This is a genomic window from Pseudomonas sp. GW531-T4 (assembly GCF_017349615.1).
GTDB lineage: Bacteria > Pseudomonadota > Gammaproteobacteria > Pseudomonadales > Pseudomonadaceae > Aquipseudomonas > Aquipseudomonas chlororaphis_I.
Genome location: NZ_JACMZT010000005.1, coordinates 1 through 110,073, shown reverse-complemented (window position 1 = coordinate 110,073; position 110,073 = coordinate 1). Strand labels below are relative to the sequence as shown.

At 62.5% G+C, this 110,073-nt stretch carries 114 protein-coding genes and 2 tRNA genes (1 of these 116 only partly in view); 62 read left to right on the top strand and 54 right to left on the bottom strand.

Annotated elements, in window-relative coordinates; genetic code table 11:
* Positions 1-1,141 carry the 5' portion of an FAD-binding oxidoreductase gene (locus tag J4D28_RS05780; protein ID WP_009048110.1) on the bottom strand. Its footprint begins 143 nt before the window's first position, so 1,141 of the gene's 1,284 nt are visible here — the first part of the coding sequence; the start codon lies at positions 1,139-1,141; its stop codon lies beyond the left edge, outside the window.
* A 183-nt stretch (positions 1,142-1,324) separates the two neighbouring features.
* Here J4D28_RS05780 and J4D28_RS05775 point away from each other — a divergent pair.
* From J4D28_RS05775 to J4D28_RS05745, 7 genes are all read left to right on the top strand, one after another.
* Positions 1,325-1,401 (top strand) — tRNA-Val (locus J4D28_RS05775).
* Positions 1,402-1,869: 468 nt separating this feature from the next.
* Positions 1,870-2,346, top strand: coding sequence for a DUF3757 domain-containing protein (locus tag J4D28_RS05770; RefSeq protein WP_169751701.1), 477 nt, complete (start codon positions 1,870-1,872; stop codon positions 2,344-2,346).
* Between the two features lie 201 nt (positions 2,347-2,547).
* Entirely contained in the window at positions 2,548-2,910 is a 363-nt protein-coding gene (locus J4D28_RS05765) for an NUDIX hydrolase (RefSeq protein ID WP_009048112.1), read from the top strand.
* Positions 2,911-3,066: 156 nt separating this feature from the next.
* Positions 3,067-3,417, top strand: a complete 351-nt coding sequence (locus J4D28_RS05760) for a hypothetical protein (protein ID WP_009048113.1) — start codon at positions 3,067-3,069, stop codon at positions 3,415-3,417.
* A gap of 319 nt (positions 3,418-3,736) precedes the next feature.
* On the top strand, positions 3,737-4,366 hold the full coding sequence (locus tag J4D28_RS05755) for a lytic polysaccharide monooxygenase auxiliary activity family 9 protein (protein ID WP_009048114.1): 630 nt from the start codon (positions 3,737-3,739) through the stop codon (positions 4,364-4,366).
* 46 nt (positions 4,367-4,412) lie between these two features.
* Positions 4,413-5,876 carry a carbohydrate-binding protein gene (locus tag J4D28_RS05750; protein ID WP_103330839.1) on the top strand — a complete coding sequence of 488 codons (1,464 nt, stop codon included), beginning with the start codon at positions 4,413-4,415 and terminating at the stop codon, positions 5,874-5,876.
* Between the two features lie 133 nt (positions 5,877-6,009).
* Positions 6,010-6,471, top strand: a complete 462-nt coding sequence (locus J4D28_RS05745; RefSeq protein ID WP_009048116.1) for a DUF2214 family protein — start codon at positions 6,010-6,012, stop codon at positions 6,469-6,471.
* 75 nt (positions 6,472-6,546) lie between these two features.
* Here J4D28_RS05745 and J4D28_RS05740 read toward each other — a convergent pair whose 3' ends face one another.
* Positions 6,547-6,795, bottom strand: a complete 249-nt coding sequence (locus tag J4D28_RS05740; protein WP_009048117.1) for a hypothetical protein — start codon at positions 6,793-6,795, stop codon at positions 6,547-6,549.
* A gap of 344 nt (positions 6,796-7,139) precedes the next feature.
* Positions 7,140-7,334: a carbon storage regulator CsrA gene (gene csrA, locus J4D28_RS05735; RefSeq protein ID WP_007920550.1), complete on the bottom strand. Its 195-nt coding sequence runs from the start codon at positions 7,332-7,334 to the stop codon at positions 7,140-7,142.
* A gap of 267 nt (positions 7,335-7,601) precedes the next feature.
* On the opposite strand from csrA, the gene J4D28_RS05730 reads away from it, so the two are divergent.
* Positions 7,602-7,958, top strand: coding sequence for an SPOR domain-containing protein (locus J4D28_RS05730; protein ID WP_009048118.1), 357 nt, complete (start codon positions 7,602-7,604; stop codon positions 7,956-7,958).
* Positions 7,959-8,080: 122 nt separating this feature from the next.
* On the opposite strand, the gene J4D28_RS05725 is transcribed toward J4D28_RS05730, so the two are convergent.
* The 3 genes from J4D28_RS05725 to J4D28_RS05715 form a co-directional block, all read right to left on the bottom strand.
* The gene (locus tag J4D28_RS05725; RefSeq protein WP_009048119.1) at positions 8,081-8,770 is read right to left on the bottom strand and encodes an endonuclease; all 690 of its coding nucleotides are present in this window, start codon (positions 8,768-8,770) and stop codon (positions 8,081-8,083) included.
* Positions 8,771-8,774: 4 nt separating this feature from the next.
* Entirely contained in the window at positions 8,775-9,017 is a 243-nt protein-coding gene (locus J4D28_RS05720; protein WP_009048120.1) for a DUF1654 domain-containing protein, read from the bottom strand.
* Positions 9,018-9,251: 234 nt separating this feature from the next.
* Complete coding sequence (locus tag J4D28_RS05715; protein WP_009048121.1) at positions 9,252-10,340, bottom strand: asparaginase; 1,089 nt, start codon at positions 10,338-10,340, stop codon at positions 9,252-9,254.
* A 323-nt stretch (positions 10,341-10,663) separates the two neighbouring features.
* Between J4D28_RS05715 and J4D28_RS05710 the strand changes: the two genes are divergently transcribed.
* From J4D28_RS05710 to J4D28_RS05675, 8 genes are all read left to right on the top strand, one after another.
* Positions 10,664-11,119, top strand: a complete 456-nt coding sequence (locus J4D28_RS05710) for a hypothetical protein (RefSeq protein WP_009048122.1) — start codon at positions 10,664-10,666, stop codon at positions 11,117-11,119.
* 249 nt (positions 11,120-11,368) lie between these two features.
* Entirely contained in the window at positions 11,369-12,325 is a 957-nt protein-coding gene (locus J4D28_RS05705; RefSeq protein ID WP_009043052.1) for a sugar ABC transporter substrate-binding protein, read from the top strand.
* 57 nt (positions 12,326-12,382) lie between these two features.
* On the top strand, positions 12,383-13,936 hold the full coding sequence (locus tag J4D28_RS05700; RefSeq protein WP_103330838.1) for a sugar ABC transporter ATP-binding protein: 1,554 nt from the start codon (positions 12,383-12,385) through the stop codon (positions 13,934-13,936).
* Positions 13,933-14,910 (top strand): ABC transporter permease, encoded by a 978-nt coding sequence (locus J4D28_RS05695; RefSeq protein WP_009048124.1) that lies wholly within the window; start codon positions 13,933-13,935, stop codon positions 14,908-14,910. The genes J4D28_RS05700 and J4D28_RS05695 overlap by 4 nt, the downstream gene beginning before the upstream one ends.
* 3 nt (positions 14,911-14,913) lie before the next feature.
* The gene (locus J4D28_RS05690; RefSeq protein WP_009048125.1) at positions 14,914-15,933 is read left to right on the top strand and encodes a LacI family DNA-binding transcriptional regulator; all 1,020 of its coding nucleotides are present in this window, start codon (positions 14,914-14,916) and stop codon (positions 15,931-15,933) included.
* A 22-nt stretch (positions 15,934-15,955) separates the two neighbouring features.
* Positions 15,956-16,873: a ribokinase gene (gene rbsK / locus J4D28_RS05685; RefSeq protein ID WP_009048126.1), complete on the top strand. Its 918-nt coding sequence runs from the start codon at positions 15,956-15,958 to the stop codon at positions 16,871-16,873.
* Entirely contained in the window at positions 16,870-17,274 is a 405-nt protein-coding gene (gene rbsD, locus J4D28_RS05680) for a D-ribose pyranase (RefSeq protein ID WP_009048127.1), read from the top strand. The genes rbsK and rbsD overlap by 4 nt, the downstream gene beginning before the upstream one ends.
* Positions 17,275-17,314: 40 nt before the next feature.
* Entirely contained in the window at positions 17,315-18,343 is a 1,029-nt protein-coding gene (locus tag J4D28_RS05675; protein WP_009048128.1) for a nucleoside hydrolase, read from the top strand.
* Positions 18,344-18,377: 34 nt separating this feature from the next.
* Here J4D28_RS05675 and J4D28_RS05670 read toward each other — a convergent pair whose 3' ends face one another.
* Complete coding sequence (locus tag J4D28_RS05670; protein ID WP_009043057.1) at positions 18,378-18,590, bottom strand: hypothetical protein; 213 nt, start codon at positions 18,588-18,590, stop codon at positions 18,378-18,380.
* 163 nt (positions 18,591-18,753) lie between these two features.
* Between J4D28_RS05670 and J4D28_RS05665 the strand changes: the two genes are divergently transcribed.
* Together J4D28_RS05665 and J4D28_RS05660 are read left to right on the top strand one after the other, a co-directional pair.
* Complete coding sequence (locus J4D28_RS05665) at positions 18,754-19,059, top strand: hypothetical protein (RefSeq protein ID WP_009048129.1); 306 nt, start codon at positions 18,754-18,756, stop codon at positions 19,057-19,059.
* A 162-nt stretch (positions 19,060-19,221) separates the two neighbouring features.
* Positions 19,222-19,533 (top strand): I78 family peptidase inhibitor, encoded by a 312-nt coding sequence (locus tag J4D28_RS05660; RefSeq protein WP_009048130.1) that lies wholly within the window; start codon positions 19,222-19,224, stop codon positions 19,531-19,533.
* Between the two features lie 73 nt (positions 19,534-19,606).
* Here J4D28_RS05660 and J4D28_RS05655 read toward each other — a convergent pair whose 3' ends face one another.
* Together J4D28_RS05655 and J4D28_RS05650 are read right to left on the bottom strand one after the other, a co-directional pair.
* A complete protein-coding gene (locus J4D28_RS05655; RefSeq protein WP_003179963.1) occupies positions 19,607-19,819 on the bottom strand; it encodes a cold-shock protein in 213 nt (70 codons plus the stop codon).
* Between the two features lie 293 nt (positions 19,820-20,112).
* Positions 20,113-20,412 (bottom strand): hypothetical protein, encoded by a 300-nt coding sequence (locus J4D28_RS05650; RefSeq protein WP_009048131.1) that lies wholly within the window; start codon positions 20,410-20,412, stop codon positions 20,113-20,115.
* 384 nt (positions 20,413-20,796) lie between these two features.
* Here J4D28_RS05650 and thrS point away from each other — a divergent pair, with 384 nt between their 5' ends.
* The 10 genes from thrS (at position 20,797) to J4D28_RS05600 (ending at position 29,486) form a co-directional block, all read left to right on the top strand.
* Positions 20,797-22,719, top strand: coding sequence for a threonine--tRNA ligase (gene thrS / locus J4D28_RS05645; RefSeq protein WP_009048132.1), 1,923 nt, complete (start codon positions 20,797-20,799; stop codon positions 22,717-22,719).
* Positions 22,719-23,270: a translation initiation factor IF-3 gene (gene infC / locus J4D28_RS05640; protein ID WP_169914426.1), complete on the top strand. Its 552-nt coding sequence runs from the start codon at positions 22,719-22,721 to the stop codon at positions 23,268-23,270. Before thrS ends, infC begins: the two co-directional genes overlap by 1 nt.
* A 60-nt stretch (positions 23,271-23,330) precedes the next feature.
* Positions 23,331-23,525: a 50S ribosomal protein L35 gene (gene rpmI / locus J4D28_RS05635; protein ID WP_002553160.1), complete on the top strand. Its 195-nt coding sequence runs from the start codon at positions 23,331-23,333 to the stop codon at positions 23,523-23,525.
* Positions 23,526-23,555: 30 nt separating this feature from the next.
* Entirely contained in the window at positions 23,556-23,912 is a 357-nt protein-coding gene (gene rplT / locus J4D28_RS05630; protein WP_007905879.1) for a 50S ribosomal protein L20, read from the top strand.
* A gap of 109 nt (positions 23,913-24,021) precedes the next feature.
* Positions 24,022-25,038, top strand: coding sequence for a phenylalanine--tRNA ligase subunit alpha (pheS, locus tag J4D28_RS05625; protein ID WP_007920512.1), 1,017 nt, complete (start codon positions 24,022-24,024; stop codon positions 25,036-25,038).
* A 36-nt stretch (positions 25,039-25,074) separates the two neighbouring features.
* Positions 25,075-27,453, top strand: coding sequence for a phenylalanine--tRNA ligase subunit beta (gene pheT, locus J4D28_RS05620; RefSeq protein WP_103330837.1), 2,379 nt, complete (start codon positions 25,075-25,077; stop codon positions 27,451-27,453).
* A gap of 3 nt (positions 27,454-27,456) precedes the next feature.
* Entirely contained in the window at positions 27,457-27,759 is a 303-nt protein-coding gene (gene ihfA, locus J4D28_RS05615) for an integration host factor subunit alpha (protein ID WP_002553164.1), read from the top strand.
* Entirely contained in the window at positions 27,740-28,096 is a 357-nt protein-coding gene (locus J4D28_RS05610) for a MerR family transcriptional regulator (RefSeq protein WP_007920509.1), read from the top strand. Before ihfA ends, J4D28_RS05610 begins: the two co-directional genes overlap by 20 nt.
* A gap of 91 nt (positions 28,097-28,187) precedes the next feature.
* A tRNA-Pro gene (locus tag J4D28_RS05605) sits at positions 28,188-28,264 on the top strand.
* 925 nt (positions 28,265-29,189) lie between these two features.
* Entirely contained in the window at positions 29,190-29,486 is a 297-nt protein-coding gene (locus J4D28_RS05600) for a hypothetical protein (protein WP_080768797.1), read from the top strand.
* A gap of 146 nt (positions 29,487-29,632) precedes the next feature.
* On the opposite strand, the gene J4D28_RS05595 is transcribed toward J4D28_RS05600, so the two are convergent.
* Positions 29,633-30,214: a hypothetical protein gene (locus tag J4D28_RS05595; RefSeq protein WP_016704876.1), complete on the bottom strand. Its 582-nt coding sequence runs from the start codon at positions 30,212-30,214 to the stop codon at positions 29,633-29,635.
* Between the two features lie 399 nt (positions 30,215-30,613).
* On the opposite strand from J4D28_RS05595, the gene J4D28_RS05590 reads away from it, so the two are divergent.
* Positions 30,614-31,075 carry an N-acetyltransferase gene (locus tag J4D28_RS05590; protein ID WP_039967942.1) on the top strand — a complete coding sequence of 154 codons (462 nt, stop codon included), beginning with the start codon at positions 30,614-30,616 and terminating at the stop codon, positions 31,073-31,075.
* A gap of 317 nt (positions 31,076-31,392) precedes the next feature.
* On the opposite strand, the gene J4D28_RS05585 is transcribed toward J4D28_RS05590, so the two are convergent.
* Together J4D28_RS05585 and fabF are read right to left on the bottom strand one after the other, a co-directional pair.
* Positions 31,393-33,201 (bottom strand): calcium-binding protein, encoded by a 1,809-nt coding sequence (locus J4D28_RS05585; protein WP_103330836.1) that lies wholly within the window; start codon positions 33,199-33,201, stop codon positions 31,393-31,395.
* A gap of 422 nt (positions 33,202-33,623) precedes the next feature.
* A complete protein-coding gene (gene fabF, locus J4D28_RS05580; protein ID WP_103330850.1) occupies positions 33,624-34,892 on the bottom strand; it encodes a beta-ketoacyl-ACP synthase II in 1,269 nt (422 codons plus the stop codon).
* Positions 34,893-35,006: 114 nt separating this feature from the next.
* On the opposite strand from fabF, the gene J4D28_RS05575 reads away from it, so the two are divergent.
* The gene (locus tag J4D28_RS05575) at positions 35,007-35,513 is read left to right on the top strand and encodes a helix-turn-helix domain-containing protein (protein ID WP_009048138.1); all 507 of its coding nucleotides are present in this window, start codon (positions 35,007-35,009) and stop codon (positions 35,511-35,513) included.
* A gap of 47 nt (positions 35,514-35,560) precedes the next feature.
* Here J4D28_RS05575 and J4D28_RS05570 read toward each other — a convergent pair whose 3' ends face one another.
* The 7 genes from J4D28_RS05570 to J4D28_RS05540 all read right to left on the bottom strand — a co-directional run bounded on the left by J4D28_RS05570 (position 35,561) and on the right by J4D28_RS05540 (position 41,025).
* Positions 35,561-35,974 carry a VOC family protein gene (locus tag J4D28_RS05570; protein ID WP_053268614.1) on the bottom strand — a complete coding sequence of 138 codons (414 nt, stop codon included), beginning with the start codon at positions 35,972-35,974 and terminating at the stop codon, positions 35,561-35,563.
* Between the two features lie 216 nt (positions 35,975-36,190).
* Positions 36,191-37,654 carry a GDL motif peptide-associated radical SAM/SPASM maturase gene (locus tag J4D28_RS05565; protein WP_009048140.1) on the bottom strand — a complete coding sequence of 488 codons (1,464 nt, stop codon included), beginning with the start codon at positions 37,652-37,654 and terminating at the stop codon, positions 36,191-36,193.
* Between the two features lie 151 nt (positions 37,655-37,805).
* Complete coding sequence (locus J4D28_RS05560; RefSeq protein ID WP_103330835.1) at positions 37,806-38,387, bottom strand: DUF1842 domain-containing protein; 582 nt, start codon at positions 38,385-38,387, stop codon at positions 37,806-37,808.
* 52 nt (positions 38,388-38,439) lie between these two features.
* Positions 38,440-39,084, bottom strand: coding sequence for a DUF1842 domain-containing protein (locus tag J4D28_RS05555; RefSeq protein ID WP_009048142.1), 645 nt, complete (start codon positions 39,082-39,084; stop codon positions 38,440-38,442).
* 35 nt (positions 39,085-39,119) lie between these two features.
* Entirely contained in the window at positions 39,120-39,308 is a 189-nt protein-coding gene (locus tag J4D28_RS05550) for a DUF1843 domain-containing protein (RefSeq protein WP_009048143.1), read from the bottom strand.
* Positions 39,309-39,584: 276 nt separating this feature from the next.
* Positions 39,585-40,181, bottom strand: coding sequence for a TetR/AcrR family transcriptional regulator (locus J4D28_RS05545; protein WP_009048144.1), 597 nt, complete (start codon positions 40,179-40,181; stop codon positions 39,585-39,587).
* Positions 40,174-41,025: a 3-hydroxybutyryl-CoA dehydrogenase gene (locus tag J4D28_RS05540; protein WP_009048145.1), complete on the bottom strand. Its 852-nt coding sequence runs from the start codon at positions 41,023-41,025 to the stop codon at positions 40,174-40,176. The genes J4D28_RS05545 and J4D28_RS05540 overlap by 8 nt, the downstream gene beginning before the upstream one ends.
* 171 nt (positions 41,026-41,196) lie before the next feature.
* Here J4D28_RS05540 and J4D28_RS05535 point away from each other — a divergent pair, with 171 nt between their 5' ends.
* Positions 41,197-42,210 carry an AraC family transcriptional regulator gene (locus tag J4D28_RS05535; protein WP_009048146.1) on the top strand — a complete coding sequence of 338 codons (1,014 nt, stop codon included), beginning with the start codon at positions 41,197-41,199 and terminating at the stop codon, positions 42,208-42,210.
* A 23-nt stretch (positions 42,211-42,233) separates the two neighbouring features.
* Here J4D28_RS05535 and J4D28_RS05530 read toward each other — a convergent pair whose 3' ends face one another.
* The 5 genes from J4D28_RS05530 to J4D28_RS05510 form a co-directional block, all read right to left on the bottom strand.
* Complete coding sequence (locus J4D28_RS05530) at positions 42,234-42,863, bottom strand: HAD family phosphatase (protein WP_103330834.1); 630 nt, start codon at positions 42,861-42,863, stop codon at positions 42,234-42,236.
* 149 nt (positions 42,864-43,012) lie between these two features.
* Positions 43,013-43,627 carry a hypothetical protein gene (locus J4D28_RS05525; protein WP_103330833.1) on the bottom strand — a complete coding sequence of 205 codons (615 nt, stop codon included), beginning with the start codon at positions 43,625-43,627 and terminating at the stop codon, positions 43,013-43,015.
* Positions 43,628-43,677: 50 nt separating this feature from the next.
* Positions 43,678-43,821, bottom strand: coding sequence for a hypothetical protein (locus tag J4D28_RS05520; protein WP_158250320.1), 144 nt, complete (start codon positions 43,819-43,821; stop codon positions 43,678-43,680).
* A gap of 107 nt (positions 43,822-43,928) precedes the next feature.
* On the bottom strand, positions 43,929-45,701 hold the full coding sequence (locus J4D28_RS05515) for an acyl-CoA dehydrogenase C-terminal domain-containing protein (protein WP_053268618.1): 1,773 nt from the start codon (positions 45,699-45,701) through the stop codon (positions 43,929-43,931).
* 123 nt (positions 45,702-45,824) lie between these two features.
* On the bottom strand, positions 45,825-47,447 hold the full coding sequence (locus J4D28_RS05510) for an acyl-CoA synthetase (protein ID WP_103330832.1): 1,623 nt from the start codon (positions 47,445-47,447) through the stop codon (positions 45,825-45,827).
* A 182-nt stretch (positions 47,448-47,629) separates the two neighbouring features.
* Here J4D28_RS05510 and J4D28_RS05505 point away from each other — a divergent pair, with 182 nt between their 5' ends.
* From J4D28_RS05505 to J4D28_RS05495, 3 genes are all read left to right on the top strand, one after another.
* Positions 47,630-49,519, top strand: coding sequence for a PAS domain S-box protein (locus J4D28_RS05505; protein WP_103330831.1), 1,890 nt, complete (start codon positions 47,630-47,632; stop codon positions 49,517-49,519).
* Positions 49,516-50,151, top strand: coding sequence for a response regulator transcription factor (locus J4D28_RS05500; protein ID WP_053260452.1), 636 nt, complete (start codon positions 49,516-49,518; stop codon positions 50,149-50,151). Before J4D28_RS05505 ends, J4D28_RS05500 begins: the two co-directional genes overlap by 4 nt.
* Before the next feature lie 141 nt (positions 50,152-50,292).
* Entirely contained in the window at positions 50,293-51,009 is a 717-nt protein-coding gene (locus J4D28_RS05495) for a hypothetical protein (RefSeq protein WP_253219453.1), read from the top strand.
* Positions 51,010-51,880: 871 nt separating this feature from the next.
* On the opposite strand, the gene J4D28_RS05490 is transcribed toward J4D28_RS05495, so the two are convergent.
* From J4D28_RS05490 to J4D28_RS05465, 6 genes are all read right to left on the bottom strand, one after another.
* A complete protein-coding gene (locus J4D28_RS05490) occupies positions 51,881-52,282 on the bottom strand; it encodes a type II toxin-antitoxin system HicB family antitoxin (protein WP_103330829.1) in 402 nt (133 codons plus the stop codon).
* Positions 52,283-52,317: 35 nt separating this feature from the next.
* Positions 52,318-52,500: a type II toxin-antitoxin system HicA family toxin gene (locus J4D28_RS05485; RefSeq protein WP_009048155.1), complete on the bottom strand. Its 183-nt coding sequence runs from the start codon at positions 52,498-52,500 to the stop codon at positions 52,318-52,320.
* 377 nt (positions 52,501-52,877) lie between these two features.
* A complete protein-coding gene (locus J4D28_RS05480; RefSeq protein WP_103330828.1) occupies positions 52,878-53,159 on the bottom strand; it encodes a hypothetical protein in 282 nt (93 codons plus the stop codon).
* 421 nt (positions 53,160-53,580) lie between these two features.
* Complete coding sequence (locus J4D28_RS05475) at positions 53,581-53,937, bottom strand: hypothetical protein (RefSeq protein WP_103330827.1); 357 nt, start codon at positions 53,935-53,937, stop codon at positions 53,581-53,583.
* 365 nt (positions 53,938-54,302) lie between these two features.
* The gene (locus tag J4D28_RS05470) at positions 54,303-54,584 is read right to left on the bottom strand and encodes a hypothetical protein (protein WP_103330826.1); all 282 of its coding nucleotides are present in this window, start codon (positions 54,582-54,584) and stop codon (positions 54,303-54,305) included.
* Positions 54,585-55,115: 531 nt separating this feature from the next.
* Positions 55,116-55,988 carry a DUF5677 domain-containing protein gene (locus tag J4D28_RS05465; protein WP_103330825.1) on the bottom strand — a complete coding sequence of 291 codons (873 nt, stop codon included), beginning with the start codon at positions 55,986-55,988 and terminating at the stop codon, positions 55,116-55,118.
* A 49-nt stretch (positions 55,989-56,037) separates the two neighbouring features.
* Here J4D28_RS05465 and J4D28_RS05460 point away from each other — a divergent pair, with 49 nt between their 5' ends.
* The 3 genes from J4D28_RS05460 to J4D28_RS05450 all read left to right on the top strand — a co-directional run bounded on the left by J4D28_RS05460 (position 56,038) and on the right by J4D28_RS05450 (position 58,364).
* Positions 56,038-56,973 carry a hypothetical protein gene (locus J4D28_RS05460; protein WP_146043824.1) on the top strand — a complete coding sequence of 312 codons (936 nt, stop codon included), beginning with the start codon at positions 56,038-56,040 and terminating at the stop codon, positions 56,971-56,973.
* 336 nt (positions 56,974-57,309) lie between these two features.
* A complete protein-coding gene (locus J4D28_RS05455; protein ID WP_103330823.1) occupies positions 57,310-57,819 on the top strand; it encodes a hypothetical protein in 510 nt (169 codons plus the stop codon).
* A gap of 134 nt (positions 57,820-57,953) precedes the next feature.
* A complete protein-coding gene (locus J4D28_RS05450) occupies positions 57,954-58,364 on the top strand; it encodes a hypothetical protein (RefSeq protein ID WP_103330822.1) in 411 nt (136 codons plus the stop codon).
* 197 nt (positions 58,365-58,561) lie between these two features.
* On the opposite strand, the gene J4D28_RS05445 is transcribed toward J4D28_RS05450, so the two are convergent.
* Positions 58,562-59,110 (bottom strand): YniB family protein, encoded by a 549-nt coding sequence (locus tag J4D28_RS05445; RefSeq protein WP_028682902.1) that lies wholly within the window; start codon positions 59,108-59,110, stop codon positions 58,562-58,564.
* A 425-nt stretch (positions 59,111-59,535) separates the two neighbouring features.
* On the opposite strand from J4D28_RS05445, the gene J4D28_RS05440 reads away from it, so the two are divergent.
* The 10 genes from J4D28_RS05440 (at position 59,536) to J4D28_RS05395 (ending at position 72,458) form a co-directional block, all read left to right on the top strand.
* Positions 59,536-60,189 (top strand): peroxiredoxin, encoded by a 654-nt coding sequence (locus tag J4D28_RS05440; RefSeq protein WP_028682903.1) that lies wholly within the window; start codon positions 59,536-59,538, stop codon positions 60,187-60,189.
* A 472-nt stretch (positions 60,190-60,661) separates the two neighbouring features.
* Positions 60,662-61,213 carry an arsinothricin resistance N-acetyltransferase ArsN1 family B gene (locus J4D28_RS05435; RefSeq protein WP_028682904.1) on the top strand — a complete coding sequence of 184 codons (552 nt, stop codon included), beginning with the start codon at positions 60,662-60,664 and terminating at the stop codon, positions 61,211-61,213.
* A gap of 123 nt (positions 61,214-61,336) precedes the next feature.
* Positions 61,337-62,005 (top strand): ABC transporter ATP-binding protein, encoded by a 669-nt coding sequence (locus tag J4D28_RS05430; RefSeq protein ID WP_103330821.1) that lies wholly within the window; start codon positions 61,337-61,339, stop codon positions 62,003-62,005.
* Positions 61,971-64,487, top strand: a complete 2,517-nt coding sequence (locus tag J4D28_RS05425) for an FtsX-like permease family protein (RefSeq protein ID WP_177477864.1) — start codon at positions 61,971-61,973, stop codon at positions 64,485-64,487. Before J4D28_RS05430 ends, J4D28_RS05425 begins: the two co-directional genes overlap by 35 nt.
* Positions 64,477-65,565, top strand: a complete 1,089-nt coding sequence (locus J4D28_RS05420; protein WP_103330820.1) for a lipocalin-like domain-containing protein — start codon at positions 64,477-64,479, stop codon at positions 65,563-65,565. The genes J4D28_RS05425 and J4D28_RS05420 overlap by 11 nt, the downstream gene beginning before the upstream one ends.
* 203 nt (positions 65,566-65,768) lie before the next feature.
* The gene (locus J4D28_RS05415; protein WP_016705072.1) at positions 65,769-65,906 is read left to right on the top strand and encodes a hypothetical protein; all 138 of its coding nucleotides are present in this window, start codon (positions 65,769-65,771) and stop codon (positions 65,904-65,906) included.
* Between the two features lie 101 nt (positions 65,907-66,007).
* Complete coding sequence (locus J4D28_RS05410) at positions 66,008-67,198, top strand: efflux RND transporter periplasmic adaptor subunit (protein WP_103330819.1); 1,191 nt, start codon at positions 66,008-66,010, stop codon at positions 67,196-67,198.
* Positions 67,195-70,377, top strand: a complete 3,183-nt coding sequence (locus J4D28_RS05405; protein ID WP_103330818.1) for an efflux RND transporter permease subunit — start codon at positions 67,195-67,197, stop codon at positions 70,375-70,377. The genes J4D28_RS05410 and J4D28_RS05405 overlap by 4 nt, the downstream gene beginning before the upstream one ends.
* Positions 70,370-71,752 carry an efflux transporter outer membrane subunit gene (locus J4D28_RS05400; protein WP_009048175.1) on the top strand — a complete coding sequence of 461 codons (1,383 nt, stop codon included), beginning with the start codon at positions 70,370-70,372 and terminating at the stop codon, positions 71,750-71,752. Before J4D28_RS05405 ends, J4D28_RS05400 begins: the two co-directional genes overlap by 8 nt.
* A 118-nt stretch (positions 71,753-71,870) precedes the next feature.
* Positions 71,871-72,458 (top strand): hypothetical protein, encoded by a 588-nt coding sequence (locus tag J4D28_RS05395; RefSeq protein ID WP_009048176.1) that lies wholly within the window; start codon positions 71,871-71,873, stop codon positions 72,456-72,458.
* A 399-nt stretch (positions 72,459-72,857) separates the two neighbouring features.
* Here the strand turns inward: J4D28_RS05395 and J4D28_RS05390 are convergent, their stop codons facing one another.
* From J4D28_RS05390 to J4D28_RS05380, 3 genes are all read right to left on the bottom strand, one after another.
* Positions 72,858-73,148, bottom strand: coding sequence for an addiction module antidote protein (locus J4D28_RS05390; RefSeq protein ID WP_009048177.1), 291 nt, complete (start codon positions 73,146-73,148; stop codon positions 72,858-72,860).
* Between the two features lies 1 nt (position 73,149).
* Positions 73,150-73,443 (bottom strand): type II toxin-antitoxin system RelE/ParE family toxin, encoded by a 294-nt coding sequence (locus tag J4D28_RS05385; RefSeq protein ID WP_016705075.1) that lies wholly within the window; start codon positions 73,441-73,443, stop codon positions 73,150-73,152.
* Positions 73,444-73,677: 234 nt separating this feature from the next.
* The gene (locus J4D28_RS05380) at positions 73,678-75,072 is read right to left on the bottom strand and encodes a VOC family protein (RefSeq protein ID WP_029527360.1); all 1,395 of its coding nucleotides are present in this window, start codon (positions 75,070-75,072) and stop codon (positions 73,678-73,680) included.
* A 264-nt stretch (positions 75,073-75,336) separates the two neighbouring features.
* Here J4D28_RS05380 and J4D28_RS05375 point away from each other — a divergent pair, with 264 nt between their 5' ends.
* From J4D28_RS05375 to J4D28_RS05365, 3 genes are all read left to right on the top strand, one after another.
* Positions 75,337-76,461 (top strand): diguanylate cyclase, encoded by a 1,125-nt coding sequence (locus J4D28_RS05375; RefSeq protein ID WP_051423560.1) that lies wholly within the window; start codon positions 75,337-75,339, stop codon positions 76,459-76,461.
* Positions 76,462-76,554: 93 nt separating this feature from the next.
* Positions 76,555-77,799: a M20/M25/M40 family metallo-hydrolase gene (locus tag J4D28_RS05370; RefSeq protein ID WP_103330817.1), complete on the top strand. Its 1,245-nt coding sequence runs from the start codon at positions 76,555-76,557 to the stop codon at positions 77,797-77,799.
* A gap of 254 nt (positions 77,800-78,053) precedes the next feature.
* Positions 78,054-78,452: a carboxymuconolactone decarboxylase family protein gene (locus J4D28_RS05365; RefSeq protein ID WP_009048182.1), complete on the top strand. Its 399-nt coding sequence runs from the start codon at positions 78,054-78,056 to the stop codon at positions 78,450-78,452.
* A 65-nt stretch (positions 78,453-78,517) separates the two neighbouring features.
* Here J4D28_RS05365 and astA read toward each other — a convergent pair whose 3' ends face one another.
* The 8 genes from astA to J4D28_RS05325 all read right to left on the bottom strand — a co-directional run bounded on the left by astA (position 78,518) and on the right by J4D28_RS05325 (position 86,973).
* On the bottom strand, positions 78,518-79,552 hold the full coding sequence (gene astA / locus J4D28_RS05360) for an arginine N-succinyltransferase (protein WP_009048183.1): 1,035 nt from the start codon (positions 79,550-79,552) through the stop codon (positions 78,518-78,520).
* A 58-nt stretch (positions 79,553-79,610) separates the two neighbouring features.
* Positions 79,611-80,627 carry an arginine N-succinyltransferase gene (locus J4D28_RS05355; protein WP_009048184.1) on the bottom strand — a complete coding sequence of 339 codons (1,017 nt, stop codon included), beginning with the start codon at positions 80,625-80,627 and terminating at the stop codon, positions 79,611-79,613.
* Positions 80,628-80,818: 191 nt separating this feature from the next.
* Entirely contained in the window at positions 80,819-82,162 is a 1,344-nt protein-coding gene (locus tag J4D28_RS05350; protein WP_028682914.1) for an APC family permease, read from the bottom strand.
* A 194-nt stretch (positions 82,163-82,356) separates the two neighbouring features.
* Entirely contained in the window at positions 82,357-83,109 is a 753-nt protein-coding gene (locus J4D28_RS05345; protein ID WP_028682915.1) for an N-formylglutamate amidohydrolase, read from the bottom strand.
* Positions 83,093-84,439: a glutamine synthetase family protein gene (locus J4D28_RS05340; RefSeq protein ID WP_103330816.1), complete on the bottom strand. Its 1,347-nt coding sequence runs from the start codon at positions 84,437-84,439 to the stop codon at positions 83,093-83,095. The genes J4D28_RS05345 and J4D28_RS05340 overlap by 17 nt, the downstream gene beginning before the upstream one ends.
* Positions 84,436-85,080 carry an isochorismatase family cysteine hydrolase gene (locus tag J4D28_RS05335; protein WP_009048188.1) on the bottom strand — a complete coding sequence of 215 codons (645 nt, stop codon included), beginning with the start codon at positions 85,078-85,080 and terminating at the stop codon, positions 84,436-84,438. Before J4D28_RS05335 ends, J4D28_RS05340 begins: the two co-directional genes overlap by 4 nt.
* 2 nt (positions 85,081-85,082) lie before the next feature.
* Positions 85,083-85,937, bottom strand: coding sequence for a MurR/RpiR family transcriptional regulator (locus J4D28_RS05330; RefSeq protein WP_009048189.1), 855 nt, complete (start codon positions 85,935-85,937; stop codon positions 85,083-85,085).
* Positions 85,938-86,106: 169 nt separating this feature from the next.
* Positions 86,107-86,973, bottom strand: a complete 867-nt coding sequence (locus tag J4D28_RS05325) for a LysR family transcriptional regulator (protein ID WP_103330815.1) — start codon at positions 86,971-86,973, stop codon at positions 86,107-86,109.
* Positions 86,974-87,067: 94 nt separating this feature from the next.
* Between J4D28_RS05325 and J4D28_RS05320 the strand changes: the two genes are divergently transcribed.
* The 6 genes from J4D28_RS05320 (at position 87,068) to J4D28_RS05295 (ending at position 92,628) form a co-directional block, all read left to right on the top strand.
* A complete protein-coding gene (locus tag J4D28_RS05320) occupies positions 87,068-87,631 on the top strand; it encodes a DUF4865 family protein (RefSeq protein WP_028682918.1) in 564 nt (187 codons plus the stop codon).
* Positions 87,632-87,725: 94 nt separating this feature from the next.
* On the top strand, positions 87,726-88,289 hold the full coding sequence (locus J4D28_RS05315) for a histidine phosphatase family protein (protein WP_103330814.1): 564 nt from the start codon (positions 87,726-87,728) through the stop codon (positions 88,287-88,289).
* 179 nt (positions 88,290-88,468) lie between these two features.
* The gene (gene cobF, locus J4D28_RS05310; protein WP_103330813.1) at positions 88,469-89,233 is read left to right on the top strand and encodes a precorrin-6A synthase (deacetylating); all 765 of its coding nucleotides are present in this window, start codon (positions 88,469-88,471) and stop codon (positions 89,231-89,233) included.
* A gap of 339 nt (positions 89,234-89,572) precedes the next feature.
* Positions 89,573-90,352, top strand: a complete 780-nt coding sequence (locus J4D28_RS05305; protein WP_103330812.1) for an ABC transporter substrate-binding protein — start codon at positions 89,573-89,575, stop codon at positions 90,350-90,352.
* 327 nt (positions 90,353-90,679) lie between these two features.
* Positions 90,680-91,792, top strand: coding sequence for a succinylglutamate desuccinylase/aspartoacylase family protein (locus J4D28_RS05300; RefSeq protein WP_028682921.1), 1,113 nt, complete (start codon positions 90,680-90,682; stop codon positions 91,790-91,792).
* A 119-nt stretch (positions 91,793-91,911) separates the two neighbouring features.
* Positions 91,912-92,628 carry an alpha/beta hydrolase gene (locus J4D28_RS05295; protein ID WP_028682922.1) on the top strand — a complete coding sequence of 239 codons (717 nt, stop codon included), beginning with the start codon at positions 91,912-91,914 and terminating at the stop codon, positions 92,626-92,628.
* A gap of 47 nt (positions 92,629-92,675) precedes the next feature.
* Here J4D28_RS05295 and J4D28_RS05290 read toward each other — a convergent pair whose 3' ends face one another.
* The 3 genes from J4D28_RS05290 to J4D28_RS05280 form a co-directional block, all read right to left on the bottom strand.
* Positions 92,676-93,251, bottom strand: coding sequence for a hypothetical protein (locus J4D28_RS05290; protein ID WP_009048197.1), 576 nt, complete (start codon positions 93,249-93,251; stop codon positions 92,676-92,678).
* Between the two features lie 140 nt (positions 93,252-93,391).
* Positions 93,392-94,297: a DMT family transporter gene (locus J4D28_RS05285; protein WP_103330810.1), complete on the bottom strand. Its 906-nt coding sequence runs from the start codon at positions 94,295-94,297 to the stop codon at positions 93,392-93,394.
* Positions 94,298-94,357: 60 nt separating this feature from the next.
* Positions 94,358-95,134, bottom strand: coding sequence for an AraC family transcriptional regulator (locus J4D28_RS05280; protein ID WP_041988370.1), 777 nt, complete (start codon positions 95,132-95,134; stop codon positions 94,358-94,360).
* Positions 95,135-95,390: 256 nt separating this feature from the next.
* Between J4D28_RS05280 and J4D28_RS05275 the strand changes: the two genes are divergently transcribed.
* The gene (locus J4D28_RS05275; protein WP_009048200.1) at positions 95,391-96,710 is read left to right on the top strand and encodes an Nramp family divalent metal transporter; all 1,320 of its coding nucleotides are present in this window, start codon (positions 95,391-95,393) and stop codon (positions 96,708-96,710) included.
* Between the two features lie 82 nt (positions 96,711-96,792).
* On the opposite strand, the gene J4D28_RS05270 is transcribed toward J4D28_RS05275, so the two are convergent.
* The 6 genes from J4D28_RS05270 to glcD form a co-directional block, all read right to left on the bottom strand.
* Positions 96,793-97,185: a hypothetical protein gene (locus J4D28_RS05270; protein WP_016702762.1), complete on the bottom strand. Its 393-nt coding sequence runs from the start codon at positions 97,183-97,185 to the stop codon at positions 96,793-96,795.
* A complete protein-coding gene (locus J4D28_RS05265; protein ID WP_039967954.1) occupies positions 97,186-98,655 on the bottom strand; it encodes a PAAR domain-containing protein in 1,470 nt (489 codons plus the stop codon). It lies immediately after the preceding gene.
* A 145-nt stretch (positions 98,656-98,800) separates the two neighbouring features.
* On the bottom strand, positions 98,801-99,202 hold the full coding sequence (locus tag J4D28_RS05260; protein ID WP_009048202.1) for a heme-binding protein: 402 nt from the start codon (positions 99,200-99,202) through the stop codon (positions 98,801-98,803).
* 12 nt (positions 99,203-99,214) lie between these two features.
* On the bottom strand, positions 99,215-100,465 hold the full coding sequence (gene glcF / locus J4D28_RS05255) for a glycolate oxidase subunit GlcF (protein ID WP_103330809.1): 1,251 nt from the start codon (positions 100,463-100,465) through the stop codon (positions 99,215-99,217).
* Between the two features lie 15 nt (positions 100,466-100,480).
* Positions 100,481-101,545: a glycolate oxidase subunit GlcE gene (gene glcE / locus J4D28_RS05250; RefSeq protein ID WP_103330808.1), complete on the bottom strand. Its 1,065-nt coding sequence runs from the start codon at positions 101,543-101,545 to the stop codon at positions 100,481-100,483.
* Complete coding sequence (gene glcD, locus J4D28_RS05245) at positions 101,545-103,044, bottom strand: glycolate oxidase subunit GlcD (RefSeq protein ID WP_009048205.1); 1,500 nt, start codon at positions 103,042-103,044, stop codon at positions 101,545-101,547. The genes glcE and glcD overlap by 1 nt, the downstream gene beginning before the upstream one ends.
* A 231-nt stretch (positions 103,045-103,275) precedes the next feature.
* On the opposite strand from glcD, the gene glcC reads away from it, so the two are divergent.
* Entirely contained in the window at positions 103,276-104,040 is a 765-nt protein-coding gene (gene glcC, locus J4D28_RS05240) for a transcriptional regulator GlcC (protein WP_009048206.1), read from the top strand.
* A 103-nt stretch (positions 104,041-104,143) separates the two neighbouring features.
* Complete coding sequence (locus J4D28_RS05235) at positions 104,144-104,314, top strand: metallothionein (RefSeq protein ID WP_009048207.1); 171 nt, start codon at positions 104,144-104,146, stop codon at positions 104,312-104,314.
* A gap of 170 nt (positions 104,315-104,484) precedes the next feature.
* On the opposite strand, the gene J4D28_RS05230 is transcribed toward J4D28_RS05235, so the two are convergent.
* Positions 104,485-104,712, bottom strand: coding sequence for a DUF6555 family protein (locus tag J4D28_RS05230; protein ID WP_009048208.1), 228 nt, complete (start codon positions 104,710-104,712; stop codon positions 104,485-104,487).
* Between the two features lie 223 nt (positions 104,713-104,935).
* On the opposite strand from J4D28_RS05230, the gene J4D28_RS05225 reads away from it, so the two are divergent.
* The 3 genes from J4D28_RS05225 to J4D28_RS05215 all read left to right on the top strand — a co-directional run bounded on the left by J4D28_RS05225 (position 104,936) and on the right by J4D28_RS05215 (position 107,441).
* The gene (locus J4D28_RS05225; protein WP_009048210.1) at positions 104,936-105,715 is read left to right on the top strand and encodes a helix-turn-helix transcriptional regulator; all 780 of its coding nucleotides are present in this window, start codon (positions 104,936-104,938) and stop codon (positions 105,713-105,715) included.
* Between the two features lie 553 nt (positions 105,716-106,268).
* Positions 106,269-106,442: a DUF1427 family protein gene (locus J4D28_RS05220; RefSeq protein WP_007930748.1), complete on the top strand. Its 174-nt coding sequence runs from the start codon at positions 106,269-106,271 to the stop codon at positions 106,440-106,442.
* A 42-nt stretch (positions 106,443-106,484) separates the two neighbouring features.
* Positions 106,485-107,441, top strand: coding sequence for a zinc-binding alcohol dehydrogenase family protein (locus J4D28_RS05215; protein ID WP_009048211.1), 957 nt, complete (start codon positions 106,485-106,487; stop codon positions 107,439-107,441).
* A gap of 251 nt (positions 107,442-107,692) precedes the next feature.
* On the opposite strand, the gene J4D28_RS05210 is transcribed toward J4D28_RS05215, so the two are convergent.
* Together J4D28_RS05210 and J4D28_RS05205 are read right to left on the bottom strand one after the other, a co-directional pair.
* Positions 107,693-108,736, bottom strand: coding sequence for a purine nucleoside permease (locus J4D28_RS05210; RefSeq protein WP_009048212.1), 1,044 nt, complete (start codon positions 108,734-108,736; stop codon positions 107,693-107,695).
* Between the two features lie 54 nt (positions 108,737-108,790).
* Positions 108,791-109,765, bottom strand: coding sequence for a nucleoside-specific channel-forming protein Tsx (locus tag J4D28_RS05205; RefSeq protein WP_009048213.1), 975 nt, complete (start codon positions 109,763-109,765; stop codon positions 108,791-108,793).
* Positions 109,766-110,073 lie beyond the last annotated feature (308 nt).

The following is a 110,073-nucleotide window of genomic DNA, read 5'->3' as shown; positions in this document are numbered from 1 at the left end:
CTGCCAGTACCTTGCCCGCCAAGTGGGTGTAGGTGACGCCATGGCCGCTGCAGCCCTGGGAGTAGTAGATGTTGTCGCCCAGGCGTCCGACTTGCGGCAGGCGCGACAGGGTCAGCAGGAAGTTGCCGGTCCAGGCGTAGTCGATCTTCACATCCTTGAGTTGCGGGAAGGCCTTGAGCATCTTCGGTCGGATGATGGCTTCGATATTTGCCGGGTCGCGAGCGCCGTACACCACGCCGCCGCCAAAGATAAGGCGCTTGTCGGCAGAAAGGCGGTAGTAATCCAGCAGATAGTTGCAGTCCTCGACACAGTAGTCCTGGGGGAGAAGACTTTTTGCCAGCTCATCGCCCAATGGTTCGGTGGTGATGACCTGGGTGCCGCATGGCATCGATTTGGCGGCCAGTTCCGGCACCAGGTTGCCCAGGTAGGCGTTGCCCGCGACTATGACGAACTTGGCCCTGACTTTGCCTTGTGGGGTATGTATCACCGGATTGGCGCCGCGTTCGATGCGCACTGCAGGGGATTGCTCGTAGATAACACCGCCCAGGGACTCCACGGCCGCCGCTTCACCCAGTGCAAGATTGAGTGGATGGATATGCCCGCCGCTCATGTCGAGCATGCCGCCCTGATACAGGTCACAGGCGACGACTTCGCGAATGCGACGCTGATCCAGCAATTCCAACTGGGTGTGGCCGTAGCGCTCCCACAGGCGCTTTTGCGACTCCAGGTGGCCCATCTGCTTGCTGGTGATGGCGGCGAACACTCCGCCATCCTTCAAGTCGCACTGGATTTGATACTTGGCGACCCGCTCACGAATGATCCTGCCGCCTTCGAAGGCCATCTGGCCAAGCAATTGAGCCTGCTTGGGGCCGACACTGCGTTCAATCACATCAATGTCGCGGCTATAGCTGTTGACGATCTGCCCACCGTTACGCCCGGAAGCGCCGAAGCCAACCCTGGCCGTTTCCAGGACGGTGACTTTAAAACCGTTCTCAAGCAGGAACAGGGCGCTGGAGAGGCCGGTGTAGCCGGCACCGATCACGCAGACATCGGTATCCACGTCATCTTGCAGCAGCGGGCGGGCTGGAGCAGCGTTGGCTGACGCCGCGTAATACGACTGTGGGTAAGGAGTGTTCGCCATCCTGCAACCTCTGTTTAATATTCTTGACGATTGCGTGGATCCTACCTGAGTTGAAAAACGCCTACCAGCCATCGAAAAATCTTCTTGGCAGACTCAAAAAATAAAAATTTGCATATTCAGAGGGTTAGCTGCAAAAAAGGTGTTGACACCCCTCCGGAATTCCGTAGAATGCCGCCTCACAGCAGGCACGTAGCTCAGTTGGTTAGAGCACCACCTTGACATGGTGGGGGTCGTTGGTTCGAGTCCAATCGCGCCTACCAAACAAAATCCGCTCTGCTGGGCGGTCTGAAAGGGCTCACCGAAAGGTGGGCCCTTTTTTGTTGCCTGCGGTTTTCAAAGCCTTTGCAAAACCCTCCCACTCAAAAGGCCAAATCGGCACCCGTCTCCAGGTACGCGATCTCTTTTTTGGTGCGCCTCTCCTGATAGTGTCCTGTCATCTTCTCGTCGGCATGGCCATCAGGGGCTGGATATATTCCTGTGGGAATTTTTGCTGTTCGTACAGCAATGCTCCTCAGGCATGAATCTCATGAAGAGCAGGGTGCTCACCGGCTGGAATGTGGTCATACGTATGTGCGGCATCCCTGTTCTGCTGACCACCACGGTCAAGTGCGTCGGCGTGGAGACCGCTGGTCTTAAGAGAAGAATCTAATACTTTAGGAATCGTCCTACATTCTAAAATCGTCCTAGCTGATAGAACTTTCCCTCTGATATTTATGAGGGAATGGAACGTGTTGAGATTGTTGGGTTGGATGTTGCTGTGTTCACAGCTGTTTACATTCGTGCATGCCGCGCCCGGTAGCAATTACTTCAATATCCCTGACTGGTCGGGTGACCAGGAGTCATGCCCTTCACCACGAGATATCAAGGGCGAGATGGGGGTTTTTAGCGCGCCAGCCAAGAGTGAGGGTGCTGAATGGGTAGGTGTGTTGGTTGATGGTGTCATGGAAGCCGTTACCAACTTCGAGAAAAGCTATTTTGTACTGACTCACCAAGGTGTCGATAAAGTTGGCTTTATAAATAACTGTATCTACGTGACCTCCGGGGGTAGATATTTGAATATGCATCTTGATCTCGGCAGCAATTACAAGCAGGTCATGTGGATTGGGAACTCGTTGTCATGGAAAGAGTCCCGAGACTTCTCCTCATCCACGATCCTGGAATGCACTGATACCTATAGAGATGCATGCAGTTTTTACTTGAGGTAAATGTCTCTGTTTGTATGGGTAGGCTTTGCCGTTCTTCGAGTCGCCGACATGCTTGCTCCCTCCAGGCAATGCCGTTGTCTTCTTGGCATCCTTAATGCTTACGTATTTAATGACATTTTTGTGACACTTTTAAGTCGATTGCGGTCTGTATGTACGTTCCCTGTGCAATGCGGGCAGGGCGTGGTCGGGTAGGGTGCAGGTATGAAGAGCAGAGCGACGGTTATTTGTGCACACGGAGGGCACATTCTTTTTGTTCGCAAGGATCGCTCCAAATGGTCTTTACCGGGTGGCAAGGTCGAGCCTGGGGAGTCTCTCGCCGCTGCCGCGCTACGTGAGTTGCGGGAAGAGACAGGGTTGGATGCCAGTGAGCCTCTTTACATCCTGGAGTTCGAAGCCGGCAATGTGCGGCATCACGTGTTCGAGGTGGCCGTGACCAATGCCGGGGATGCCCGTCCCTTGAATGAAATTGCGGCCGTCGCCTGGCATGCCTATGGGGCTGCCAGCGAGCTGGATGCAACGGCCGCCACCAAAAGTATTGTGAGTTCGTTTTTACGCCGCCTTTAACCGAGGTGTTATCGATTCATGAAGAAGCCCGCCTTGTGCGGGCTTTTGCTTTTGCAGCCAGTGGGCGAAATGATTGGCGAACAGTTTTCTCGCGGCCGAGTGCCAATCGCTTGCCATGTGAGTGGTACAGTCGCGTTTTCACGGCGAGGTAGCATGATGCGGGTGTTGATGGCGGTAATGATCGCGGCGTTGCTGGCGGGGTGTGCCGGCTCGGTGATGAATGAGGCGCGTTCGAAGAGCCCCTACAAGGTGCTCTCGTCGGCCAAGGCGGAGCAGGTCGTGGCGCAGTGTGTGCAGTTTGCCTGGCAGGACGAAGCTGTGTTCGGTGTGGATGCGTCGGCCTATCTGGAGTCTGCCAAGGTGGGTGGATACACGGTCTATACCCGTTCGGCGGAGTCCTTTGCCGATATTCGGGGGCAGGCTTCGGGTACCACTGTCAGTTATTACGCGACCCAGGACAATTGGGTTGCCAAGCGTAGACTGGCAGCATTGGCGACCTGCCTGTAATTCCTTTCTGAGCATTATCCAGTAAGCAGATCATGAACCCGGCTTTTGTCGGGTTTATGCTTTCTTGGGGATATTCATTGCTTGTCCTGAACGGTTAGTTAACACAAAGCTAGTTGTTCTCTTATTTAATTGTGTAAGTTATTTGCCTTTCTCTCTGTAGGTTTGCGCTGTAATTATTTTCTGATGTCCCGCCTTTATTGAGGTGCGACAATTGGCTCGGAGCTCTGTGTGTGGGAGTCAGTAGACAAAACACTGATTTGGACTAGCTTAAAAGTTCTCCTCAAGAAGGAGTTTTATTTGATCAATGGAGTGAAGCATCATGAATAAACCATTAGTTCAACTGAAACACGGGCGTGTCGTGTCCCCCTCCAGTCGTGGCGCTGTCGCCGTCGAGCTGGGGCTGCTTGGCACCTGGCAGGTCAACGAGATGGAAGGTGGCAAAAACTTCCCGGACCTGGTGGGTGGACCTTTCCAGAAACCATACGAGAGCGATGTCGCCAGCGTTGTGCCGCCGGCTGATGGGCATATCCTCAGCGGCGGCAAGACCGACGAGCGTGACTGCCTCAACTTCACCAATGAAGAAATGTCGAAGAAGCTTGGCCGTGCGTTCTCCTGGCCGTTGCTCAACGTCGACCCGGGGCAGGTGTTCCAGGTCAAGTGGGAGTACACCGCCCCTCATGTGACCCGCGGTTACAGCTGGTTCATCACCAAGGATGGCTGGGATCCGAAACAGCGTATCAGCCGTGCACAACTGGAGCCGCAGGCTTTCTTCAAGGACTTCTACACACAAGTTCCGTATGACCAGCATGGCGATGAAATGAAAGCCAAGGTCGAACATCAAGTGACCCTGCCCAGGAGCAAGAGAGGCCATCACGTGATTGTGCTGGCGTGGATTGTCGCCAACACCGGCAATGCGTTCTATCAGGCATTCGACGTCGACTTCAAATAACAGCAGAAGTTGTCACTCTCTTTAAATGGTTCTGAAGGATTAGAACGTGAACAAGATCAACTTTGCATCGGTAAAGACTCAGCTGAATGATTCGGCATCGTTGATGCCGTCGATCGCTGGCAAGAAGATTCTCATGGGTTTCTGGCACAACTGGCCGGCAGGCCCCAGTGACGGTTACCAGCAGGGGCAGTTCGCCAATCTCGACCTGGTGGATGTACCCAAGGAATACAACGTGGTGGCCGTGGCGTTCATGAAAGGCAACGGCATTCCCACCTTCAAGCCCTACAACCTGTCGGATGAGGAGTTCCGGCGCCAGGTTGGCGTGCTCAACAGCCAGGGGCGGGCGGTGTTGATTTCCCTTGGCGGTGCGGATGCTCATATCGAGTTGCACAAGGGCAATGAGCAAGCGCTGGCCAACGAAATCATCCGTCTGGTGGAAGTCTATGGTTTCGACGGGATGGACATCGACCTGGAACAGAGCGCCATCGATTTTGCCGACAACAAGACTGTGCTGCCGGCGGCGCTCAAGCTGGTGAAGGATCACTACGCAGGTGAGGGCAAGCATTTCATCATCAGCATGGCGCCAGAGTTTCCCTACCTCGTCACCGGCGGCAAGTATGTCGGTTACATCCAGGCGCTGGATGGCTACTACGATTTCATCGCGCCGCAGTACTACAACCAGGGCGGCGACGGTCTGTGGGTCCAGGAAGCCAACGGCGGGAAGGGGGTCTGGATAGCCCAGAATGACGACGCGCTGAAGGAAGACTTTCTGTTTTATCTGACCGAGAGCCTGGTCACCGGTACGCGTGGCTATATCGCCATCCCTGCCGACAAGTTCGTGATCGGTCTGCCGGCCAACGTCGACGCAGCGGCGAGCGGGTATGTCATTGACCCCGCGTCGGTGAGCAACGCCTTCAAGCGTCTGGATCGTGCCGGCTTGTCGATCAAGGGGCTGATGACCTGGTCGGTCAACTGGGATAACGGCATCAACAGGTACGGCGTCCGTTACAACTGGGAGTTCCGTGATCGTTATGCGCCGCTGATCCATGGCGGCAGCGGCGAGGAGCGACCTTCGGCGCCGGGCAACCTGGTTTCTCCTGCACAGACGGAGAACAGCGTGACCTTGAGCTGGAGTGCTGCCCACGGTGTTCGTCCGATCGAGTTCTACACCCTGTTCCGCGATGGCAAGCCGGTGGCCCAGACGGCCTCGCTGACCCTGAAGGACGAAGGTCTGAAAACCGATACGCTGTACAGCTACTTTGTCAGCGCCACGGATACCCAGGGTAATCAGTCGCTGCCGAGCACTAACCTGAGTATCAAGACTGCCGGCGGGGTACCTGACCCGCAATATCCGGAATGGCAACTGAATCATCACTATCGCAAAGATGACGGTGTGACCTACCAGGGCAATCTGTATCTGTGCTTCCAGGAGCACACCTCGAATGCCGGCTGGACCCCGGATGTCGCCTTTACCCTTTGGGCCAAGGTGGCGATTCAGCGGCGTGCGTGAACGGCGGAGGAAGCGGTACAAAGGCGCCCCATGACGGGCGCCTTTTTGTTGTACGTAGAGCAGGGCAAAGCTGCGGGTTATGAACTAATACTCACAGGCTGTTTTTTGTCATCCGTCAATGGAGAGTGGAGCGATGCTCATGCACTGGTTTCTCGCGGCTGTACACCTGTTGGCCTTTGCTGTCGCCTTTGCGGCGGTGCTCAATCGTGGTACGGCGTTGCGTCGCGTGGTCACCGAGGGGGCGGACGTGCGCCGGGCTCTGCTGGCCGATAACGGCTGGGGGCTGGCTGCCGCGGTGTTGTTGATCACCGGTTTACTGCGGGCTTTTGCCGGCTACGAAAAAGGTACGGATTACTACCTGCACCAGCCGCTGTTTCACATCAAGATGACCTTGTTCATCATCATCCTGTTGCTCGAAATATTGCCGATGGTGACGTTGATCAAATGGCGAATCGCCCTGGGGCGCGGCACCTCGATCGATACCGGCCGCGCCACGCTGTTTGCGCGCATCAGCCATCTGCAGGCGCTGTTGATCGTGCTGCTGGTGGTGGCGGCCAGCGGCATGGCGCGTGGGGTCATGTTCAGCCAGCCATGAGGTGAGGAAGGAGCAGCGAGTCGAGTGTGCTTTGGCTCGATGTGGGTTGTTGTGCATCACCGAGCGCCGCGCGCGCTAGCAGAGTTGGCTGAAAGCCTTGCTGATGGTGGCCCGGTTGGTTTTGAACTCGGCCTGCTGCACAGGAATGATGCCGAACTCGTCGCTGACGATGGCCAGCGCACGGTGCAGGTAGTCGACGTTGGCCTGGGAGCGGAAGGTGAATATTCCGCGTTTGACTTCGTAGAGCCCCTCCGTCGAGCAGGCGGCAATGGTGCGCATTGCATTCAGGTCGTTGGTGATCAGAAGGTAAGCGAACTCTTGCATTGACCGCTCCTTGTTCGTAAAGCGTCTGCCGGTGGCAAGGGGGAGCCTCGGCAGGCTCGCGGAGGCGGTAGGTCTTGAAATTACTCCTCCTGCTCGTTGCCACGCTACTGAGTATTTATACAAAAACGAGGGAGGGCTTTCTCCCGGCCGAGTCGTATCGACAGATTGCCGGGATGGAGCGCTATCGGTGGAGGGCTTGGGTAACGCACTTTGCCAGGGCTGGCGCTGGCGGCCTGAACTGCGCCGCTGCCATTTGAAGAGGGGAGTGTGCTGCGGGGGAATCAATCAACGACGACGCTGCGCCAGCCATTGTGATGAGACAAAGGGCTGGCCGCTCATGACGCTCAAGGTGTTTCGCGTTTGTCCGGGGCGGTGAGGCCGGCTTGGATCCGTTGGTAGATTTCTTCGCGATGGACTGCGACGTCTTTCGGGGCATTGATGCCAATCCGGACTTGCTGGCCGCTCACGCCCAGAATGGTGATCGTGATGTCGTCACCGATATTTATGCTTTCACCGACTTTGCGGGTGAGTATCAGCATGATCTTCTCCTTGATTGCTTTGTAGGGCACCTGATTCAGACAGTGCAGATGTCGGTAGTAGTGCGTATAGATTACTGCGAAGTACCACTGTGTGGGTGCCTCTTTCTGACGCGCAGACGCGGTATTAATTCCCGAGCTGCAACTATACAGAGGCGATAAATATCATTCTCCTTGTTTTGCGCTGATTTTGTGGCGTTTGCGCAGGGGATTGGGGTGCTAAAATCGCCGCCTCAGACTTTCAAGGGGTAGGTTGTGCGCACAGTAGCGATGATGATGGCGGTCCTGGCATTGGCGGGATGCGGTGAGGGCAAGAAGGTCGAGGTCGACAAGAAGGTGGCGCCGGTCGTCCAGGCACAGCCGCCGCAGGCCGCCACGAAACCGCAATGGGATGTGCTGGTCGCCGGCACCCTGCCTCAGGCGACGAGCGATCTGGCTGGCTGGCTGATCGAGCACGGGATCGTTTCCTATGTCGTCGTCGAAGAGGGCAAGGATCGGGTGCTGATCGGCCCGTTCGATTCCCAGGCCGAAGCCGAAGCCAAGAAAACCGAGCTGGTCGAAAAGCTGACCAAGGCCAAGAAGCGCAATATCGAACCGCAAGTGATCGAGCACCGCGTCGCGCAGTAAGCCGTTCTTCTGAGTGCCAGGCCAGGTCGTCGCAGCGACGTTGAGCGACCGGCCTGGTCGGCGCTCAGTCATCTTGAAGGGGCTGTCCATGCCCCAGGTGTTTATCGGTAATCCGGACGGAATCAGCCGCAGGCCTTCAGGTTGACCGGGCCTACGAACTCGTTGCCGCGCCCCATCACACAGGCCACGCTCTGATTGCGCTGGCGCTCCCAGGGTTGTACCGGATAGGTCTTGTTCCAGGCTTCGTACAACTGGCGATCCTGTTTCGACAGGCGCAGGTTGTACTGCTTGCTCATATAAAAGTAGGTCCGGGCGATCATGCCGCGAATGGACGGGCGCGGCATGACCTTCTTGGCCTTGAAGTCGACCTGGGTCAGGCATGAGCCGTACTGGCCGGACTGCGCCGGCAGCCACCCGAAGCTGAAGTTGTTACGGTCGCCGTTGACCTCGCCGATGCTCGGCACCAGGTTGTGCAGGTCGGCTTCGGCGCGTTGATAGATCGGGTCGTGGCGGGTGCAGTTCTTGCGCCCGCCTTGCTGCCAGCATTGGCGTTGATGGCCGATCTGCCAGGCAGGAACTATGTGTTCCCACTCGATGCGCGCGGCGCGGTTGGCATTCTTGCGTGGTACGTAACCGCAGGCGGCGAGGTTGACCCGATTGCCGCTGTACTTGCAGCCGCAGTAGAACTCGGTGGATTGCGGGGCGTACAGCTTCCAGGCGATTTTCTTCGCTTCGTTGAAGGTGCGGGGTGCATCGGCGTGGGCATTCAGGGCAACACAAAACAGCAGTACAGCAAAACAGCGGACACTCATCGACTCAGTCTTCCTTCGGCACGACCCAGAAAATCTGCACACCGCCGTCATCGCGATAGGCGAGGGTGACGTTGTCGTTTTCGGCGATTTCTTCGAGCAGGCGCTCCCACTCGTCGACCACCTCGTCGGGCTGACGGAAGATCAGGGCGGCTTTGGCTTTTTGCGCGTTGGGCGAATTGATGATTTTCTGAACGCGCAAACCGAGGCGTTCATAAGAGCTTGGTGGGGTAGTTGCTGCGGCGGGCACGGAACATTCCTTATTAAGCTGTATGCGCGTACAGTATTTTACTGTAGGAAATTTCGCAACCGCTTAAAATTCAAGAAGTTCTTCTGACAGCGATATCCGCGGATTACTGCAAAACGATTGAGTTTTTTATCGGCGGGAAAGGAAGAGAGCCGGCCAGCTGGGGCGGAGCACTCACTCGGGGCGGGCGAGTGCGGGGTAGGGCAGTGCCCGACCTGAGCAGGTCGGGCGGGTCAATCAGTATTCCCAGAACATCCGCTGCAGTTCCTTGCTGTCCTGGGTCTTGGTCAGGGCGACCATGGCCAGGATGCGGGCTTTCTGCGGGTTCAGGTCGTTGGCCACGACCCAGTCGTATTTGTCGTCAGGCTGTTCCGCGTTGCGCAGTACGAAGCCGCCGGCATTGACGTGGGACGAACGAATGATTTGCACGCCATTCTTGCGCAGCTCTTGCAGGGCAGGCACTACGCGGGAAGACACCGAGCCATTGCCGGTACCGGCGTGGATGATGGCTTTGGCGCCGGACTGGGCCAGGGCCTTGTAGGCGGTGTCGCTGACGTTGCCATAGCCATAGGCGATTTCTACGTCAGGCAGGCTCTTGATGGTCTTGATATCGAATTCCGAACCCGAGGTGTGACGCTTGGCCGGCAGGCGGAACCAGTAGGACTTGCCTTCCACCACCATGCCCAGCGGGCCCCATGGGCTCTTGAAGGCTTCGGTCTTGATATTGATCATTTTACTGACGTCGCGACCCGACTGGATCTCGTCGTTCATGGTGACCAGCACGCCCTTGCCATGGGCTTCCTTGCTACCGGCCACGGCGACGGCGTTGTACAGGTTGAGCATGCCGTCGGCGGACATGGCGGTGCCCGGACGCATGGAGCCGACCACTACGATGGGCTTGTCGGTCTTTTCCACCAGGTTCAGGAAGTAAGCGGTTTCTTCCAGGGTGTCGGTGCCGTGGGTGATGACGATGCCATCGACGTCCTTGCTGTCGGCCAGCTCGGCGACACGACGGCCCAGTTGCAGCAGGTTTTCGTTGGTGATGCTTTCAGAGGCGATCTGCATGACCTGTTCGCCGCGCACATTGGCGACCTGGCTCAGCTCGGGGATCCCGGCGATCAACTGCTCGATGCCGACTTTGGCGGCCTGATAGGTGGCGCTGTTGGCGGCACTGGCGCCGGCGCCGGCAATGGTGCCGCCGGTAGCGAGCACGACCACGTTGGCCAGCTTCTGTTGGGTTTCGACTTCCTTGGCCTGCAATGCAGTCGGAAGGAGCAAGAGGAGGGCCAAGGCGCCCGGAACAAGGGTGTTGAAAGCAGATTTCATTATTTTCTCTCTAGTAGTGAGACGGTGCTGGTGCAGGTTCATCTAGATACACCCGAGACAGATCTGAATGCCGCGGGCGAAAAGGAAGAGCAGGATCTGTACCAGCCGGACTGTGGTCGCAAAACTCTTTTAACTTAATGATTTATATCAATTTATTTTTATTTACCGGATGCACGGGACGTTTTGCTGTCCGGTTTTCCGAATAGTCGGAAGATTCGCGTTCGGTTGTCCGACAGTTCTGATTGGCATGAGGAAAACCCTGAATTAAAGAGCTGGTCCTTGCAGCCGATGCCCTTCAAGGATCGTTTCTTTATGGAGCTCACATGTCTATTTCTGTCGGTTTCCCTGCTGCCGGGGCCATCACCATCAACGGTAAATCGCCGGCCACTATCGATGCTCTGAGCCAGGGCGCCGCCGATAACGCTGCACAAGCCCTGGGGCTGGACGAAGACGGCAAGCTGCGGGTGGCGTCCGGTGCCGAAGCCGAGAAGGCCGAGACTCAAGAGTCCGAAGGGGACAATCAGAGTCTGGTGGTAAAAATGCTGCTCAAGCGCATGAAAGAACTGCAGGCGCAATTGCAGGAGCAACAGCAGCAGTTGGCCGCCGCCCAGGCGGCGAGCTACCCGACCCCGGAAGCCAAGGCGACTGTGGTGATGGCGATTCAAGGCCAGCTCGCCGATACCAGCGGTGCGTTGCAGGAAGTGGTGGGGAACCTGGTCAAGGAGTTGAGCAAGGACTCTTCGTCGGGCGCGGGCGGGCTGGTCAGCACCACCGCATGATTGCGTGTTGTTTTGGCGGGGCGCCTGTCCTGGCGTTCCGCGGTACTCATGGGCGCTGGCTTTCCCGTTGACAAATCCCGGCAGGGTTCGCATAGTTCGTTCTACGCAAACGTTTGCGCAGGCCCTGGGCGAATAAGAGTCACACCCGCCTCAGGTTCGCTTCAAGCCGCGTTCATCGGGGCCTGAAGGTCGTCGAGCGTACTCCAGCGCAAGCGTTGCTCACAATAATCATAAGATCGGAGTGAACCCATGAAGCTGCCATTCGCTGGACGTCTTCTCGCTGTCGCTGTTCTGGCTGCCGCATCCGCTACGCTTCCTCTCTCTTCGGCATTCGCCGAGACCCCGGAAAAACCCAAGGTCGCCCTGGTCATGAAATCCCTGGCCAACGAATTCTTCCTCACTATGGAAGACGGCGCCAAGGCGTATCAAAAAGACCATGCCGCCGATTTCGACCTGGTCTCCAACGGCATCAAGGATGAAACCGACACCGCCAACCAGATCCGTATCGTCGAGCAGATGATCGTTTCCAAGGTCAACGCGCTGGTGATCGCCCCGGCGGATTCCAAGGCCATGGTGCCGGTGATCAAGAAGGCGGTGGACGCCGGTATCACCGTGATCAACATCGACAACCAGCTGGACCCGGCGGTACTCAAGAGCAAAAACATCAGCGTGCCTTTTGTCGGCCCCGACAACCGCAAGGGCGCGCGCCTGGTGGGCGAGTACCTGGCCAAGGACCTGAAGGCCGGTGACGAAGTCGGCATCATCGAAGGCGTGTCGACCACCACCAACGCCCAGCAGCGCACCGCAGGCTTCAAGGATGCAATGGAGGCCGCGCAGATCAAGGTGGTCTCGCTGCAATCCGGTGACTGGGAAATCGACGCCGGCAACCGTGTCGCCGCCGCCATGCTCAGCGAATACCCGAACCTCAAGGCGCTGCTGGCCGGTAACGACAGCATGGCCGTCGGTGCCGTTTCGGCGGTGCGTGCGGCGGGCAAGGCCGGCAAGGTCAAGGTGGTCGGCTACGACAACATCAATGCCATCAAGCCGATGCTCAAGGACGGTCGCGTGCTGGCGACCGCCGACCAATTCGCCGCCAAGCAGGCAGTCTTCGGTATCGAGACAGCCCTGAAGATTCTCAAGGGCGAGAAGGTGGACGGCGGCGCCAATGGCGTGATCGAAACTCCGGTTGAGCTGGTCACCCAGTAATCGTTCTGGCGGCGCAACGGCGTCCGCCTGAACAGGCGGGCGCATGGAGAGTTTCTTATGTCAGTTTCCGCTGTGAACGCTGTCCTTTCGGTCAGCGGTATCGGCAAGACCTACGCGCAACCGGTATTGACCGGCATCGACCTGACGCTGATGCGCGGGGAGGTGCTGGCGCTGACCGGGGAAAACGGCGCAGGCAAAAGCACCCTGTCGAAAATCATCGGTGGCCTGGTGACCCCGACCACCGGAGAGATGCGTTTCAACGGTCAGGCTTACCGTCCCGGCAGTCGCACCCAGGCCGAGGAGCTGGGTATCCGCATGGTCATGCAGGAGCTCAACCTGTTGCCGACCCTGTCGGTGGCCGAGAACCTGTTCCTCGATAACCTGCCCAGCCGCGGCGGTTGGATCAATCGCAAACAGTTGCGCAAGGCGGCGATCGAAGCCATGGTCCAGGTCGGCCTGGAAGCGATCGATCCCGATACCCTGGTCGGCGAACTGGGGATCGGCCACCAGCAGATGGTGGAGATCGCGCGCAACCTGATCGGCGACTGCCATGTGCTGATCCTCGACGAGCCGACCGCGATGCTCACGGCCCGCGAAGTCGAGTTGCTCTTCGAGCAGATCACCCGTCTACAGGCCCGTGGCGTAGCCATCATCTACATCTCCCATCGCCTGGAAGAACTGGCCCGGGTCGCCCAGCGCATTGCGGTGCTGCGTGACGGTTGCCTGGTTTGCGTCGAGCCGATGGCCAATTACAACAGCGAGCAACTGGTCAACCTGATGGTGGGGCGCGAGCTGGGCGAGCACATCGATCTCGGTCCGCGCAAGATTGGTGCGCCGGCCCTGACGGTCAGCGGCCTGAGTCGTTCCGACAAGGTGCTGGACGTGTCTTTCGAGGTGCGCAGCGGCGAGATCTTCGGTATCTCCGGGTTGATCGGGGCCGGGCGCACCGAGCTGTTGCGCCTGATCTTCGGTGCCGACAAGGCTGACAGCGGCACGGTTGCCCTGGGTTCTCCGGCGCAGGTGGCGAATATCCGTTCGCCGGTCGACGCGGTGGCCCACGGCATTGCCCTGATCACCGAGGATCGCAAGGGTGAAGGCCTGCTGCTGACGCAATCCATCAGCGCCAATATCGCCCTGGGCAACATGCCGGAAATCTCCCGTGGCGGCCTGGTCAATGGCCGTGACGAATCGGCACTGGCGCAGCGGCAGATCGATGCCATGCGCATCCGCAGTTCGGGGCCGGCGCAGCTGGTGTCCGAACTGTCCGGCGGCAATCAGCAGAAGGTGGTCATCGGTCGCTGGCTGGAGCGCGATTGCGCGGTGCTGCTGTTCGACGAGCCGACCCGCGGCATCGATGTCGGCGCCAAGTTCGACATCTACGGCCTGCTCGGCGAACTGACTCGGCAGGGCAAGGCGCTGGTGGTGGTTTCCAGTGACTTGCGGGAGCTGATGCTGATCTGCGATCGCATTGGCGTGCTGTCCGCCGGGCGCCTGATCGATACCTTCGAGCGCGACAGCTGGACCCAGGATGAACTGCTTGCCGCCGCTTTCGCCGGCTATCAAAAACGTGATGCGTTGCTCAACGAAGCGGCGCCTAGGGACCTCCCATGAAAACTGCATCTTTGGCCGGCAAACGTGGCGGCAACTACTACGGCCTCGGCACCTACCTGGGGTTGGCCGGTGCCTTGCTGGCCATGATTGCGCTGTTCTCGACGCTGAGCAGCCACTTTCTTTCCTACGACACCTTCAGCACCCTGGCCAACCAGATCCCGGACCTGATGGTGCTGGCGGTGGGCATGACCTTTGTCCTGATCATCGGCGGCATCGACCTGTCCGTGGGCTCGGTGCTGGCCCTGGCGGCCTCCACCGTCAGCGTGGCGATTCTCGGCTGGGGCTGGAGTGTCATCCCGGCGGCACTGCTGGGCATGGGCTGCGCGGCATTGGCCGGGACTATCACCGGCTCGATCACCGTGGCCTGGCGTATTCCTTCGTTCATCGTCTCCCTCGGCGTGCTGGAAATGGCCCGCGGCGTGGCTTACCAGATGACCGGCTCGCGCACGGCCTATATCGGTGATGCCTTCGCCTGGTTGTCGAACCCGATCGCCTTTGGCATCTCGCCATCCTTCATCATCGCCTTGCTGATCATCTTCATCGCCCAGGCGGTGTTGACGCGTACGGTGTTCGGCCGTTACCTGATCGGCATCGGCACCAACGAGGAAGCGGTGCGCCTGGCCGGCATCAATCCCAAGCCCTACAAGATCCTGGTGTTCAGCCTGATGGGACTGCTGGCGGGCATCGCCGCGCTGTTCCAGATTTCCCGCCTGGAGGCGGCGGACCCGAATGCCGGCTCCGGTCTGGAGCTGCAAGTGATCGCGGCCGTGGTGATCGGCGGTACCAGCCTGATGGGCGGACGCGGATCGGTGATCAGCACCTTTTTCGGGGTGTTGATTATCTCGGTGCTGGCCGCGGGGCTGGCGCAGATCGGCGCGACCGAGCCGACCAAACGTATCATCACCGGCGCGGTCATCGTGATTGCGGTGGTGCTGGATACTTATCGCAGCCAGCGCGCAAGCCGGCGGAGCTGAGTCATGGCAACGATCAAAGATGTGGCGGCCCTCGCGGGGATCTCCTACACCACGGTTTCCCACGTGTTGAACAAGACACGCCCGGTCAGCGAGGAGGTGCGGATCAAGGTCGAGGCGGCGATCCAGCAGCTCGACTACGTGCCCAGCGCCGTGGCGCGCTCGCTGAAGGCCAAGACCACGGCGACCATCGGCCTGTTGGTGCCCAACAGCCTCAACCCGTATTTCGCCGAACTGGCCCGGGGGATCGAGGATTATTGCGAGCGCAACGGCTACTGCGTGATTCTCTGCAACTCCGACGATGACCCGGAAAAACAGCGCAGCTACCTGCGGGTGCTGTTGGAAAAACGCATCGACGGCCTGATTGTGACCTCGGCTGGTGGCGACGGTGGGCTGGCCAAGGGCCTGGCGGCTGTGCGCACACCGATGGTGATCGTCGACCGGGGGCTGGAAGGGGTGGATGCGGACCTGGTGCGGATCGACCACGAATACGGCGCGTACCTGGCGACCCGTCATCTGCTCGAGTTGGGCCATCGTGATATCGCCTGCATCGGCGGTCCGGACTACACCAGCGTGGCGCAGCTGCGTCTGGCGGGGTTCCAGCGGGCGTTGCGCGAAGCCGGCGTGGAGGTGCCTGCGGAGCGTATCCTGCAGAGCGACTTCACCAGCACCGGCGGTTATCACGCGGCGGCCCAGTTGCTGGAGCGCAACCCGCCCAGCGCGATCTTCGCCGGCAACGACATGATGGGCATCGGTGTGCTGCGCGCGGCGGCGGAGCGCAATATCCGGGTGCCGAGCGAGCTGTCGGTGATCGGCTTCGACGACATCCAGATGAGCCGTTATGTGTATCCGGCGCTGACCACGGTCGGCCAGTCGATCCTGCAACTGGGCGAGCAGGCGGCGGAGCTGTTGCTGCGTCGTATCGCTGCGCCTGGATTGCCGACCGACCAGCGGATCGTCACGCCAAGCATTGTCCTGCGCGAGTCGACGGCGCCCGTGGTCGGCGCATTCGCCGAGTACCGTTGAATCGAATTGTGAGTATCGATGTATGCCAGCAAAAGTAGTGGTAGTAGGTAGCCTCAACATGGACCTGGTCACCCGGGCCGAGCGGCTGCCGCGTGCCGGTGAAACCCTGATCGGCCAGTCGTTCGCCACGGTTTCCGGTGGCAAGGGGGCGAACCAGGCAGTGGCGGCGTCCCGTCTGGGCGCCCAGGTGTCGATGATCGGTTGCGTCGGTGATGATGCCTACGGCGAGCAATTGCGTTCGGCGTTGCTCGCCGAACAGATCGATTGCCAGGCCGTCACCGCTGTCCCCGGCTCCAGTGGCGTCGCCTTGATCGTGGTGGACGACAGCAGCCAGAACGCAATTGTGATCGTGGCCGGTGGCAACGGTCAGCTCACGCCAGAGGTCGTCAGCGGCTTCGACAAGGTTCTGCAGGCGGCCGACGTGATCATCTGTCAGCTCGAAGTGCCGCTGCCCACGGTGGGGCATAGCCTCAAGCGCGGCCGTGAAATGGGCAAGACAGTGATCCTCAACCCCGCACCGGCCAGTGGCCCGTTGCCGGCGGACTGGTACGCGTCCATCGACTATCTGATTCCCAACGAAAGCGAGGCCGCGGCCCTCAGCGGCTTGCCAGTGGATTCCCTGGCGAGCGCCGAAGCCGCGGCCGCCCGCCTGATCGCTGCCGGGGCCGGCAAGGTCATCATCACGCTCGGGTCCCAGGGTTCGCTGTTCGCCAATGGCACGAGTTTCGAGCATTTCCCTGCACCCAAGGTCAAGGCGGTCGATACCACGGCCGCCGGCGACACCTTCGTCGGCGGTTTTGCCGCAGCCCTGGCTGCCGGCAAGAGCGAGGCCGAGGCGATTCGTTTCGGCCAGGTCGCGGCGGCGCTGTCGGTGACTCGTCCAGGTGCGCAACCTTCCATTCCCACGTTGTCCGACGTACAGGCGTTCTCTCCCGCATGAAAAAGACACCCTTGCTCAATGTCGCCCTGTCGCGACTGATCGCCTCCCTGGGGCACGGCGATATCGTGGTCATCGGCGATGCCGGCCTGCCTGTGCCACCGGGCGTCGAATTGATCGACCTGGCCCTGACCCAGGGCATTCCGGACTTCCTCAGCACCTTGCAGGTAGTGCTTTGCGAGATGCAGGTGGAGGGCCATGTACTGGCGCAGGAGATTCTGGATCGACAGTCCCCGGTCTTGCAGGCGCTTGAGGCGCTGAGCACCGAAGGGGCGCTGGGCGCGCGCAAGCTGTTGGGCCACGATGAGTTCAAGGTGCTCAGCCGCCAGGCGCGGGCCATCGTCCGGACGGGCGAGTGTCAGCCTTATTGCAACATTGCTTTGATTGCCGGGGTGACGTTCTGAGCGTTGCCTCTCTCTGTTCAACCACGCAAAGGAGTGCGCCATGCACCGCTATGCTCAGCTACTGAAGCACCTGATCCGGAGTGTTCTGCTCGTGTCCCTGTTCACTGCTACCAGCGCCCATGCGGCAGAAAAAATCGATCTGATCATCGATACCGATCCGGGTGCCGATGATGTGGTTGCGTTGCTGTTCGCCCTGGCGTCGCCGGAAGAGCTGCAGATCCGCGCGCTGACCACGGTGGCCGGCAACGTGCGCCTGGACAAGACTTCGCGTAATGCGCGCCTGGCCCGTGAGTGGGCGGGGCGCGAAGAGGTGCCGGTGTACGCTGGTGCGCCGAAGCCGCTGCTGCGCACGCCGATCTATGCCGAGAACATTCATGGCAAGGAAGGCATTTCCGGGGTCACGGTGCATGAGCCGAAAAAAGGCCTGGCCGAGGGCAGTGCGATCAATTACCTGATCGACACCCTGCGCGCCGCCAAGCCCCACAGCATCACCATTGCCATGCTGGGGCCGCAGACCAACCTGGCGCTGGCGCTGATCCAGGCACCGGATATCACTCAAGGCATCAAGGAAGTGGTGGTCATGGGCGGGGCGCATTTCAATGGCGGCAACATCACCCCGGTGGCCGAGTTCAACCTGTTCGCCGATCCGCAGGCTGCCGAGGTGGTGCTCAAGAGCGGTGTGAAGCTGACTTACCTGCCGCTGGACGTCACCCACAAGGTACTGACCAGCGATGCGCGCCTGCAGAAGATCGCGGCCTTGAACAACAATGCCAGTAAGGTGGTGGGCGATATCCTCAACGAATACGTCAAGGGTGACATGGAGCACTACGGCATTCCGGGTGGCCCAGTGCATGACGCGACCGTCGTTGCCTACCTGCTCAAGCCCGAGCTGTTCAGCGGGCGCCAGGCCAACCTGGTGATCGACAGCCGTGAGGGCCCAACCTTCGGTCAGACCATCGTCGATTGGTACGACGGCCTGAAGCAGGAGAAGAACGTGTTCTGGGTGGAGAATGGCGATGCCCAGGGCTTCTTCGATCTGCTGACCGAGCGCCTGGCTCGCCTGAAGTAAGTGATATTCCCGGCAGGTGCCAGCCTGTCGGGTGTTACGCCTTCCCTGTATCCGGCGTGCCCGAGTGCTCGCCGGGATACTTCTCGAATATCTGCTCGATGAACGTCTGGGCCGCTTCAGTGCCCAGCTCCCTGATCAATAAGTCGATGCCGATGATCGCCAGCTCTTCGGGGCTGCCGGGGCTATAGGAGCAGTGGCCTTCGGGCCATTTGGCTTTGATGTCGGCGTCGATCGTCACGGTGGCCATGGATGTCTCGCAAGCTCGGAAATGGGCGGGCCGGACAGGCGCTTGTCGAGGGCTTCCGGTCTTGTAGAGTTAAACACCTTGGCGGGCTTTTCGCACTCCGACTTAGGCATGAGGGGAGGGCTGTGCGACACTTGGTCATTGTCTGTTTTCAAAGGGTGCCCGTGTGCAGATCGATTTGAACAACCCTGATGCCTTGACCTTCGAGGCGGTGCGCCAGTTGCTGGCGTCGGCCAGTGACGATGTGCATACCCAGCTGCGAGTGACCAAGACGGGCATTGCCTATATCTCGTCGGGCGTGGTCGGTGGCGCGGAAATCGACGGCCTGCTGTTCAGGCTGGAAACCTGGGCCGCCGGCTCCGGTTATGTCGGCCTTGTAGCGGCTAGCGATGAGGTCTGGGTGACGCAGATTCTTAACGCATTGAAACAGAACTGGCCGAAGCCACCGTTCGATTACATCGATATTTACTGAGTCTGTTCATATCCGGTCACGATTGCTGCATGAAAACGTGGTCGTACCTGATGCAGACTTGCCCGCTGTCTTGGCCAAGAGGCCATTGGCCAGTCCGTTTGTGAAACCAATAGTCAGAGTGGTTGTCGCACTATCTCTGCTTATTTTTGAAAAGGAGGCTTCATGCCTTGGAAGCTCGCGTCATTCGGTACCTTGTTGGCTGCAGTCGTTTTGACAGGGTGCAGCACTTCTTCGCCGGATAAGGATCCGGTAGCGACCGAGAGCGGCCATAGTCGCTGTGAGGCTAAGGCGGCCGAATTCGCCATCGGCAAAAAAGCTTCGCCTGAGCTGCTGGAGCAGGCACGCACTCGCGCAGGTGCGCAGAACGCCCGTATTCTCAAGCCGAATGACATGATCACCCTGGAATACCGTTCCGATCGGCTGAACCTCAACACCGATAACAACCTGGTGATCACTCGGGTCAACTGCGGCTGATCCTGTCGGCGTTTTTGCACCGTGCATAAAAAACCCCGTCACATGGACGGGGTTTTTTTAGCTCGCTGAGAAATTACTCAGGACGAACTTGTGCAGCTTGCATACCCTTTTGGCCTTTCTCAGCCACGAAGGAAACGGTCTGGCCTTCTTTCAGGCTTTTGAAACCGTCGCTTTCAATAGCTTTGAAGTGTACGAACAGGTCGTCACCGCCACCTTGAGGAGTGATGAAGCCGAAGCCTTTTTCATCGTTGAACCATTTTACGGTGCCGGTTTGGCGATTAGACATGGTGTATCTCCAAGAAACATATATTTTCAGTAGTACTGTGCTGCTCAGGCCAACTGGGCACACCGGGCTATCATAGTCGAAATGTTCGACTTGGGAGCCCCCTGGACGTGCCGATTCCCAGGTGCTTGAGTCCGTTTTGTTGCTCCGATCGGCTGAAGGCCCCGGTTTAAGGGGCTTTCAGCGAAAATATTCGGTGATAAAAAAAGCCGTAAAAGCTGCGTAAATTGTGAAAAAAGGTCGGTTTTCAGATCGCATCGAACCTGATTCAAGGCCCTCTCTCGCGCTTTAAAGACTTATTTCACCACCCGGCAAGCGGCAATAGCCTCCAGTGCCTTGGTTCTCAGCGCCGGATCCGGTTGAGTCTGCTTGCTCATGAGTTGTTTGATTTCGTCGGTAGTGAATTTCTCATTGAGCTTGTCCGCACCACAGGCGCAGTGCTTTTCCGCACTTTTCACATCAACGCTCTGGCTGGCGGCAGCCGTGCAATCCTTCATGTATTCGGCGCGTACCCCGGCTGGCCAGGCGGCTTGCGCGCTCAGTGGCAGCAGCAGGGCGAAAGGGGCGGCAAGGGCGAATAGTTGGGTGAGGCGCATGAGTCGAGCTCTCCTGGGGTTGGTACAAGAATGGCGATTCTCGGTGTATTTGAGACCTTGGGTACACATCAAGTTCACTTTGTAGCTTAGAAAGCGCTGCTACGCTGTCCCGGTGGGAAGTACGGCGCGATGACCGTTCATCTGTGCTAGCATGCCCGGCTTGGGTGTTTTCAGGCTCTGGGCGAGTTTCAATCCCACCGCGGTCTATGCCTCTATTTTTCTGATTTGAACTCCAGTCACTCTGGTTCGTTTTACCGGTTGGCCGCAAGGCTCCTGCCACTGTGAGGCAGGCGTTCGTCACGAACGGCCTGGATCGAACCGCGTACTGGCTCATCCCAACCCACGTGACCTTTGGTAGGGGTCACCACTAGGAGAGGAGGCGCCATGCCCACTATTACTCTTCCCGACGGCAGTCAACGTTCATTCGATCATCCGGTTTCCGTAGCCGAGGTCGCCGCATCCATTGGTGCAGGTCTGGCCAAGGCCACCGTGGCCGGCAAGGTCAATGGCAAACTGGTCGACGCCTGCGATCTGATCGACAGCGACGCGACCCTGCAAATCATCACGCCAAAGGATGAAGAGGGGCTGGAGATCATTCGCCACTCTTGCGCTCACCTGGTTGGCCACGCGGTCAAGCAGCTGTATCCGACCGCGAAGATGGTTATCGGTCCGGTGATCGATGAAGGCTTCTATTACGACATCGCCTACGAGCGTCCCTTCACCCCGGACGACTTGGCGGCCATCGAACAGCGCATGCAGCAGCTGATCGAGAAAGATTACGACGTCATCAAGAAAGTCACTCCGCGCGCCGAAGTGATCGAAGTGTTCAAGGCTCGCGGTGAAGACTACAAGCTGCGCCTGGTCGAGGACATGCCGAACGAACAGGCCATGGGCCTGTACTACCACGAAGAATACGTCGACATGTGCCGCGGTCCGCACGTGCCGAATACTCGCTTCCTCAAGTCCTTCAAACTGACCAAGCTGTCCGGCGCCTACTGGCGTGGCGATGCCAAGAACGAGCAGTTGCAGCGTGTCTACGGCACTGCCTGGGCGGACAAGAAGCAACTGGCGGCCTACATCCAGCGTATCGAGGAAGCCGAGAAGCGCGACCATCGCAAGATCGGCAAGCGCCTGGGCCTGTTCCATACCCAGGAAGAAGCGCCGGGCATGGTGTTCTGGCATCCGAACGGCTGGACCCTGTACCAGGTGCTCGAGCAGTACATGCGCAAGGTTCAGCGCGACAATGGCTACCTGGAGATCAAGACTCCGCAGGTGGTCGATCGCAGCCTGTGGGAGAAATCCGGACACTGGGCCAACTACGCCGAAAACATGTTCACTACCGAGTCGGAAAGCCGCGACTACGCCATCAAGCCGATGAACTGCCCGTGCCACGTGCAGGTGTTCAACCAGGGCCTGAAGAGCTACCGCGAGCTGCCGATGCGTCTGGCTGAGTTTGGTGCCTGCCACCGTAACGAGCCGTCCGGTGCGTTGCACGGCATCATGCGTGTGCGTGCCTTCACTCAGGACGACGCGCACATCTTCTGTACCGAAGAGCAGATGCAGGCCGAATCCGCGGCATTCATCAAGCTGACCATGGATGTCTATGCCGACTTCGGCTTCAAGGACATCGAAATGAAGCTTTCCACCCGCCCTGAAAAGCGTGTGGGCTCCGACGAGCTGTGGGATCGCGCTGAAAATGCCTTGGCCGCTGCGCTTGATAGCGCCGGCTTGCCATACGACCTGCAGCCAGGGGAAGGTGCATTCTACGGCCCGAAAATCGAATTCTCGCTGAAAGACTGCCTGGGGCGTGTCTGGCAGTGTGGTACCTTGCAGCTCGATTTCAACCTGCCGATCCGTCTGGGCGCTGAATACGTTTCCGAAGATAACAGCCGTAGACATCCGGTGATGTTGCACCGGGCGATCCTCGGTTCCTTCGAGCGTTTCGTCGGGATTCTGATTGAACATTACGAAGGCGCATTCCCTGCGTGGCTGGCTCCGACCCAGGCCGTGGTGATGAATATCACTGATAAACAGGCAGATTTTGCCCTCGAAGTGGAAAAAACCCTCAACCAAAGCGGATTTCGTGCCAAGTCCGACTTGAGAAATGAAAAGATCGGCTTTAAAATCCGCGAGCATACTTTGCTCAAGGTTCCCTATCTCTTGGTTATTGGAGATCGGGAAGTCGAGACGCAGACTGTCGCTGTGCGTACCCGTGAAGGTGCTGACCTGGGCTCGATGCCCGTCGCTCAATTCTCGGAGTTCCTTGCACAAGCGGTTTCCCGGCGTGGTCGCCCAGATTCGGAGTAATTATTATTAAGCGTGAAATGAGACAAGATAAACGAGCTGCACCGAAAGCCCCGATCAACGAGAATATCTCGGCACGCGAGGTTCGGTTAATTGGCGCTGACGGCGAGCAGATTGGCATCGTCTCGATTGATGAAGCGCTTCGTATTGCTGAAGAAGCCAAGCTTGATCTGGTGGAAATCTCCGCCGACGCAGTCCCACCGGTTTGCCGTGTGATGGACTACGGCAAGTCGATCTTCGAGAAGAAGAAGCAGATTGCCGCGGCGAAGAAGAACCAGAAGCAGATTCAGGTAAAAGAAATCAAGTTTCGTCCAGGGACGGAGGAAGGGGATTACCAGGTAAAACTGCGCAACCTGGTACGTTTCCTGAGTGACGGGGACAGGGCCAAGGTATCCTTGCGATTCCGCGGCCGTGAGATGGCCCACCAGGAGCTGGGGATGGAACTCCTCAAGCGGGTTGAAGCTGACCTGCAAGAGTACGGTTCGGTCGAACAGCATCCTAAGATGGAAGGACGCCAGCTGATCATGGTCATCGCCCCGAAAAAGAAGAAGTAATCAACAGGGCACGGCAGGCCTTCTGATTATGTTTATCAACTGAATGCGGAGTATCCGAACATGCCAAAGATGAAAACCAAAAGTGGTGCTGCTAAGCGGTTTCTGAAAACTGCTAACGGTATCAAGCACAAGCACGCTTTCAAGAGCCACATCCTGACCAAAATGTCGACCAAGCGTAAGCGTCAACTGCGCGGTAGCAGCTTGCTGCATCCGTCTGACGTGGCAAAAGTCGAGCGCATGCTGCGCCTTCGTTAATTTTTGGATCAAGAATAGAGGAAGTAACTCATGGCTCGTGTAAAGCGTGGCGTCATTGCCCGTAAACGTCACAAAAAAATTCTGAAACTTGCTAAAGGCTACTACGGCGCGCGCTCCCGTGTATTCCGTGTTGCCAAGCAAGCGGTAATCAAGGCAGGCCAATACGCCTACCGTGACCGTCGTCAGAAAAAACGTCAGTTCCGCGCTCTGTGGATCGCTCGTATCAACGCTGGTGCTCGTATCAACGGTCTGTCCTACAGCCGTTTTATCGCTGGCCTGAAAAAAGCGTCCATCGAGATCGACCGTAAGGTTCTGGCTGATCTGGCAGTGAACGAAAAAGCGGCGTTTGCTGCGATTGTCGAGAAAGCTAAAGCCACTCTGGCTTAAGTACCCCCGACAGTCACCCGGGCTCACCTCTGTGGGCCCAGGTGTTAAACGTCATAAATAGGGGAAGAGCCTACAAGCTCTTCCCCTATTTTGTATCTGGAGTCTGTACATGGAAAACCTGGATGCGCTGGTCTCTCAAGCACTAGAGGCTGTGCAAAGCGCTGAAGATATCAATGCCCTGGAGCAAATCCGGGTTCAGTACCTTGGCAAGAAGGGTGAATTGACTCAGGTGATGAAGACCCTGGGGAATTTGCCGGCAGAGGAGCGTCCGCAGGTCGGCGCCCTGATCAACGTTGCCAAGGAGCGTGTTACAGAGGCTCTCAATACGCGTAAGGCTTTGTTTGAAGAAGCCGAACTGGCTGCCAAACTGTCCGCCGAGTCCATCGATGTGACCCTGCCTGGCCGCGGTCAGGTCTCCGGCGGTCTGCATCCTGTGACCCGGACTCTGGAACGTATTGAACAGTTCTTCACCCATATCGGCTATGGCATCGCCGAAGGCCCTGAGGTCGAAGACGACTATCACAACTTCGAGGCGCTCAACATCCCTGGCCACCACCCGGCCCGTTCGATGCATGACACCTTCTACTTCAATGCGAACATGCTGTTGCGCACCCATACCTCGCCGGTACAGGTCCGCACCATGGAATCGCAGCAGCCGCCGATTCGCATCGTCTGCCCAGGCCGTGTGTACCGTAGCGACTCCGATATCACCCACTCGCCGATGTTCCACCAGGTCGAAGGTCTGCTGATCGACCGCGACATCAATTTCGCCGACCTCAAGGGGACCATCGAAGAGTTCCTGCGGGTGTTCTTCGAAAAAGAACTGGCGGTGCGTTTCCGTCCTTCGTACTTCCCGTTCACCGAGCCGTCCGCCGAAGTCGACATGGAGTGTGTGATGTGCAGCGGTAAAGGTTGCCGTGTCTGCAAGCAGACCGGTTGGTTGGAAGTCATGGGCTGCGGCATGGTTCACCCGAACGTGCTGCGCATGTCCGGGATCGATCCGGAAGAGTTCCAGGGCTTTGCCTTCGGTATGGGCGCCGAGCGTCTGGCCATGCTGCGTTACGGCGTGAATGACTTGCGCCTGTTCTTCGACAACGACTTGCGATTCCTCGCGCAATTTCGCTAGGTCGCACGCCCGTAACGAATCTTTCAGGAGAGCAGGATGAAATTCAGTGAACAATGGCTGCGCGGCTGGGTAAGCCCGCAGGTAAGTCGCGACGAGCTGGTTGCTCGTTTGTCGATGGCCGGTCTTGAGGTCGATAGCGTGACGCCGGCCGCCGGTGTTTTCAGTGGCGTGGTGGTGGGCGAGGTGCTCAGCACCGAGCAACACCCCGATGCTGATAAGCTGCGTGTTTGTCAGGTCAGCAATGGCACGGAAACCTTCCAGGTCGTGTGCGGTGCGCCCAACGTGCGCCCGGGCCTGAAGATCCCTTTCGCCATGATCGGCGCGGAGCTGCCTGGCGACTTCAAGATCAAGAAGGCCAAGCTGCGCGGCGTCGAGTCGAACGGCATGCTGTGTTCCCAGGTAGAGCTGCAGGTGGGAGAGGGCAATGACGGTCTGATGGAGTTGCCGGCCGATGCGCCGGTAGGCAAGGATTTCCGTGAGTACCTGGAACTGGACGATGCCAGCATTGAAGTCGACCTGACTCCTAACCGCGGTGACTGCCTGTCGCTGGCGGGGCTCGCCCGTGAAGTTGGCGCACTCTATGCCGCACCAGTCACCCGTCCAGTGGTGCTATCCGTCGCGCCTGCGCACGACGAAGTGCGTCCGGTTGAAGTGCTGGCGCCCGCGGCTTGCCCGCGTTATCTGGGCCGGGTCGTCCGCAATGTCGACCTGTCCAGGCCGACCCCACTGTGGATGGTCGAGCGTCTGCGTCGCGCTGACGTACGCAGCATCGATGCGGCTGTGGACATCACCAACTACGTAATGCTCGAATTGGGGCAGCCGCTGCATGCTTTCGATCTCGCCGAAATCAACGGTGGCATCCGTGTACGGATGGCCGAAGAGGGTGAGAAGCTGGTCTTGCTCGACGGCCAGGAAGTGACCTTGCGCAGCGATACCCTGGTTATCGCCGACCATACCCGGGCTCTGGCGATTGCCGGCGTCATGGGTGGCGAACACAGTGGTGTAGCTGCTACCACCCGCGATGTTTTCCTGGAAAGTGCTTTCTTCGACCAGATCGCTGTTGCCGGTAAAGCTCGCTCCTATGGCTTGCATACCGACGCCTCGCATCGCTACGAGCGTGGTGTGGACTGGCAACTGGCCCGTGAAGCCATGGAGCGTGCCACTGGCCTGCTGCTGGAGATCACCGGTGGCGAAGCCGGCCCGATTATCGAAGCGGTCAGTGAGCAGCACCTGCCGTCGATCGCTCCGATCACCCTGCGTGCCGAGCGCATCACCCAGATGCTGGGCATGGAAATCGAGGCACCGGAGGTCGAGCGTCTGCTCGGTGCCCTGGGCCTGAAGATTTCCGCCGATGGAGCAGGGCAATGGCGCGTTGAAGTGCCAAGCCATCGCTTCGACATCAGCCTGGAAGTCGATCTGATCGAAGAGCTGGCTCGTCTATACGGCTACAACCGCCTGCCAGTTCGCTACCCACAAGCGCGCCTGGCTCCACAAGCCAAGACCGAAGCTCGTAGCGATCTGCCTGAGCTGCGTCGTTTGCTGGTGGCTCGCGGTTATCAGGAAGCTATTACTTACAGCTTCATCGATCCGAAACAGTTCGAGTTGTTTAATCCAGGTGTCGAGCCACTGTTGCTGGCCAATCCGATTTCCAACGACATGGCTGCCATGCGTTCGTCGCTGTGGCCGGGGCTGATCAAGGCGCTTCAGCACAACCTGAACCGTCAGCAGGACCGTGTCCGTCTGTTCGAGAGCGGCCTGCGTTTCGTCGGTCAACTGGAAGGCTTGAAGCAAGAGCCGATGCTGGCTGGCGTGGTGTGCGGCACTCGTCTGCCGGAAGGCTGGGCACAAGGTCGCGATGTCGTGGACTTCTTTGACGTCAAGGCCGACGTGGAAGCAGTGCTGGGCTTTGCCGGCGCACTCGATGCGTTCACTTTCGTGCCTGGCAAGCACCCTGCGCTGCACCCGGGGCAAACCGCGCGCATCGAACGTGAAGGTCGTCTGGTTGGCTATATCGGCGCTATCCATCCTGAATTGTCGAAAACCCTCGGTCTCGACCGTCCGGTCTTCGTTTTCGAGCTGGTTCTGGCCGAAGTCGCCTCGGGAAAAATGCCTGAATTCCGTGAGTTGTCGCGCTTTCCTGAAGTACGTCGTGACTTGGCCCTGCTGGCTGATCGCGATGTTGCCGCCAGTGCAGTGCTGGATGTAATCCGTGAGAATGCAGGCGAATGGCTGACAGACCTCAGGTTGTTTGACGTGTACCAAGGTAAAGGTATTGATCCTCATAGAAAAAGCCTTGCAGTTGGCTTGACCTGGCAGCATCCATCGCGCACTCTTAATGACGATGAGGTGAACTCCACGACGCAAAATATCCTCACCTCGCTCGAACACAGGTTGAACGCCACGTTAAGGAAGTGACGTATGGGGGCTCTGACGAAAGCTGAAATGGCCGAACGTCTCTACGAAGAGCTGGGCCTGAATAAACGTGAGGCCAAGGAATTGGTCGAGCTGTTTTTTGAGGAAATCAGGCACGCTCTCGAAGATAACGAACAGGTCAAATTGTCCGGTTTCGGTAACTTCGACCTTCGGGATAAACGCCAGCGACCTGGCCGCAACCCGAAGACGGGTGAAGAAATCCCGATCACGGCACGCCGTGTGGTCACCTTTCGTCCAGGGCAGAAGTTGAAGGCCCGAGTTGAGGCTTATGCTGGAACCAAGTCATAACGACGAGCTCCCGGTCATTCCGGGCAAGCGCTACTTCACCATTGGTGAAGTCAGCGAGCTCTGTGCGGTCAAACCGCATGTGCTGCGTTATTGGGAGCAGGAGTTTCCTCAACTCAACCCCGTCAAGCGCCGCGGAAATCGCCGGTATTATCAGCGCCAGGATGTGCTGATGATCCGGCAGATCCGCGCGTTGCTTTATGATCAGGGGTTCACCATCGGTGGAGCGCGCCTGCGCCTTTCCGGTGATGAAGCCAAAGACGACACCACCCAGTACAAGCAATTGATCCGTCAGATGATCTCCGAACTGGAGGACGTTCTGGTGGTACTCAAGAAATGATTTTCAGCTTTTAAAATACTTCCAAATTTCAAAAGCTTGCGATATATTCTTGAGCGCTTCGTTAAGAAGCAAACCCAGTAACACGCCTAGTCGGGGCGTAGCGCAGTCCGGTAGCGCACTAGCATGGGGTGCTAGGGGTCGAGTGTTCGAATCACTCCGTCCCGACCATATAATTCAATGACTGGGCCGCTTTCGAGCGGCTTTGTTGTTTCCGCCATAGTGACTTTTCGAGTGACCTTGGCCTTTTTCTTCATGCCTCCCTCTTTTCCTCCGCCACGCCTGCTGCATGAAGCCGGCGACCAAACGTATGCTTCAAGCGATGAGTTTTGATCGATGCATACCCTGGGTGGGCGATCCGGTAGCCCATCAACAGACGCTCAGCGTTCGCCTGCAGCTATTCCGTTTCAATGAGATCTTCGTTCACCGGTAGTGGCATACGGTCGTCGTGCTCTAGCTGTGCCTGGCGTAGTGCTGACATAGTCAATCCAGAATGGCGGTACCGGTCCAACAAGACTCGCTGCACTCATTCACTGATTGCCGAGGTGAGGGCGGGGTTGGAGGGAAGGGGTGACTGGCTCTGTTCGAGAGCGTCTATGAAGCAAGCAGTGGAAAAGTAATAAGGAAATTACGTGCTACGGAAGCTCATTTTGATGTTGGCTATTTCGCAGTTGAGTGGCTGCGCTTGGTTTGCCGCGGTTTCACATGGTTCATATGACTGCTATGAGGGATTAGAAACTGAGTATCAGCTCGCCCAGTTCATAGGGCCACTGGCTCTCATTGATCTACCGTTCACGTTTGTAGCTGATACCGCTTCGCTCTCATTCTGTTGGTATTGACGTGGTGTGGTGTCGTCGGCCACGTATTGATCCTGCTGTCACCTTTGTCTTGCGTTACCGAGCGTCAAACCTTGTTCAACGTGCTGGTGGTGCTTGCCCGTCATTCCTGGGGGCGCAGGGTTGACCGAATAGAAACCCGGCCACCGAGCCGGTTTTTTTATTGACCGCCGTTTATCCATTTCTCGGCACTTGCAGGGGGCTGTCGTTTCTCACGTTTAAGGCACGGATTTCCCGAGCATTGAGAACGGAGAGCCAGCATGAAAGTTAACGAGAATGCCCCCGGTAGCTGGTCGCAACAGGGCGTAACGCGAGCCACGAATAGCAACGCGGGCCATGATCCAAAGCGTAAGGAGCCTGAGGTTCCATTGCCTGCGAACGATGAAGCGCCGGTCGATGAAGAGATGATCGACGTAGATGTAAACAACTCGGTGTCGAGTGAGCACCCGGAAGCAGGGAAAAGTGGTCGCTTCGATGATCCTGGTGCAGACACACGGGACGAAAAGGACAATGAGCCTCGTGGCATGCCCGCGAGTGACCCTGAGTCAGGGGCGTGAAATTCAGATCATCCCTTTGCCCGCTCAGTGCGGGCTTCTTTATGCCTCCTTGCAAGAAGAAAAGGGACGTAGCTGTCAGGACTAGCCGAGAAGTGATGCGGTCAGAGGTTTAAAAGCCAGCGTGCCTGGTGATGCCTGGACGCCATTCAAGAAGCGTCGGTCGGCCCCTGACGTTGCTCCTGCTGGCACTGTTCGGACCCAGGGCCGGAAATAGACAGGCTGATACTGATGGGGTCGACATCGCGTCTGCCGACGGTCAGCACGGCTTCCTGCGCACCTTCCAGACTCGCCCCTTGGGAGGCCAGCCACTGGGACACCAGGACTTGCTCTCGCTCGTCATCCACTGCCTGGTCGATGGCTACCGAGGGCGCGCCATAGCGCTGGGTGAGTAGACGAGTCAATTCTTCGAAGCGGGCGCGAATGGCCGAGTCCTGCGCATTCTCCGGCATCTCGACCGCTGTGTAGATTTCGCACAGCCCGGCTTCTTTACCAAACTTGAGTGATAACTGATCAAACCCGGCAATCGGCCTCGGCGGGTGCTCGACCAGCATGAGGTTGCGCCGATCGTTGCTGCCCAGAACCTCGGTGACTGTCCGGGCCTGCTCGGCGGTCATGCCCATCTGCAGGCCGAACGGCCCGTTATAGGCAGCCGCCACCTCTTGTTTGCAGCCGCCCGTGCCCGCTGCGAGTACTGCTAGTAGAAGCAGGGGCAATTTATGTTTGTTCATAGCACTTCCCGTTTTCCATGACAGGTTGAACGCTGATCGGCTGAATCGGGCCGAACCTTCGTTGCTGAAGTTTCCAGCGGAGATACTAACCCTTAATCATGCGAAAGCAGCGGCCGGCTCGCTCTGCTCGGAGCGCTCATCAACTTTCGTCCAGGGATCCTGGATTTGCATGGGCTTGTGCTTCAGGTGACCAGGCCCTCTTTTCAAAACATGGCTATCGCTTGCGTCGTTAAAGTGAAGTTTTCTAGAATTTCGCCGCCGCTTGGCCGGATCAGCCAATCGGTTTCCATCCGCGAGAAAAAAGGAGGTGCCCTATGACCCAGATTCCAACGATGTTTTCGCTACTGAACCATCAACGAAATGCTGGAGGGGCGATCACTGCCCCGCGGAGAAAACCCAATGCGTACGCTTTACCCCGCTGTGCTTCTTGCTCCGATATCCACTCGCGATGAAGAAGCAGAATGTTGCGCGCTGCAAGTGCGTGACGAACAGATCGACTTTATTGCCAGCAACGCCGAATCATTGGAAGAAGCTGCCGAATGTCCTTGGTGTGAACCCTTAGCGGTGCGCGCCGTTCATTCTGGAAAAATGGTCGGCTTCCTTATGCATGCCCTCGACCCGGACGATAACGGTCGCTGGCTCTATCGCCTGATGATTGATCGTCAGCACCAAGGTTTAGGGTATGGACGCGCAGCTCTGCGCGCACTGCTGGCATACCTGAGAGGTTTGTCGGGAGGTCCTGATATCACGCTGGGCGTCGCGCCGGAGAATATCGGGGCGCGCAATCTTTATGCCTCCGAGGGGTTTCTAGAGACGGGCGAAGTGCTTGATGGCGAGCTCGTGATGCGCCTGAGGACATAGTGCTCGCGGTTACCGATCGGTATTGCGAGTGCAGGATTGACTGAACAGAAACCCGGCCATCGAGCCGGGTTTTTTCTGCCCGTAACAAACCATCCGGCGTATCCGGAGCGGCCTGACGGAACAGATCGATACAGGCTCAAGAGCAGAGCCTTCGTTGGATGTGTGTGGGGTGAGCTTGCCGATGGCTCAAGTGCTCTCAATGAAGAATGGACGATCAAAAAAGGGCCCACCCCAAGGTGGACCCTTTGTGTTTCTGAAGTGGCCAAAGCCGGCTGGAGCAACACCCTCACACGAATGGAGGGCGTGCCCATCGAGCATCAGACCAGGCTGATCATATCCGCACTGAGTTGCGCGGCGTTGAACCCTACCAGGGTGATGCTGCTGTCTCCCGCCACGATCAGGCTGTCGCTGCCTTGCTGGCTGGTGGCGCTGATGACCGCAGCCGCGGAGGCGAACAGGGATTTGGAGAACACCAACTGATCGAACCCGTTCTGGTGAACGTTGAAGTCGCTGATCAGGTCATGGCCGAACCCGCCCTGGTCGAAGACAAACAGATCGCTGCCCACGCCACCACTGAGGGTGTCGTTGCCCAGGCCGCCGACCAGGATGTCGTTCTGTGAGCCACCGTAGAGGGCGTCGTTGCCACTGCCGCCGAGCAGGGTGTCGTTGCCACTTCCACCGTGCAGCAGATCATGGCCCGCGCCGCCTTCAATAAGGTCGTCACCGCCCTGGCCGAAGATCAGGTCGCGGCCGGCGGTACCCTTCAGGAGGTCTGCCAACTGCGTGCCTTCGGTGGCCTTGGCGTAGCTCTTGTCCGATCCGAACAGGCCTTCGAAGTTGAGCTTGCTGCTGGTCACGGTATAGGCCGGGGTCAAGGCCTGGCCGAGGAGGCCTTCGAACTCGACATGTTCGACGTCGTGCAGCTCCTTGAGGCCGTAACGCCCGCCGGTGTCGTTGAGAAACAGGCTGCCATCGCTCAGGCGCACGGCTTCGTAGCTGGAGACCGTACCCTGCAGGAAGACTTTGTCGTCGCCCACCCCGCCCGCGACGATGTCGGTACCGGTGCTGACCTTGAAGCTGTCGTTGCCGGCGAAGCCGTCCAGGAAGTCATCGTTGCGGCCATCCTGCAACTTGTCCGCGCTGTCCGTGCCGAGGAGAAAGGCCGGAGTGCCGAAGTGGTTGGAGGTGGCGGAGTATTTGTCGCTGACCCAGGTAAAGCTGCGGCTGACCGGGTCGAGGTTGCTGATGATGATGGTGCTGTCGCGCTCGATGTAGTCGTAGAACGTCGACTGGCCGATGCGCTGGATAGGGTTGATGAAGATGCCTTCGAGGTGCGCCACCCAGCCGTTGGGATTGACCACGGAGAAGGGGCCGTTGGGCCAGGTGGGCAGGGCGTAGACCGTGTCGAACAGCACGATGTTGTCGGTGGTCGAGGTGTAGTTGGCATCACTGCCTTTGAGGGCCGCGAGAATGGCGCCGCTCAGGTCGGTCTGTTCGCCGATGAGCCGATGCACGATGTCGTTTTCGAAGCCGAAGTTGAAGATGCCGTCACTGTTGCTGGCCTTGGGCGAGGCCATGCCGAAGTAGTCCGAATCCTTGAAAAAGCCGTCGGCCAGGGTGTCCCTGCCCAGGTACATGCTGTTGGTCACGGAGCCGCCCTGGCTGTAGCCGGTGACCAGTACATCCTTGCCTGTCAGGTTATGGTGAGTGGCGTAGTTCTTGATCGAGTCGAGCAGGTAGTCGTAGCCGTGGATATAGGAGTTGTCGATCATCGCCGGATAGCCCAGCAGGTCCATCGGCGAGTTGGTGCCGGCAATCGAAAAGCCCATTTTGACCAGCTTGCCGCTCTCGTCGTATTGGCCGAATACCTTGGCCTGGGAGCCGGATACGTTCTCGCCCTTGAAGCTGCCTGTCAGGTCGAGGTGGCTGCCGTCGATGCCCAGGTCGCTGGCGCTGATCTCGCGCCAGCCCTTGGGCAGGACAAAGGTGTTGCCTTCGCCCAGGACTGCCCCGGGCAGATTGTAGAGCGCCCCTACCGTCGCTACACCGCTGGTGTAGGTGGCAAGGTTCCAGGCATCTGAAATGAGCACGCGGCCGTCTTGGCCCTTGTAGTCGAATATCGCCATGGTTCGTTTTCCCTCACAAACTAAAAAGTCATGAAAAAAAACAAGAGCTGAAGTCTTCTTGTTCTTCTTCGCTCGGATTGCGGAGCCTGGTGACTGCGTGCCCCGGAATCTGCGCCCAAGCTACTCATTCATGTGGAGGGTGTGGGCCAGGCAAGGGGGGGGTTGGCACGATCGTCCTAGGGAAAGCCCGATCCAGCCGCTATAAATTCAGCGTCATTACAGTTTGGTCAGTTCGAGGCTGGCTCGCAGCCGCCCATCCTCCCTGCCTTTGAGATCGGACGACATGCACGGCAACCTGGCGAAGGTGCCGGACGTGTCGACAGCCGACTGAAAATACCCCGTTGCACAAGGCTGGCCGGGCACATCGAGGTTTCAGCGAAGCCGCACTGAAACCACGTTATGCCCGGCGAACAATCCCGGCCTTACCCCCAGCGCCGGAACAGCACGCTGGCATTCACCCCGCCAAAGCCGAAGCCATTGGACAAGGCGTATTCCATCGCCAGCGGCTGCGCCTGGCCACGAATCAGGTTGAGGCCTTGCGCGCCGGCATCCGGGTTTTCCAGGTTGAGGGTGGCGGGGGCGATCTGGTCGCGCAGCGCCAGGATGGTGAAGATCGCTTCGATCCCGCCGGCAGCGCCCAGCAGGTGGCCGGTGGCCGATTTGGTCGAGGCGATGGCCAGCTCGCTGCTGTTGCCAAACACACTCTTGATCGCCGCCAGTTCGCCTTTGTCGCCCACCGGGGTCGAGGTGGCGTGGGCGTTCAGGTGCTGGACCTGGGACGGCTCGACGCCGGCCTGACGCAACGCCTGTTGCATGGCGCGGCGGGCACCGTCGCCATCTTCTGGCCCGGCGGTCATGTGATAGGCGTCGGCGCTGGTGCCGTAGCCCACCAGTTCGGCGATCGGCGTGGCGCCGCGGGCCAGGGCGTGTTCCAGCTCCTCGATCACCAGCAGGCCGGCGCCTTCGCCCATCACAAAGCCGTCACGGGCCTGGTCGAAGGGCCGCGAAGCACGTTCCGGGGTGTCGTTGAAATCGCTCGACAGGGCGCGCGCGGCAGCGAAACCGGCCAGGCTGACCCGGTGAATCGTGGCTTCCGTGCCGCCGCAGACCGCGACGTCGATCTCCCCGGCACGAATCATCCGTGCGGCGTCGCCGATGGCCTGGACACCCGCGGCGCAGGCCGTCACCGGCGTGCCCAGCGGCCCCTTCAGGCCATGCTGGATCGACACATGACCGGCGGCCATATTGCTGAGGAAGGACGGAATGGTGAACGGCGAAAGACGCCGCGGCCCCTTGCTGTCGGTGGTGCGCACGGCGTCGGCGATGGCCGGGAAACCGCCCACGCCCGAAGCGATGATGGTGGCGGTACGTTCCTGGGCTTCGGCGGTCTGCGGTGCCCAGCCGGCCTGGGTCAGTGCTTCCTGGGCGGCGGCGAGGGCGAACAGGATGAAGCGGTCCATCTTGCGCTGTTCCTTGGGCGCCAGCAGCGCGTCCGGATCGAAGCCGGCCTGCGGGTCCTGGATGCGGTCCGGAACCTGGCCGCCGATGCTGATCGGCAGGTCGCCGATCAGTTCTTCCGGTAGCCGGCGGATACCCGATTGCCCGGCCAGCAGGCGTTGCCAGACCTGTTCGACGCCGCAGCCCAGCGGGGTCAATGCGCCCATGCCAGTGACGACAATGCGTTTATTCATGACCTTCAGCTCCTTCATCTCGAGTGGGGTGTGTCGCTCTATGGACGTCACTATCATCATGAAAGTAACATGCCCGAACCACAAATACGCAACTGCGAACTCCGAGGAACCGCCATGCAACGCAAGACCCTCCTTCACGACGAATGCCCGATTGCCCGCAGTCTGGAGCGGGTGGGCGAGTGGTGGAGCATCCTGATCATGCGCGACGCCCTGCATGGCCTGCGGCGTTTCGAGGAGTTTTCCCGCAGCCTGGAGATCGCCCCCAACATGCTCACCCGGCGCTTGAATTCGCTGGTCGAGGCCGGCTTGCTCGAGCGCCAGGCCTACAGCCAGCGGCCGCTGCGCTACCAGTATGTGCCGACGGCCCGGGGCGAGGATTTTCGTGTGGTGCTGATGGCGTTCGTTGCCTGGGGCAATCGCCATTACGCGCCGGAAGGGGAAAGCGTGCAGATCGTCGAGCGCGCCACCGGCCGGCCGGTGCGGCCGATGATGGCTGACCTGGTCGATGGCCGCCCGGTGCCGCTGGAGCACTGCACGGTCCAGGCCGGGCCGATGGCCAGCGAAGGCATACGTCAGCGCCTGGGGGCGCTGCAGGTGATGGAGGCCAAGGGCGAAGCCTGAAGTGCCGCGGATCGCCACGGCACCTTGGGCTTAACCACCAGCGCCTGTCACTGGTCCTTTTCGCAGTTGATCATCCACGAGGCGCCGAAGCGGTCGACCAGCATGCCGAAACGCGCCGCCCAGAAGGTGGCCTCCAACGGCATCTGCACAGTGCCCTGGTCCGCCAGCGCGGCGAACACCCGCTCGGCCTCGGCGATGCTGTCGACATTCAGCGATATCGAGCAGCCGTGGATCCCCGCGTAAGGCCGATCGGGCGTGCTGTCCGAGCCCATGATGGCCTGGTCGCCCACCAGCAGGCGGGTGTGGATGATCAGGTTGTGATACTCGGCGGGAACATGCTCGCGGGCGGGGCTTTCACCGAAGGTCATCATCACTTCGAGGGTGCCTTGCAGGCTCTGGGCGTAGAACTTGAAGGCGGCTGCGCAATCGCCGTTGAAGATCAGGTAGGGATTGATTTTCATGCTGGTGACTCCCGGATGGCAGGGCAGCGGGCGCGCCGGATAAGCCGGCCCGCTGGCAAAAAACCGATGGATTGAGACCTCCACTAGCAAAGCCTAAACCTGGGTGGCAGTGGGCTTGTTCTTAGACGGTTTTCTCATGGGGCGGTGACGGGTTATCACCCTTGGTGCACTCCCTGTCAGGCCCGCCGCCGAGTCGGCGGCGAGCCTGGGGTGGCGCTATACCAGTCGGGTCTGGGGCATCCCCAGCAGGCCGGTCAGGCGATCCATGATCGCCTGCTGCCGGGCGCGGTCGGCCAGGTAGTCGGCCTCGGCGCTGGCCACATCGGCCGAGCAGTGCGGGCAGGTGGTTTCGTGGCTATGGATGTATTGCCAACAGCTGCGGCACAGGGCCAACCGGGTGGGCAGGCGTCCTTCCTCGGGGGATTTCTGCCCCTGGTTGATCCACGCCAGCTTGATCACCTGGCCGCTGTCGCTGACGCTGCTGACCGTCTCGCCGGTGTCGATGCGTTCGGTGATCAGGTCGAAGCGCCCGACCGCGAACGAGGCCTTGGCGGCGTCCTCGAGTTTGACGATGCGTTCGCGCAGGCCCTTTTTCTGCAGGTCCAGGGCGCGGTAGTGGCAGTACGGATTGTTGCCCGGCTTGCCCAGCAGCGAGTGCGAGGTCCAGGTGCAGCCGCCGCGGCACACGTCGTTGTAGTAGCAGGTGCGGCAATAGCCCCAGAGGTCGTCGACCGAGCGCAGGCGGCCAAAATGCATGCCTTCGCTGTAGTGCCAGATGTCGTGCAGGTTCATGTCGCGCACATTGCCGCCGGAGAACCCCACCGTCGCCAGTGACGGGCAACCCTTCACCGTGCCGTCGGCTTCCAGGGCCAGCACCGTTTGCCCGGCGGCGCAGCCGCTCCAGTGCACGCGCTCGTCACCGAAACCGCGCCACATATGCTCGTATGGGCCGTAGTAACCGATGTTGTTGCCCACGTTCATCAGCAGGCCGCGTTCCTGGCCTTCGCGGTAGAGGCGCGCGAGCAGCGGCATGACTTCCAGCAGTTGATAGGGTTGCAGCAAGAGTTCCGGGTGATCCACCGCGTTGCCCATGGCCACCGTCAGCTGGATCTGCCAATGGGTGGCGCCCAGCTCGATGATCAGGTTCATCAGCTCCGGCAAGTCGGGCAGGGTGGCTGCGCCGATCTGTGTGTTGACGCTGACCGCGAGCCCGGCCTGCTTGGCCCGGCGTAGGGTGTCCACGGCCTTGTCGAAGGAGCCCGGGACGTTGCGCACGGCGTCATGCAAGGGCGCCAGGCCGTCCAGCGAAACCCCCACGCCGTTGAGCCCGGCCTCCACCGCGGCCTGCATTTTCGCCGGGGTGAGGTTGCGCCCGCCGGTCTGGATCGCGCAGTAGATGCCGTGGTCGTGGATGGCCCGGATCAGGCGGGTCCAGTCCTTGCGCAAATAGGCTTCGCCGCCGATCAGGGTGACCTCCCGCGTGCCGAGGGCGGCGAGGGCGTCAATCACGTCGAGGCATTCCTGGGTGTTCAGTTCGTTGGGGCGTCGATGGCCGGCGCGCGAGCCGCAATGCAGGCATTTGAGGTCGCAGGCGAGGGTGATTTCCCAGACCACATGCACCGGTACGTAACGCTTGAGGTCGGTTTCGCTGAGGTAGCGGGCGGGGCGATTGGCTGACATGGACAGTCCTTTGGGCGCACACAGGCGCGCGGCACGAACCTGGTGGATGTCCGCGCCGTCCCTGGCGGTGCCGGCCCGAGCGGACACATGGTTTGCAATGGAAGACCGGGCCTGGCCCCGAGGAAGGAAGGCCAGGCCCGGACGCCACTGCTCAGCGAGCTTCGAGGCGGGCGATCTCGGCGTTCAGCTGCTGCAAGGCGCTGCGCAGCGCATCACTGCTGGCCAGTTGCTGCTCGCCCTGGCGGACGACCGCCTTGAGCTGCGCCAGGTCACCGCTGCTTTGCGCCTGCTGCACCGCCACCGCATACAGCGGCACGGGGTGATGGGGCACAGGCTCGGGGTGCGGGATCGACGCCTGGCTGACCGTGGCGTGCTGCACGTCCTGCCAGTTGCCCTGGTAGCAGTATTTGTAGCTGGCGAAACCGCTGGCCCAGTCGAGCCCGAGAATCCCGTGCAGGTGGAAGGTCGCGGCGATCTGGCTGGTCGGGCCGCTGGGGTTGCCGGTCAGGCTCAGGATGATGTGGCCTTCGGTCGACGGGTGCAGCTGTGCCTTGGAATAGTCGCCCCACACGTCGGCGAAGAAGTTCACCGGCGGGTAAGTGCTCTTGAACACGCGGGCCACGCCGCTGACTTTTTTCTGCACGGTGTTGACCAACAGGTCGAGGGTCAGAGCCGGGGCACCCAACAGCCCCGTGGTGGCTTGGATACGGGTATGGAACAGTCCAGTTTGCATGGTGCAACTCCTTGTTCTTGTTCAGGGAAGTCGGTGGGTTGGCACGCCGTGGTCAGCGCCGCTCGAGCCGGCCGATCTCGTCCTTGGCCGCATCCAGCGCGCTGCGCAGCTGGGGCAACTGGTCCAGTTGCTGCTGGGCCAGGCTGGCCAGGCTCTTCATCTGGGTCAGGTCGCCGCTGGCGATGGCGCCATGGATCGGCGCGGCATACAGCGGGGTGATCGGTGGATACGGCAGCAGGACCGGGCCGGGTTCCAGTGGTATTGGCAGGGCTGACAAGGCGTAGGAGGGTACCGACTCGACGAGGTGGGCCGGTGCGTTCTCCACCGATACCCAGCGCTGGCCGTTGTAGTACTGGTAGTTGGCGATGCCGTTCTTCCAGTCGTGGTCCACCACCAGCTGAATCTTGAAGGTGACGATCGAGTTCGAGCCCGGCCCGCCCTGGTTACCCTGGGCGGTGACCAGGATCTTGCTCGAGCTGGGTGGCATGACGGTCAGGTAAGTGTATTGCCCCCACACATCGGACGGCAGGTCCAGCGGCGGGTTGGTGGCCTGGGTCACCACCGAGGTACCGCGCACGGTCTGCTCGGGGGTGTAGACCAGAAGGTCGAGGGTAAGGCTCGGCGCGCCCGGGGTCGGATTGCCGATCCGGTAGCTGAGCGGAAACAGGCCAACAGGGGACGTAGTGGAACCGGACATGATTGCCTCCATTGCATTAGAAAATGGAAACGGCCTTAGCGCCGTTCCAGACGGGCGACTTCCTGTGCCAACTGCTCGTAAGCGCTGCTCAGATCCTTGGATTCTTTCTGGGATTTATCGCGCTGTTTGAGCAGGGACTTCATCTGCGGCAGGTTGCCGAGGGAGATTGCTTTCTGAATCGCCACTCCATAGGGCGGAATGACATGTTGCGAGGATGAACTCATGGCGTTGCCTTCCGTGGGAGGTTGTAGAGACTGCGCTATCCGGCAGCTTTTGCAGTTAAGCAGGCCGGGCTCGGGGCAAACGCAAGGGCCACTGAATAACTTTGAATAGCCGTTATCGGGAAAAAATATATTCAGGCGGGACAAGCAACTGGCGCGGCGATATAGCGCGTTTGGCAATCAGCAGGGCGCGGCTTACGAAGAATAAATACAAGCGGCGCTGCGCACTTCGACGTCCAGGACGTGGGCGGAAAAGGGCAGGATCGCCCCGGCCCGGCGTCAGGCCACGGCACTCTGCGGCGAGCTGTTCAACAGCCGTTCCAGGGCGCCGCTGAGCAGGTGTTCCAGCAGGGTTTCGCGCTCGTGTTCGGCCAACGGCTGTTCGGCCAGCCAGCCGGGCGCATGGTTGAGCAGGCTGGCGATGGCATGCCCGGTGGCCAGCAGCACCGCGTCGCCGAGCCGCGGCAGCGGGCCGAGGAGCATCAGCAGGCGGCGTTCATATTGCTCGCGCAGCTGGCGCACGCGCTCCTGCTGGTCCGGGTTCAGGCAACCGCTGTCGCGCTCCACCAGGCGGAAATGCCGGGGCAGTTCCCGGTGCAGTTTCAGGTGGGCGCGGATCAGGGTGCGCAGGCGATCGTCCGGCGCCTTGCGCCGCCGTTCGATGCGCCCCAGGGTATCGAGCAGTTCGTCGTAGAACTCTTCGATCAGGTCCAGCAGCAGGTGCTGCTTGCTCGGGTAATGGTGATACAGCGAGCCCGGGGTCAGCCCCAGATGGCTCGCCAGCTCGCGCATGCCGACCTGGCCGAAGCCCTTGCTGGCGAACAGCTCCAGGGCCTTGTCGCGGCTTTCGGCAAAACGCGAGCAACGCTCAGCCATAGCGGTGGAAGCCGCGTTCGGTCTTGCGCCCCAGGTAACCGGCGGCAACCATTTCCTTGAGCAGCGGCGCGGGCCGGTATTTGCTGTCGTTGAAGCCATCGTAGAGGGCTTGAAGGATCGCCAGGAGGGTGTCCAGGCCGATCAGGTCGGCCAGGGCCAGCGGGCCGATCGGCTGGTTGCAGCCCAGGCGCATGCCGGCGTCGATGTCCTCGGCGCTGGCCAGGCCTTCCTGCAACACCAGGATCGCCTCGTTGATCATCGGCACCAGGATCCGGTTGACCACGAAGCCCGGGCGGTTGCCGGCGGTGATCGCGACCTTGCCCAGGCGCGTGGCCATGTCCAGGGCCAGGGTGTGGGTCGCGTCGCTGGTCTGCAGGCCGCGAATCACTTCGATCAGGCCCATCACCGGCACCGGGTTGAAGAAGTGCAGGCCGATAAAGCGCTCGGGCGCGCTGACGCTGGCGGCGAGCTGGGTGATCGACAGCGACGAGGTGTTGGAGGCGATCACACAGGTACTGGCCACCTGGGCGGCGATCTGTTGCAGCACCCGCAGTTTCAGCTCGAGGTTTTCCGTGGCGGCCTCGATCACCAGGTGCGCGTCGACCAGGCTGGCGTAGTCGGTGCTGGTGCGGATGCGCCCCAGCGTCGCCTGTTTCTGTACTTCGTCCAGGCTGCCCTTGGCTATCAGCCGGTCGAGGTTCTTGCTCACCGTGGCCAGGGCCTTTTGCAGGGCGCTGTCGCTGATGTCCAGCAAGGTCACTTCGAACCCGGCCTGGGCACAGACCTGAGCGATTCCGTTACCCATGGTGCCGGCGCCGATCACGCCGATATTCTGCAGATTCATCTTGGCTTCTCTTTCTTCGTCCGGGCGTGTCGCAGAGCAGCGCGAACGCGTCTTGCAATGCAACCTTCGAGGCGCGAGTCTAGTGCCCGCGCCGACCCCGGCCTATGCCAAAAGCGCTCAGCCGCGCTGGCGTTTTTTGCCATGTCCACAGCCACAGAGAGCAGTCATTCCATGCGGGAAAAGGATTCGGTCGCGGTCTACTTCGTGCAGGTCATGGTCCACGCCTTGCGTGAGCGACCCGAGCGCCTGGCCGCGGTGCTGGCCGAGGCGGGCATCGATCCGGCCCTGCTCGGCCAGCCCGAGGCGCGGGTGCCGGCCAGCGCGTTCGCGGCCCTGTGGCTGATCCAGATCCGCGAGCTGCAAGACGAGTTTTTCCGGCTCGATTCCCACGGCCTGCCGCCGGGGGCTTTCGCCCTGATCTGCCGTGGGCTGATCCAGGAGCCGACCCTGGAAAAGGCCCTGCGCCAGTGCCTGGCCAACTTCGGCCTGTTCCTGCGCGACTTTCGCGGCAGCCTCAGTGTGCGCGGCAAGCGCGCGGTGCTGAGCCTCGACAGCCAGCCTCGCGATGAAGCCACCGGGCGTTTTGGCGAAGAGACCTTCCTGGTGCTGATGATCAGCCTGCTGTGCTGGCTCGGCGGGCGGCGCATTGCCATCGACCGCGCCGACTTCCGTTATCCGCGCCTGTCCCTGAGCGACGATGCCTTGCTCTGGGGACCGAACCTGACCTTCGGCGCCGAGCGCACCGAAATCGAGTTCGCCAGCCGTTTCCTGCGCTTGCCGGTGGTCCAGGACCTGGCTTCGCTCAAGGTCTTTCTGCGCAGCGCGCCGCAATGGCTGGTGATCCGTTTTCGCAACCAGCACGGCCTGGCGACCCAGGTCTATCAACGTCTGCGCCGCAGTCACTACAGCCAGTGGCCGACCCTGGAAGCTTTCGCCGGCGAGGTGCAGGTCAGCCCCAGCACCCTGCGGCGGCGCCTGGAGCGCGAAGGCGTGTCGTACCAGGAAATCAAGGACGAAGTGCGCCGCGGCATGGCCGTCGAACTGCTGCGCCAGAGCCGCGCGAGCATTGGCGAAATCGCCGAGCGCACCGGCTTCCAGGAGCCCAGCGCCTTCCATCGTGCGTTCAAGAAATGGACCGGCGAAAGCCCCGGCCGCTACCGCGCGCGGTACCAGCCGCCGACCTGACAGACTGGCGCGCCCGCCTCAGTTCAAACCGACAACCCCAACCCCAACGCCTGCAACTGGCGACGGGTTTCAGCCGCGGACTGATGGTGAATCGCATTCCAGCCCAGGGCGTTGGCGGCGACGATATTCGGCGCGTGATCGTCGATGAACACCAGCTCCTGAGGCGCTACCTCTGGCAGGTGCGCGCGGATGCGTTGCAGGGTGGTGTGGTAGATCTCTGCGTCAGGCTTGATCTGCCGCTCCTGCCCGGACACCACGATGTCGCGAAAACGCTGCAGGAACGGATAGTTGTCCCTGGCATAGGGGAAGGTTTCCTGGGACCAGTTGGTCAGCCCGAACAGCGGCATCTGCGCCAGGTGCAGGTCTTCCAGCAAGGCCACGCCGTCATCCAGCTGGCCGCGGAGCATTTCCGGCCAGCGCCCGTAATAGGCCTCGATCAGGGGCGCATGTTCCGGGTGTTCGGCCACCAGGCTGCGGGTCGCTTCGGCCAGCGTTCGCCCGGCGTCCTGCCGGGTGTTCCAGGCCTGGGTGCAAATGGTGTCGAGGAACCATTGGCGGCGGGCATCGTCAGGGATCAGTTGGCGGTACAGATGGTGCGGATTCCAGTCGAACAGCACGCCACCAAAATCGAAAACCACAGCACGAATTGTCATGAGCACGTCCTTTGAGCGGTTGTGGGTCAGGGCAGACATCCTGCGACGGTAGGCGACGCAATGCAATTTACCGGCGGCCCGGGCCCGGTTTCCGGCGCAGCGACGTGCGCTGCTCGCCGGGCTGTTCGAGCCGGGGCCACAGCCCTCTTTCAGTCGACAATCACCTGTTCGTTCGGGTCATCGCCCAGGCACACCGTCAGCTGTTGCCCGGCCTTGTTGAACGCACAGTTGGGCAAGGCCTGCTGCTTGATGAAGTTCAGCGGTGGGAGGAGGAACACGCTGGCGAGGATCAGCGCGCCGACGGTCCGGGGCAGCAGCACATCCGCGCTAGTGGCGACCGGGCGGGGCTTGAGGCGCCCACGCCGGTACCAGTACAGCCCGCTGAAGACCAAGGCGCAGCCGATCGCCATGGCGTAGTCCAGCTCCCAGGCTTGCGGGCTGAAGATCAGGTTGCCGTCGGCATCGTCCGGGTAATTGATCCGCCACCAGGCGCCCAGCAGCAGCGGCACCAGGCCGGCGACGATCCAGGCCAGGCGGGCGCCGGGCATGCGCGTGAGCAGGGCCAGGCCCAGGCCGAGGGCGCAGAGGAGCCAGATGCCGAGGTACAGCTGAAAGCCCATGGCCCCGCCGAACAGGGTGCCGCTGACGTCCCGGGGGACGATCAGTTGCAGATCGGTAAACACCATCACGGACAGCGGGGCCGCTACGGCGATTCCGCTCAGGACGGCGTTGATCCATAACCACAAAGTGAACAGGCGATGCATGGGCGTACTCGACAAAGACAGGAAAGGGGATGGCACGGGGCGTGCCGGATTCAAGGGAATGGCAAGCCACTGCCGGTGGCGGACAGGGCCGGATCACCAGGCTGGAATGGGCGAGTAGCGAAGGTGCGGATCAGGTGCGCAGTGTCGGGCAGCAGCATGGCTGGCCGGGCAATGATCGGGGCAGGCGCCAACACGTTTCTTCCTTGGGCGGTGTTCGGGGCGCGCAGTATGCAAGGCCACCGCCGGTTTTGCATCAGCCGCCGTGCAGCAGGGCGGGGCACGGAGGCCCCGCCCGAGGGGGTTAGAACTGCTCCGCTTCCAGGCCGAACAGCGAGGAACTGCCGGCGCGGATGCTCTGCTCCAGGCTGAGGATGCGCGGCAGCAGGCGGCTGAAGTAGAAGCGCGCCGTGGCCAGCTTGGCGCCGTAGAAACTTTCGTCCTCGGCGTGCTTGTGCTCGGCCACCTGGGCCATGCGCGCCCACAGGTAGGCGTAGGCCACGTAGCCGAACAGGTGCAGGTACTCGACGCAGGCGCTGCCCACCGCGTTGGGGTTCTGCACCGCCTGTTCGCGCAGCCAGTCGCTGAGGTCTTCCAGGCGCTGCACGGCGTCCAGCAATTCGGCGGCGTAGGCGGCGCCGGGCAGGTAGGCGTAGTCGCGGATCTCGCCGGTGAACAGGCGCAGGGCCACGCCGCCGTTGCCCACCACTTTGCGGCCCAGCAGGTCGAGGGCCTGGATGCCGTTGGTGCCCTCGTAGATCTGCGCGATGCGCACATCCCGCACCAGCTGTTCCTGGCCCCATTCGCGGATATAGCCGTGGCCGCCGAAGACCTGCTGGCCGAGGATGCAACTGTCCAGCCCGGTGTCGGTGAAGAACGCCTTGGCCACCGGGGTCAGCAGCGCCACCAGGGCCTCGGCGTTGTGCCGCTCATGGGGCTGGTCGGCGAACTTGGCCAGGTCCAGTTGCTGGCCGACGTAGCTGGCGAAGGCACGGCCGCCCTCGGTCATGGCTTTCATGGACAGCAGCATGCGCCGCACATCGGGGTGGACGATGATCGGATCGGCGATCTTGTCCTTGGCCACCGGGCCTGCGGGCGAGCGGCTCTGGATGCGCTCGCGGGCGTAGGTGCGGGCGTTCTGGTAGGCGTTCTCGGCGCAGCCGATGCCCTGTATGCCGATCGACAGGCGCTCGTAGTTCATCATGGTGAACATCGCCGCCAGGCCCTTGTTGGCCTCGCCGATCAGCCAGCCGGTGGCGCCGTCGAAGTTCAGCACGCAGGTGGCCGAGGCCTTGATCCCCATCTTGTGTTCGATGGAACCGCAGCTCACCGCGTTGGCCTGGCCCAGGTTGCCCTGGGCGTCGACCTGGATCTTCGGCACCAGGAACAGCGAGATGCCCTTGGGCCCGGCCGGGGCGTCCGGCAGCTTGGCCAGGACCAGGTGGATGATGTTTTCGGTCAGGTCCTGCTCGCCGCCGGTGATGAAGATCTTGCTGCCGCTGATCCGGTAGCTGCCGTCGGCCTGGGGTTCGGCGCGGGTGCGGATGATCCCCAGGTCGGTGCCGGCATGGGCCTCGGTCAGGCACATGGAACCGGCCCAGCGACCTTCGTACATGGGCGGCAGGTACAGCGCCTTGAGTGCCTCGCTGGCGTGGGCGTCGATGGCCAGGCAGGCGCCGGAGCTCAGGGCCGAATACAGGGCAAAGCTGGAATTGGCGGCGTAGAGCATCTCTTCGAACTGCACCGCGAGCATCTTCGGCATGCCCATGCCGCCGTAGGCCGGGTTGCCGCTCAGGCCGACCCAGCCACCCTGGATATAGGTGCCGTAGGCCTCCTTGAAACCGGCGGGGGTGCGCACCTGGCCGTTGTCCCAGGTAGCGCCTTCCTCATCGCCGCTGCGGTTGAGCGGGGCGATCAGCTGGCCGGTGACCTTGGCCGCCTCTTCGAGAATCGCATCGGCGGTATCGGCATCCACCGTCTCCGCCAGGGCCGGCAGCCGGGCCCAGAGTTTGGGCGCGTTGAACACTTCATGCAGGACAAAGCGCATGTCGCGCAGGGGAGCGTTGAATTCGGGCATTGCAGGAACCTCGGGCAAAAGTGGAGGTTGAACGGCCGGGGCCGGGTGATTCAAAAAGGCTAGACCCCGCCGTGCCGACTCCCAGCAGGACAACGACGTGCGCGGGGTTTCTGTCTATTCAAACTAGAGGTTTTTCGCCATGTCGCGCAGGACGAACTTCTGGATCTTGCCGGTGGAGGTCTTGGGCAGTTGGCTGAACACCACGGTGCGCGGCACCTTGAAGCCCGCCAGGTGTTCCCGACAGAAGGCGATGATCTGCGCCTCGCTGACCTGCTGGTGGTCGGCCTTGAGGGTGATGAAGGCGCAGGGCGTCTCGCCCCATTTCTCGTCGGGCCGCGCCACCACCGCGGCTTCCAGCACCGCCGGGTGGCGATACAGCACGCCCTCCAGTTCGATGGTGGAGATGTTCTCGCCACCGGAAATGATGATGTCCTTGAGCCGGTCGCGGATCTCCACATAACCGTCCGGGTGGGTCACCCCCAGGTCGCCGGTGTGGAACCAGCCGCCCTCGAAGGCCTCGGCGGTGGCGCTGGGGTTCTTCAGGTAGCCCTTCATCACCGTGTTGCCGCGCATGAAGATCTCGCCGATGGTCTGGCCGTCGCGGGGCGTGGGTTCGAGGGTTTTCGGGGCGGCCACCATCACCCCTTCCAGGGTCGGGTAACGCACGCCCTGGCGCGACTTGATCTGCGCCCGCTGTTCCAGGGGCAACTCGTCCCAGGCGGCGTGCCAGGCGCACAGGGTCACCGGGCCGTAGACCTCGGTCAGGCCGTAGACGTGGGTCACCTTGATGCCCATTTCCTCCACCGCGCCTATCACCTTGGCCGGTGGCGCGGCCCCGGCGACCATGGCATTGACCGGGTGGTCGATGGCCGCCTTGGCCGAGTCCGGCATGTTCACCAGGGCATTGAGCACGATGGGCGCGCCGCACAGGTGCGTGACCTGGTGCTCGCGGATCAGGTTGAGGATCTTCTGCGGGTCGACCCGGCGCAGGAACACATGCACCCCGGCCAGGGCGGTGACGGTCCAGGGGTAGCACCAGCCGTTGCAGTGGAACATCGGCAGGGTCCACAGGTACACCGGGTGGTTGCCCATGGCCCAGGTCATCTGGTTGCCCAGGGCGTTGAGGTAGGCGCCGCGGTGGTGATAGACCACGCCCTTGGGGTTGCCGGTGGTGCCTGAGGTGTAGTTCAGGGCGATGGCCTGCCATTCGTCATCCGGCCACTGCCAGGCGAATGCCGGGTCGCCCTCGGCGAGGAAGGCCTCGTAGTCCAGCTCGCTGACCGGCTGGCCCTCGCCGTACTCGGGGTCGTCGAGGTCGATCACCAGCGGAGGCTGGTCGAGCATGGCGACGGCGGCGTGGATCACCTCATGGAACTCACGGTCGGCGATCAGCACCTTGGCCTCGCCATGGGCCAGCATGAAGGCGATGGCCTCGGCGTCCAGGCGCACGTTGAGGGCATTGAGCACGGCGCCGATCATCGGCACGCCGAAGTGGGCTTCGAGCATGGCCGGGATATTCGGCAGCATCACCGCCACCGTGTCGTTCTTGCCGATCCCGCGCCCGGCCAGGGCCGAGGCCAGGCGCCGGCAGCGGCTGTAGGTCTGGGCCCAGGTGCGGCGGATCGAACCGTGGATCACCGCCGGGTAATCGGGGTAAACGGCGGCGGTGCGCTCGATGAAGCTCAAAGGGGACAGGGCGATATGGTTGACGGCCGTCGGCGCGAGGCCTTGCTCGTAGATGGACATGGTTCGGGTACCCGGTGGCTGATTGTTAGCTCTATTGGCCGAGACCGTTTTTAACGGCGCTCGGTGACTTATCCGGAGGCTTTTATATACTGCTTGGCAATGGATATGGAAGTACTACCTGAGTTGTATAGTATTTCTACTATATTAATAATTCGCTGATCCAGCCCGCAGGTTTATCGACAATGCCCACCTCCACCCACTTGAGCCGCTGGCTGCACCTGCAGCGTGAAGGCCGGCTGCCGGATTCGCCCTGGCTCGGCCATGACCCGCAACCCAGCCTGTTGCTCGACGCCGAGGCGCGGCCGCTGGACCTGAATCCGGCGCTCCGGCAATGGCTGGATGCCGAGGCGTCGAGCGAGGTCGCGGCGCTGCTGCCGGTCAATCACCCGGCCCTGGTCCGTGCGTGCCTGGAGCAGCAGCGGGCCATCGAAGAGGTCGAGGCCCAGTGGGGCGAGCGGGTGCTGCTCTGGAGCTTTATCCCCGACCCGCACCGGCAACGGGTCCTGGCCCGTTGCCGCGAAGCCACGGCGCAGATCCTCGCCGAGCGCGAGTCGGCCACGGCCCGGCGCCTGTACCGGCTGATCACCGAGAACACCACCGACCTGATTTCCCGGCATACCCCGGACGGCACCTTTCTCGACGCCTCGCCGGCCTCCTGGACCCTGCTCGGCTACTGGCCCGAAGAGCTGCGCGGGCGCCTGGCCCGCAGCCTGTTCCACAGCCAGGACCTGGCCGGGCTGACGCAGCGCACCCGGGACGCCCTGGAGCAGGACGGCTACCACACCATGACCTTTCGCATCCGCCATCGCGACGGCCATTACCTGTGGTTCGAGACCGCCTGCCGGGCGATCCGCGAAACCTACACCGGGGCGGTGGTGGAAGTGGTGGCGGTGTCCCGGGACATCACCTCCCGGGTCCAGGCCGAAGAGAACAAGCGGCGCCTGGCGGAAGTGGTGGAGGCCAACCCCGACCCGGTGCTGTTCATCCAGCCGGGCGGCGCGGTGACCTACCTCAACCCGGCGGCCCGGCGCACCCTGGGCCTGGAGGCCGGGCAGTCGATGCCGGACCTGGCAAGCATCCTCACCCCGGAGGTGCTGCACAGCCTGCAACGCGAAGGCTGGCACCGCGCCGAACACACAGGCCGCTGGAGCATCGAGGCGCGCCTGCAACCGCCGGCCGGCGGCGCGTCGGTGCCGGTGTCGCTGATGCTGCTGGCCCATCGCGCGGCCAGTGGCGAGCGCTTCTATTCCCTGGTGGCCCACGACCAGAGCGAACGGGAATTGCGCGAGGCCCAGCAGCGCCATCACCAGGACGAACTGGCCCACACCGCGCGCCTGGTGACCCTGGGCGAACTGGCCTCGGGCATCGCCCATGAGATCAATCAGCCGCTGGCGGCGGTGGTCAATTATGCCAACGCCAGCCAGCGCTATCTGCAAGCCTTGGATACTCAACCCCAGGCTGTGCAAAAGGTCGCCCAGGGCCTGGAGCGGATCGCCGAACAGGCCACCCACGCCGCCGAAGTGATCAAGCGCCTGCGGGCCTTTTTGCGCAAGGGCGGGCGCCGGGTCCAGGCCCTGGACCTCGCCGAGGTGGCCCGGGAAACGGTGCGCCTGTGCGCCTGGGAAGCGCAGGCCTGCCAGGTGACGATCGAGCTGCGCCTGGCGGATAATCTGCCGCCGGTGTACGCCGACCGGATCTTGCTCGAGCAGGTCCTGTTGAATCTGTTGCGCAACGCCATCGAGGCCAATCGCGAGGTGCATCCGCAGCAGGGCTCGCAGATCGTCCTCGGCGCCCAGGCCAGTGGCGAAGGCGGGGTCGAGGTCAGCGTCAGCGACCAGGGCCCGGGCGTCTCCGCCGAGCAGCTGGCGCAGCTGTTCACCCCGTTCTACACCAGCAAGGCCAACGGCCTGGGGCTCGGGCTGTCCATGAGCCGCAGCATCGTCGAAGGCTTCGGCGGCGACTTGCAGGCCCAGCCCCAGAGCCGCGGCTTGAAGATGTGCTGCCACTTGCCGGCGACGGCCCCGGCGCAAGCCGATTCACCCACCCAACCGACAACAGGAGCAAGGCAATGACGAGTGCGGCGCAGCAGCTGGTGTATGTGGTCGACGACGACCCGGGCATGCTCGACTCCACCGTCTGGCTGCTGGAGTCGGTGGGCCTCAAGGCCGTGCCCTTCACCAGTGGCCGGGAGTTTCTCGAACACTGCGACCCGAGCCTCGACGCCTGCGTGCTGCTGGATGTGCGCATGCCCGGCATGGGCGGGCTGAATGTCCAGGAAGAGCTGCGCCAGCGGGATATCCACCTGCCGCTGATCTTTGTCAGCGGCCATGCCGATGTGCCCATCGTGGTGCGGGCGTTCAAGGCCGGCGCCGTGGACTTCATCGAGAAGCCCTACAACGAACAGCTGCTGCTGGACAGTGTGCAGCAGGCCCTGAGCCGCGCCGACGACCGCCACAGCCGCAACGCCGGGCAGGCCCGGGTCGAAGCGCGCCTGGAGAGTCTTACGCCGCGGGAGAAGGACGTGTTGCTGCCATTGGTGCAGGGCTACAGCAATCGCGAGATCGCCGAGCAGCTGGGGGTCAGCGTCAAGACCATCGACCTGTATCGGTCACGGGTGATGAAACGCATGCAGGCCGAACACCTGCCGGAACTGGTGGGCATGGCCATCGCCGTCGGGCTGGTGGACCCGCTGCAATTGCGCTGAGGCTCGGGCCACCGCACTTTTTGCGTTTTTGCGGTTCTATTCAGGGCCAGGCCGCGCCGATCCCCCGCGCGGCCAGAGTCCAGAACGGTGCCGATGGTTTATCCGCTTTCTCGTTGTTTTCTGCGCGTGTTTTGCCTGCGTATGCTGCGCCAGCCACTGTGGCTGGCGGCTGTCTTGATGGTCTGCGCCAGTGGCTGCAGCCAGCAGCAGGGGCGTGACATGGCCCACCAGTTCAGCAATGGCAAACCCCAGGAGTTCTTCCAGACCAGTGTCGACCGCATGGCCACCCTGAGCATGCGCGACAACCTGCAAAGCCTGTACCTGCTGATGAACAAGCTCTACCTGCGCAACCCCAACCAGTGGCGCGAGTGGGGGTATACCGATGCCACCAGTGCCGCGCGGGATATCCGCCAGGCCATCGAGCAGCAGAAGGGCTTGCCGGCCCTGGGCAACCGTCGCGACCTGGCGGCACTGAGTTATGCCTTGAGCCCGGAGTTTCGTGGCGACCGGGTTGGGGCCTTTATCTATGCGATCGGCAGCATGCTGGTGACTGCCCATGGCGGGCGCACCGAGTTTTTCATGACCGACACTATCGATCCGCAGTTTGTCAGTAACGCTGCGCGCAATATTGAAAAGGCCACCTGGATGCTCAGTCAGCGGCAGGGGGCCAATGGGGAGTTGTTGCTGTTTTCCAATGAGATTTCGGAGGAGGGCAGCAATCTGAGTTTTGCTGTGGAGTTTGGGAAGATTGTGGCGCGCCTCGACCTGCTGACTCAGATGCTTGACGAGCGCTATCGGCGCATCGGGTTGAACTATGCGCAGAGCTTGTTGCTGATGAATTTTTTGCCGGTGCAGTAGGGGCTCGATCTTCTTGGGCACATATTCGTTGCTGCGGCCACGGCTGCTTCTGTAGGAGCGAAGCTTGCTCGCGATGGCGTCGGCTCTGGCGCCGCATTTCTTGGACGGTGTACATATCCATTCCTGCGGTCACGGTCGATGGCGGTGGTGTGGGCCTCTGTAGGAGCGAAGCTTGCTCGCGATGGCGTCTGTTCTGGCACTGCATTTCTTGGACGGTGTACATATCCATTCCTGCGGTTACGGCCACTTAGGGTTCCGCCCTTACGGCGGGTCACTTTGGAAGATCCGGAAGCCGGCCCAGTCCAAAGTAACCAAAACGCTTTGCCCCACCACTCGGTGCCTCGCCTAGGCTCGGCATGCCCGAACGAAGGCATTGATCCGTGGGCCGCCGCCACAGGCCATCCATGGCCTGGGGCGGCTAACCCGGCATCCCTGCCGGGTTACCCACGGCTCAATACCTGCGTTCGGCCATCGTGGTTAACGGGGCGTTCAGATCAAAAGCGAAAGCAACGCGAGGCGGCCTGCCGGCCGGCCTGGCTGAGAATGCAGTCTCTGTAGCCGCTGCCGAGCCCTAGCGAGGCTGCGATCGACCGCGAAGCGGGCGCAGGATCTTGAGACCGCTGGAGGACCTTCGGTCCTATCGCAGCCTCGCCAGGGCTCGGCAGCGGCTACAGGTTTAGCGCCGACTGGCAGGGCGCGCATTTTGATCTACCCGCCCCACCGGAACGAGCAACCGTGTCGAAACTCAAGCCGTTTCGGCGAAATTTTTTTGATCTCGGACCATAGCGTTCAGATCAAAAGCCAAAGCAACGCGGGGCGGCCTGCCGGTCGGCCTCGCGTCCGGGGTTGTGCGTAGGGGGCTTCTCGGTTCTTAACGCCCCAGCTTTTCCATCGCCGCATCCGCCAGGAAAGACGACCGGCTCTTGATGTTGTGCTCCCGTACAAAGCGGTCGATTCGTTGAATCACGTAGCCCGGCAGGGTCACATTGACCTTTTCGGTTTTGCCCAGGTAAGGCGTGATGTCGATATCCAGCATGCCCCAGCCCATCCCCTCGAAGTCGGGGTTGGCGCGGTGCGTGCCGGTGGGCGAGGGCAGGGGAATGGCTTGCCCGTCACGGGCCAGTTCTTCGAGCATGACGTGGGCGATCTCGATGGCGGCGCTGTACGCGGCCTCGAAGGTGTCGCCGGCGGTTACCGCCCCAGGAATATCAGGAATCTGGATGCCGGTAGCAGTGTGCTCGTCACCCCACTCGATGCAGATGGGATATTGCACGGGGATCTCCTCAAAAGGTGCGAAGGCTGAAAGGGCTATATCAGCCCGGCCAGTTTCTGGATGGCCCTGACCGTCCCCCGTGGCAGATCCTTCTTCGGGTGAGGCACCGGAACGGTCTCGGGCCGATAGGGATGCTTGAACAGATGATGGCTGCCGGTAACGCGCTCCAGCACCCAGCCTGCGGCTTCAAGCTCCTTGATCAACTGTCTGCTTTGCACCTCCATCTCCTTATTGGGGTGAGAGGTGCTTTATAACTCCAGGCGCATAATAGCGCAGGTTGAATTGTGTGTCTGGAGTTATGTTTCGGGGCGTGTCATTCAGAGGGCGCGTCGCTATGGAATGGACGCTCCCTGTAGCCGCTGCCGAAGGCTGCGATCGGCTGCGCAGCAGACGCAAATCCTGCCTCCCGGCTTTACCTGTTACACCGCATGGCTAGGTTTGGCGTGCGCTTCGTCGGAGTGCCGCCCAGCCCGATCGCAGCCTTCGGCAGCGGCTACAAATAGCGTTTCAGGCAGTGAGGGCTGTGCTGTGGCCTTTGATCAGAGACTCAAGTGTCGGGGCCGCAACGCGGCCCGAACACACCATTCAATAGCGCTCAGGGCTCCTGCGCCGTGCGCCACTGAATCACCTCCAACACCGCACACCCTTCCCGGGTCAGCAGATGCACCCCTCGGGTCACCCGCGTCAGATCGCAGTCGGAAATATCTTTCAGGTTAAGCGTGGACAGGCTGTCCATCAGGTCGCGCACCACGGTGAAACGATGGGCTGCGCTAGCCGCCAGATCGCTCAAGGGCGCGTTGCTATCGAGGTAGAAAACGGGAGCGTCGGCGTCGTGGGTATCGACGGGGGTGAAGCGGGAAGTTTGATGGTCAATCATCGGTGCAGCTCCTATGAATAGAGCAACCACCTTTCGCGGCCAAGCGAATAAGGGTGGCAGCTGTACGCGGGTTGGCCGACCGGGCATAGGACACCGGCACACCCGAAGGTGTCCCACGCACAGCCGCCATGACACAAAATCGCAGGCACAAAAAAAGCGCCTGCAATGGTGTTTGGACGCTGAAGCGTTCCTATGCTCGACCGGCCAAGGTCGTTCGCGGATTTTGCCGCGAGGGCGAACTATAGGGGCGCCGCTTGAACGGTGCAACCGCGCATTGGTGGGGATGTTTGAGTGGTTGTGTCGGAGCGTTATCAGGGACGGTGGTGGGGCGTAATCACATTGATTTGACGCCCCCTATTGGTGTCGACCCTTTTTTATTTCTGTTGTCGATCATGCGCAAATGTCAGTTCATAACCGAACCTCAAAGCCTGCAAGAGATTTCCTTCCACATGTAGTCGTAGTTGTACTTCAGCCATAGAACCAGCGCCTTATCAAACTGCCTGCGTAACCAATTACGCTTCCGCGCCGCCAGCCTTTCCTCGATCCTGGCTCTGAGCCAGTCGGGGTCAAAGCCTGTCCAGACAGAGGGCAAGACTGCTGCAAGGTTGGAGAAGCACACGGGCGCCACTTCTGAATAAAAGATTTCGTAGAGCACGTCAGGATCGACGCCTTTGACCTGTCGCGCGATGTAGTCGTAATCGGTCGGAAAATAGTTGAATGGCTCAGACAGTGCGGTTCTGACTTCTGTCAGTTGTGGCTCGGTCAGAAAATGTCCCAATGCGAAAACTCCTCCAGTTCCTCATCAAGCGAGTCCGCGACCACGCCGCCTGCGACGCTGTTTGTTCTCAGCATTCAGGATTTGATAAGTCGCCAGCGCAGCGGTCACGAGAACGCCCGAGTTTGCCCATGATCAGCATTTTTTATTGCCTTTCGTGAACTTAACATCGTTCCGGCCGGCAGCTTCCAAAATCATGTAGTGCTGCCGAAGGCTGCGGTCGGGCTGGGCGGCACTCCGACGAAGCGCCCGCCAAACCCGGCCACGCGGTGTAACGGATAAATCCGGGAGGCCGGATGTGCGCCTGCTACGCAGCCGATCGCAGCCTTCGGCAGCGGCTACAAACAGCCTCCCAGGCTCAATAGCGCTCAGGGCTCCTGCGCCGTGCGCCACTGAATCACCTCCAGCACCGCGCAACCCTCCCGGGTGAGCAGATGCACCCCTCGGGTGACCCGCGTCAGATCGCAGTCGGAAATATCTTTCAGGCTAAGCGTGGATAGGCTGTCCATCAGGTCGCGCACCACGGTGAAACGATGGGCTGCGCAAGCCGCCAGATCGCTCAAGGGCGCGTTGCTATCGAGGTAGAAAACGGGAGCGTCGGCGTCGTGGGTATCGACGGGGGTGAAGCGGGAAATCGATTGATCGTCCATGGTCGTTACTCGTTGTAGAGCTTCCACCATTTGCGGCCAAGCAAATTGAGGGTGGCAGCTGTGTGAGGGTTGGCCGACCGGTTTACAACGACACCGGCACACCCGAAGGTGTCCCGCACACAGCCGCCATAACACAGAATCGCAGGCACAAAAAAAGCGTCTGCAATGGTGTTTTGGACGCTGATGCGTCGTTGTAATTCGACCGGCCAAGGTCGTTCGCGGATTTTGCCGCGAGGGCGAACTATAGGGGCGACGCCTGAACGGCGCAACCGTGCATTGGTGGGGATGTTTGAGTGGTTGTGTCGGAGAGTTGGCAGCGACAGTGATGGGTGAGTAATTACCCTGACTTGGCACACTCGTTTGCGTCGGACTACCTCCAGTCGAGGCTTTCTACTACGAATGAGGTTTATAACTCAGCAGCTTAGAAACTGAATAAAACTTGGTTTACGGGTATATATGAGAGGCCGTTTTTGGCCGAAAGAATTGTTCGTGAGGGGGCGGCTTACGGCCAAAAGCAGTCGGTCAGTGTGTCTAAGAAAATAAGGGCGACTCATCTGGCTGGTAGAGAAAATCCATATCTTCCGCGCGAATGTTCCACTTTTCCGCAATCTCGCGTGTGGCACCTGCATTGAGTAGCACGTTTTTAGCCGGTGGAAACAAGCTCGCATAGTGGTGCGCGAAATGGCCGATCAACATCAGAATCACCTGTAGATTGGCTGATCCCAGCATGTACTGATCTCCTAAAGAGATCGCTTGGCCACTCTGAAGCGTTCCGATGAAATCGCTGTGCACATGGCCGCTAAGGAATGGGTAGTACGACGTGAAATAGGTCTTATGTAATCCTGCATCTACGGCTAAATCGTTCCAATGCCAACCTACGTCCCAACTACCTTTGCGAAGGCGAACTTGCTGAGGCTCTGCATAGCTTTGGAAGTGGGGCGAGCTCTGAATAACCGGCCATAGTGCTGCAGCATCTGCTACCGCTCTCTGCCGAGCTACCCGAGCATCATCCGTAGTCGCGGCCATCTTGCTCCGCTTTTTCCAGCCACAATACTCCCACACGTTATGCCGGAACTCTCGCAAAGACTCATTACCGCCGCTGAGAAGCCACGTCATTACCAAGTAGTTTTCAAGTGCAGAGCGAGTCAGGACCGCCATCGACGAGTGGTCGATAAAACTGCCCGGGGGAACTGTCTGACTCCGAAATGGCGAGGGCTCCAGCAATGAGCGCGCCGAGCACATGTGCCGAAATAGTTTCTTGGCTAAGTCATGCTGACTGAACATCCACGCTGGATTATTCACTGTCGGATCGTGTTGTTCTGCCTGGGCTGTGATCATCTCCGCCATCAACCCAATCAGGATATTGAACTCTCTTTCTAGCTCTTCCGCTCGCTGGTACTGCATTCACATCATCCCTTTTGCAACGTCAGATGCACTCGAGCTTAACAGTTAAGTGGGATCTGCTGACGCCGGCGAACGTCCTTGCTACCCGCCACGCACGCGGACTAACCTGTCGGAGTTTCCGCCCCCCTCTGCTGATCAGCGAGATGTCGCTTTGCTAAAACAGATTCTGACTCAGGCAAAACTACCAAAAGACAAAACTACCATCGCCTCGGCGATCAAGGCCTTATTAGCATTTTTTTCACTAGGCACAGTCCATTATATTGGGTTTCTTATGGAGGTACCCTTCGAGATTGTATCCATCGCATCGCTTAAGTTTCTGACAAACTTTGTTGCCACCTTTACGTTCTACCTAACGTTTTGTTACATGGTCACGAAAGTGTTCTCCTTCGCTATATCGCAGTTCTACTACTCTGTGCTTGCTCCCCTTGCAGCTTTAACATTTGCGGCAAGTAAAAAGTTTCCGGGATGGCTAAAAAAACCTGCGAGAAGAATGCACAGAGAAACCAATATGGCGGAGAAGCTCATTTATTGGACATTTTTCTTTATTATATTCAGCTTTATGTTAAATTTTTCGTACTTGAAATTTGACTACTCTACTGTTGGTAAGATGACATGGATGTGGGTAAGCGGCATAACTTTAGCCGCAATACTGAAATGCGGGATACTAATTCGCCCAACAACCCAGGTTCAACGAATTTTAGATAGGAAAAGAGTAGCCCTCAGAAGATCGCTAATACGGGATTATAGTTATTTACTTGCTGGCTCGGCCGTGGCGCTTTCCTTTTACACGGGCATGCTAAGATTTGACAAGATAATGACCGAAGAAGTTATTGATTTCAAAAGCGAGCAATACCAAGGACAAGTCCACGTTCTTTTGAGTATAGATGATGCTTATTTGCTAATCGAAAGTAGTTTCAAAAAGCAAACATTTTTATATCTAACAGGCACGATCATGATGCGATTGCCAACCGATCACAGTAAGTAATTCATGCTTTAATTCAAGCAGGCACTTAACAAGAGGTACACACTCGTAAGTCTACAGATTGTTCTGGCCCGCTTATGATTAATATAGTCATTTTGGAATGCTCTTTAGCAAAGGTGGCCGGTTACTGCCTCTCGTGAGGATTAGAAAATCACTCAAACCTGACCTTCGCCAAAGGCAGCAATCGGCCAATAGCGGTCGCTCGATGTGTCTACGATCGCAAGGGCGATTCATATTTCCCCAATAGGGGCTACCGCATGAGCTTTAATGAAAACTGACAGATACTGACAACGAATTTCTTAGGGTTTCCTTTTGGAATTCTCGCAACTAGGAGGCGTCGTGGACGAAGTAGTTAAATTTTCACTGCCTGTCGTATTGGCTATCCTTGCGTGGTGGCTGAAGCTGGCTCGGGAGCACAGCACTGTTGGTCGAGCTATTTACTCGGAGATCATGGCGCTCACGGAGATAACTAGGCATCGTCACTTCTTGCAGGACTTGAAAATGCGCGCCCAGCTTTATCGCAACGACCCGTCGAGGCTGGCCGAGGAATATAGGATATCGGTGGCTGACCATTATTGCAGGGTTTATGCTGGGAACATTCAAAATATTGGTTGCCTAGACGCGGAACAAGCGGCCCTCATTGTCAGGTTCTACCAGCTTGCGGATAGTGTCGTGAGAGACGTTTCGGAGGGTGGGCAATTGTACCAAGGCACCAGTGATCCAAGTGTTTATGAAGAGAACGCTTTGCTTCTTGAGCAAGCCATGCAGGTTGCAGAGGATCTTAAAAAACTGCGAGAGAGTCAGTCAAACGAGCGCTGGTATCGACGCTGCTGGAGAGCGATCACATGACTGCCCTATGTCGTAGCGGCGGTTCACAGTTCGATTATTCTGTCGCAGGTAGAAGCGTCTGTCTGGATTGGCTAGGTGTCTGTTGAATATGAAACGGAAAGCTTAACGGGTATCTGTTCAAATGGAGGTCATGTATGAGTGGCATTGTTTCCAGAATCAACCAGGGACGATATGACTCTGAGCAGAGCCTGCTGAATCTTCGTGACAACGCTATTAATAAAGATCGAACTGATATTCTGGATTCGGTAAATCAACGCCTTAAAAAGTGCCATCCAAAAATTTATGAGCGGCTCGTAGGGCCGCTTCATGAGCGTAAAAGAGACAAGAAATTCAAATGCTATTGTAATAATCCGCAGAGTCTGCATGTTATTTATCAAGACATTATGAATAACGACGTTCATTTCCATTCGTTAATGTGCGATGCCTGCTGGCAGAAAGATATCGCCAAAACTTGGGGGTACTACGGCTGGGCAAGCAAATTGATTCCACAGAAAACATGGGACGCTTTGTGTGAAAAACGTGCGTATGAAAAATTCGTTGAGTGAATCGACCCCCATTTAGTAGATGTTTTGAGTGACTGCATCTGACCGTTTGCTGCCGGCTGTGATCATTGCAGCATGTGGATCACTTTGTGGTTTGCTCCTTCATACATTAGAAAAGCTCTCAAAAGGTCTCCGTGATTTGGCGAAACCCACGGACATCTATCACCAAGCCCAGAGAACTCAATCCCCCATCACCAGTCTTACAGAATGTGCAACATCCACAGCACCCCAAGATAAACCACCCCTATCCCCAACGGCAGCACACAAAGCAGTCGAACCTGCGAAAAGAACGACGGCACGGCTTCCACCGGAGTCGACTCCTCCAGTTGCTGCAACGTCATGACCGCGACACCTTCTTCTGCTGGGGCATTGAGCTTGGCCTGGATCAGCGGTTCGACTTCTTCGACTTTGCGCATCAGGGTCCGGCCCCAGGTGAACAGGGCTGCGCCGACGAAAATCAGCAGGTAGATCACCAGGAATTTCCAGTGGGGCGGGTTGCTCAGGTGGATGAAGTCGGGGGTCGGGCTGTTGTCCCAGAACCAGTCCAGGGGCCGGGTGTTGTTGTGGACCATGGACACAAAGTCCTTGACCTGGCGGTTGAGGAGCACCGCGGCGTCGCTGTAGCTGTTCATGCGCCAGTGGAGCATTTTCAGGGTGGAAAACACGGTGGAGATCAAGGCGCCGGTGAATAGCAATGCGCCTGCGGCGATGGACAGCCGGTATTTCAGTTGGGCCTGGGTGTAATTCATCTTTGCGTCCTGCGATGAAGAAAAGGGGCGCAATACTATAGTTCGTCGCCCGTGGTCGATAGGGGCGGCCTTGGTTCATGGGCTGCCTTAGGGCCTCGAAGGTTTCAGCCGACCCGCCTGCGACACGCGCAATTTTTGAGCCCCATCTTCGGCTGGACGAGCCAACCCATGCAGCACGTGCAAGACGTCTTTAAACGCTACGCCCCAGGGCTCGTTGACGGTGTTGCAGGGGGTAACCTGCATCTGGATCAGGGCAGTAACCTACAAAGCCCGGCAGTGCGACACTGCCGGGCTTTTTTGTCTGCGCTCACCCGGCCCTGGCGCGTCTCCTATACTGATTCGCGCCGACAGGTTCCAGATACCCGAATGCCGCCCCGTCGGCACCCTCACAGCTACCCCTCCCAGTCACTGCAAGGAGACCAAACATGGCAATCCGCATTGGCGACGAAGCACCCGATTTCACTGCCGACACGACCGAAGGTCCGCTGCACTTCCACGAGTGGATCGGCGATAAGTGGGCAATCCTGTTCTCCCACCCCAAGGACTTCACCCCGGTGTGCACCACCGAGCTCGGTTATATGGCCAGGCTCAAGCCGGAATTCGACAAGCGCAACACCAGGATCGTCGGGCTCAGTATCGACCCGGTCAGCGACCATAAGGCCTGGATTGGCGACATCCAGGAAACCCAGGGGCATGCGGTCAACTACCCGATGATCGGCGACGAAAACCTGGTGGTGGCCAAGCTCTACGACATGATCCACCCCAATGCCAGCGGCGGCGCGCGCACTGCCGTGGACAACGCCACCGTGCGTTCGGTGTTCATCATCGGCCCGGACAAGAAGGTCAAGGCCATGCTGATCTACCCGATGAGCGCCGGGCGCAACTTCGATGAAGTGCTGCGCCTGCTCGATTCCCTGCAACTGAATGCCAAGCACACCGTCGCCACCCCGGTGAACTGGCGCCCGGGCGAGGACGTGATTATTCCCACCTCGGTATCCGACGAGGACGCCAGGAAGAAATATCCGCAAGGCTTCAAGACGCTGAAACCCTATCTGCGGGTCGTGGAACAACCGAAGTAACGCCCACCGACAAGGGCTCGCTCATGGAGCTGGCCTGCGGGGATGACGCGACGCCGGACAGGGTTCACCCGGCAAACCGCCGCGGCGCCGCAGTCACTTCCATGGGGTTGCTTTTAGCCAGGATGGGCAGCCACTGCCCATCCGCGGTTCGAACAGTCCGTTTTGCCTTCGACACCGCTGAGCGCAGGTTGAACCCTGGGCGCGGCTGGATCTGTTGACGCAGATGCTCGATGAACGCTACCGGCGTATTGGCCTGAACCATGCGCAGAATTTGTTGCTGATGAATGCTTGGCCGGTGCAGTAAGCTCGGCCGAGTCCTGGCGGCTGCTGATTTCTATAGCTCCGTCGTCCTGGGTTCGTGCAAGGCAAGTCGCTTTGGATTGTCCGCCCCCATGCTCTGCATCGGATCTGAAACCGATAAGATTCGCCAGCTCACACGGCATATGACGAGCAACGGCAAGGAGAAAACAGGATGGGCAAGATCAGGATAGCGACGCCGGCCGATGCTCCGGCCATTCAGGCAATCTACGCGCCTATGGTGTCGGATACGGTCATCTCGTTCGAGCTCATCCCGCCAACGATCGAGGAGATGGCGGGGCGGATCGAGGCGACACTGGCGACTTATCCCTATCTGGTAGCGGAGTTGGACGGCGCGGTCGTTGGTTATGCCTATGCCAGTCAGCATCGCGCCAGGGAGGCTTATCGCTGGTCGGTGGATGTCACGGTCTATATCGACCCCGCGGCACACCGCCGTGGCATTGGCCGCGCACTCTACCAGCGGCTCCTGCCGATCCTCGAGCAACAAGGCTTCCATGCCGCTTACGCCGGCATTGCCCAGCCCAACGCCGCCAGTGTCGGTCTTCATGAAGCACTGGGCTTCACCCATATCGGCACCTATCCCGAAGTGGGCTTCAAGCATGGGCAATGGCATGGTGTTGGTTACTGGCGCAAGCCGCTGAATACCGTGACGCCGCCGAGAGAAATCGTCGCGTTCAGCGAGGCGAGAGGATACGTGGAACTGTAGGCCTGGATGAAGTCAGCCCGGGAGCGGGGCGCGCGGGCTGAGAGGCCATAGTGATGCACCGCAAACCCTCATGCTCTGACAAGCGCTATCCTTGAGCCTTCCTTCCGCTGCCAGAGCCCGCCCATGCTCGATGTACAAGCCGTCTGCAAAAGCTACGCCACGCCCCAGGGCCCGTTGACGGTGTTGCAGGGTGTCGATCTGCACCTGGAGCAGGGCGGCAGCCTGGCGCTGATGGGTGAGTCGGGCAGTGGCAAGAGCACCTTGCTGCATTTGATCGCCGGCCTGGACAAGGTCGATCGCGGCAGCATCCGCATTGGCGATCAGCAACTGGAGCGGATGAATGAAAACCAGCTGGCCAACTGGCGGCGGACCGAGGTCGGGCTGGTGTTCCAGCAGTTCAACCTGATCGGCAGCCTGCGGGTGGAGGACAACCTGGGGTTCCAGGCGCTGCTGGCCGGGCGTTTCGATGAGCGCTGGCAGGCGCAACTGGTGGAGCGCCTGGGCCTGGGGGATCTGTTGCGGCGCTACCCGGAGCAACTGTCTGGCGGCCAGCAACAGCGGGTGGCCCTGGGCCGCGCCCTGGCCGGCAAACCGCGGCTGCTGCTGGCCGACGAACCCACCGGCAGCCTCGACGAAGCCACCAGCGACGACGTGCTGCAGCTGTTGCTGGAGCTATTGGCCGATACCCCCACCAGCCTGTTGATGGTCACCCACAGCCAGCGCGTGGCCAGTCGCCTGGGGCGGATCGCGCTGTTGCATGGCGGGCGTCTGGCCGGCGCGGGCGAGCACTGAGGTGCGGGTTTTCTGGCACAGCCTGCGGGCGCTGCTCAGCCATTGGCGGCGGCACCCGGTGCAGTTTTTCAGTGTGCTGACCGGGCTGTGGCTGGCCACCAGCCTGTTGACCGGGGTGCAGGCGCTCAACAGTCAGGCGCGGGACAGTTACGCCAAGGCCAGCCAGTTGATCGGCGGCGCGCCCCAGTCCAGCCTGGCCACGGCCAATGGCGCGCCGTTTTCCCAGGAGGCGTTCGTCGGCCTGCGCCGGGCCGGCTGGCCGGTGTCGCCGGTGGTGCAAGGCCGGTTGACGCTCAAGGGCCATGAGCAGCAGCGCCTGCAATTGCTGGGGATCGAGCCGCTGTCGTTGCCGGCCGGTTCGGCGGTCGCCGGCCAGGTGCTGGATTCCGCGCGGATGGTCGAATTCGTCAGCCCGCCGGGCAGTACCTGGATCGCCCCGCAAACCCTGCAAGACCTCGGCTATCGCGAAGGCGATCGGCCGACCACCGCGAGCGGCCAGCCACTGCCGCCGCTGCACAGCCAGGCGGACATGGCCCCGGGGCTGCTGCTGGTGGACATCGGTTTTGCCCAGCCGCTGCTGGGCTTGCCGCAGCAGCTCTCACGGCTGCTGTTGCCGGCGGATTTCGCCGCCAGCGCGCCGGCCTTGCCCGATGCATTCAAGGGCCTGCTGGTGCTCAAGCGCGGCAGTGAGGAAAACGATCTGGCGCGCCTGACCGAGAGTTTTCACCTGAACCTCGATGCCCTGGGGTTCCTGTCGTTCCTGGTCGGCCTGTTTATCGTGCACGCGGCCATCGGCCTGGCCCTGGAACAGCGTCGCGGTCTGCTGCGCACCCTGCGTGCCTGCGGGGTCAGCGCGCGGATGCTGATGGTCTGCCTCTGTGTCGAACTGGGCGGCCTGGCCTTGCTCGGCGGCCTGGCCGGGGTGCTCAGCGGCTACCTGCTGGCCAGCGTGCTGTTGCCGGATGTCGCCGCCAGCCTGCGCGGCCTGTATGGCGCCGAAGTGGCGGGGCAGTTGAGCCTGAGCCCCTGGTGGTGGTTCGGCGGCATTGGCCTGAGCTTGCTCGGCGCCTTGCTGGCGGGGGCCAACAGTTTGCTGCGGGCGGCGCGTTTGCCATTGCTGGCGCTGGCCGATCCCCAGGCCTGGCACCAGGCTTATGCGCGCTGGCTGCGGCGTCAGGCCTGGGTGGCGACGGCCCTGGCGGCGCTGGCTGGCGCCGCCTGGATCTGGGGCGACAGCCTGGGCAGCGGGTTTGTCCTGATGGCGGGCTTGCTGCTGGGGGCGGCCCTGGGGCTGCCGGTGTTGCTCAACGGGTTGCTCAGCGCGCTGCTCGGGCGCAGCCGTTCGGTGCTTGGGCAGTGGTTTCTCGCCGATTGCCGGCAGCAGTTGCCGGCCCTGAGCCTGGCGTTGATGGCGCTGCTGCTGGCCCTGGCCGCCAATATCGGCGCCGGCAGCATGACCGCCGGTTTTCGCCAGACCTTCGACGACTGGCTCGAGCAACGCCTGAGCGCCGAGCTGTACATCAATCCGCAGACCCCGGCGCAGGCACAGGAACTGCAAGGCTGGTTGCCGGAACAACCTGCCATTGCCGCGGTGCTGCCCGTCCGGCAGGTGGCGCTGCAACTGCAAGGCTGGCCGGCAGACCTGTACGGGGTGATCGACCATGCCAGCTACCGTCAGCATTGGCCGTTGCTCGAAGCCCTGGGCGAGCAGCCCTGGACCCAACTGGCCAGCGCCGACACGCTTATGCTCAGCGAACAGACCGCGCGCCGGCTCAAGGTGCGCCTGGGCGATCGGCTGGAGATTCCCGTGCCGGTGGGGCAGTGGGCGCCGCAAGTGGTGGCGATCTATGCCGACTACGGCAACCCCAGGGGCCATCTGCTGGTGAATGCCGAGCACCTGCTGGCGCACTGGCCGCAACTGACGCCCAACCGCTTTAATCTGCGCCTCGAACCGTCCGCCGTGGCGCCGTTGGTAAGCGCCTTGCAGCAGCGCTTTGGCCTCGACGACAGCCGCATCGTCGAACAGGCGCAGCTCAAGGGCTGGTCGAGCCAGATATTCGAACGCACCTTCGCCGCCACCGCCGCGCTCAACAGCCTGACCCTGGGGGTGGCCGGCGTGGCGCTGTTTATCAGCCTGCTGACCCAGAGCCAGAGCCGCCTCGGCCAGCTCGCGCCGCTGTGGGCGCTGGGGGTGAGCCGGCGCCAGCTGATGCTGCTCAACCTCGGGCAGACCTGGCTGCTGGCACTGCTGACCTTGCTCCTGGCGCTGCCGCTGGGCATCGCCCTGGCTTGGTGCCTGGACACGGTGATCAACGTCCAGGCCTTCGGCTGGCGCCTGCCGTTGCGGGTGTTCCCGCTGCAACTGGTGCAACTGCTGGCCCTGGCGATATTGGCCACCTTGCTCGCGTCGGCCTGGCCGTTGCTGCGGTTGTATCGCAGCCAGCCGGCGGATCTGCTCAGGACTTTCGCCCATGAAGATTGAACGGCTGCTTGGCCTGTTGCTGGTGTCAGCCCTGTGCGGCTGCGATAAGGGCGACGAGCCGGCGCAAGGTTTCGCCGGCCTGGGCGAGGACGCCGCGGCGTTCACCCAGGTGGTGCCGGGGCGGGTGTTCAGCTTCCCGGCGGACCATGGCGTGCATGACGGTTTTCGCATCGAGTGGTGGTACCTCACCGCCGACCTCAAGGCCAGCGACGGCCAGCGCTTCGGCGTGCAGTGGACGTTGTTTCGCAGCGCCTTGCGCGCCGAGCCCGACCAGCCCGGCTGGCAGGCACCCAATGTCTGGCTCGGTCACGCCGCCGCCACCTCGGCCAACAGCCATCACGCCGCCGAACGTTATGCCCGCGGCGGAGTGGGGCAGGCCGGGGTGACGGTGCAGCCGTTCAAGGCCTGGATCGACGACTGGAGTTTTACCAGCCAGTCCGCCGGCGCCGATGCCGATCCTGACCCGCTGGCCCACATGCAATTGCAGGCCAGCGGCCCGGGTTTCGCCTACCACTTGCAGCTGCGCAGCGATAAGCCCCTGGTGCTCCAGGGCGAGGGCGGCTACAGCCGCAAGTCCGAGCAGGGCCAGGCCTCCTATTACTACAGCCAGCCGTTTTTCCAGGCGAGCGGCAGCCTGCAGATCGACGGCCAGACCTATCAGGTCAGCGGCCCGGCCTGGCTCGACCGCGAATGGAGCAGCCAGCCCCTGGCGGCCGGGCAGAGAGGCTGGGACTGGTTCTCCCTGCACCTGGACAGCGGCGAGCGGCTGATGCTGTTCCGCGTGCGGGAAAACCACAAGCCGCCCTACATCACCGGCACCTGGATCGAGCCCAACGGCCGCACCCGGACCCTGCACAAGGACGATATCCAGCTCACCCCGCTGGCGGACTCCAAGGTGGCCGGGCGCACGCTGCCCACCCGCTGGCATCTGCGCATTCCCGGCCACGGCCTGGATATCAATGCCGAGGCACTCAACCCCAAGGCCTGGATGAACCTGCGCATTCCTTATTGGGAAGGCCCGGTGCAGTTGAGCGGCAGCCATTCCGGCAGCGGTTACCTGGAGATGACCGGTTATTAACGAGGTATTCGTGAGTACCAGTCATTAGTTATTTACCCAATATTCATTTATCTCTCGCGTCAAACTGTGAGTGGTTTTTTGTTGAACTAATAAAGTGTCGATTCATGATTTCGACTCAATATTCTTTTCCCCTGCGCAGCATTTATCTTTTTTCTCAAAGACGGAGAATTCGCTCAACTTAAATATCACTGAGGTTCTCCGTCATGTTCAGCCTGAAAAAATCCGCAGCCCTGTTCCTTACCTTGCTGGCCTTGTCTTCCGTGGTCGGCGTGCAGGCCGAGGAGTCCGGCGCCTTTGTCGAAAGAAACCGCGCACTGAGCGCGGGCTCGACGCAAAACTGAAGTTTCAAGTTCAAGCGGCCGCTGCTGGAAAGTAGGCGGCCGACTCTTTTGTGTGGCTGAAAACTGGGTTGAAAAGTTGTTCGCCAACCCCGGAGAAAGTTATGAAACCAGGATTATCTGCGATGAAATCCAAACCCATGAAGTTTGCCGCATTGTCGGCCGTCAGCCTGGCGCTGCTGTCGGCGTTGTCCGGCTGCGGTCCGGATCAGGTACTGGCCCCGCCTGCGCCGCCGACGGTTTCGGTGAGCCAGCCGGTGAACCGGCAGATCATCGATTGGGACAGTTTCACCGGACGTTTCGAGGCGACCGATTCGGTGGAAGTGCGTTCGCGGGTCAGCGGCTACCTGGAAAAGGTCGCCTTCACCGACGGCGCCATCGTCAAGAAGGGCGACCTGCTGTTCGTCATCGATTCGCGCTCCTTCCAGGCCGCGGTGGTCCAGGCCCAGGGCAAGCTGGCCCAGGTACGTTCGCAGCTGGCCCTGGCCGAGCAGGAGTATGCCCGGGCCAAGGTGCTGATCGAATCGAAGACCATTGCCCGCAGCCTGTATGACCAGCGCTTGCAGGCGCGGCAGGCGGCCCAGGCCGAAGTCCTGAGCGCCGAAGGCGCCTTGAGCAATGCCCGGCTCGACCTGGAGTTCACGCGCATCACCGCGCCCATGAGCGGGCGGATCAGCCGCAAGCTGATCAGCGAAGGCAACCTGGTCAACGGCGGCAACAACAATGCGACCCTGCTGACCACCATCGTGTCCCTGGACCCCATCGACATCTACTTCGATATCGATGAGCAGAGCTACCTCAAGTACCGCCGCCAGGAGCAGGGCGCCGCGGGCCAGAACCCGGTGCGCATCGCTTTGCCGGGGCAGAGCGAGCCGACCCTGAGCGGGCGCATGGACTTCATCGACAACCGCCTCGACCCGTCCACCGGCACCCTGCGCCAGCGCGCCCGGGTGGCCAACCCGGATTTGCGCCTGAGCCCGGGGCAGTTCGGGCGTGTGCAGTTCTCCGGGCGCCCGAGTTATCAGGCGCTGTTGCTGCCAGACACGGCGATCAGCGTCGATGCCACGCGCAAGGTGGTCTATGTGCTCAATGCGCAGAACCAGGTGGAACTGCGTCCGGTGCAACTGGGCAAGCTGCATGACGGCCTGCGCGAAGTCGCCAGCGGCCTGCTGCCCGAGGACCGGGTAATCGTCGACGGCATCCAGCGGGTGCGCGTCGGCGAGACCGCGACCGCCAGCGAGCAGGCCCTGGCGCTGGCGCCGAAGGCCCCGGCCAGCGAAGGAGCGCCGCTATGAACCTGGGGAAAATCTCCGTCGAACAGCCGGTGCTGGCGATCGTGCTGTCCATCGTGCTGATGATCGTCGGCGGCCTGGCCTACCTGATCCTGCCGACGTCCGAGTACCCGGACATCGCGCCGCCCACCGTGGTGGTGCAGGCGACCTACCCGGGCGCGTCGGCGCAGACCGTGGCCGAGACCCTGGCGATCCCCCTCGAACAGGAGGTCAACGGCGTCGAGGACATGCTCTACATGTACAGCCAGGCGACCTCCGATGGCAGCCTCAACCTGACCGTGACGTTCAAGAGCGGCACCGATGTCGACAAGGCCCAGGTGCTGGTGCAGAACCGCGTGGCCCTGGCCACGCCACGCCTGCCGGAGCCGGTACAGCGCAGCGGCGTGTCGGTGCGCAAGTCGTCGCCGACCCAGCTGTCGACCATCTTCATTTCCTCGCCCAAGGGCACCTACGACCAGCTCTACGTTTCCAACTTCGCTATCCGTACCGTCGCCGATACCCTCAAGCGCATCGACGGTGTGGGTGACATCAATCCGCTGGGCGCCCGTGAATACTCCATGCGCATCTGGCTCGACCCGGAGCGCGTGGCGTCCTTCAATCTGACGCCAGCGGACATCATTGCCGCGGTGCGCGCGCAGAACACCCAGGTGGCGGGCGGGGTGATCGCGCAACCGCCGGTGGCGTCCCAGGCCTTCCAGCCCAACCTGATTTTCGAAGGCCGCCTGAAAGAGCCAGCGGACTTCGACAACATCGTCATCAAGTCCGGCAGCGCCGGGCGCCTGGTGCGCCTGAAGGATGTGGCGCGCACCGAAATCGCCGGCCTGGCCTACGTCAACAACACCTATTACCTGCGCCATCCGGCCATCGGCTTGCAGGTGCTGCAACGTCCCGGCGCCAATGCCCTGGCCACCATGAAGGTGGTCGAGCAGACCATGCAGGACCTGAGCAAGGAATTCCCCGAAGGCATCGAATACAGCATTGGCTACAACCCCACCGCGTTCATCGCCGACAGCATCGGCGAGCTGGGCAAGACCATCTACGAGGCGGTGATCCTGGTAGTGCTGGTGATCCTGGTATTCCTGCAAGGCTGGCGTCCGTCGATCATCCCGATCCTGGCGATTCCGGTGTCGCTGGTGGGGACCTTCGCGGTCATGGCCATGCTCGGTTACTCGATCAACAACCTGACCCTGTTCGGCCTGGTGCTGGCGGTGGGCATCGTGGTCGACAACGCCATCGTCGTGGTGGAAAACGTCGAGCGCCATCTGGCCGAAGGCAAGAGCCCGTTGCAGGCCACGCTGATCACCATGAAGGAAATGGGTGGCGCGCTGGTGGCGATCACCCTGGTGCTCTGCGCGGTGTTCATTCCCACGGCGTTCATTCCGGGGATCTCCGGTGAGTTCTTCCGTCAGTTCGGCATCACCATCGCGGTGGCCACGGCGATCTCGCTGTTCAACTCGGTGACCCTGTCGCCGGCGCTGGCGGCAATGATTCTGCGCCGCCACGACCCCAAGGCGCATCAGGCGCCACGGCGCGGTGTGGCCGGCCTGCTCACGCGCGCAGCGGAAGGTTTCAACCGCGGCTTCCTCAAGCTTTCGGTAGGGTATGCCGGCAGCGTGCGGGGGCTGGTGGCGCGGACTCCATTGATGCTGGCGATCTACGCGGTATTGATCGCGGCCACGGCTTACCTGCTGGTGTCCACGCCCAAGGGCTTCATTCCGGCCCAGGACCGCGGTTACCTGGTGGTGATCGTGCAACTGCCGGAAGGCGCTGCGCTGGAACGCACCAACGAGATTTCCCGGCAGATCGAAGCCATCGCCCTGCAGGTGCCGGGTGTCGATCGGGTGCCGACGTTCTCCGGATTCTCCATGGTCACCGGTACCAGCTCTTCCAACTCGTCCGGCCTGGCGCCGGTGTTCGAGCCCTGGTCCAAGCGCAAGCTGCGCGGCCTGACCTCGGACAAGATCGCCGCCGACCTGCGTGAGCGCCTGAAAGTGGTCAGCGGCGCGTCGGTGATTGTCGCCACGCCGCCTCCAGTCCAGGGCCTGGGCAGCACCGGCGGCTTCTCCATGCGCCTGCAGGACCGTGCCGGCCTGGGCAGCCAGGCCCTGGCCAAGGCCACCGAGCAACTGATCGCCGCGGCCAATGCGACCCAGGGCATGACCGGTGTCTACTCGCCGTTCTCGGCCCGTACGCCGCAGGTGTTCGTCGAGCTGGACCGTGAGCGCGCCGAGATGCTCGGGGTGCCCAGCAGCCAGATCAACCAGGCCATCGAGACCTATTTCGGCTCGACCTACATCAACGACTTCAACCTGGTGGGCCGCACCTATCGGGTGACGGCCCAGGCAGACTTGCCGTACCGGGTCACGCCAGAGGACCTGGCGCGGGTCAAGGTGCGCAACGAGGCCGGTGACATGGTGCCGATCGCCAGCGTCACGCGGTTGCACGAGTCGCTGGGGGTCGAGCGTTTCCCACGCTACAACCTGTTCCCGACCGCGGAAATCAACGGCGACACCTTGCCCGGGCTGGGCTCCGACTTCGCCCTGCAAACCATGGAGCGCCTGGCCGAGCAAACCCTGCCACCGGGCATCACCTACCAGTGGACCGACCTGAGCTACCAGCAGACCACCGCCGGCAACATGGGCCTGCTGGTATTCCCGCTCTGTGTGATCTTCGTCTACCTGGTGCTGGCCGCGCAGTACGGCAGCTGGAGCCTGCCGCTGGCGATCCTGCTGATCGTGCCCATGTGTCTGCTGGCCGCCGCCGGTGGCGTGCGCCTGATGGGCCTGGACATCAACATCCTGACCCAGATCGGTTTCATCGTGCTGGTGGGACTGGCGGCGAAAAACGCCATCCTGATCGTCGAGGTGGCGCGGCAGCAGGAGCAGGACGGGCAGGGCATCGTCGATGCCGTGGTGGAGGCGTGTCGCCTGCGCCTGCGACCGATCCTGATGACCTCCCTGGCCTTCATCCTCGGTGTGCTGCCGCTGGTGCTGTCCGAGGGCGCCGGTTCGGAAATGCGCCAGGCGGTCGGTTCGGCGGTGTTCTTCGGCATGATCGGCGTGACCCTGTTCGGCCTGCTGTTCACCCCGATCTTCTATGTCCTGATCCGCCGTCTCGCCGGGGGCGAGCGGCGGTTGCAGGCCCCATCCAGTGTCTCTGCTTCGGGAGTGGTCCATGAATAACCTGCTGCGTTTTCCCGCCCTGGCCTTTACCGCGGCGCTGCTTGCGGCCTGCGCCGCGCCGACCTTGCCACCGGCTGTCGAGGCGCCCGCCGGGCGTTTCGTCAATGCGCCGCAAATACCGGCGGCGGGCATTGCCGAGCAATGGTGGACGCTGTACCACGACCCCTTGCTCGACCGCCTGGTGGCGCGGGCGCTGGAGGAAAACCTCGACCTGCAGATCGCCCTGGCGCGGATCGATGCCAGTCGTGCCTTGCGCGGCGTCGCGGCCGCCGGCGCGAGCCCCGAGCTGAACCTGGGGGCCAGCGCCGCCCGGCAACGGATCTCGGCGGACCAGGCCGGGTTCAGCGACCCCTTGATTACCGAGCCGCTGAGCCTGGGTCTCGATGCCTCCTGGGAGATCGACCTGTTCGGGCGGATTCGCGAAGGCGTGCGGGCCGCCGATGCCGAGCTGCAGGCCAGCGCGGAAGAGGCGCGTGGGGTCAAGGTGGCGCTGGTCACCGAGGTGGTGCAGGCCTATGCCCAGGCGCGGGGGCTGGAAGAGCGCCTGAGCATTGTGCGGCAGAACGCCGAGAGCCAGAGCCGCACCCTGCAACTGACCGAGCAGCTGTATGCGGCGGGCAGCAGCCCGCAGGCCGATCTGCTGCGGGCGCGTTCCCAGTCGGAATCCACTGCGGCCCAGGTGCCGGCCCTGCAACTGGAGTGGCAGCGCTCGTTGCACCGCCTGGCAGTGTTGCTGGCGCAGCCGAGCGAGGCGCTGTACCAACAGTTCGCCGCCAGCCCGGCGCAACTGAGCGAGGTGGATCTGGTGGCTGCCGGCACCCCGGCCGACCTGCTGCGTCGGCGTCCCGACATCCGTGCCGCCGAGGCCCGGCTGATCGCTGCCTACGCGCGGGTCGGGGTGGCCAAGGCCGACCTGCTGCCGCGCCTGAGCCTGTCGGCGGCCCTGGGCTCGCTGGTCGATGGTGTCAGTGCCGCGAACCTGGCCAGCTCGACTTTCTGGCTGGCCGGTATCAATGCCAGTGTGCCGCTGCTGGACGGCGGACGCCGGCGCGCGGTGGTGGAACTGCGCGATGCCGAGGGGCGCCAGGCCTTGCTCGGCTATCGCCGTACCGTGCTCGGCGCGGTGGCGGAAGTCGAGTCGGCCCTCGCCGCGGCCCGGCGCAATGCCGAGAGCCAGCAGCATCTGGCCAGTGCCGCGGCGCAGGCCAGTTCGGCGGCGCAGCAGATCCAGCGCTCCTGGGCCGCCGGCGAGGCGCCGTTTCTCGATGTGTTGCAGGCCCAGCGGGTCGAACTCACGGCACAGAACGCGCTGTCGCGGATCAAGACCGCGCAGTTGCAGAACCAGGCTGTGCTGGTGCGGGCGCTCGGTGGTTGAACAGGGAGCAACGAATCTGTGGTTCGCGGCGGCATGGGCATTTACAGCGTCTATGCTCAAGCGGCACCGCGCACCTGAAAGGCGCGGGTCTTGTCTTCAATTACAAGGATGAATGTCTATGAAGCCGCTTCATTCTCTGGCCAAAGCCGTTGCCTTGGCCACTCTATTGTCCGCTGCCAGCCTGCATGCTTACGCCGCCGACATTCCGTTGGCCGGTACCGTGGAGGCCGATGAACTGGTGACCAAGGTGCTCTCCGTGGATGCCGCCAAGCATCGCGTGGTGCTGGAAGGCGCCCAGGGCCAGCCGGTGCATGTGCAACTCAGCGACCAGGCCAAGGACCTGGGCAATTTGAAGGTGGGCGATCAGGTCAATGTGCGGGTCACCCACGCGGTGGTGGCGGTGCTGGACACCGATGTGGAAAAAGGCCTGCCGAATTCCGCTGAGCGTGCCGGGGTGGTTCGCGCCACCAAGGACAACCCCAACCCGGGCGGCGAAGCCTATCGCCAGGTGCAGGTGCAACTGAAGATCACCGACATCGACCTGAAGAACAACCAGCTGACCTTCCAGGGGCCGGCGGGCAACAAGAAGGTCCTGGACGTGGAGAAACCGGAAGTCCAGGCCCGCCTGAAAGACCTCAAGGTCGGCCAGAGTGTGGTGGTGACCTACACCGATGTGTTGCAAGTCACGACACAGCACGAAGGTTGACTGAGACCGGGCGCTGGTCGCTGTGGCGGCCGGCGCGCCGGATCTCGGGAGGTCCGTGCGGGGAGTTGAACGAAGGTGAGCGGAATGACAAATTTTCCGTCAGCTTTGTGTTCAGAATTCTTCAGAATATGTGCACGGACTTTCTTTTCCTGTTCGATTAAAATAGTTCTCGTTCGCCCGGTGCAAGGGCTCTTTACCGGTGCATGGATTGCCAGGCCAGAGCACTGGGCGAACACCCTCTTCGGGGTTCCCGCCCCACGATTTCCGTAACGCCGCTCATGCCACCCGCACAGGTTCGACGCCTGTTGCCAGCGGTTGCCAGGAGCGCTCGGCTCCCCCTCCAGCAAGACGCCTTAGCGACACAGCCGCCTGCTGCATTGCCTGTCGCCTTGGCCAGCTTCAGCCTCGGGGCACGGTGGTGCACAGCTGCAGGCCCAGCGCGCGCATGACCTTGACCACGGTATCGAAGCGCGGCTTGGCCCCCGGGGCAAAAGCCTTGTAGAGGCTGGCCCGGCCCTGGCCGGTGGTCTTGGCAATCTGCGTCATGCCCCGGGCCCTGGCGACATGGCCCAGGGCGCGGATCAGTTCGTCGGTATCGCCATCGGCCAGGACCTGGGACAGGTATTCGCTGATCGCCTGGTCGCTGTCGAGCAGGGTGGCGATGTCGAAGGGAACCAGTGTGTCGGACATATCAGAACTCCTTGGCCAGGGAACGGGCCTGGCAGATATCGGCAGGCTGGCTGGACTTGTCGCCACCCAGCAGCAGGACGATGAGGGTATTGCCGCGAACCGTGAAATAGAGGCGGTAGCCGGCGCCTGTATTCACGCGCATTTCCGAGAGACCGCCGCCGAGGTTTTTCACATCGCCCAGGTTGCCCGCCGACGCCCGCTCGATACGCCGAGCGATGGCTATCCTGGCGCGCAGGTCCCGTAGTGTGGTGTGCCATTGGGCAAAGACGGTCGTCTGCAGGATCTCGTAATCCATGAGGACTGTATCCATATAGAGACAAAATAAAAAGGGGTAACGACCCCCAGGCGACTGACGGTGCACCTGAAGGCGTCATGGGAAGGTAAGCAGGAGGGGAGTGGGCGAGGCGGGCTGTTTCGTATCGGCATGTTGTCGATCAGGGCTGGCGAAACACCCTGTAGCCATTGCCCTGCAGCGAGTGCGAAAAAGGGCCAGCATCAGCCGTTCTGGCTGATGCTGTGGGACGCAAAATCAGAGAGTGGGCAGGCCCAGCGCCGCGGCGCATTCCTGGAGCGAGCGCTGTTGGGTGTCGGCGTACAGCTGCAGTTCATCGATGGTCGGGCGCCCCAGGGCCCGCTCGAAAGCCTGCCGGTTGGAGTGGCCGGCGTAGTGGCTTTGCGCATCGTCGCCCAGGTTGGACTGGAAGATCCCGGCGGCGCTGACCGGCAGGAAGTCCTCGTACACCAGCGGCTCGGCCCGCACATGCCCGGCGCGGATCAGCGCCTCCAGGCTCGTCGGCCGGTCCGCCTGCTGGCGCGCGGCCAGGCCCTGGTCGCTGACGAAGTAGCGGAAGTACGCCAGGCCCTGTTCACGCATGGCTTCATGGTTGTCGGGAAAGGCGCGGAAGTGCTCGGCCATCAGTGTGTTGTAACGCTGGGCGTTGGCTTCGTTGGGGAAGTCCCCGAGGGCGTCGCGTGCAGCGTTCAACAGTTGGTCGTACAGCGCCCGGCCTTTGGGGGTGAGGGCGGCGCCGCGCTGTTCGATCTCGCCGAAGCGCGCACTGTGGCTGCCGCGGCTGTCGGGCTGGTCGGTGAAGGATACGGCTTCCTCCAGCGCCTTGAAGCTGGTCTGACGCAGCAGGATCGGGCATTCCCGGCGCGGCGGGCCTTCGATCACCGCCTTGGGCGTGATGCCGTGGGCGGGCATCAGTGCTTGCACCTGGTCGATGTCCAGGGTGCGTGGCGTCAGGTGGTTGATGTGCGGCCCCTTGAACGCCACCACATCGGCGATCAGCCGGTGCTGGGCACTCAGTTGCTGGTACTGCCCGGCCGTGACCGTGGCGCTGTGATGCCAGCGGAAGGTTTCCAGGGCCTGCTCGACGAACTCCTCGGCGGCGCGGTCATCGAGGCCACCCTGGGTTTCGGCCTGTTCGATCAGGGCCAGGGCGCGCGGGGTGAAAATGCTCCGGCGCGCCAGCACCGATTCGGCGAAGTCGCGCAGCTGCGGATTGTCGATCAGCTCCAGGCGCAACAGCGAGGTGAAGACCCGGAATGGGCTGACCTGCAGGGCGCTTTCATGCACCGCGCGAAAGGCCGTGGAATGCACCGGCACGCCGGCCGGGGTGAGGTCGTAGTAACCCACCGGCTGCATGCCCATCACCGCGAACAGCCGGCCCAGGGTCGCCAGTTCCGTGGCGGTACCGACGCGAATGGCGCCGTGGCGTTCCAGGTCCAGGCGCTGGATTTCGCCGGTGCTGCGCAGCTGGCGGGCGATCCTCTCGTCGCTGCCCAGGACCCCGGCGTTGACCTGGGCCACCAGCTCCATCAGGGCGCCGTACAGCGGCACTTCCTCGCGGTACATGTCCGACATCGCCCGTGAAAAACGTTGGCGGATCAGGTCTGGGCTGACGAAGCTCTGCAGGCTCATAAACAAGGATTCCCGGCGTAGTGAGACAAAGAGGGTAGCGGTGTTGGCTGGGCCTGATTCTGGTCGGCGCGGGGTGTGCTGACAAACGAAGTTTCTTCCGGACTTCATTCTGCAAATGAATGCAGGCGGGCAGGGCGGCTGCACGGTTTGCCCTGGGCGGGCATGGGCCCTCGCGGCCAGGCGAGCCGTAGCGGTTTCCGGGGGGCTGAGCGGTGATGGCTATTTGCCGTTGCGCTGATAGACTTCTGAACACGACCGCATCCCATGGCTTGCGTACCGTTCAACGGAGGCGACTTGGCCTTGACGCCGCACAATGGAGGAAAGGGACTTTCACTGGCCAGGAGGCTATACAAGACGCGAATTCTGGGGCTGGCCCTCGGTTTCCTTTGCGTGTCCGCGGGCATGTACCCGCTGCGCCCGCCGCCCTGGGTCTGGGCGTTCATGCTGTTCAATGCCTTCATCTGGCCGCACCTGGCGTACCAGTGGGCGCGCCGCTCGGCAGTGCCGTTTCGCGGCGAGCATCGCAACCTGTTGATGGATGCCTTCCTCGGCGGGTTCTGGGTGGCGGCCATGCACTTCAACCCGCTGCCGACCACCACCACCCTGTCGCTGATGGCGATGAACAATATCGCCCTGGGCGGCGTGCCGTTTTTCCTTGCCGGTTGCCTGGCGCAAGCGCTGGGGATCGCTGTCGGGCTGCTGCTGTTCGGCGTCGGGTTCGTGGCCCAGAGCAGTGCGCTGCAACTCTATGCCTGCCTGCCGATGCTGACCCTGTATCCGCTGGCCCTGGGGTTTATCTGCTACCAGCAGGCCAATGTCCTGTCCCGGCACAAACGCGAATTGCTGGCCCTGAGCCGCACCGACAGCCTGTCGGGCCTGCTCAATCACGGGGCCTGGAAGGACCAGCTGGAAATCGAGTTCCAGCGCTGCCGGCGCCAGACCTCGACCCAGAACCAGGGCGGCGCCATCGCGCTGATCGACATCGACCATTTCAAGGCCATCAACGACACCTACGGCCATGTCGCCGGCGACATTGTGTTGCGCCAGCTGAGCAAGCTGCTCAAGCAGAACCTGCGGATCAGCGACCAGGCCGGACGCTACGGTGGCGACGAGTTCTGCGTGATCCTGCCGGACGTGCCGCTGGAGCATGCCGCCGAACTGATGGAGGCCTTGCGTTGCCGTTTCGGCGGATTGGGCTATGAGCAGAATCCGGCCCTGCAGGTCAGCCTGAGCATCGGCCTGGCCGCCTATTCCCCGGACCACAGCGATGCCCTGGACTGGTTGAACGATGCCGACCAGGCCTTGTACGAGGCGAAAACCACCGGCCGCAACAAGGTCAGCTGCCGCCGCGGCGACCACTCGCCAAAGGCCCTGCTGAACTCCTTGTGAGGCCGCTCGCAGAGCATTGCGCCAGCATGGAGGGTGGCGAATTTGTCAGGTAGGGTGGGCGGGCACCTTCCGACACGAAACAAGGACCGATTCATGACGCAGACTTCCCCTCGCTCATTGCTGGCCGCCCGTATCGGCCTGACCCTTGCCCTTGGCCTGCTGGCCACCCACGCCAGTGCCGCCCCCCACCCCCAGGTACAGAACGATGCGCAGCAATACCAGGGCGACGCCCTGAAACTGCTGGAGCGCCTGGTGAACATCGACTCGGGCTCCGGCTACGAGGCGGGGCTGAACCAGGTGAGCGATATCGCCATCGCCGAGCTGAAGAAGCTTGGCGCCAGCATCGAAAAAGTCCCCAACGGCGCTGCCGGCGGCAGCCATGTGCTGGCCACCCTCAAGGGCACCGGCAAGGCCAGGATCCTGCTGATGGCGCATATGGACACGGTGTTCAAGGAAGGCACCGCGGCCGAGCGGCCGTTCCGCATCCAGGACGGTCGTGCCTACGGCCCCGGGGTGATGGACGACAAGGGTGGCATCGTCGCCGGGATCTATGCGCTGAAGGTCCTGGATAACCTCAAGTTCAAGGACTACGCGCAGATCACCTTCCTGCTCGACGCCAGCGAGGAAACCGGTTCCGAGATCGCTACCGACTTGATCAAGAAAACCGCCAAGGCCCACGACGTGACCTTGAACCTGGAACCGGGGCGCCCGGCCGATGGCCTGGTGGTGTGGCGCAAGGGCAGCGCCACGGCGCTGGTCGAGGTCAAGGGCAAGGCGGCTCACGCCGGCGTCGCGCCGGAGCTGGGGCGCAACGCGGCGATGGAAGCGGCGCACCAGATCCTGCAACTGGGCAAGCTGGGGGATGAAGCGAAGAAAACCACCATCAACTTCACCGTGCTCAAGGCCGGCGACCGGACCAACGTGATTCCCGACCAGGCCACCGCCAAGGCGGATGTGCGGGCGGCGGTGCCGGAGGAGTTCGACCGCATCGAGAAGGACCTGGCGCGGGTGTCGGCCAACAAGCTGATCGCCGACACCGAAGTCAAGACCACCTTGCAACGCGGTTTGCCGCCGATGCCGCAGACCGAGCAGTCCGACGCGCTGGTGGCCATGGCCCAGGGCATCTACGGCGAGCTGGGGCGCAAGCTGACCATCGAGGGCAGCGGCGGGGCGGCGGACTCCAGCCTGTCGGCCGGCGTCGGTACGCCGACCCTGGATGGCTTCGGCATCGTCGGCGGCAATATCCACACCCCCGAGGAGTACGCCGAAGTCGAGAGCGTGGCGCCGCGCATCTACCTGCTGGCGCGGATGATCATGGAGCTGTCGGCCAAGCAGTGATTGCAGGAACAGACGCACTGCATTTTCTGCATGGCCGGACCCTGTAGCCGTGTAGCCCTGTAGCCCTGTAGCCGCTGCCGAGCCTGCGAGGCTGCGATCGACTGCGCAGCAGGCGCAAGGATCTCAAGACCGCTGGAGGACCTGTGGTCCTGTCGCAGCCTCGCAGGCTCGGCAGCGGCTACAGGGGTGGCTACAGGCGCTCACGATCTGCATGCCTATACTCGAAAGCCTCGTCCCCCACAGCGGAGCTTTCAATGAGCAGCAACCACCTCACCGAATACTCTGACGCCAGCCCCGAAGTGCGGGCGGTGTTCGATGACATCATGCGTACCCGTCAGGTCGACCAGGTGAACAACTTCTGGAAATGCCTGGCGGCCCATCCGCCGACCCTGCGGCGTACCTGGGACAGTCTCAAGGAGATCATGGCGCCGGGGGCGCTCGATCCGTTGACCAAGGAGCTGATCTACGTGGCGGTCAGCGTCACCAACAACTGCCCGTATTGCATCGCTTCGCACACCGCCGCGGCGCGCAAGGCAGGGATGACAGAGGCGATGTTCGGTGAGTTGCAGGCGGTGGTCGGCATGGCCAACGAAACCAATCGCCTGGCCAACGGCTACCGGGTGCCGCTGGATGATGCGTTCAAGCTTGAATGAGCCTGTGACCCGCAGGGCTGCGGCCCTCGGCGCTGCTCGTATCGGCCAGCGCCGTCATCAGGTTTTCAGGCCGCCGCTGCCTTGGCCTGGGTGGCGAGCAGCGGCACGGCGCGCACCAGGTCGCCGGGTTGCAGTTGCAGGCGCTTGGCGCTGAGGCGGTCCACCAGCAGGCAGCCGGACACCAGGCGGCCGCGGGCGCTGGTGACGCGGCAGCTTTCCAGGCGGCGGTTGTGGATCAGCCAGGTCGGCGCATCGTCGTCCGGGGTGCCCACCAGCAGCGGCAGCACCTGGCTTTCGCGCACCGCGCGGACTTTGCTCAGCTCGGCCTCGATCACCGGCCCGCCGTCGAAGATGTCGATATGGCCCTGATGGGCAAACCCTTCATGGCGCAGGATGGCCAGCGCCGCCTCGGCGTTTTCGTGAGCCTGGCCGATCGCGGCCTGGGCCGGTTCGCTGAGCAGGCAGGTGTACAGCGGCTGGCGCGGCAGCAGTTCGGCGATAAAGGGTTTGTGGCCAAGGCTGGAGAGGTGGTCGGCCTGGACGAAATCCATCTGCAGAAAGTGCCGGCCCAGGCTGTTCCAGAAGGGCGAGCAGCCGTTCTCGTCGCCCTTGCCGCGCAGCTCGGCGATCAGCTTGTCGCCGAACAGGTGCGGGAACTCGGCGACGAACAGCAGGCGCGCCAGGGACAGCAGGCGGCCGTTGCTGTCACGGCGCTGGTCGGGGCGCAGGAACAGCGAGCAGAGTTCCGATTGGCCGGTCATTTCGTTGTTCAGGAACAGGGTCGGGATCTGCCGCCGGATCCCCAGGTTCGGCGCCGAATTGACGGTCATGCCGACCCGGTAGCTGTACCAGGGTTCGCGCAGGCCCACGGCGCCGGTCAGGGCGCTGATGCCGACCACTTGCTGGTCGTCGTCTTCGAGCACGAACAGGTAGTCGGCGTCGGCCCGTTCCACCTGCTCGGCAAAGGTCCGCTGGGCCCAGCGGATCCGATGGGTCAGGCGATCCTGGTTGGCCGGCAGAGTGGTCAGCCCCAGGCCCGCGCGCTGGGCCAGGGCCATCAGCGCGGGCAAGTCAGTCATGCGTACCGGGCGAACGATCATGATGCAGCTCCTTCTGCGCGCCTGTTGTGGCGGCGAATGCAAACGTGTCCGGGATTCTTCATAGGGCGACCAGCCGTACCGGGTCGCCGGTTTGCAGTTGCAGGGCCTGGAAGCTTTCCGGGTCCAGGTTGACCAGGTCCCCCGGCGCTTCGTCCAGGTGCACCAGGGCGGCCCGGTATTGCCCCAGCCGCTCGTTGCTCGCCAGCCAGGCCCGGCCGCTGCCGCTCTGCGGGCCCGGGCAGGCGTTGGCGATCAGGCTGTGGCGGATGGAGCGAACGCCGTTGTGGCGGGCGTACAGCGTCGGGCCGCCGTCGAACAGGTCGACATAGTGGTTGGCTTCGAACCCCTCGCGCAGCAGGATCTCGTAGGCCTCGCGACCCTGCGGGTGGACCTGGCCGATGCAGTCCTGGGCCGCCTTGGGCAGCATCGGGATGTAGATCGGGTATTGCGGCATCAGGTCGGCGAGGAAGCTGCGGCTTTGCAGGCCGCACAGGCGCTCGGCCTCGACATAGGGCAGGTCGAAGAAGTGTTTGCCCAGGGCATCCCAGAACGGCGAGTGGCCGTCGTCGCTGCTGTAGCCGACGATCTCGGTGATGCTGGTGTCGGCGAAGCGCGCGCCATGGGCGGCGATAAACAGCAGCCGGGCCCTGGAGAGCAGCTCCGCCATGGGCGTGCCGACCAGGTCCGGGTCGATATGAAAGCCGCGCAGCAGGCTGTGGTTGCTCAGGTCCTGGCACAGCGACAGGGTCGGCACGCCGTGCTGCACGTTCAGCTCCCGCGAACTGCTGACGAAAGGCCGGTTGCGCAGGCTGTAGAACGGCGCGGAAAACCCGGCCATGGCGAGGATTTCCGAGCAACCGCGCAGCTGGCCGCGGGCCGGGTCGTGCAGGACAAAAAAGTAGTTCTCCGGCCCCGGCGCCTGCACGTTGGCGGCGAAGGAGGCGCAAGAGTCGAGAATCTTGTCCAGCAGGTGTTGTCGATCGTCCGGCAGGGACGTCACCCCCACCAGGCTTTCACGGGCCAGCCGTTGCAACTCCGGCAAATCGTCTGGCGCAACTGGGCGTAAGACCAGCATGGATGTACTCCTGTATCAAAATGATCGACGCCTGGCCGCGAGACCTGGGCGCCGAACCTGACAATCACTGTCGGTTTCCACGCATTACTGCCACGGCCCGCGAGGGCGGGCGGTGGCACGCAGGCACCTGTCGGCGCCCGCTCGGATTCGCCGGGGCACCTTCATGGTGCCGCGGCGGCCGGGGGTGTTGATTAAAGTGGATCGGCCAGCGCCGTATTGGCGCCCAGCCTGTTGAGGAAAAACAGGTAGACCAGGCCGATGGCGATCCAGATGCAACCGAGTTTCTGCGCATCGACCCCCATGTTGTACATGATCGCGCAGACAATTAGGAAGCCGATCACCGGACAAATCAGGTGACGCACCACTTGGGCCGACTTGTTGCGGCGCCAGTAGTGATTGATCACGGTCAGGTGCAGCAGCATGAAACCGCTCAGGGCGCCGAAGTTCACCAGGGAGGTGAGGGTGTCCACCGAGTTGATGAACAGGTAGCAGATCAGCAGCGACAGCACCGCCACCAGGTAGATGCTGACGTGCGGCGTGTTGTGCCTGGGGTGGACCTTGGCCAGGATCTTCGGCAGCTTGCCGTCGCGAGCCATGCCGAACAGCAGGCGCGACACCGCCGCTTGCGAGGTGATGGCGACCGCCACGCCCCAGGCCAGTGCGGTGGCCACCGCGGTCAGGGTCGCCAGCCAGCTGCCGCCGGCGATTTCGGCGATCTCGTAGAAGGCGGTGTCGGCCGACTTGAAGCCCATGCCGGCGGCCAGGTCGGTGGCGATCCAGGTCTGCACCACGAAGATCGCGCCCATCACCAGCAAGGTAATCAGCGCGGCGCGGCCGACGCTCTTGCCCGGCTCGCTCTTGATCTCTTCGGCCAGGGTGGAAATGGCATCGAAACCGAGGAACGACAGCACGGCGATCGACACGCCCTGCATCAGCATGCCGAAGTGAAAATGCTCCGGGCTGTACAGCGGCGCCAGGGTCAGCTGGCCGTTACCGGTGCCACCGTGCAGGGCGTTCCAGGCGTAGAACAGGAAGATCCCCAGCACCACCAGCTGCGCCAGGAGAAACACGATGTTCATCCGTGCGGTGAAGGTGATGCCACGCAGGTTGACGAAGGTGGCGCTGACCAGGAACGCGAGGATGAAGCCGACCTTGGGAATGTCCGGGTACAGGTGGTTCAGCGCCATGGCCGCATAGACGTACAGCAGCGGTGGGATCAGCAGGTAGTCGAGCAGCATCAGCCAGCCGGCGATGAACCCGACATGGGGGTTGAGCCCGCGCTGGGCGTAGGAGTAGACCGAGCCGGCGATGGGAAAGGCGCGGGCCATGCTGCCGTAGCTGAGGGCGGTGAAGAGCATCGCCAGCATGCCGATGATGTAGGCCAGCGGCACCATGCCCGGTGCTTCCTGGTTCACATAGCCATAGACCCCGAACGGGGCGATCGGGATCATGAAAATCATCCCGTAGACCACCAGGTCGCGCAGCGTCAGGCCGCGCTTGAGTTCCTGTTTGTAGCCGAATTCTTCAATCTCCATGAAGAGGTTCTCCTTGTCAGCCAAAGGGGGGGCGGATGCCTGACGCTGATGTCGATGGACGACCTGGAGCGGCAGGCAATGTATTTGAACCTGGCAGGTTTAAAGACACGCCACGGCGGTTTTTTATAGTTGTTGTACCGGTACAGCAAACAGCTTTTTTACAACCACAGCTCCATCCTGGTTCACAGCCTTTTCTACAACAGCGGTGCCAGATAATCCGTCCAGCACTGTATGGCTTGCGGGGTGCGCAGCAGGTCGTTGCGCACCTCGATCAATACCGAATCCAGGCCGCGGGCATCGCCGTGGGCCGGCACGGTCATGTCGCCCAGGGCGTCGATCTTGTACGGCTCGTTGCCGGCGATCTTCACGTCGTGGACCGACATGCCTTCCAGCAGGCGCCGGGCGTAACCCTCGGCGCGATCGAACAGCACGCCCATCTCCAGCGTGCGGCGCTGGCCGTAGTACAGCGGGGTGAAACTGTGGATGCCCACCACCCGCACCGGCCGGCCCGCGGCCAGGCGCGCATCGATCAGCCCGCTCAGGCGCGCATGAAAGGGCCGGAACAGCTGCTTGCGGCGGTACTCGCGGGTGGCTTCGTCGAGGTGCTGGTTGCCCGGGATCTGGTAGATCTCGCTCTGCAACGGAATGCTGTCGTGGGCCTGGCACGGGCGGTTGAGGTCGATCAGCAGCCGCGAATAATTGGCCGTCAGCAGGGTGGCGCCGAGGGTCTGCGAGAGGTTTTCCGCCAGCTCCAGGGCACCGGGGTCCCAGGCGATGTGCTCGCGCGCCGCTTCCGGGTCCAGGCCGAGGTCGTTGAGCGCCGCCGGGATATAACGGCTGGCGTGTTCGCAGACGAGGATCAGCGGGTGCGCGGAGTCTTCTCGCAGCAGCCGGTAGGCCGGTCGGGTGTACAGCCCCAGTTCAGCGGTTTCAGTACAGGTGTGCATAGTGCTCACAGAGTTGGGCAGGGGTCAGGTGCTCGGTCAGTTTCACTTCCTGGTGTTTGACGGCGAAATAGGTTTCCAGCAGCGGGGCTGGCAGGGCTTGCAGCAGTTCCGGGCAGTTGCGCAGGCAGTCCAGCGCCTGCGGCAACGAGGCCGGAAGGGCGACGATGCCGCGCTCCTGGCGCTGTTCTGCGCTCAGTTCGTCCGGCACTTCGTCGGTCACGGCGCGCAGGGGCAGCTTCTGTTCGATGCCCAGGCGCCCGGCGATCAGCACCGCGGCCATGGCCAGGTGCGGCGAGGCGGTGGCGTCCAGCGCGCGGAATTCCAGGTTGTACTGCGGCGCCACGGGCTTGCCGCCGATGCTCACGGTGGGGCAGATGCGCAGCGAGGCTTCGCGGTTGCGCTGGCCCAGGCAGGCGTAGGAAGCGCTCCAGTGATGGGGCTGCAAGCGTGCGTAGGAAATCGGCGTTGGCGCGGTAAAGGCGCAGAGAGCGGGCAGGAACTTGAGCACCCCGGCCGCCCAGAATTGGCCGAGGGACGACAGGCTGTTGGCCCGTCCTTCCTCATACAGCACCGGCGTGCCATCCAATTTCTGCAGGCTCAGGTGCAGGTGCACGCCATTGCACACTGCGTGTTCCGCGGTCTTGGGTGCGAAGCTCAGGCCGTGGCCGAGTTGCCGGGCGATCTCGCGGGTGATCTCGCGCACGTTCACCGCGCGGTCGGCGGCGGCCACGCCCTGGGTCGGGCGGCAGGTGATTTCGTACTGGTGCTTGCCGTATTCGGGCAGGAACATTTCCGGCTCGACGCCCGCGGCGCGCAAGGCGCTGAGCAGCCAGCCACCGAAGTCCGCGCCCTGGCGCTGGGCCTGCAGGGAGAAGGCCAGGCGTTCCGGTTGCGCGGTGGCACTGTGCAGGTTGAATTCGTGCTCGAAGGCGGCGGTGATCTGCAGCCCCAGCTCGCTGGCGTAGCGCTGCACTTCGTTGCGCAGCAGGGTGCGCGGGCAGGCGGCCCAGGGCTGGCCGTCGGTCTCGCAGATGTCGGCGTGGATAAAGTCCAGCGGCGAGGCGCTGGCGTCCGGGCCGTTGCCGACCTGGACCCGGCTGGCCAGGTCGGGGATCAGCCGCAGGTCGCCACGGGCGCCCCAGGGGTTGGGCTCGGCAATGATGTCCTGCGGGGTCAGCGCGCTGTTGGCCGGGACCCAGCCGCAGCCGGCGCTGGTGTAGCTGTCCAGTTCGTCGCTGGGGAACGAGCGGCCACGGCTGACGCCGATCAGGTCGGTGGTGAGCAGGGTGGTCATGGCCACCGGCTGCAACGGCTCGTTGTTCCGGCTCATGCCTGCATCTCCCGCAGGCGGCCGAGCACGGTCCGGGTATCGGTGATCCAGCAGTAGCCCTTGATCGCATTCAGGCAGGCCTGGTGCCGGGCGTCGGTGTAGGTGGCGCAGGCGTCTTCCACCAGGGTCACCAGGTAACCGCGGTCGGCGGCGTCGCGCACCGCCATGTCGACGCACTGGTCGGTGACGATGCCGGCGACGATCAGGTGACGGGTCTGCAGGTTGCGCAGCACGTAGTCGATGTTGGTCGAGTTGAAGACCCCGGAGGAGGTCTTGGGCAGGACGATTTCGTTCTCCTGCGCCGCGAGCGGCTCGATGATCGCCGCCTGCGGGCTGCCCTTGGGCAGGTGCATGTCCGACAGCTTGTGGTCCAGCGAGCGGTCGCGGCCATCGGCGGTCAGGCTTTCGATAATGGTGTGCAGCACGTTCTGCCGGGCGCCGCGCATGGCCGCCAGGAGCTTCTGCTGGTTGGGAATCACCTGCTCACGGGTGCGCTTGATGAAGTACTCGGCGTCCGGCACCTGCAAATGCGGGTCGAGCTGCGGATCGAGCCAGGCCCGTTGCATGTCCACCAGCAGCAGGGCGGTGCGGTCGAGGGTGAATGGCAGGTCGCGGGGCGAGTGGTGGGGAAGGCAGACCATCCTTATTTGTCCTCCAGCAGGTGAGTGGCGAATTCGTTACGCAGGGCGTCGATGCCTTCCAGGCGTCGGTCCAGGTCGGTGCTGCGCAGGCTCAGGCTGGCGACCAGCGCCTCGACCTGGGCCAGGGCCGGCACCAGGGTGTCGAAGGCCGAGGCCGACTCCACCGGGGCGCTGATGATCAGGTCCGCCAGCTCCCGCAGGGGCGAGGCGTAGATGTCGGTGAACAGCACCACCCGCGCATGCCGCGCCTTGGCCGCGCTGGCCACGCGCAGGGCCTGGCTCTGGTAGCGGCGGTAGTCGAACAGCAGGACGATGTCCTGGCGCTGCACGTCATACAGGCGGTCGGGCAGTTGCGCGTTGTCGTCCAGGGCCATGCAGCCGGGGCGCATCAGGCGCAGGTGATTGAGCAGGTAGCTGGCGAGAAAGTTGCTGAAGCGCCCGCCGTAGCAGTACAGCGCGTGCCGGCTGTCCAGCAGCCAGTCGACCAGGATGCGCACGTCTTCGGGCTGGGTCAGGGCCTGGGTCTGTTCCAGGCTGCGCAGGCTGCCTTGCAGGTAATGGCTCCAGGCATCGTCCCGAGGGACCTGGGCCCGCGGTTGCAACAGGGTGCTGGGCGAACGCAGGCGATCGTCCATGTCGCTGAGCAACGCTTCCTGGAACTGCGCATAACCGCCGAAGCCGAGTTTTTTCACCAGCCGCACGATGGTCGGGTCGCTGACGCCAGCGTGCTCGGCCAGCCGCGACATGGGCCCCAGGCCGTTGCGCGGGTAATGGTCGAGCAGGGCACGGATGACCTTGCGCTCCGAAGGCGTGAGGTCGAGGGCCGGGTCGGTGATCTGGTCTCTGAGAGACGGCATAAAACGCCTTCGCGAGTGGAATGTCGTTTTTGTTTCACTGAAAGTGAAAACAGTATTTATGTAATTTACGCTACATGTCTAGTGAAAAATGGAAGCGCCCGCAAACGCCCCAAAAGAGGGCGAAAAAGCCCAGGTTTATTGGCTGTTCGAGGTTTTTTGGGGCACGCCATCAGCGCGGCAGGGTGCCGCGAAAGGCCGCGCTCAGGGCGCGCAGGGTTTCCTCGGAGCGGGCGTCGGTGGGCCGCGCAAGCAGGACGATTTCGCTGACCGGCAACAGCGGCAGGCCGAGGCGTTCGCCGACTTCGATCGCGCCGGCCGGCGCCACCCGATGGGCCAGCGCCGCCACTCCGAGCCCGGCGCTGACCGCGGCGCAGACGGCCATCACGCCACCGCCGATAAACACTTCGGTCCAGGGAATACCGGCCTCGTCCAGCACGCGCACCGCCACATGCCGCACGCCACAGGGCGCGGCCATGGTCGCCAGCCGCAGCGGGGTACCCGGCGCCTGCTGCCAGGCCGGCGCGGCGAACCAGCCGAAGCGCTCGACCACCAGCACCTCGCCATCCTGGCGCGCGCCTTCGTTGCGCACGATGACCGCGTCCAGTTCCTCGCGGTCGAAGGCCGCCGTCAGGTCCCGGGAGGAGGCGATGCGCACCTCGATGATCAGCAACGGATCGTAGGCGGCGATGCGGCTCAGCAGTTGCGGCAGTTCCGCGCCGGCGACGTGGTCGCTGATGCCGATGACCAGCCGTCGCGCCGGTGCCGCCTGCATGTCGCCCAGGGCCCGCTCATGGGCGCGCAGCAGGTCGCGGGCGGCCTGCATGAACTGCTCGCCGACCAGGGTCAGGCGCACATGCCGCGGCGTGCGCTCCAGCAGGCGATAGCCGAGGCGTTCCTCCAGGCGCTTGAGCTTGAGGCTGATGGCGGCCTGGGAAGTGTCCAGCGCCTGGGCGGCGCGGGTGAAGCTGCCGAAGTCGGCGATCAGCACGAAGGCGTGCACGGTGTCGATGTCCAGCGGCCTGAGGGGTTCGCTCATATCGGATACTTATCGCAGATATATTTGCCGATATCTTGTTGTAATGGCTGGCCCTGCGCAAGCTGGCAACACCTTCACGCACAGGAGCATCGCCATGTTGGCCAAACAGTATTCGCACCGCCTGCCCGCCGATTACGACATGGGCGTGATCCGCCATCGCGCCGCGGATCGCGGGCCCCTGTGGGACGAGGTCGACGGGTTGCTGTTCAAGGTCTTCGCCGGCCAGGAGCGGGGCGTGCACGGCGCGCGGCATAACCTGTACGCCTCGATCTACCTCTGGGCCGATCCGGCGGGCGCCGCGCGGTTTCTCATGGGCAGCGGTTTCGACAGCGTGATCGACTCGTTCGGCCGTCCGCACATCGAGTCCTGGCTGCCCCTGGACTGGCGCCGCGGTTCCAGCAACCAGGCGCGGACCCTCTATCGCGAACACCTGGCGATCGATCCGCTGGCGGACCGTGCCAGGCTGCTGGCCGAGCAGGTCGAACACAATCAACGGCTGGCCGATGACCCGGACACCTTCGCCGTGTTCGTCGCCCTCGACCTGCAGGCCTGGGAGCTGGTGCGCTTCACCCTTTCGGCCAGCGCGCCCGACCGCACACGCGGCGCCGAGCGCTACGAGGTGCTGTACCTGGCCCGGCCGGGGCTCGCCAGCGCTTAAGTCTGGCGGCGACAAGTTGGGAATCCCCCGGCGACACATGATACAAACGCAGCCACATTGCCCCCTGCGTCCATTCAACGTCGAGAGATTCCCCGTGCCGGCCACCCGCTTGACCCTGATCTGCCATGCCCGAACCGTCGCCCAGAAGCTGGCGTGTTTTCCGCTGGACGAGCCGCTGGAGATGGACTGGCAGGCGCAGGCGGGCTCGCGGGCCGCGGCGTTCAAGCGTGCGCCGCGCCTGCTCAGCGCTCCTGAGCAACGGGCGCGGCAGACCGCTGCCTTGTATGGCGCCAGCGTGGAAACGGTGCCGGCGCTGCGCGACTGTGACATGGGCCGCTGGCAGGGCCTGGCCCTTGACGATCTGCACCGTGGGCAGCCCGAGGCCCTGCAAACCTGGCTGGCCGACAGCCACTCGGCGCCCCACGGCGGCGAGTCGGTGGCGCAGCTGTGCGAGCGGGTCGCGGCGTGGCTGGCGGCGCTGAGCGAGCAGCCCGGGCATGTGCTGGCGGTGACCCATCCGCTGGTCATCCGCGCGGCGCTGCTGCACGTCATGCAATGCCCGCCGGCCAGTTTCAATGCCATCGATGTCGAGCCGCTGGCCCAGGTCGAACTGCGCTTCAATGGCCGCTGGAGATTGCGCCTGGATCAGCGCGATTAGCGGGCTTGGCTCGGCGTGGCCTGGGGATTTTTTCGCGAGCAAGCTCGCTCCTACCGGGTTGGCGCAAATCATGGTAGGAGCGAGCTTGCTCGCGATAGGCCGCAGAGCGGCCGCCCTGTGACGCGCCGTCGCAACCCAGCCATACTCCATCCCCCGAGCAGCACCCGAGACCCGCTCCCATGAAAACCCTCCTGATCATCGGCATCGGCGCCGGCAACCCCGACTACATCACGATGCAGGCGGTCAAGGCGCTCAATCGCACCGATGTGTTCTTCCTGATGGACAAGGGCCAGAGCAAGGACGCGCTGATCGACCTGCGCCGGGAAATCTGCGAGCGCTACATCGAGCAGCCCGGCTACCGGTTTGTCGAAGCGCAAAGCCCGGAACGGCTGCGCGGTGCCGAGGTGGATTACCGGGCCAGCGTCGCCGAGCTGAACCGCGACAAGCAGCGCACCTTCGAGCGGCTGATCGACGAGGAACTGGCGGACGGCGAGACCGGGGCCTTCCTGGCCTGGGGCGATCCGGCGCTGTACGACAGCACCATCCGCATCCTGCAGGCGATCCTGGCCAGCGGCCGCTGTGCGTTCGAGTTCGAGGTGATCCCCGGCATCACCAGCGTCCAGGCCCTGGCGGCGCAGCACAAGGTGCCGTTGAACCGCATCGGCCGCTCGGTCGAGATCACCACCGGCCGGCGGCTGGCGGCGGGGCAGGTGAGCGATGCCGACAGCCTGGTGGTGATGCTCGACGCCGAGGACTCCTATCGCCAGGTGGCGGACCAGGACCTGCAGATCTACTGGGGCGCCTACCTCGGCACGCCGGAGGAAATCCTGATCGCCGGCCGGCTCAAGGAGGTCGCCGGGCAGATCCAGCAGGTGCGCAAGGCGGCGCGGCAGGCCAATGGCTGGATCATGGACACCTATCTGTTGCGTAAGCCCGAGGATTGAGGGGAGCTTCTATAGGTGCGAGGCTTGCCCGCGATAGGGTATTCGGTCGGCGAGGTACAGGTTCGACGCTCTCTGCCCAAGACGTTCTCCACACGACTTGCAGGCCGCAATCCAGGCACGAAAACCCGAAAACATGCAGGGATCGGCGGGGTTTTCCGCGGTCATTGCACCAGTACGGGGCGGGCCCGGCGTCGTCCTGATCGGGAAGTGGTTTTTCTGTAAGTATTTGTCGCATAAACACAATTTGCCGCCCGGGCGCCGCTCTAGACTGCTGGCCACTTCGATTTCCCCCAATCGAACCTTTCTGCCAATAAGAGCCTCCGTCTACGGGAGTTATAAATGAAGAAGCTTGTGATGTTCGGTGCCCTGGCACTGTCCATGCTGTCCCTGACCGCCGTGGCTGACGATGCCAAGCCGATCCGCATCGGTATCGAAGCCGGCTACCCGCCATTCTCGATGAAAACCCCCGACGGCAAGCTCACCGGCTTCGACGTGGATATCGGCGATGCGCTGTGCGAGCAGATGAAAGTCAAATGCACCTGGGTCGAGCAGGAATTCGACGGCCTGATCCCGGCGCTGAAAGTGCGCAAGATCGACGCCATCCTGTCGTCGATGACCATCACCGACGATCGCAAGAAAAACGTCGACTTCACCATCAAGTACTACCACACCCCGGCGCGCTTCGTGATGAAGGAAGACACCGAGGTCAAGGACCCGCTGACCGAACTCAAGGGCAAGAAAGTCGGGGTGCTGCGCGCCAGTACTCATGACCGTTTCGCCACCGAAGTGCTGGTGCCGGCCGGGATCAACCTGGTGCGTTACGGCTCCCAGCAGGAAGCCAACCTGGACATGGTGTCCGGTCGCATCGACGCGCTGCTGGCCGACTCGGTCAACCTCGACGACGGCTTCCTGAAAACCGACGCCGGCAAGGGCTTCGCCTTCGTCGGTCCCGAGTACAACGATCCGAAATACTTCGGTGGCGGCGCCGGCATCGCCGTGCGCAAGGGCGATACCGCCCTGGCCGAGAAATTCAACACCGCCATCACTGAGATCCGCGCCAACGGCAAGTACAAGGCCGTGCAGGACAAGTACTTCAAGTTCGACGTCTACGGCGAGTAATTCGCTGCACTGAAAAAGGCGGCTACCGTGAAGACGGCGCCGCCTTTTTTGTTGGCGTTGTTGTGTCGGACTGGACGACGTAGCGCCTGGATGCAGGATTGCCGAGGAGCAGGGCGATCCCCTGTAGCCGCTGCCGCAGGCTGCGCCAAGGTCCGCAGGACCTTCAGCGATCTTGAGGGCGTCACGGCCGTACCGGCCGAACGCAGCCTGCGGCAGCGGCTACAGGAAGCTCGCGCCGCCTGGCAGCGGACGACGACCTTTTCACGGCCGCGCAAATGCCTCAGGCTACGGCCCCCGCCGAACTCCATTTTTCTTCCGGAGCCCTTCATGCAACGCATCGACCATTCCTTGCCCTGGAGCCACCTGGGCACCCAGCGCCAGCTCAGCGTGTTCCGTTTTGGCAGCGGCAGCCGCAAGGTCTATATCCAGGCCAGCCTGCACGCCGACGAACTGCCGGGCATGCGCACCGCCTGGGAACTGAAAAAACGCCTGAGCGAACTGGAAGCCCAGGGGCAGCTCAAGGGCGTGATCGAACTGGTGCCGGTGGCCAACCCCATCGGCCTCGACCAGCACTTGCAAAGCAGCCACCTGGGGCGTTTCGAAAGCGGCAGCGGGAAGAATTTCAACCGCGCCTTCGTCGAGCTCAGCGGTCCGGTGGGCGACCTGATCGGTGACCGCCTGGGCAGCGATGCGGCGGCCAACGTCGCCTTGATCCGCCAGACCATGGGCGAAGTCCTCGACCGCCTGCCGGCCCCGGCCTCGCAACTCCAGGCCCTGCAACGCCTGCTGTTGCGCCATGCCTGCGACGCCGACATCACCCTCGACCTGCACTGCGATTTCGAGGCGGCGATCCATCTGTACGCGTTGCCCCAGCACTGGCCGCAGTGGCAGTCCCTGGCCGCCCGGCTGAAGGCCGGGGTGGCGCTGCTTTGCGAAGACTCCGGCGGCAGCTCGTTCGACGAGTCCTGCTCCACGCCCTGGCTGCGCCTGGCCCGCGACTTCCCGCGGGCAGCGATTCCAGCGGCCAACCTCGCCACCACCCTGGAGCTGGGCAGCATGGGCGACACCCGGGTCGAACAGGCCCAGGCCAACTGCGAAGCGATCCTCGGTTTTCTCGCCGAGCAAGGGTTGATTGATGGCCACTGGCCGGCTACTCCGGACGCCTGCTGCGAGGGCATGCCGTTCGAAGGCAGCCAATATCTGTTCGCCCCGCACCATGGGGTGGTCAGCTTCCTGCGTGAGGCTGGCGAGTGGGTGGAGCGGGGCGACGCGATCTTCGAGGTGGTCGACCCGCTGAACGACATCGTCACCGTGGTGCGTGCCGCCACCAGCGGCGTGCTGTTCGCCCTGGACCGCAGCCGCTACACCGAGCCGGGTATCTGGCAGGCCAAGGTCGCCGGCCGCGAACCGATCCGCAGCGGCAAGCTGACCAACGATTGAAGCCGGCCTTGATATTCAGGTGGTTCCCTGTAGGAGCGAGCTTGCTCGCGATGGCCGCTACGCGGCCAAAACAACCAGGCAACGGGCGCTTTCCCCCGGTGTCATCAGAAGGACATCCCATGTTCAAGTTCCTGGCCCTGTTGCTGCTGTGCGTGTCTGCCTCCGTCCAGGCCCAAGGCGCACTGCACGACGACCTGCCACTGCTCTATCTGGAACAGGCCCCGGCCGACGCGCGCGATCGGCCCCTGGTGATTTTTCTCCACGGCTACGGCAGCAACGAAGAGGACCTGTTCGGCCTCAAGGACGGGTTGCCGGCGGACTACACCTACCTTTCGGTCCGGGCGCCGCAAACCGTGGAAGAGGGCAGTTACCAGTGGTTTCACAAGCAGGGCGAAGGCGCTTATGACGGCGTGACCGCCGAGCTGGCCGACGGTGCGAAGCTGATCGACGCGTTCGTCCGGCAGGCGGTCGCCAAGTACCACACCCGCACCGACCGGGTGTTCCTGGTGGGCTTCAGCCAGGGCGCGATCATGTCCTACGAGCTGGGCCTGCGCCATCCCCAGGCGGTCCGCGGGATCGCCGCGCTGAGCGGGAAGATCCTGCCGGTGCTGCGCTCGCAGCTCAAGAGCGGCGCGGGCCTGGAGCGGCTGGCGATCTTCATCGCCCATGGCACCGCGGACATGCGCCTGCCTTACAGCGACGGCTCCGAGGCCGACAGCCTGTTGCGCGGGCTGGGCCTGGCTCCGCAGTTCCATGCCTACCCGGGCATCGGCCATACCATCAGCGACAGCGAACTCCAGGACCTGAACCGCTGGTTGCTCAGCCTCAACCCTTGAGGCGGATGAACCCGTAGCGGCCGCTGTCGCTGCGGGTTCCTGAGGGCTTACTTGCCGACGATCTGGCTGACCAGCTTGTCGTGATTGGCCTTGTCGTTGATCCGCGAAATCACCTGCACCACCGCCATGCGGTTGCCGGAGCCGGCGAGCAGGGTGGAGCTCTGGGTCATGCCGCCGCCCTGGGTCGCGGTGCTGTCGATCTGGCGCAGGCCGAGGCCGCCACGGGTCATGCTTTTTTCGCTCTGCTTGCTGAAATCCGGCAGGGCCGCCGCCTGTTGCGAGAGGAAGCCCGAGACCGCGCTGTCGAGGAACTGCGCGTCGTTGTCCTTGGCCTGCACCGCATCGGGGATCAGGTTTTGTGCGGCGATGACCACGGTCTTGGTGCTGGCGTTGGTGTACATAGTGCCGGTGGCGCCGGCGGTGCCGCTGGCTTCGTCGCCGGCCGGCAGCGGGTTGGCGATGAAACCCTTGGGCAGGCTGAACTTGAACTTGCCGCCGAGCATCGAGACGGTCTCGACCTTGGCCTTCTTGTTCGTCGGCTGGGCCGCGGACACGTCCAGGGCGCTGAAACCGGCCAGCGCCGCCAGGACCAGGACCGCGGCGTGTTTACCGAACAGGGACATGCAGATTCTCCAGAGTGAACGCGTTGGGGGCGCGCATCTTCCCACGGCTGTCGCGGGGCACTCCAGCGGGATATGCGGTGGCACGGAATTTCGGATAAAAGGGCGCGGGAGCGGCCTTCGTGGCGCTTGTCGGACGCTCCTCAACCCTGGGTAGAGCGCGCGCCCGAGGTCGCCAGCACCGCCCCGGCGATGATCAGCAACGCCGGCACCAGCAGCCACACACTGGCCGGGCTTTGCCCGATCACGATCAGCAGCAGGGTGGAGATCAACGGCGCCAGGTACGACAGCGCGCCGAGCGTGGCCAGGTTGCCGTGTTTGGTGGCGTGGTCCCAGGCGAAGAAGGCCAGGCCGACCGGGCCCAGCCCCAGGCCGATGATCGCCAGCCATTGCTTGAAGTCCGGTTGCACCGGGCTTTCGAACATCAGGTGGCAGAGCGCCCCGGCCAGCGCCACCAGCCCGCAGATGCCGCCGATCAGGCTGCTGGGCACGCTGCTGAAACGGCGGTTGAGCACCGAGTAGCCGGACCACACCAGGGCGCAGCCGAACGCCGCCAGGTAACCCGCCACCGGCATCGCGCCGACCTGGCTGGCAGCGCGCTGCTGCATGATGAATGCGGTGCCGGCCAGCCCCAGCAAGGCGCCGGTCAGTTGCCGGCCGCGCAGCGGTTCGCCGCCGGCCCGGGCCGCCAGCAGGACGATCAGCAACGGCCAGAGGTAGGCGATCAGGCTGGCCTCGGCGGCCGGCGCGGCTTTCAGGGCGAAGAAATACAGCGCGTGGTAGGCAAAGATCCCGCCGAACCCCAGGGCCCACACCGGCCAGGGCTGGCGCCAGCCACGAAAACCAGCGCGCCCCCGCAAGCCGAGCAATACCAGGCTGGCGCCGCAGGCCACGTCGAAGCTCAGGGCCAGCAACTGGAAGGGGGGAATGCCGGCGGTGAGGGTGGTCAGCAGCGCCAGGCATGACCAGAGAAACACCGCGATCACGCCGATGGCGGTGGCGGCGCCGCTGCGGGAGGGGGCGAGGCGGGTTGAGTGGATGGCGGTCATAGGCACACCGAGGCAAGGGCGGTGTGGCCAGCATAGAAGCCGCCGCGACGGCGGTATTGATCAGGCCTGCCGAACTCTTGTCGCAGCCTGCGCCTGGGCGTCGCGAGCGGCCTTGCGCAGGGCCGCCGGGGTCTGGTTGCGCGCCTTCTTCAAGGCGTGGGTCAGGGCACTCTGATCGGCGTAGCCGACCCGCTGGGCGATCTCGCTGATGGGCAGCAGGGTACGGCCGAGCAGGTCGATGGCGCGGTCCAGGCGCAGGGTCGAAATGTAGGCGAAAGGCGTGCTGTGCATGTCCCGCTCGAACAGCAGGTACAGGCTGCGCTCGCTGACCCCCGCGGCCTGGGCGATGGCGCGGGCGCTCAGCGGGCTGCCCAGGTGCTGTTCGATATAGGCCAGGGCCCGCGCCAGTGCCTGGCGTTGCGGCGCGCTTGGCGTCGGGCGGGCCAGGCAGGCCAGCAGCAGGGCGCTCCAGGCGCTGGCGACCGGGCTGGAGGAACTGAGCAAGGCGCCGCTGTGGCTGGCATAGCCGAGCAGGTGGCGGATCTGCGGGTCGATGGCGAAGAAGCGGCTATCGGCCAGGGACGGCTCGCTGCCGGGGCTATCCAGGTCGAGCACCAGAAAGGTGTTACGGCGCTCGGCCAGGAAGCTATGCCGGGCGCCCGGGGCGATCACCACGCCCTGGCTGGCGTCGACCTTGCCGCCGCGGCCGTCCACCTCGATCTCCATTGCCCCCGACTGCGGCAGCACGATCTGCGGAAAATCGTGGTCGTGCAGATCGACCTGCCCGGAATACGAACGCATCGCCAGGGCGACAGTGGGTTGGGCTGGAGTGTTCATGGCGCGGCTCCGCGGATGGCTGCCCCGCATCATGCCTGAAAATGCGGGTGCTGTAGGAGTGGTTGGGCGGTGTGGGATGGTTGGGGAAAAGGGGGCTGGCTCAGCTGTTGTGGTGATTGACACACCGCTATCGCGAGCAAGCTTCGCTCCTACAGAAGCAAGGCGGCAAAAGGCCGGGGCAGGGCGCTATCAAGGCTTGGGCCGGTCCGCTGAAACGTCTAAGCTGGGCCACCGTTCCAGCCTTCCGGATGCCCGCGTGAAATTCACTCTCCCCAAAGTCGGTACCGCACCCTTCTGCCCGCCGGAAGTCGCCGGCACCATCGTTGTCGATCCCAAGGCGCCACTGTTCAAACGGATCCTGCGCTTCGCCGGCCCCGGCCTGCTGATTTCCATCGGCTACATGGACCCGGGCAACTGGGCCACCGCCATCGAGGCCGGCTCGCGTTATGGCTACAACCTGCTGTTCGTGGTGCTGCTGGCGAGCCTCGCGGGCATGGCCGTGCAGTGCCTGTGCTCGCGCCTGGGCATCGCCACCGGGCGCGACCTGGCGCAGCTTTGCCGGCAGCGCTACAGCACCCGCACGGCACGCACCCAGTGGCTGCTGGCGGAGGTGTCGATCATCGCCACCGACCTTGCCGAGGTCCTGGGCTGCGCCCTGGCGTTCCACCTGTTGCTCGGGGTTTCGCTGACCACCGGGATAGTCATCACCGCCTTCGACACCCTGTTGATTCTCGCCTTGCAGAACCGCGGTTTCCGCCGGCTGGAGGCGATCATGCTGGTGCTGGTGGGCACCATCGGCCTGTGCTTTTTCGTCGAGCTGCTGTTGATCAAACCCTACTGGCCGGACGTGGCGCGAGGCTTCACGCCATCGCTGGCGGCGATCGGCGAGGCGGCGCCGCTGTACCTGGCGATCGGCATCCTCGGCGCCACCGTGATGCCGCATAACCTGTACCTGCACACCTCCATCGTGCAGACCCGCCTGGTGGGCCAGGACGAGGCCAGCCGGCGGGATGCGATCAAGCTGGCGCGCATCGACACCATCGGCTCCCTGGCCTTGGCGCTGCTGGTCAACGCGGCGATCCTGATCCTCGCCGCCGCGGCCTTCCACGGTACCGGGCACACCGAGGTGGTGGAGCTGCAGGACGCCTATCACCTGCTCGATCCGCTGGTGGGCGGGGCGCTGGCCAGCGTGCTGTTCGGCGTGGCCTTGCTGGCCTCGGGGCAGAGCTCGACCTTCACCGGCACCATCGCCGGCCAGGTGATCATGGAGGGCTACCTCAACCTGCGCCTGCCGTGCTGGCAACGGCGCCTGATCACCCGTGGCCTGGCACTGGTGCCGGCCTTCGTCGGCGTGTGGCTGATGGGCGACGGCGCGGTCGGCCAGCTGCTGGTACTGAGCCAGGTGGTGCTCAGCCTGCAACTGCCGTTCGCCCTCTACCCGTTGATCCGCATGACCAGCGACCCGCAGTTGATGGGCGTGTTCGTCAACCGCTGGCCGACCCGCATCCTCGCCTGGAGCCTGTTCGCGATCATCAGCGGGGCCAATGCCTGGCTGATTGCGCAGTTGGTGGTGTAAGCACGCAACTGCATGTGGCGATGACTGGGACAGGCTAGATCATGAGAAGGGCCCTTGAACGGCTTTCAGCAGAGGCCTTTTGTCAGGATTGATAGTGGGTCGCTTTGACTGCGACGACTTCCAGCAAGAGAGTCAGCACCAGAAACCAGCCAACGCACTGCGATACAATCAATCTGCTTTTAAGCGGCTCAGGAAAGTTGGTGACATCTTCCTTGTCCATCAAACCGTGTCGGGTGAGATAGGGGGCGAGCAACAAGCCGCTCCCCACCACGCCCGCCAGCGCCATTTTTCCCCAGGGTCCACTCTGGAGATGGAACTTGTACCTGTTGACCAATAAGCAGTGCCTGGAGCTGCTCAGCAAGATACCCATGTGCCGACAACCCAGGTACAGGTAATACCCACCCAAGCCGAACATGCCTAGAAAGGTGGTCCCGATACAGGCACCCAGCACGATGTGTGCGGTGGTAATGATCATTCACTTCCCTGCTTCATAGATAAGCTCCCCCAAAAACGCCCCGGCCGACTCTCCACCTGTTCCAAGCCCGTAAGCAATCCCACCAGCTACCACCAGACCGCACGTCACAGCCCCGACACCCATGGTCGGAACCCCGATCGCTACGCAAATACCCCCTGCGACGCCTGTCCCCAGTAGCGGACCTGTGATGACTCCGCCAGCTATCCCACCGGTCAGGCTTCCGGCCTCGGTGAGTTTCACCTTCTCGCAGGCGTCTTTGTTGCCTGCTGTACAAACATCCTGAACCTTCATGTATGACGCCTCTCCACTGAGCGCCATACCGAGCCAGCCGCCATATTTAAGCACTCTGGAAGCCCTTGAAATGCCCTCCATGTGTGTGGCGTAACCCGGTATCTGGCCCGCTGCGCCCGCTTGGGTCCAACGGTGGACCAGGCGGCTGTTGGAAATTCCCAGGGCGCTTTTGAGCTTTGGATGCTCGGGAAAGGCAACGCTCATTTTGGTGATACCGATCAACTGGCTATCCAGGCGTGTAAACAGCTTTCGTCTCTCGCTAAAGAACTCGGCGCTACGCAGGTGCCCATCTCGTTGGAAGAACGTCTGGTGGAGCCTCTCGATATCCTGCAAGGTGCCTTTCAATTCGTTGACATGGCTACCAATCGCCGCTGTTCCCACGCCAGTAGCTGTTCCGCTGTATGCAAGGATCGAGGCCACCTGAGACCTGTACTGAAGCATGAATGTCGTCTCTTCATCCGTAAGAGATTCCAGTTCGATGCTGACCTTTTCGGCAGCCTCCATCAACAACGACTCTTCCCGGGTACACAGGTTATTGTCGGGATGGCTCAACACTACGAGGTGTCCTGGTCTTAGTCGCTCCGGTAGCTGGGAATTGAGCTGGCGAAATTTCTCCAGGACCGCCGGATCGGGTTGGCCGAAAAGAAGCGTTTCAAGGGCGGCACGGCTTATCGGCGACTGGACGATATGAAAGCCCGGCTCCACGCTTTGGTGGTCGGTGAGCATGGGGCGCAGTTCCGGGACGATTTCTGCACCCTTGAAACGCATCCCGCGGGCCTGCTCGCCGGGTACAGAGTCCGCGAATTCATTCTGTGGCCATCCCTCCTGTATCGCCTCGGCCCAGCGCTGCGAGTTCGCGACTCCCAGTGGCAGCCATTCGGGGTGGATGGGGATGGGCGGCTGGTCTTCCGAGAGAGTCGATTTCTGAGTGGCGACAAGGCGGTGGGTCCCTGTGGGACAGCCGCATTGCACCAGGCTGCCGTCGACCGCCGTGGGTTGTCGGGTATCCAGCCAGGTGTCATGTCCTTCGATGATGAAACCGACCGTCTGGCACATGGGGCACCAGACGGTATCAGTGACACGGGCGACTCTTTGGCCCTCGATGAATGATGTATCGGATCCCGATATGACCACACCTCCAGTAGTGGTGGGGTCGCCTTGTCGTGCTACGAAAGCCATGTTGCAACGTCCTGTACATGAGGTTTTCCTCGGGAACGTAGCAACGCCTTTCAGGCAAAAAAATCGGGGGAATCTGAAAGGCTGGCGGTAATTGTCTGCCTGATATTTTTCTTGCAACCCCTCTTGCTGGATCAGCCTTCGCAGCTCAATCCAACGCCTGGGCAGCGAACAGCGCGACCTGGGCATCTTCCCCGGACTTGACCCCGGACACGCCGACGGCGCCGATCACCTGGCCGTCGAACACCACGGGCACGCCACCTTCCAGCGAGGTCAGCAGCGGCGCCGAGAGAAACGCCGTGCGTCCGCCGTTGACCATCTCTTCATAACCCTTGGACTCGCGCCGGCCGAGGGCCGCGGTGCGGGCCTTTTCCACGGCGATATAGGCGCTGATCGGCGAGGCGCCGTCCAGGCGTTCGAGGGCCAGCGGGTGGCCGCCGTCGTCGACGATGGCGATGCTCACCGGCCACTGGTTGCGCTCGGCCTCGTCCCGCGCGGCGATAAGAATGCGCTGGACTTCGCGATGACCCAGGATGGCTTTGCTGTGCATGGCATGCTCCTTTCAGGGTGTATTGGGTTGAGGGGAAGCGTTCAGGGGCGGCAGGGCGGCCTCGACCAGTTCGATCCAGTGCCGCACCGGGGTGCGCCCGGCACCGTCGAGGTGAGTCTGGCAGCCGATATTGGCGGTGACTATGAGCTCGGGCCGGCCGCTTTCCAGGGCATTGAGCTTGTTGTCGCGCAGTTGTCGCGCCAGTTCGGGCTGGGTCAGCGAGTAGGTGCCCGCCGAGCCGCAGCACAGGTGGCTGTCGGGCACCTCGGTGAGTTCGAAACCCAGGCGCTTGAGCACCGCCTCCACCGCGCCGCCGAGTTTCTGCGCGTGCTGCAGGCTACACGGACAGTGGAAGGCCAGGCGCTGGTCGCTGTGGGCGTGCAACTGTTCCAACGGCTCGTCGCGCAGCACTTCCACCAGGTCCCGGGCCAGGGCGCTGACCCGCTCGGCGCGGGCGGCATAACGCGGGTCGTGAGCCAGCAGGTGGCCGTAATCCTTGATAAAGGCGCCGCAGCCACTGGCGGTCTGTACCAGGGCTTCGGCGCCGTTTTCCAGGTGCGGCCACCAGGCGTCGATATTACGCCGGGCCCGCTCCAGGCCGGCGTCCTGGGCGTCCAGGTGGTAATCCACGGCGCCACAGCAGCCGGCTTCGCTCACGGCTTGCACGGCAATGCCCAGGCGGTCGAGGACCCGCGCCGTCGCCGCGTTGGTGTTGGGCGACAGGCTCGCCTGCACGCAACCTTCCAGCAGCAAGACCCGCCGCGCGTGGGCGGTGGCCGGCCGCGCCTTGGCCGGCTGTACCTGGCGCGGCAGCTTGCCTTGCACGGCCTCGGGCAGCCACGGGCGCAAGGTGGCGCCGGTGCCGATCAGTGCCTTGAACAGCGCCGGGTTCGGCGCCAGGGCGCGCAGGCCCTGGCGCAGCAGGCGCTGGCCGAGGGGCCGGGGGACGGCGGCATCGACCACGGCGCGGCCGATGTCCAGCAGGTTGTGGTAATCCACCCCGGACGGGCAGGTGGTTTCGCAGTTGCGGCACGACAGGCAGCGGTCCAGGTGCAGCTGGGTCTTGGCCGTGGCCTCGTGGCCTTCCAGCACCTGCTTGATCAGGTAGATGCGCCCCCGCGGCCCGTCCAGTTCGTCCCCCAGCAGTTGATAGGTGGGGCAGGTGGCGTTGCAGAAACCGCAATGCACACAGGTGCGCAGGATGCTCTCGGCCTCCGCGGCGCGGGGCAGCTGGCGCGCCTGTTCGCTCAGGGTGGTTTGCATGCTGCGGGTCTCCGTTCAGAGCTCGGCGTAGAGCCGGCCGGGGTTGAAGATCCCTTGCGGGTCCAGTTGCGCCTTGAGCTGGCGGTGGTAGCGCAGCAGCACCGCCGGCAATGGCTGGAACGGGCTGTCCACCAGGCCGTGGCTGTAGCAGGTGGCGTGGCCACCGACGCGCTCCACCAGGCTGCGGATGCGCTCCGCGGGCGCCGCGGATTTCAGCCAGCGCTGGGCGCCGGCCCAATCTATTAACTGCTGGCCGGGCAGCTCCAGGACGCCGGTGTTATTGGGCAGCGACAGGCGCCACAGCGGCAGGCCTTCGTCGAAGAACGCCAGGCGTTGCTCGTTGAGGTCGGCCCAGTAATCGGCGGCCAAGGGCTCGCCACCCAGGCGATCGCGGGCCGCGGCCACCGAACCTTCGCCGCCCTCCAGGCGCAGATGCAGACGCTGGCCGTCATGGCTGGCGGCGCTGATGGGCAGCGGTTGCTGGCCCCAGTCGGCGAGCCGGGCCAGGGCCTTGGCGCTGTCCATTTCCAGGCTCAGGCTGAGGCACTGGCGGGGTTTGGGCAGGACCTTGAGCGACACCTCGGTAAGCACCCCGAGGCAACCGTAGCTGCCCACCAGCAGGCGCGAGAGGTCGTAGCCGGCGACGTTTTTCATCACCTCGCCGCCAAAGCGCAGGAGCTTGCCGGTGCCGGTGATGACCCGGCTGCCGAGGACGAAATCCCGCACCGAACCGGCCCAGGGCCGCCGCGGGCCGGACAGCCCGGCGGCGACCATGCCGCCAACGGTGGCGCCGTCGCTGAAGGCCGGCGGCTCGCAGGCCAGCATCTGCCCGGCAGCGTCCAGCGCGGCCAGCAGTTCCTGCAATGGCGTGCCGGCGCGGACCGTCACCACCAGCTCGGTCGGGTCGTAGCTGACGATGCCGCGATGGGCGCGGGTGTCGAGCACCTCGCCGGCAGTCATGCGGCCGAGAAAGGCCTTGCTGTTGCCGCCCTGGATCAGCAGCGGCGTGCCGTCGGCCAGCGCCTGCTCGACCTGTTCCAGCAGTGCGCCGCTGGCATCGTTATCCGCGTGTGCCGTCATCAGAAACGCTCCAGCTCGGGGAAGGGCAGTTGCCCGGCGTGCACGTGCATGGCGCCGAATTCGGCGCAGCGGTGCAGGGTCGGGATGTTCTTGCCGGGGTTGAGCAGGCCGCCGGGGTCGAAGGCCGCCTTGACCGCGTGGAACAGGGTCAGCTCGTCGCTGTTGAACTGGGCGCACATCTGGTTGATTTTCTCCCGGCCGACCCCGTGTTCGCCGGTGATGCTGCCGCCGACCGCGACGCACAATTCGAGGATCTTGCCGCCCAGGGCTTCGGCGCGGTCCAGTTCGCCGGGCTGGTTGGCGTCGAACAGGATCAGCGGGTGCATGTTGCCGTCGCCGGCATGGAATACGTTGGCCACCCGCAACTGGTATTCGGCGGCCAGCGCGGCGATGGCCTTGAGCACCCCCGGCAGTGCACGGCGCGGGATGGTGCCGTCCATGCAGTAGTAGTCCGGCGACAGCCGGCCCACCGCCGGGAAAGCGTTCTTGCGCCCGGCCCAGAAACGCACCCGCTCGGCTTCGTCGCGGGCCTGGCGGACCTCGGTGGCGCCGGCCCGTTCGAGCACCGCGCGGACCCGGTCGCAGTCGTCGTGGACATCGGCTTCGACACCGTCCAGTTCGCACAGCAGGATGGCCTCGGCGTCCACCGGGTAGCCGGCGTGGATGAAGTCTTCGGCGGCGCGGATCGCCAGGTTGTCCATCATCTCCAGGCCGCCGGGGATGATGCCGGCGGCGATGATATCGGCCACCGCGCGGCCGGCTTTTTCCACCGAGTCGAAGGCCGCCAGCAGCACCTTGGCCAGCTGCGGCTTGGGCAGCAGCTTGACCGTGACCTCGGTGATGATCCCGAGCAGGCCTTCGGAACCGGTGAACAGCGCCAGCAGGTCGAAACCGGGCGCATCCAGGGCGTCGCTGCCCAGGGTCAGGCGTTCGCCTTCGACGCTGAGGATCTCCACCTTGAGCAGGTTGTGCACGGTCAGGCCGTATTTCAGGCAGTGCACGCCGCCGGCGTTTTCCGCGACATTGCCGCCGATGGAACAGGCGATCTGCGAAGACGGATCGGGGGCGTAATACAGGCCGAACGGCGCGGCGGCCTGGGAGATCGCCAGGTTGCGCACCCCGGGCTGGACCCGCGCGGTGCGGGCGGCGGGGTCGATATGCAGGATCTGGTTGAAGCGCGCCATCACCAGCAGCACGCCCTGTTCCAGGGGCAGGGCGCCGCCGGACAGACCGGTGCCGGCACCCCGGGCGACCACCGGCACGCGGCGTTCATGGCAGATCCGCAGCAGTTCCTGCACCTGCTCGATATGCCGTGGCAGGGCTACGAGCATCGGTGTGGTGCGGTAGGCCGAAAGGCCGTCGCATTCGTAGGGTTTGAGGTCTTCGCTCTGGTGCAGGAGGTCCAGGTCGGGCAGGCGTTGGCGCAGTACCTGGAGCAGTGCCGTTTTATCGACTGTGGGCAGCGCGCCGTCGACGCGTTCGTCGTAGAGGATATTCATGGGTGGCTAACGACCCTGAGTTGTTTTTATGGGCGCTCGGCGGACAGGCCGCTCAGTTGCATCATTGGCCCGGCTGGCCTTACTGTCCACGGGGCCGGGGACTGGTCGAACCAGTTTGTTTCGCCAGCGATGCCGGGTTTTTTATAAAAACTGAAGTATTTCAGCGGGATGGCCTGGCGGTCCGTTTGATCGGGTTTTTTCTTCGCAGCTGGTCATACCAGTGGAGGGCGCATGGACAGAAGCGATTCGGGGCGGCACCAGGTGGCGGATGTGGTCTGTGAACGTATCGAGCGCCTGATCGTCGACGGTGTACTGAAGACCGGCCAGCTGCTGCCCTCGGAGCGGCGCCTTACGGAAAAGCTCGGGGTGTCGCGCACGGCCTTGCGCGAGGGCCTGAAACTGCTGCGGGCGCGGGGCATCATCGAAACCGAACAGGGTAAGGGCTCGTTTGTCGCCCAGTTGTCGGGGCAGGGTGCGACTTCGGCGCTGATGCATCTGTTCAGCTCCCAGCCGCGCACCCTCTACGACCTGTTCGAAGTGCGCAGCCTGCTGGAAGGCGAGTCGGCGCGGCTGGCGGCGTTGCGCGGCACCGATGCCGATTTCGTGCTGATCGGCCGCGCCTATCAGGCGCTGCTGGACGCCCACGACCAGACCCTTGATGCCTCGGCCCATGCGCGGCTGGACCACGCCTTCCACCTGGCGATCTGCGAGGCCTCGCACAACCCGGTGCTGGTGCAGACCCTGCGCTCGCTGACCGACCTGCTGCTCAACTCGGTGTTTGCTTCGGTCAACAACCTCTACCACCGCCAGGCGCAGAAACGCCAGATCGACCGCCAGCACGCGCGGCTCTACAACGCTGTCACCGGGCGCCTGCCGGAACAGGCGCGCAAGGCCGCCATCGCGCATATCCAGGGCCTCTGCGACAACCTGCGGGAGATCGAAAACGAGGAGCAGCGCCTGGTGCGGGCAACCTTGCGCCTGGAAGGCTGGAACTGAATCCGCCGTGACCAGGGGCCAATGGCGGCGACGGGCAGCCACTACACTGCTAGAGACGCGGCAACATTCGCGTCGTCGACGACCACCACAAAGGAGTCACCCCATGTCCAACCAGACTTGTGCCTGCCCGGGCTGCACCTGCAAGGTCGGCGCCCATGCCATCGTCCGTCACGGCAAGCACTACTGTTGCCAGGCCTGCGCCAGCCACCACGCCAACGGCGAACCCTGCACCTCTACCGAAGGCTGCGATTGCGCCAAGGGTGCGCACCACTGACGGGTTGAAGTTGTCGGGTGGAAAAGCAGTGGAGCCGCTCAGGGCTCCACTTTCCAGTTGCGAGCGTCCTGTTTGCGAGCGTCGATCCAGTTGCAGGTGGCCGCGTTCGGCATGGCTCGATCATCCAACGCCGTGGCGTATCACGCCCTACGCCCAAGGCCTCGGTTGGATCAGGTCGACGGTCGCCAGGTGACGTTCTCGATACCGAATTTTTCCGCCAGGGGTTTGCTGGTCTTTTTCACCCGTTCCAGGCCGAAGCGACCGATGCGGCCGACACCGGCGTCGCAGCTTGCCCAATGCCACGCCTCGGCGTTGTCCATCTTCTCCGAGCGGATGATGAAGGACTTGGGGGCGCCGTGCAGGGTGTATTCGATGACGAAAAGTTTTGCGTTGTTCATAAAGCTATCAATCCTCCCTGTGATGGTTTAGTGACCCGCGCGGGCAGGGAAAAATTCACTCGGATTGTCGAGCAAGGGTATCAGCGGTCGGGCAGCGGTCGGGCAGGCATCCGAACGGGTTATTGCCTGGCCCTGTGGCGTCCGTCCGGATGCTTCTTCGCGGTTTTCCAGGCGGATCGGCGGGGTTACCATGGGCCCCCCTGCTTGACGACGATGCCCGGCCATGGCCCTTGCCGCACCTCCCGACCTCAGCGACACCGATGTGCCGGTACAACCCCTGGCGCGCACCTATCCGCGTGGCCTGTTCATCGAGCCCCACGAACATGCCTGGGGGCAACTGCTGTATGCCATGAGCGGGGTGATGTGGGTCGAGACGCCGAACGAGGCGCTGGTGGTGCCGCCGCAACGGGCGGTGTGGCTGCCGCCGGGCGTGCCCCATGGGATCCGCGTGGTCACCGACCTGCAGATGCGCAACATCTATCTGCGCCCGAGCCTGGCGGCCACCCTCGACAGCCAGGTGCAGGTGCTGCAGGTGGACAACCTGCTGCGCGAGCTGATCGTGCGTCTGGTGGAGCATGAGGGAGCGCCGCAGCCGGAGTACTACGATGCGCTGGTGAACCTGGCCCTGCTGGAACTCAAGCGCGCCCGGCGCTCGCAGTTGAAGATCGTACTGCCGGACAGTTCCGACCGGCGCCTGATCAATCTCTGCCAGGCGGTGATGGCCGCGCCTTCCCTGGACATTCCCTTCGAGCGCCATGCCGAGGCGGCGGGCGCCAGCGTGCGCACCCTGGCGCGGCTGTTCAAGGACGGCCTGGGCATGGGCTTCGCCGAGTGGCGCCGCCAGGTGCAACTGGCCACGGCCGCCGCCGAGCTGATCCAGGGCGTGCCGGTCAGCACCATCGCCCGCGAACTGGGGTATTCCCCCGGCAGCTTCAGCGACATGTTCCGCCGCGAGCTGGGGCTGGCCCCGTCGCAATACGCGGCCGGAGAAGCCCGCGCCTGAGCGTCAATCATCCCTGTAGCCGCTGCCGAGCTCCGCGAGGCTGCGACCGGGCCACCGCGTTTATCCAGGCCCACTGCATTCTCAGGCTTTGCGCCTGCTGCGCAGTCGATCGCAGCCTCGCGCGGCTCGGCAGCGGCTACGGGGCTTTGCGCACAGGCACTCATTGTGTGGGCGCCGCAATACCCGTAGGAGCGAAGCTTGCTCGCGATGAACGGTAACGCGGTCCGCCAGACATTCCGCGCCGGGGCTATTGCGGGCAAGCCTCCGCAGCCTCGCGCGGCTTGGCAGCGGCTACGGGGCTTTGCGCACAGGCATCCATTGTGTGGGCGCTGCAATCCCGTAGGAGCGAAGCTTGCTCGCGATGAACGATAACGCGGTATGCCAGACATTCCGCGTCGGGGCCATCGCAGCCAAGCCTCGCTCTTACACGTTCATAGCCACAGATTGGCCGAAATCCTGAAGTGCTTGGCCGGTTGCGCAGGTTTTCGCTCCCTACACTCCCGGCATGCCCAATCGCCGCCGCCCAGGCGCGGCGCACTGCCCGGAGTTCGTCATGCATTACCTCATCTCTCTCGCTATTGGCCTCGGCGTCGGCCTGCTTTATGGCGCCCTGAACTTTCGCTCGCCGGCGCCGCCGGCCATCGCCCTGGTCGGGCTGCTCGGCATGCTCGCCGGCGAACAGCTGTGGCCCATGGGCCGGCAGCTGGTGAGCAACTGGTTGTCCTGAGGCTTTCGATCCTTTTATTTATTCCTGTTCATGGAGGCGCTTATGCACGCCCTGCAATTTTCCAAGACCGGCGATCTGTCGTCGCTGCACTACGTCGAGGTGCCGACCCCGGTGCCGGCCGCCGATCAGGTACTGGTGCAGATCAAGGCCGCCGGCCTCAACCCTAGCGATGTGAAGAACGTGCTCGGGCGTTTTCCCTACACCACCGTGCCGCGCATTCCCGGGCGGGATTTTGCCGGGGTGGTGGTGGACGGGCCCCGGGAGCTGGTGGGGCAGGAGGTCTGGGGCACCGGCAAGGAGCTGGGGTTCTACGCGGACGGCTCCCATGCCCAGTACGTGGCGCTGTCGGCCAAGGGCGTGGCGCACAAGCCGGCGCACCTGAGCTTTGCCCAGGCCGCCAGCCTGGGCGTGCCTTACACCACCGCCTGGGATGCCCTGGAGCGCAGCGGAGTGGGCGCCGGCACCACCTTGCTGGTGATTGGCGGCGGGGCGGTGGGCAGCGCCGCCCTGGCCCTGGCGAAGATTCGCGGAGCCCGGCTGCTGGCCGCCGCACGGCGCCCGGAGCAGGTCAAGGCGTTGCAGGCGCAAGGGTTCGAGACCGTGCAGCTGGACCAGCCGGAAAACCTCGGGGCCCAGGTCAACGCCGTGTTCGCCGGCGGCGCCGAGGTGATCTTCGACACCACCGGCTTCTGGCTGCCGGCCTCGGTCGCGGCCCTGGCGCCGTTCGGCCGCATCGCCATCATCGCCGCGCCGGTGGACGGCCATGTGCAGTTGCCGGCCCTGGGCCTGTACCGCAAGGGCGGCTCGGTGGTCGGGATCAACTCGCTGCTGTACGGCGTGCAGGCCTGCGCGGCCATGCTCGAGCAGTTCGGCCGGTTCTTCGATGAAGGGCTGTTGCCATTGCCGCAGGGGCTGTTCGAATCGCCGCTGGAGCAGGGCGTCGAGCGCTACCACGAGGTCAATCGGGGCAGCGGCGAGAAGGTGATTTTGCTGCCGTAAAGGTGGCCAGCCCACATGAATCGGCAGGCTGGCCCGGCTTTGTGTAGCCGCTGCCGAAGGCTGCGATCGCCCCGAAGGGGCGCGGCGATCTTGAGTTCGCCGAGGTCCTTCGGCGCTTATATTGAGCTCCTGCGGACCTATCGCAGCCTGCGGCAGTGGCTACAGGTTGGGGGCTGTGTCGTGCCTGGGGCCTTGCTCGCGATGACGTCAGCCCAGACAACCTGGCAACGAAGGTTGCAGCGCTTTTTCGATCACGCCTCCGGCACACCTTTCTCCCACGCCGACCAGTTCTTCAGGATGTCCTGCACCAGCGGATTACCGGTGCGATAGAGGTTTTCCAGGGCCGGGACAAAACCGCCCTGGTCGGCGTACTTGAGCAGGTTGTCGACTTCGCTGCCGCCCGGCTCGGGGCGGTCGAAGTCGGAGCCGGCGCGGACCACCGCCAGTCGCTGCACGTCCACCCGGCCTTCGCGGCTGGCGCGCAGCAGGGCTTCGTAGGTCGAGTTGTCTTCCTGCTGGGTGGTGCAGTACTCGCCCTTGTTGTCGGTCAGCAGGCGGGTCCAGACCTCGGCCCGCTCGCTCAGGCGGGTGCCGGAGAACCAGGTGTTGCCCGCCAGGGTGTCGCACTGGGTCACCACCGGCGGCTGGTTGGCCGGCGCCGCCGGGTACTTGAGGCGCCAGGCCGCCGATTCCTTGCTTTCGCTCAGGCTTACCCGACGCGACAGGGCGAAGGCCTTGGCCTGCAGTTTCGGGTTGAGTTCGAAGACCTCGGTCTTGTAGTCCAGCGGCGGTTTCTCGTTCGGGCCCTTGGTGTTGATACCCAGGTAGCCGGTTGGCCAGTCCTTGGGCGCGTCCCGCGAATCCAGTTCCCACTGGGTGCCGAATTCCACCAGGTAATGGGCCCAGGCGGTGGTGCCGATGGTGCCGTATTTGGGGCTGATGCCGGCGATCCCGGCGACCAGGAAATAGCTTTTGCGCAGGTCGAATTTCGGCGACAGCGCCAGGGCCAGGGTCGAGGCCGCGGCGTTGGTCTGGCCCATGCCGGTGACCAGCAGGCAGACGTCCTTGGTATTGCAACGTATCGCCGGGTACTCCGCCGATAGCCCCGGGACGCGCACTTCCTGTTTCAGTTCCAGGCGCTCGATCCAGTGCTGGGCCTCGGGGGCGAACATGGTGATCAGCATCACCTTGGGTTTGATCGGTGCCGCAGCCGTTTCGCTCGCCCAGGCGCCGCAGGACAGCAGAGTGCCGGCAGCCAGACCAACCGACAGGGAAAGACGGGTCATCACATTCATAAAACCTCCATGGCTCTTGACTTGCAGCTTGCCGCTCAAGGCTCGCCGCTGTTCTTAAAACTGGTAACCGATGCCGGCGTAGTAACCCCAGCCATTGGACCGGGCGCGGAAATCGCCATCGCCGAAATTCAGCTCGCTGCCGTCCTGCCAGTTGCCGCCGTTGTGGAAGTAACGGCCGACCAGGGTGAACCGCAGGTGGGTGAAGGAATACAGCAGCACGTTGGTGGACACCGTGGCGTTGGCCGTGCGGGCCGGGTTGTCCTTGTGCAGGTCCGAGCCGAAATCGAAGTTGGTGAAGCCTATATAGGTCAGCGAGGCGCCGTTGCTGAACTTGTCGATGGGCACGATGTACTTGAGCTGGGCCCGGTAGCCGTCCCACGAGTATTCATTGCTGGCGCCGTAGTTTTCCCACTGGTAGCGCCCATAGAAGTTGGCCGACAGGTTGACCCGCGAATGGGTGTCGATGTCGGTGCCCAGGCCGCTGTACAGGGTATTGGCGCGGTTGGCGCTGTTGCTGCCGTGGTCGTAGATCCAGTCGAAGGCCACGTACCACTCCTTGAACGGGCCGATGGCCAGGCTGCGTCCGGCCAGGTAGTCGATGGAGATCCGCGGCTCGTGCTCCATGAACACCGGCGAGCCGTGGTCCCACACGCCTTTGTCATGGCTGTTGCCGATGTTGAAGATCTTCGGGATGTCGATGTAGCCGTACAGCTCGAACGGCCCCTTGCGGCCGAAGTACTCGTACTCCAGGTAGATATCGTCGGCCGGCTGCGGGCCGAAACTGATGTCCTTGCTGCCGATCAGCGTCAGGTCCTGGTTGTACCAGTCCGACAGGTATGCACCTTTTTTGGGCGGATTGGCGTCCGGGCTGAGGGTTTCGCCCTGGGCCGAGTCATCAACGCTTTGTTGGACGTCGACGGTTTTTTCCTGGGCCTGGGCAGCACTACTGAGTACTCCCGTAACGGCAGTCAGTAGCAGGGAAACAGCCAGGGTGCGACAGGAGGCCGAAGGTGTAAGAGGTCGATGCATTGAAAATCCCTGTTCATGCGGTAGGAAAGCCATGGCTGGCCGGGTTGAAGCGAACCTGTACTCATTATCGGTTTAACGGGTTCGCGCAAACGTTTGCATATGCTGTACCAACTTCGATCAGGTGTTTGAAACAAATGAAGAATCGGTGCAGAAACTGACTGTCTTGTTAGGAAATATCCGGAAAATTAAATCGATACTTCTGAAATCGCTGGGTGGTAAGGAGGGTGGAGCGGAAGGCGGGGCATTTGTGAGGGAACGTATCTGATCTGACAAAAAAGCTGTTTTTTAACTAATTGATAAATAAGGAT

Excerpts from the sequence above, each read along its gene's own strand:
- J4D28_RS05765 (WP_009048112.1), top strand. The coding sequence starts at position 2,548 with ATGAAGAGCAGAGCGACGGTTATTTGTGCACACGGAGGGCACATTCTT.
- J4D28_RS05760 (WP_009048113.1), top strand. The coding sequence starts at position 3,067 with ATGCGGGTGTTGATGGCGGTAATGATCGCGGCGTTGCTGGCGGGGTGT.
- J4D28_RS05755 (WP_009048114.1), top strand. The coding sequence starts at position 3,737 with ATGAATAAACCATTAGTTCAACTGAAACACGGGCGTGTCGTGTCCCCC.
- J4D28_RS05745 (WP_009048116.1), top strand. The coding sequence starts at position 6,010 with ATGCTCATGCACTGGTTTCTCGCGGCTGTACACCTGTTGGCCTTTGCT.
- J4D28_RS05740 (WP_009048117.1), bottom strand. The coding sequence starts at position 6,795 with ATGCAAGAGTTCGCTTACCTTCTGATCACCAACGACCTGAATGCAATG.
- csrA (WP_007920550.1), bottom strand. The coding sequence starts at position 7,334 with ATGCTGATACTCACCCGCAAAGTCGGTGAAAGCATAAATATCGGTGAC.
- J4D28_RS05730 (WP_009048118.1), top strand. The coding sequence starts at position 7,602 with ATGATGATGGCGGTCCTGGCATTGGCGGGATGCGGTGAGGGCAAGAAG.
- J4D28_RS05725 (WP_009048119.1), bottom strand. The coding sequence starts at position 8,770 with ATGAGTGTCCGCTGTTTTGCTGTACTGCTGTTTTGTGTTGCCCTGAAT.
- J4D28_RS05715 (WP_009048121.1), bottom strand. The coding sequence starts at position 10,340 with ATGAAATCTGCTTTCAACACCCTTGTTCCGGGCGCCTTGGCCCTCCTC.
- J4D28_RS05710 (WP_009048122.1), top strand. The coding sequence starts at position 10,664 with ATGTCTATTTCTGTCGGTTTCCCTGCTGCCGGGGCCATCACCATCAAC.
- J4D28_RS05705 (WP_009043052.1), top strand. The coding sequence starts at position 11,369 with ATGAAGCTGCCATTCGCTGGACGTCTTCTCGCTGTCGCTGTTCTGGCT.
- J4D28_RS05700 (WP_103330838.1), top strand. The coding sequence starts at position 12,383 with ATGTCAGTTTCCGCTGTGAACGCTGTCCTTTCGGTCAGCGGTATCGGC.
- J4D28_RS05695 (WP_009048124.1), top strand. The coding sequence starts at position 13,933 with ATGAAAACTGCATCTTTGGCCGGCAAACGTGGCGGCAACTACTACGGC.
- J4D28_RS05690 (WP_009048125.1), top strand. The coding sequence starts at position 14,914 with ATGGCAACGATCAAAGATGTGGCGGCCCTCGCGGGGATCTCCTACACC.
- rbsK (WP_009048126.1), top strand. The coding sequence starts at position 15,956 with ATGCCAGCAAAAGTAGTGGTAGTAGGTAGCCTCAACATGGACCTGGTC.
- rbsD (WP_009048127.1), top strand. The coding sequence starts at position 16,870 with ATGAAAAAGACACCCTTGCTCAATGTCGCCCTGTCGCGACTGATCGCC.
- J4D28_RS05675 (WP_009048128.1), top strand. The coding sequence starts at position 17,315 with ATGCACCGCTATGCTCAGCTACTGAAGCACCTGATCCGGAGTGTTCTG.
- J4D28_RS05670 (WP_009043057.1), bottom strand. The coding sequence starts at position 18,590 with ATGGCCACCGTGACGATCGACGCCGACATCAAAGCCAAATGGCCCGAA.
- J4D28_RS05660 (WP_009048130.1), top strand. The coding sequence starts at position 19,222 with ATGCCTTGGAAGCTCGCGTCATTCGGTACCTTGTTGGCTGCAGTCGTT.
- J4D28_RS05655 (WP_003179963.1), bottom strand. The coding sequence starts at position 19,819 with ATGTCTAATCGCCAAACCGGCACCGTAAAATGGTTCAACGATGAAAAA.
- J4D28_RS05650 (WP_009048131.1), bottom strand. The coding sequence starts at position 20,412 with ATGCGCCTCACCCAACTATTCGCCCTTGCCGCCCCTTTCGCCCTGCTG.
- thrS (WP_009048132.1), top strand. The coding sequence starts at position 20,797 with ATGCCCACTATTACTCTTCCCGACGGCAGTCAACGTTCATTCGATCAT.
- rpmI (WP_002553160.1), top strand. The coding sequence starts at position 23,331 with ATGCCAAAGATGAAAACCAAAAGTGGTGCTGCTAAGCGGTTTCTGAAA.
- rplT (WP_007905879.1), top strand. The coding sequence starts at position 23,556 with ATGGCTCGTGTAAAGCGTGGCGTCATTGCCCGTAAACGTCACAAAAAA.
- pheS (WP_007920512.1), top strand. The coding sequence starts at position 24,022 with ATGGAAAACCTGGATGCGCTGGTCTCTCAAGCACTAGAGGCTGTGCAA.
- pheT (WP_103330837.1), top strand. The coding sequence starts at position 25,075 with ATGAAATTCAGTGAACAATGGCTGCGCGGCTGGGTAAGCCCGCAGGTA.
- ihfA (WP_002553164.1), top strand. The coding sequence starts at position 27,457 with ATGGGGGCTCTGACGAAAGCTGAAATGGCCGAACGTCTCTACGAAGAG.
- J4D28_RS05610 (WP_007920509.1), top strand. The coding sequence starts at position 27,740 with ATGCTGGAACCAAGTCATAACGACGAGCTCCCGGTCATTCCGGGCAAG.
- J4D28_RS05600 (WP_080768797.1), top strand. The coding sequence starts at position 29,190 with ATGAAAGTTAACGAGAATGCCCCCGGTAGCTGGTCGCAACAGGGCGTA.
- J4D28_RS05595 (WP_016704876.1), bottom strand. The coding sequence starts at position 30,214 with ATGAACAAACATAAATTGCCCCTGCTTCTACTAGCAGTACTCGCAGCG.
- J4D28_RS05590 (WP_039967942.1), top strand. The coding sequence starts at position 30,614 with ATGCGTACGCTTTACCCCGCTGTGCTTCTTGCTCCGATATCCACTCGC.
- J4D28_RS05585 (WP_103330836.1), bottom strand. The coding sequence starts at position 33,201 with ATGGCGATATTCGACTACAAGGGCCAAGACGGCCGCGTGCTCATTTCA.
- fabF (WP_103330850.1), bottom strand. The coding sequence starts at position 34,892 with ATGAATAAACGCATTGTCGTCACTGGCATGGGCGCATTGACCCCGCTG.
- J4D28_RS05575 (WP_009048138.1), top strand. The coding sequence starts at position 35,007 with ATGCAACGCAAGACCCTCCTTCACGACGAATGCCCGATTGCCCGCAGT.
- J4D28_RS05570 (WP_053268614.1), bottom strand. The coding sequence starts at position 35,974 with ATGAAAATCAATCCCTACCTGATCTTCAACGGCGATTGCGCAGCCGCC.
- J4D28_RS05565 (WP_009048140.1), bottom strand. The coding sequence starts at position 37,654 with ATGTCAGCCAATCGCCCCGCCCGCTACCTCAGCGAAACCGACCTCAAG.
- J4D28_RS05560 (WP_103330835.1), bottom strand. The coding sequence starts at position 38,387 with ATGCAAACTGGACTGTTCCATACCCGTATCCAAGCCACCACGGGGCTG.
- J4D28_RS05555 (WP_009048142.1), bottom strand. The coding sequence starts at position 39,084 with ATGTCCGGTTCCACTACGTCCCCTGTTGGCCTGTTTCCGCTCAGCTAC.
- J4D28_RS05550 (WP_009048143.1), bottom strand. The coding sequence starts at position 39,308 with ATGAGTTCATCCTCGCAACATGTCATTCCGCCCTATGGAGTGGCGATT.
- J4D28_RS05545 (WP_009048144.1), bottom strand. The coding sequence starts at position 40,181 with ATGGCTGAGCGTTGCTCGCGTTTTGCCGAAAGCCGCGACAAGGCCCTG.
- J4D28_RS05540 (WP_009048145.1), bottom strand. The coding sequence starts at position 41,025 with ATGAATCTGCAGAATATCGGCGTGATCGGCGCCGGCACCATGGGTAAC.
- J4D28_RS05535 (WP_009048146.1), top strand. The coding sequence starts at position 41,197 with ATGCGGGAAAAGGATTCGGTCGCGGTCTACTTCGTGCAGGTCATGGTC.
- J4D28_RS05530 (WP_103330834.1), bottom strand. The coding sequence starts at position 42,863 with ATGACAATTCGTGCTGTGGTTTTCGATTTTGGTGGCGTGCTGTTCGAC.
- J4D28_RS05525 (WP_103330833.1), bottom strand. The coding sequence starts at position 43,627 with ATGCATCGCCTGTTCACTTTGTGGTTATGGATCAACGCCGTCCTGAGC.
- J4D28_RS05515 (WP_053268618.1), bottom strand. The coding sequence starts at position 45,701 with ATGCCCGAATTCAACGCTCCCCTGCGCGACATGCGCTTTGTCCTGCAT.
- J4D28_RS05510 (WP_103330832.1), bottom strand. The coding sequence starts at position 47,447 with ATGTCCATCTACGAGCAAGGCCTCGCGCCGACGGCCGTCAACCATATC.
- J4D28_RS05505 (WP_103330831.1), top strand. The coding sequence starts at position 47,630 with ATGCCCACCTCCACCCACTTGAGCCGCTGGCTGCACCTGCAGCGTGAA.
- J4D28_RS05500 (WP_053260452.1), top strand. The coding sequence starts at position 49,516 with ATGACGAGTGCGGCGCAGCAGCTGGTGTATGTGGTCGACGACGACCCG.
- J4D28_RS05495 (WP_253219453.1), top strand. The coding sequence starts at position 50,293 with ATGCTGCGCCAGCCACTGTGGCTGGCGGCTGTCTTGATGGTCTGCGCC.
- J4D28_RS05480 (WP_103330828.1), bottom strand. The coding sequence starts at position 53,159 with ATGATTGACCATCAAACTTCCCGCTTCACCCCCGTCGATACCCACGAC.
- J4D28_RS05470 (WP_103330826.1), bottom strand. The coding sequence starts at position 54,584 with ATGGACGATCAATCGATTTCCCGCTTCACCCCCGTCGATACCCACGAC.
- J4D28_RS05465 (WP_103330825.1), bottom strand. The coding sequence starts at position 55,988 with ATGCAGTACCAGCGAGCGGAAGAGCTAGAAAGAGAGTTCAATATCCTG.
- J4D28_RS05450 (WP_103330822.1), top strand. The coding sequence starts at position 57,954 with ATGAGTGGCATTGTTTCCAGAATCAACCAGGGACGATATGACTCTGAG.
- J4D28_RS05445 (WP_028682902.1), bottom strand. The coding sequence starts at position 59,110 with ATGAATTACACCCAGGCCCAACTGAAATACCGGCTGTCCATCGCCGCA.
- J4D28_RS05440 (WP_028682903.1), top strand. The coding sequence starts at position 59,536 with ATGGCAATCCGCATTGGCGACGAAGCACCCGATTTCACTGCCGACACG.
- J4D28_RS05435 (WP_028682904.1), top strand. The coding sequence starts at position 60,662 with ATGGGCAAGATCAGGATAGCGACGCCGGCCGATGCTCCGGCCATTCAG.
- J4D28_RS05430 (WP_103330821.1), top strand. The coding sequence starts at position 61,337 with ATGCTCGATGTACAAGCCGTCTGCAAAAGCTACGCCACGCCCCAGGGC.
- J4D28_RS05425 (WP_177477864.1), top strand. The coding sequence starts at position 61,971 with ATGGCGGGCGTCTGGCCGGCGCGGGCGAGCACTGAGGTGCGGGTTTTC.
- J4D28_RS05420 (WP_103330820.1), top strand. The coding sequence starts at position 64,477 with ATGAAGATTGAACGGCTGCTTGGCCTGTTGCTGGTGTCAGCCCTGTGC.
- J4D28_RS05415 (WP_016705072.1), top strand. The coding sequence starts at position 65,769 with ATGTTCAGCCTGAAAAAATCCGCAGCCCTGTTCCTTACCTTGCTGGCC.
- J4D28_RS05410 (WP_103330819.1), top strand. The coding sequence starts at position 66,008 with ATGAAACCAGGATTATCTGCGATGAAATCCAAACCCATGAAGTTTGCC.
- J4D28_RS05405 (WP_103330818.1), top strand. The coding sequence starts at position 67,195 with ATGAACCTGGGGAAAATCTCCGTCGAACAGCCGGTGCTGGCGATCGTG.
- J4D28_RS05400 (WP_009048175.1), top strand. The coding sequence starts at position 70,370 with ATGAATAACCTGCTGCGTTTTCCCGCCCTGGCCTTTACCGCGGCGCTG.
- J4D28_RS05395 (WP_009048176.1), top strand. The coding sequence starts at position 71,871 with ATGAAGCCGCTTCATTCTCTGGCCAAAGCCGTTGCCTTGGCCACTCTA.
- J4D28_RS05390 (WP_009048177.1), bottom strand. The coding sequence starts at position 73,148 with ATGTCCGACACACTGGTTCCCTTCGACATCGCCACCCTGCTCGACAGC.
- J4D28_RS05385 (WP_016705075.1), bottom strand. The coding sequence starts at position 73,443 with ATGGATTACGAGATCCTGCAGACGACCGTCTTTGCCCAATGGCACACC.
- J4D28_RS05380 (WP_029527360.1), bottom strand. The coding sequence starts at position 75,072 with ATGAGCCTGCAGAGCTTCGTCAGCCCAGACCTGATCCGCCAACGTTTT.
- J4D28_RS05375 (WP_051423560.1), top strand. The coding sequence starts at position 75,337 with ATGGCTTGCGTACCGTTCAACGGAGGCGACTTGGCCTTGACGCCGCAC.
- J4D28_RS05370 (WP_103330817.1), top strand. The coding sequence starts at position 76,555 with ATGACGCAGACTTCCCCTCGCTCATTGCTGGCCGCCCGTATCGGCCTG.
- J4D28_RS05365 (WP_009048182.1), top strand. The coding sequence starts at position 78,054 with ATGAGCAGCAACCACCTCACCGAATACTCTGACGCCAGCCCCGAAGTG.
- astA (WP_009048183.1), bottom strand. The coding sequence starts at position 79,552 with ATGATCGTTCGCCCGGTACGCATGACTGACTTGCCCGCGCTGATGGCC.
- J4D28_RS05355 (WP_009048184.1), bottom strand. The coding sequence starts at position 80,627 with ATGCTGGTCTTACGCCCAGTTGCGCCAGACGATTTGCCGGAGTTGCAA.
- J4D28_RS05350 (WP_028682914.1), bottom strand. The coding sequence starts at position 82,162 with ATGGAGATTGAAGAATTCGGCTACAAACAGGAACTCAAGCGCGGCCTG.
- J4D28_RS05345 (WP_028682915.1), bottom strand. The coding sequence starts at position 83,109 with ATGCACACCTGTACTGAAACCGCTGAACTGGGGCTGTACACCCGACCG.
- J4D28_RS05340 (WP_103330816.1), bottom strand. The coding sequence starts at position 84,439 with ATGAGCCGGAACAACGAGCCGTTGCAGCCGGTGGCCATGACCACCCTG.
- J4D28_RS05335 (WP_009048188.1), bottom strand. The coding sequence starts at position 85,080 with ATGGTCTGCCTTCCCCACCACTCGCCCCGCGACCTGCCATTCACCCTC.
- J4D28_RS05330 (WP_009048189.1), bottom strand. The coding sequence starts at position 85,937 with ATGCCGTCTCTCAGAGACCAGATCACCGACCCGGCCCTCGACCTCACG.
- J4D28_RS05325 (WP_103330815.1), bottom strand. The coding sequence starts at position 86,973 with ATGAGCGAACCCCTCAGGCCGCTGGACATCGACACCGTGCACGCCTTC.
- J4D28_RS05320 (WP_028682918.1), top strand. The coding sequence starts at position 87,068 with ATGTTGGCCAAACAGTATTCGCACCGCCTGCCCGCCGATTACGACATG.
- cobF (WP_103330813.1), top strand. The coding sequence starts at position 88,469 with ATGAAAACCCTCCTGATCATCGGCATCGGCGCCGGCAACCCCGACTAC.
- J4D28_RS05305 (WP_103330812.1), top strand. The coding sequence starts at position 89,573 with ATGAAGAAGCTTGTGATGTTCGGTGCCCTGGCACTGTCCATGCTGTCC.
- J4D28_RS05300 (WP_028682921.1), top strand. The coding sequence starts at position 90,680 with ATGCAACGCATCGACCATTCCTTGCCCTGGAGCCACCTGGGCACCCAG.
- J4D28_RS05295 (WP_028682922.1), top strand. The coding sequence starts at position 91,912 with ATGTTCAAGTTCCTGGCCCTGTTGCTGCTGTGCGTGTCTGCCTCCGTC.
- J4D28_RS05290 (WP_009048197.1), bottom strand. The coding sequence starts at position 93,251 with ATGTCCCTGTTCGGTAAACACGCCGCGGTCCTGGTCCTGGCGGCGCTG.
- J4D28_RS05285 (WP_103330810.1), bottom strand. The coding sequence starts at position 94,297 with ATGACCGCCATCCACTCAACCCGCCTCGCCCCCTCCCGCAGCGGCGCC.
- J4D28_RS05280 (WP_041988370.1), bottom strand. The coding sequence starts at position 95,134 with ATGAACACTCCAGCCCAACCCACTGTCGCCCTGGCGATGCGTTCGTAT.
- J4D28_RS05270 (WP_016702762.1), bottom strand. The coding sequence starts at position 97,185 with ATGATCATTACCACCGCACACATCGTGCTGGGTGCCTGTATCGGGACC.
- J4D28_RS05265 (WP_039967954.1), bottom strand. The coding sequence starts at position 98,655 with ATGGCTTTCGTAGCACGACAAGGCGACCCCACCACTACTGGAGGTGTG.
- J4D28_RS05260 (WP_009048202.1), bottom strand. The coding sequence starts at position 99,202 with ATGCACAGCAAAGCCATCCTGGGTCATCGCGAAGTCCAGCGCATTCTT.
- glcF (WP_103330809.1), bottom strand. The coding sequence starts at position 100,465 with ATGCAAACCACCCTGAGCGAACAGGCGCGCCAGCTGCCCCGCGCCGCG.
- glcE (WP_103330808.1), bottom strand. The coding sequence starts at position 101,545 with ATGACGGCACACGCGGATAACGATGCCAGCGGCGCACTGCTGGAACAG.
- glcD (WP_009048205.1), bottom strand. The coding sequence starts at position 103,044 with ATGAATATCCTCTACGACGAACGCGTCGACGGCGCGCTGCCCACAGTC.
- glcC (WP_009048206.1), top strand. The coding sequence starts at position 103,276 with ATGGACAGAAGCGATTCGGGGCGGCACCAGGTGGCGGATGTGGTCTGT.
- J4D28_RS05235 (WP_009048207.1), top strand. The coding sequence starts at position 104,144 with ATGTCCAACCAGACTTGTGCCTGCCCGGGCTGCACCTGCAAGGTCGGC.
- J4D28_RS05230 (WP_009048208.1), bottom strand. The coding sequence starts at position 104,712 with ATGAACAACGCAAAACTTTTCGTCATCGAATACACCCTGCACGGCGCC.
- J4D28_RS05225 (WP_009048210.1), top strand. The coding sequence starts at position 104,936 with ATGGCCCTTGCCGCACCTCCCGACCTCAGCGACACCGATGTGCCGGTA.
- J4D28_RS05220 (WP_007930748.1), top strand. The coding sequence starts at position 106,269 with ATGCATTACCTCATCTCTCTCGCTATTGGCCTCGGCGTCGGCCTGCTT.
- J4D28_RS05215 (WP_009048211.1), top strand. The coding sequence starts at position 106,485 with ATGCACGCCCTGCAATTTTCCAAGACCGGCGATCTGTCGTCGCTGCAC.
- J4D28_RS05210 (WP_009048212.1), bottom strand. The coding sequence starts at position 108,736 with ATGAATGTGATGACCCGTCTTTCCCTGTCGGTTGGTCTGGCTGCCGGC.
- J4D28_RS05205 (WP_009048213.1), bottom strand. The coding sequence starts at position 109,765 with ATGCATCGACCTCTTACACCTTCGGCCTCCTGTCGCACCCTGGCTGTT.